The 115343-nt window shown below is 37.1% G+C and carries 115 protein-coding genes, 1 tRNA gene and 1 other annotated feature (1 of these 117 only partly in view); of the genes, 96 read left to right on the top strand and 20 right to left on the bottom strand.

Going from position 1 to position 115343, the window contains the following annotated elements:
* Positions 1-87, bottom strand: partial view of an ATP-dependent Clp endopeptidase proteolytic subunit ClpP gene (gene clpP, locus FD46_RS08730; RefSeq protein ID WP_057896764.1) — the 5' portion only. 507 nt of this gene lie to the left of the window's left edge; 87 of the gene's 594 nt are visible here — the first part of the coding sequence; its start codon is at positions 85-87; the stop codon falls past the left edge of the window.
* Between the two features lie 449 nt (positions 88-536).
* Here clpP and FD46_RS08725 point away from each other — a divergent pair, with 449 nt between their 5' ends.
* Positions 537-845 carry a hypothetical protein gene (locus FD46_RS08725; protein ID WP_157047106.1) on the top strand — a complete coding sequence of 103 codons (309 nt, stop codon included), beginning with the start codon at positions 537-539 and terminating at the stop codon, positions 843-845.
* A 799-nt stretch (positions 846-1644) separates the two neighbouring features.
* Here the strand turns inward: FD46_RS08725 and FD46_RS08720 are convergent.
* Positions 1645-1716: transfer RNA gene (locus FD46_RS08720), tRNA-Arg, on the bottom strand.
* 64 nt (positions 1717-1780) lie between these two features.
* Here FD46_RS08720 and rpoN point away from each other — a divergent pair.
* The 9 genes from rpoN (at position 1781) to smpB (ending at position 12394) form a co-directional block, all read left to right on the top strand.
* Complete coding sequence (gene rpoN / locus FD46_RS08715) at positions 1781-3103, top strand: RNA polymerase factor sigma-54 (RefSeq protein WP_083479407.1); 1323 nt, start codon at positions 1781-1783, stop codon at positions 3101-3103.
* Positions 3104-3416: 313 nt separating this feature from the next.
* Entirely contained in the window at positions 3417-4445 is a 1029-nt protein-coding gene (locus FD46_RS08710) for a sugar-binding transcriptional regulator (RefSeq protein ID WP_057896879.1), read from the top strand.
* A 58-nt stretch (positions 4446-4503) separates the two neighbouring features.
* Entirely contained in the window at positions 4504-5517 is a 1014-nt protein-coding gene (gene gap / locus FD46_RS08705; RefSeq protein WP_057896762.1) for a type I glyceraldehyde-3-phosphate dehydrogenase, read from the top strand.
* Positions 5518-5620: 103 nt separating this feature from the next.
* Positions 5621-6811, top strand: coding sequence for a phosphoglycerate kinase (locus tag FD46_RS08700; RefSeq protein WP_057896761.1), 1191 nt, complete (start codon positions 5621-5623; stop codon positions 6809-6811).
* 46 nt (positions 6812-6857) lie between these two features.
* Complete coding sequence (tpiA, locus tag FD46_RS08695) at positions 6858-7613, top strand: triose-phosphate isomerase (protein WP_057896760.1); 756 nt, start codon at positions 6858-6860, stop codon at positions 7611-7613.
* Between the two features lie 99 nt (positions 7614-7712).
* Complete coding sequence (eno, locus tag FD46_RS08690; RefSeq protein ID WP_057896759.1) at positions 7713-9038, top strand: phosphopyruvate hydratase; 1326 nt, start codon at positions 7713-7715, stop codon at positions 9036-9038.
* A gap of 183 nt (positions 9039-9221) precedes the next feature.
* The gene (gene secG / locus FD46_RS08685) at positions 9222-9458 is read left to right on the top strand and encodes a preprotein translocase subunit SecG (protein WP_057896758.1); all 237 of its coding nucleotides are present in this window, start codon (positions 9222-9224) and stop codon (positions 9456-9458) included.
* Between the two features lie 98 nt (positions 9459-9556).
* Positions 9557-11899, top strand: coding sequence for a ribonuclease R (gene rnr, locus FD46_RS08680; protein WP_057896757.1), 2343 nt, complete (start codon positions 9557-9559; stop codon positions 11897-11899).
* Positions 11900-11923: 24 nt separating this feature from the next.
* On the top strand, positions 11924-12394 hold the full coding sequence (gene smpB, locus FD46_RS08675) for an SsrA-binding protein SmpB (RefSeq protein WP_057896756.1): 471 nt from the start codon (positions 11924-11926) through the stop codon (positions 12392-12394).
* Between the two features lie 184 nt (positions 12395-12578).
* Here the strand turns inward: smpB and FD46_RS08670 are convergent, their stop codons facing one another.
* The 3 genes from FD46_RS08670 to FD46_RS08660 are packed head-to-tail and all read right to left on the bottom strand — an operon-like array spanning position 12579 to position 14577.
* Complete coding sequence (locus tag FD46_RS08670; protein WP_057896755.1) at positions 12579-13142, bottom strand: GNAT family N-acetyltransferase; 564 nt, start codon at positions 13140-13142, stop codon at positions 12579-12581.
* 21 nt (positions 13143-13163) lie between these two features.
* Positions 13164-13679 (bottom strand): LURP-one-related/scramblase family protein, encoded by a 516-nt coding sequence (locus FD46_RS08665; protein ID WP_057896754.1) that lies wholly within the window; start codon positions 13677-13679, stop codon positions 13164-13166.
* A 31-nt stretch (positions 13680-13710) separates the two neighbouring features.
* Positions 13711-14577: a Cof-type HAD-IIB family hydrolase gene (locus FD46_RS08660; protein WP_057896753.1), complete on the bottom strand. Its 867-nt coding sequence runs from the start codon at positions 14575-14577 to the stop codon at positions 13711-13713.
* A gap of 162 nt (positions 14578-14739) precedes the next feature.
* Here FD46_RS08660 and FD46_RS08655 point away from each other — a divergent pair, with 162 nt between their 5' ends.
* The 3 genes from FD46_RS08655 to tsaE are packed head-to-tail and all read left to right on the top strand — an operon-like array spanning position 14740 to position 16921.
* Positions 14740-15435, top strand: a complete 696-nt coding sequence (locus FD46_RS08655; RefSeq protein WP_057896752.1) for a uracil-DNA glycosylase — start codon at positions 14740-14742, stop codon at positions 15433-15435.
* A 20-nt stretch (positions 15436-15455) separates the two neighbouring features.
* Complete coding sequence (pta, locus tag FD46_RS08650) at positions 15456-16436, top strand: phosphate acetyltransferase (protein ID WP_057896751.1); 981 nt, start codon at positions 15456-15458, stop codon at positions 16434-16436.
* A gap of 20 nt (positions 16437-16456) precedes the next feature.
* Positions 16457-16921, top strand: coding sequence for a tRNA (adenosine(37)-N6)-threonylcarbamoyltransferase complex ATPase subunit type 1 TsaE (gene tsaE / locus FD46_RS08645; RefSeq protein ID WP_057896750.1), 465 nt, complete (start codon positions 16457-16459; stop codon positions 16919-16921).
* Between the two features lie 161 nt (positions 16922-17082).
* Here tsaE and FD46_RS08640 read toward each other — a convergent pair whose 3' ends face one another.
* Positions 17083-17646, bottom strand: a complete 564-nt coding sequence (locus tag FD46_RS08640) for a TIGR01440 family protein (protein WP_057896749.1) — start codon at positions 17644-17646, stop codon at positions 17083-17085.
* Between the two features lie 202 nt (positions 17647-17848).
* On the opposite strand from FD46_RS08640, the gene nrdD reads away from it, so the two are divergent.
* Together nrdD and nrdG are read left to right on the top strand one after the other, a co-directional pair.
* Positions 17849-20011, top strand: coding sequence for an anaerobic ribonucleoside-triphosphate reductase (gene nrdD, locus FD46_RS08635; protein WP_420805345.1), 2163 nt, complete (start codon positions 17849-17851; stop codon positions 20009-20011).
* Positions 20004-20588 (top strand): anaerobic ribonucleoside-triphosphate reductase activating protein, encoded by a 585-nt coding sequence (gene nrdG, locus FD46_RS08630; RefSeq protein WP_057896748.1) that lies wholly within the window; start codon positions 20004-20006, stop codon positions 20586-20588. The genes nrdD and nrdG overlap by 8 nt, the downstream gene beginning before the upstream one ends.
* 177 nt (positions 20589-20765) lie before the next feature.
* Here the strand turns inward: nrdG and FD46_RS08625 are convergent, their stop codons facing one another.
* Both FD46_RS08625 and FD46_RS08620 read right to left on the bottom strand, forming a co-directional pair.
* The gene (locus FD46_RS08625; RefSeq protein ID WP_057896747.1) at positions 20766-21323 is read right to left on the bottom strand and encodes a M15 family metallopeptidase; all 558 of its coding nucleotides are present in this window, start codon (positions 21321-21323) and stop codon (positions 20766-20768) included.
* A 50-nt stretch (positions 21324-21373) separates the two neighbouring features.
* Positions 21374-21838 carry a hypothetical protein gene (locus FD46_RS08620; protein ID WP_057896746.1) on the bottom strand — a complete coding sequence of 155 codons (465 nt, stop codon included), beginning with the start codon at positions 21836-21838 and terminating at the stop codon, positions 21374-21376.
* Positions 21839-21931: 93 nt separating this feature from the next.
* Between FD46_RS08620 and FD46_RS08615 the strand changes: the two genes are divergently transcribed.
* The 4 genes from FD46_RS08615 to FD46_RS08600 all read left to right on the top strand — a co-directional run bounded on the left by FD46_RS08615 (position 21932) and on the right by FD46_RS08600 (position 25617).
* Positions 21932-22669, top strand: a complete 738-nt coding sequence (locus FD46_RS08615; RefSeq protein WP_057896745.1) for an MBL fold metallo-hydrolase — start codon at positions 21932-21934, stop codon at positions 22667-22669.
* A 310-nt stretch (positions 22670-22979) separates the two neighbouring features.
* Entirely contained in the window at positions 22980-23378 is a 399-nt protein-coding gene (spxA, locus tag FD46_RS08610) for a transcriptional regulator SpxA (protein WP_057896744.1), read from the top strand.
* Between the two features lie 233 nt (positions 23379-23611).
* The gene (locus tag FD46_RS08605) at positions 23612-24337 is read left to right on the top strand and encodes an adaptor protein MecA (RefSeq protein ID WP_057896743.1); all 726 of its coding nucleotides are present in this window, start codon (positions 23612-23614) and stop codon (positions 24335-24337) included.
* Between the two features lie 266 nt (positions 24338-24603).
* Complete coding sequence (locus FD46_RS08600) at positions 24604-25617, top strand: competence protein CoiA (protein WP_057896742.1); 1014 nt, start codon at positions 24604-24606, stop codon at positions 25615-25617.
* Positions 25618-25948: 331 nt separating this feature from the next.
* Here the strand turns inward: FD46_RS08600 and FD46_RS08595 are convergent, their stop codons facing one another.
* The gene (locus FD46_RS08595; RefSeq protein ID WP_057896741.1) at positions 25949-26581 is read right to left on the bottom strand and encodes a DsbA family protein; all 633 of its coding nucleotides are present in this window, start codon (positions 26579-26581) and stop codon (positions 25949-25951) included.
* A 195-nt stretch (positions 26582-26776) separates the two neighbouring features.
* Here FD46_RS08595 and yjbM point away from each other — a divergent pair, with 195 nt between their 5' ends.
* From yjbM to mgtE, 4 genes are all read left to right on the top strand, one after another.
* Positions 26777-27409, top strand: coding sequence for a GTP diphosphokinase (gene yjbM, locus FD46_RS08590; RefSeq protein ID WP_057896740.1), 633 nt, complete (start codon positions 26777-26779; stop codon positions 27407-27409).
* Positions 27410-27497: 88 nt separating this feature from the next.
* Positions 27498-28304, top strand: a complete 807-nt coding sequence (locus FD46_RS08585; RefSeq protein WP_057896739.1) for an NAD kinase — start codon at positions 27498-27500, stop codon at positions 28302-28304.
* Entirely contained in the window at positions 28294-29220 is a 927-nt protein-coding gene (locus FD46_RS08580) for an RluA family pseudouridine synthase (protein ID WP_057896738.1), read from the top strand. The genes FD46_RS08585 and FD46_RS08580 overlap by 11 nt, the downstream gene beginning before the upstream one ends.
* Positions 29198-30574, top strand: coding sequence for a magnesium transporter (mgtE, locus tag FD46_RS08575; RefSeq protein ID WP_057896737.1), 1377 nt, complete (start codon positions 29198-29200; stop codon positions 30572-30574). Before FD46_RS08580 ends, mgtE begins: the two co-directional genes overlap by 23 nt.
* Before the next feature lie 293 nt (positions 30575-30867).
* Here the strand turns inward: mgtE and FD46_RS08570 are convergent, their stop codons facing one another.
* Positions 30868-31896, bottom strand: coding sequence for a lactonase family protein (locus FD46_RS08570; protein WP_057896736.1), 1029 nt, complete (start codon positions 31894-31896; stop codon positions 30868-30870).
* Positions 31897-32029: 133 nt separating this feature from the next.
* Between FD46_RS08570 and FD46_RS08565 the strand changes: the two genes are divergently transcribed.
* Entirely contained in the window at positions 32030-32386 is a 357-nt protein-coding gene (locus tag FD46_RS08565) for a PTS glucitol/sorbitol transporter subunit IIA (protein WP_057896735.1), read from the top strand.
* 355 nt (positions 32387-32741) lie between these two features.
* Here FD46_RS08565 and FD46_RS08560 read toward each other — a convergent pair whose 3' ends face one another.
* Positions 32742-33719, bottom strand: coding sequence for a GMP reductase (locus FD46_RS08560; RefSeq protein WP_057896734.1), 978 nt, complete (start codon positions 33717-33719; stop codon positions 32742-32744).
* A 206-nt stretch (positions 33720-33925) separates the two neighbouring features.
* Between FD46_RS08560 and FD46_RS08555 the strand changes: the two genes are divergently transcribed.
* The 18 genes from FD46_RS08555 (at position 33926) to FD46_RS08470 (ending at position 55572) form a co-directional block, all read left to right on the top strand.
* Positions 33926-34426: a YbaK/EbsC family protein gene (locus tag FD46_RS08555; protein WP_057896733.1), complete on the top strand. Its 501-nt coding sequence runs from the start codon at positions 33926-33928 to the stop codon at positions 34424-34426.
* 16 nt (positions 34427-34442) lie between these two features.
* Positions 34443-35303 carry a methyltransferase domain-containing protein gene (locus tag FD46_RS08550; RefSeq protein WP_057896732.1) on the top strand — a complete coding sequence of 287 codons (861 nt, stop codon included), beginning with the start codon at positions 34443-34445 and terminating at the stop codon, positions 35301-35303.
* Positions 35304-35511: 208 nt separating this feature from the next.
* The gene (locus FD46_RS08545; protein WP_057896731.1) at positions 35512-36024 is read left to right on the top strand and encodes a tRNA (cytidine(34)-2'-O)-methyltransferase; all 513 of its coding nucleotides are present in this window, start codon (positions 35512-35514) and stop codon (positions 36022-36024) included.
* An 89-nt stretch (positions 36025-36113) separates the two neighbouring features.
* Positions 36114-38429 (top strand): DNA translocase FtsK, encoded by a 2316-nt coding sequence (locus FD46_RS08540; protein ID WP_057896730.1) that lies wholly within the window; start codon positions 36114-36116, stop codon positions 38427-38429.
* Positions 38430-38809: 380 nt separating this feature from the next.
* A complete protein-coding gene (gene yfmF, locus FD46_RS08535) occupies positions 38810-40063 on the top strand; it encodes an EF-P 5-aminopentanol modification-associated protein YfmF (RefSeq protein WP_057896729.1) in 1254 nt (417 codons plus the stop codon).
* Between the two features lie 6 nt (positions 40064-40069).
* On the top strand, positions 40070-41371 hold the full coding sequence (gene yfmH, locus FD46_RS08530; RefSeq protein ID WP_057896728.1) for an EF-P 5-aminopentanol modification-associated protein YfmH: 1302 nt from the start codon (positions 40070-40072) through the stop codon (positions 41369-41371).
* On the top strand, positions 41372-42097 hold the full coding sequence (gene ymfI, locus FD46_RS08525; RefSeq protein WP_057896727.1) for an elongation factor P 5-aminopentanone reductase: 726 nt from the start codon (positions 41372-41374) through the stop codon (positions 42095-42097).
* A 95-nt stretch (positions 42098-42192) separates the two neighbouring features.
* On the top strand, positions 42193-43098 hold the full coding sequence (locus FD46_RS08520) for a helix-turn-helix domain-containing protein (protein ID WP_057896726.1): 906 nt from the start codon (positions 42193-42195) through the stop codon (positions 43096-43098).
* Positions 43099-43129: 31 nt separating this feature from the next.
* Positions 43130-43717, top strand: coding sequence for a CDP-diacylglycerol--glycerol-3-phosphate 3-phosphatidyltransferase (pgsA, locus tag FD46_RS08515; protein WP_057896725.1), 588 nt, complete (start codon positions 43130-43132; stop codon positions 43715-43717).
* A gap of 207 nt (positions 43718-43924) precedes the next feature.
* Entirely contained in the window at positions 43925-45169 is a 1245-nt protein-coding gene (locus tag FD46_RS08510) for a competence/damage-inducible protein A (RefSeq protein WP_057896724.1), read from the top strand.
* A gap of 105 nt (positions 45170-45274) precedes the next feature.
* Positions 45275-46336: a recombinase RecA gene (gene recA, locus FD46_RS08505; protein ID WP_057896723.1), complete on the top strand. Its 1062-nt coding sequence runs from the start codon at positions 45275-45277 to the stop codon at positions 46334-46336.
* A gap of 596 nt (positions 46337-46932) precedes the next feature.
* A complete protein-coding gene (locus tag FD46_RS08500) occupies positions 46933-47652 on the top strand; it encodes a Crp/Fnr family transcriptional regulator (protein ID WP_057896722.1) in 720 nt (239 codons plus the stop codon).
* Positions 47653-47737: 85 nt separating this feature from the next.
* Positions 47738-48208 (top strand): arginine repressor, encoded by a 471-nt coding sequence (argR, locus tag FD46_RS08495; protein ID WP_057896721.1) that lies wholly within the window; start codon positions 47738-47740, stop codon positions 48206-48208.
* 99 nt (positions 48209-48307) lie between these two features.
* Positions 48308-50425, top strand: coding sequence for a PBP1A family penicillin-binding protein (locus FD46_RS08490; RefSeq protein WP_057896720.1), 2118 nt, complete (start codon positions 48308-48310; stop codon positions 50423-50425).
* A gap of 68 nt (positions 50426-50493) precedes the next feature.
* A complete protein-coding gene (locus FD46_RS08485; protein WP_057896719.1) occupies positions 50494-50838 on the top strand; it encodes a YlbF family regulator in 345 nt (114 codons plus the stop codon).
* 112 nt (positions 50839-50950) lie between these two features.
* On the top strand, positions 50951-52168 hold the full coding sequence (locus FD46_RS08480; RefSeq protein WP_057896718.1) for a metallophosphoesterase family protein: 1218 nt from the start codon (positions 50951-50953) through the stop codon (positions 52166-52168).
* Positions 52149-54578, top strand: a complete 2430-nt coding sequence (locus FD46_RS08475) for an ATP-binding protein (protein ID WP_057896717.1) — start codon at positions 52149-52151, stop codon at positions 54576-54578. Before FD46_RS08480 ends, FD46_RS08475 begins: the two co-directional genes overlap by 20 nt.
* A gap of 19 nt (positions 54579-54597) precedes the next feature.
* On the top strand, positions 54598-55572 hold the full coding sequence (locus FD46_RS08470; RefSeq protein ID WP_083479405.1) for a 3'-5' exoribonuclease YhaM family protein: 975 nt from the start codon (positions 54598-54600) through the stop codon (positions 55570-55572).
* Positions 55573-55852: 280 nt separating this feature from the next.
* Here FD46_RS08470 and FD46_RS08465 read toward each other — a convergent pair whose 3' ends face one another.
* The 3 genes from FD46_RS08465 to FD46_RS08455 all read right to left on the bottom strand — a co-directional run bounded on the left by FD46_RS08465 (position 55853) and on the right by FD46_RS08455 (position 57631).
* The gene (locus FD46_RS08465; protein ID WP_057896716.1) at positions 55853-56734 is read right to left on the bottom strand and encodes a peptidylprolyl isomerase PrsA; all 882 of its coding nucleotides are present in this window, start codon (positions 56732-56734) and stop codon (positions 55853-55855) included.
* 162 nt (positions 56735-56896) lie between these two features.
* Positions 56897-57199 (bottom strand): hypothetical protein, encoded by a 303-nt coding sequence (locus FD46_RS08460; RefSeq protein ID WP_057896715.1) that lies wholly within the window; start codon positions 57197-57199, stop codon positions 56897-56899.
* Between the two features lie 3 nt (positions 57200-57202).
* Positions 57203-57631: an HIT family protein gene (locus FD46_RS08455; RefSeq protein ID WP_057896714.1), complete on the bottom strand. Its 429-nt coding sequence runs from the start codon at positions 57629-57631 to the stop codon at positions 57203-57205.
* Between the two features lie 134 nt (positions 57632-57765).
* Here FD46_RS08455 and FD46_RS08450 point away from each other — a divergent pair, with 134 nt between their 5' ends.
* The 4 genes from FD46_RS08450 to trmB all read left to right on the top strand — a co-directional run bounded on the left by FD46_RS08450 (position 57766) and on the right by trmB (position 61426).
* Positions 57766-58506 carry an ABC transporter ATP-binding protein gene (locus tag FD46_RS08450; RefSeq protein ID WP_057896713.1) on the top strand — a complete coding sequence of 247 codons (741 nt, stop codon included), beginning with the start codon at positions 57766-57768 and terminating at the stop codon, positions 58504-58506.
* A complete protein-coding gene (locus FD46_RS08445; protein WP_057896712.1) occupies positions 58499-59707 on the top strand; it encodes an ABC transporter permease in 1209 nt (402 codons plus the stop codon). Before FD46_RS08450 ends, FD46_RS08445 begins: the two co-directional genes overlap by 8 nt.
* A gap of 64 nt (positions 59708-59771) precedes the next feature.
* Positions 59772-60551 carry a phosphotransferase family protein gene (locus tag FD46_RS08440; RefSeq protein ID WP_057896711.1) on the top strand — a complete coding sequence of 260 codons (780 nt, stop codon included), beginning with the start codon at positions 59772-59774 and terminating at the stop codon, positions 60549-60551.
* Positions 60552-60766: 215 nt separating this feature from the next.
* On the top strand, positions 60767-61426 hold the full coding sequence (gene trmB / locus FD46_RS08435; RefSeq protein ID WP_057896710.1) for a tRNA (guanosine(46)-N7)-methyltransferase TrmB: 660 nt from the start codon (positions 60767-60769) through the stop codon (positions 61424-61426).
* Between the two features lie 30 nt (positions 61427-61456).
* Here the strand turns inward: trmB and FD46_RS08430 are convergent, their stop codons facing one another.
* Positions 61457-61789 (bottom strand): hypothetical protein, encoded by a 333-nt coding sequence (locus FD46_RS08430; RefSeq protein WP_057896709.1) that lies wholly within the window; start codon positions 61787-61789, stop codon positions 61457-61459.
* A 146-nt stretch (positions 61790-61935) separates the two neighbouring features.
* On the opposite strand from FD46_RS08430, the gene FD46_RS08425 reads away from it, so the two are divergent.
* The 28 genes from FD46_RS08425 to FD46_RS08290 all read left to right on the top strand — a co-directional run bounded on the left by FD46_RS08425 (position 61936) and on the right by FD46_RS08290 (position 86833).
* Positions 61936-62256: a thioredoxin family protein gene (locus tag FD46_RS08425; protein ID WP_057896708.1), complete on the top strand. Its 321-nt coding sequence runs from the start codon at positions 61936-61938 to the stop codon at positions 62254-62256.
* A 37-nt stretch (positions 62257-62293) separates the two neighbouring features.
* Positions 62294-62911: a YtpR family tRNA-binding protein gene (gene ytpR, locus FD46_RS08420; RefSeq protein WP_057896707.1), complete on the top strand. Its 618-nt coding sequence runs from the start codon at positions 62294-62296 to the stop codon at positions 62909-62911.
* Positions 62912-63225: 314 nt separating this feature from the next.
* Positions 63226-65457: a DNA translocase FtsK gene (locus tag FD46_RS08415; RefSeq protein ID WP_057896706.1), complete on the top strand. Its 2232-nt coding sequence runs from the start codon at positions 63226-63228 to the stop codon at positions 65455-65457.
* 86 nt (positions 65458-65543) lie between these two features.
* Positions 65544-66875 (top strand): UDP-N-acetylmuramate--L-alanine ligase, encoded by a 1332-nt coding sequence (murC, locus tag FD46_RS08410; protein ID WP_057896705.1) that lies wholly within the window; start codon positions 65544-65546, stop codon positions 66873-66875.
* Positions 66876-67225: 350 nt separating this feature from the next.
* Positions 67226-67705: a MaoC/PaaZ C-terminal domain-containing protein gene (locus tag FD46_RS08405; protein ID WP_057896704.1), complete on the top strand. Its 480-nt coding sequence runs from the start codon at positions 67226-67228 to the stop codon at positions 67703-67705.
* Positions 67705-68406, top strand: coding sequence for a Bax inhibitor-1/YccA family protein (locus tag FD46_RS08400; RefSeq protein WP_057896703.1), 702 nt, complete (start codon positions 67705-67707; stop codon positions 68404-68406). Before FD46_RS08405 ends, FD46_RS08400 begins: the two co-directional genes overlap by 1 nt.
* Before the next feature lie 150 nt (positions 68407-68556).
* Complete coding sequence (gene polA, locus FD46_RS08395; protein ID WP_057896702.1) at positions 68557-71223, top strand: DNA polymerase I; 2667 nt, start codon at positions 68557-68559, stop codon at positions 71221-71223.
* A 41-nt stretch (positions 71224-71264) separates the two neighbouring features.
* A complete protein-coding gene (gene mutM, locus FD46_RS08390; protein ID WP_057896701.1) occupies positions 71265-72092 on the top strand; it encodes a DNA-formamidopyrimidine glycosylase in 828 nt (275 codons plus the stop codon).
* Positions 72093-72701: a dephospho-CoA kinase gene (coaE, locus tag FD46_RS08385; RefSeq protein WP_057896700.1), complete on the top strand. Its 609-nt coding sequence runs from the start codon at positions 72093-72095 to the stop codon at positions 72699-72701.
* Positions 72702-72723: 22 nt separating this feature from the next.
* Positions 72724-73212: a transcriptional regulator NrdR gene (gene nrdR / locus FD46_RS08380; protein WP_057896699.1), complete on the top strand. Its 489-nt coding sequence runs from the start codon at positions 72724-72726 to the stop codon at positions 73210-73212.
* A gap of 20 nt (positions 73213-73232) precedes the next feature.
* A complete protein-coding gene (locus FD46_RS08375; protein ID WP_157047111.1) occupies positions 73233-74597 on the top strand; it encodes a DnaD domain protein in 1365 nt (454 codons plus the stop codon).
* 40 nt (positions 74598-74637) lie between these two features.
* The gene (gene dnaI / locus FD46_RS08370) at positions 74638-75561 is read left to right on the top strand and encodes a primosomal protein DnaI (protein ID WP_057896697.1); all 924 of its coding nucleotides are present in this window, start codon (positions 74638-74640) and stop codon (positions 75559-75561) included.
* Between the two features lie 304 nt (positions 75562-75865).
* Positions 75866-77815, top strand: coding sequence for a threonine--tRNA ligase (thrS, locus tag FD46_RS08365; protein WP_057896696.1), 1950 nt, complete (start codon positions 75866-75868; stop codon positions 77813-77815).
* Between the two features lie 49 nt (positions 77816-77864).
* Positions 77865-77995, top strand: a sequence feature (ribosomal protein L20 leader region).
* Positions 77996-78038: 43 nt separating this feature from the next.
* On the top strand, positions 78039-78536 hold the full coding sequence (gene infC, locus FD46_RS08360) for a translation initiation factor IF-3 (RefSeq protein WP_057896695.1): 498 nt from the start codon (positions 78039-78041) through the stop codon (positions 78534-78536).
* Positions 78537-78568: 32 nt separating this feature from the next.
* On the top strand, positions 78569-78769 hold the full coding sequence (gene rpmI / locus FD46_RS08355) for a 50S ribosomal protein L35 (protein ID WP_057896694.1): 201 nt from the start codon (positions 78569-78571) through the stop codon (positions 78767-78769).
* Positions 78770-78876: 107 nt separating this feature from the next.
* Complete coding sequence (gene rplT / locus FD46_RS08350) at positions 78877-79236, top strand: 50S ribosomal protein L20 (RefSeq protein WP_057896693.1); 360 nt, start codon at positions 78877-78879, stop codon at positions 79234-79236.
* A gap of 149 nt (positions 79237-79385) precedes the next feature.
* Positions 79386-79916, top strand: coding sequence for a YqeG family HAD IIIA-type phosphatase (locus FD46_RS08345; protein WP_057896692.1), 531 nt, complete (start codon positions 79386-79388; stop codon positions 79914-79916).
* The gene (yqeH, locus tag FD46_RS08340; protein WP_057896691.1) at positions 79909-81027 is read left to right on the top strand and encodes a ribosome biogenesis GTPase YqeH; all 1119 of its coding nucleotides are present in this window, start codon (positions 79909-79911) and stop codon (positions 81025-81027) included. Before FD46_RS08345 ends, yqeH begins: the two co-directional genes overlap by 8 nt.
* A gap of 9 nt (positions 81028-81036) precedes the next feature.
* Positions 81037-81360, top strand: a complete 324-nt coding sequence (gene yhbY / locus FD46_RS08335) for a ribosome assembly RNA-binding protein YhbY (RefSeq protein WP_057896690.1) — start codon at positions 81037-81039, stop codon at positions 81358-81360.
* A 44-nt stretch (positions 81361-81404) separates the two neighbouring features.
* A complete protein-coding gene (locus tag FD46_RS08330) occupies positions 81405-82001 on the top strand; it encodes a nicotinate-nucleotide adenylyltransferase (protein WP_057896876.1) in 597 nt (198 codons plus the stop codon).
* Positions 81994-82590, top strand: a complete 597-nt coding sequence (gene yqeK, locus FD46_RS08325) for a bis(5'-nucleosyl)-tetraphosphatase (symmetrical) YqeK (protein ID WP_057896689.1) — start codon at positions 81994-81996, stop codon at positions 82588-82590. The genes FD46_RS08330 and yqeK overlap by 8 nt, the downstream gene beginning before the upstream one ends.
* 13 nt (positions 82591-82603) lie before the next feature.
* Positions 82604-82960, top strand: coding sequence for a ribosome silencing factor (rsfS, locus tag FD46_RS08320; RefSeq protein ID WP_057896688.1), 357 nt, complete (start codon positions 82604-82606; stop codon positions 82958-82960).
* 14 nt (positions 82961-82974) lie between these two features.
* Entirely contained in the window at positions 82975-83712 is a 738-nt protein-coding gene (locus tag FD46_RS08315) for a class I SAM-dependent DNA methyltransferase (RefSeq protein WP_057896687.1), read from the top strand.
* A gap of 11 nt (positions 83713-83723) precedes the next feature.
* Positions 83724-84899, top strand: coding sequence for a nucleotidyltransferase (locus FD46_RS08310; protein ID WP_057896686.1), 1176 nt, complete (start codon positions 83724-83726; stop codon positions 84897-84899).
* Between the two features lie 55 nt (positions 84900-84954).
* The gene (locus tag FD46_RS08305; protein WP_057896685.1) at positions 84955-85497 is read left to right on the top strand and encodes a YceD family protein; all 543 of its coding nucleotides are present in this window, start codon (positions 84955-84957) and stop codon (positions 85495-85497) included.
* An 87-nt stretch (positions 85498-85584) separates the two neighbouring features.
* Positions 85585-85764 carry a 50S ribosomal protein L32 gene (gene rpmF / locus FD46_RS08300; protein ID WP_056959905.1) on the top strand — a complete coding sequence of 60 codons (180 nt, stop codon included), beginning with the start codon at positions 85585-85587 and terminating at the stop codon, positions 85762-85764.
* Positions 85765-85927: 163 nt separating this feature from the next.
* Positions 85928-86515 (top strand): ribosome biogenesis GTP-binding protein YihA/YsxC, encoded by a 588-nt coding sequence (gene yihA / locus FD46_RS08295; protein WP_057896684.1) that lies wholly within the window; start codon positions 85928-85930, stop codon positions 86513-86515.
* 18 nt (positions 86516-86533) lie between these two features.
* Entirely contained in the window at positions 86534-86833 is a 300-nt protein-coding gene (locus FD46_RS08290; RefSeq protein ID WP_057896683.1) for a nucleoside triphosphate pyrophosphohydrolase family protein, read from the top strand.
* A 67-nt stretch (positions 86834-86900) separates the two neighbouring features.
* Here the strand turns inward: FD46_RS08290 and FD46_RS10685 are convergent, their stop codons facing one another.
* Positions 86901-87035 (bottom strand): SPJ_0845 family protein, encoded by a 135-nt coding sequence (locus tag FD46_RS10685; RefSeq protein WP_268872849.1) that lies wholly within the window; start codon positions 87033-87035, stop codon positions 86901-86903.
* A gap of 214 nt (positions 87036-87249) precedes the next feature.
* Between FD46_RS10685 and FD46_RS08285 the strand changes: the two genes are divergently transcribed.
* From FD46_RS08285 to uvrC, 3 genes are all read left to right on the top strand, one after another.
* Positions 87250-88710: an ABC transporter substrate-binding protein/permease gene (locus FD46_RS08285; RefSeq protein ID WP_157047104.1), complete on the top strand. Its 1461-nt coding sequence runs from the start codon at positions 87250-87252 to the stop codon at positions 88708-88710.
* Positions 88703-89440, top strand: a complete 738-nt coding sequence (locus FD46_RS08280) for an amino acid ABC transporter ATP-binding protein (RefSeq protein WP_057896681.1) — start codon at positions 88703-88705, stop codon at positions 89438-89440. Before FD46_RS08285 ends, FD46_RS08280 begins: the two co-directional genes overlap by 8 nt.
* A 304-nt stretch (positions 89441-89744) precedes the next feature.
* Positions 89745-91514, top strand: coding sequence for an excinuclease ABC subunit UvrC (gene uvrC, locus FD46_RS08275; RefSeq protein ID WP_057896680.1), 1770 nt, complete (start codon positions 89745-89747; stop codon positions 91512-91514).
* Positions 91515-91526: 12 nt separating this feature from the next.
* Here uvrC and FD46_RS08270 read toward each other — a convergent pair whose 3' ends face one another.
* Positions 91527-92438, bottom strand: coding sequence for a cation diffusion facilitator family transporter (locus FD46_RS08270; RefSeq protein ID WP_057896679.1), 912 nt, complete (start codon positions 92436-92438; stop codon positions 91527-91529).
* Positions 92439-92764: 326 nt separating this feature from the next.
* Between FD46_RS08270 and obgE the strand changes: the two genes are divergently transcribed.
* Complete coding sequence (gene obgE / locus FD46_RS08265; RefSeq protein WP_057896875.1) at positions 92765-94018, top strand: GTPase ObgE; 1254 nt, start codon at positions 92765-92767, stop codon at positions 94016-94018.
* Between the two features lie 32 nt (positions 94019-94050).
* Positions 94051-95961 (top strand): acyltransferase family protein, encoded by a 1911-nt coding sequence (locus FD46_RS08260; RefSeq protein WP_057896678.1) that lies wholly within the window; start codon positions 94051-94053, stop codon positions 95959-95961.
* Between the two features lie 53 nt (positions 95962-96014).
* Here the strand turns inward: FD46_RS08260 and FD46_RS08255 are convergent, their stop codons facing one another.
* Complete coding sequence (locus FD46_RS08255) at positions 96015-96359, bottom strand: hypothetical protein (protein ID WP_057896677.1); 345 nt, start codon at positions 96357-96359, stop codon at positions 96015-96017.
* Between the two features lie 168 nt (positions 96360-96527).
* Between FD46_RS08255 and rnz the strand changes: the two genes are divergently transcribed.
* From rnz to FD46_RS08225, 6 genes are all read left to right on the top strand, one after another.
* A complete protein-coding gene (gene rnz, locus FD46_RS08250; protein WP_057896676.1) occupies positions 96528-97481 on the top strand; it encodes a ribonuclease Z in 954 nt (317 codons plus the stop codon).
* The gene (locus tag FD46_RS08245) at positions 97478-98287 is read left to right on the top strand and encodes an SDR family NAD(P)-dependent oxidoreductase (RefSeq protein ID WP_057896675.1); all 810 of its coding nucleotides are present in this window, start codon (positions 97478-97480) and stop codon (positions 98285-98287) included. The genes rnz and FD46_RS08245 overlap by 4 nt, the downstream gene beginning before the upstream one ends.
* 14 nt (positions 98288-98301) lie before the next feature.
* Positions 98302-98664 carry a LapA family protein gene (locus FD46_RS08240; protein ID WP_057896674.1) on the top strand — a complete coding sequence of 121 codons (363 nt, stop codon included), beginning with the start codon at positions 98302-98304 and terminating at the stop codon, positions 98662-98664.
* 7 nt (positions 98665-98671) lie between these two features.
* The gene (gene recJ, locus FD46_RS08235; protein WP_235805606.1) at positions 98672-100996 is read left to right on the top strand and encodes a single-stranded-DNA-specific exonuclease RecJ; all 2325 of its coding nucleotides are present in this window, start codon (positions 98672-98674) and stop codon (positions 100994-100996) included.
* A gap of 21 nt (positions 100997-101017) precedes the next feature.
* Positions 101018-101536 (top strand): adenine phosphoribosyltransferase, encoded by a 519-nt coding sequence (locus FD46_RS08230; RefSeq protein WP_057896672.1) that lies wholly within the window; start codon positions 101018-101020, stop codon positions 101534-101536.
* Positions 101537-101750: 214 nt separating this feature from the next.
* A complete protein-coding gene (locus FD46_RS08225) occupies positions 101751-102416 on the top strand; it encodes a potassium channel family protein (protein WP_057896671.1) in 666 nt (221 codons plus the stop codon).
* Between the two features lie 9 nt (positions 102417-102425).
* On the opposite strand, the gene FD46_RS08220 is transcribed toward FD46_RS08225, so the two are convergent.
* A complete protein-coding gene (locus FD46_RS08220) occupies positions 102426-105059 on the bottom strand; it encodes a YfhO family protein (protein WP_057896670.1) in 2634 nt (877 codons plus the stop codon).
* 219 nt (positions 105060-105278) lie between these two features.
* Between FD46_RS08220 and FD46_RS08215 the strand changes: the two genes are divergently transcribed.
* From FD46_RS08215 to FD46_RS08190, 7 genes are all read left to right on the top strand, one after another.
* Positions 105279-107339, top strand: a complete 2061-nt coding sequence (locus tag FD46_RS08215; RefSeq protein WP_057896669.1) for a peptidoglycan D,D-transpeptidase FtsI family protein — start codon at positions 105279-105281, stop codon at positions 107337-107339.
* Between the two features lie 134 nt (positions 107340-107473).
* Entirely contained in the window at positions 107474-107623 is a 150-nt protein-coding gene (rpmG, locus tag FD46_RS10260) for a 50S ribosomal protein L33 (protein ID WP_083479402.1), read from the top strand.
* A 179-nt stretch (positions 107624-107802) separates the two neighbouring features.
* Positions 107803-108354: a 5-formyltetrahydrofolate cyclo-ligase gene (locus FD46_RS08210; protein ID WP_057896668.1), complete on the top strand. Its 552-nt coding sequence runs from the start codon at positions 107803-107805 to the stop codon at positions 108352-108354.
* Between the two features lie 14 nt (positions 108355-108368).
* On the top strand, positions 108369-109025 hold the full coding sequence (locus tag FD46_RS08205; protein ID WP_057896667.1) for a rhomboid family intramembrane serine protease: 657 nt from the start codon (positions 108369-108371) through the stop codon (positions 109023-109025).
* Between the two features lie 48 nt (positions 109026-109073).
* On the top strand, positions 109074-109292 hold the full coding sequence (locus tag FD46_RS08200) for a YqgQ family protein (protein ID WP_057896666.1): 219 nt from the start codon (positions 109074-109076) through the stop codon (positions 109290-109292).
* 13 nt (positions 109293-109305) lie between these two features.
* A complete protein-coding gene (locus FD46_RS08195) occupies positions 109306-110265 on the top strand; it encodes an ROK family glucokinase (protein ID WP_057896665.1) in 960 nt (319 codons plus the stop codon).
* Positions 110266-110288: 23 nt separating this feature from the next.
* Positions 110289-110699: a rhodanese-like domain-containing protein gene (locus tag FD46_RS08190; RefSeq protein WP_057896664.1), complete on the top strand. Its 411-nt coding sequence runs from the start codon at positions 110289-110291 to the stop codon at positions 110697-110699.
* Positions 110700-110770: 71 nt separating this feature from the next.
* On the opposite strand, the gene FD46_RS10255 is transcribed toward FD46_RS08190, so the two are convergent.
* A complete protein-coding gene (locus FD46_RS10255; protein ID WP_083479401.1) occupies positions 110771-110947 on the bottom strand; it encodes a DUF3042 family protein in 177 nt (58 codons plus the stop codon).
* 128 nt (positions 110948-111075) lie between these two features.
* On the opposite strand from FD46_RS10255, the gene miaA reads away from it, so the two are divergent.
* From miaA to glnA, 4 genes are all read left to right on the top strand, one after another.
* Positions 111076-112008 carry a tRNA (adenosine(37)-N6)-dimethylallyltransferase MiaA gene (gene miaA, locus FD46_RS08185; protein ID WP_057896663.1) on the top strand — a complete coding sequence of 311 codons (933 nt, stop codon included), beginning with the start codon at positions 111076-111078 and terminating at the stop codon, positions 112006-112008.
* 6 nt (positions 112009-112014) lie between these two features.
* Positions 112015-113292, top strand: a complete 1278-nt coding sequence (locus tag FD46_RS08180; protein WP_057896662.1) for a methionine gamma-lyase family protein — start codon at positions 112015-112017, stop codon at positions 113290-113292.
* A gap of 75 nt (positions 113293-113367) precedes the next feature.
* On the top strand, positions 113368-113757 hold the full coding sequence (locus FD46_RS08175; RefSeq protein ID WP_057896661.1) for a MerR family transcriptional regulator: 390 nt from the start codon (positions 113368-113370) through the stop codon (positions 113755-113757).
* A gap of 22 nt (positions 113758-113779) precedes the next feature.
* Entirely contained in the window at positions 113780-115123 is a 1344-nt protein-coding gene (gene glnA, locus FD46_RS08170; RefSeq protein WP_057896660.1) for a type I glutamate--ammonia ligase, read from the top strand.
* Positions 115124-115343: the final 220 nt, after the last annotated feature.

The raw sequence follows: 115343 nt of genomic DNA, 5'->3' as shown, positions 1-115343 counted from the left end.
AATCCGGTCTTTCAAAAGTCGAGAATAGATATCATAAGCACGCTCTCCGCGAGATGATTGTTCAATTACTGTAGGGACTAGATTCATGAACTGAAACCTCCTTGAATTAATTAAATGACGTTATTAGTTTAGCACCCTAACGTCTGTATTGCTAGTTTAATCCCTTGGTCAAAAAAGGTCAAACAAAAAGTATGCTACGAATAGTTTAAAACAGCTGCTTGAATTAAGAAGGTAAAGCAGCTAGCTATGTTAGGCAAAGCCAAAAAACTATTAATTGGGTTTAAAAAATGTTATAATAAAATCACATTGAGCATTATTTAATTTACAAATCAGTATTAAGTTTATTGACCTTTCATATAAAGGGGCACAGTTTTGGAGCTGTAACAACCCTGTAGAGGTAGGGGCAGAGTTTTGAAAGTTAGAATTTAACTTTGGTTTTTGTAATAAAATTTAGCGGAAGTTTAATGTAATTAGCTTAATTAGAGGGCGTCGTACTAATGTATGGCGCCTTTGTCCATCATAAGGAAGTGAAAATATTGGCAAAAGTTTTAGAGAATTTAAAATTGATTATTGGGAATGAAACAGAATTTTGTGTATATATTGGAACTACGAATGAAGATTCTGAAGAGGAATCGGCTGAGACTAAATACAAAGGAAACGGTCATCTTGTGATAGTTAGTGATAATAATCCAGAAATAAGCACAATTGAGCATTCAGATGGAACAACATTCAATATCAGACCTGATATGACTATTTCAAGAATCTCTGTAAAAGATTCTTATCGAATGGACAATGTAAAATATGATGATATAAAACAAGATATTGTAAAGGAAAATGCTCTTTAAATTTGACTATTCAAAAAAATAAACCAACCGTGTATAGTTGGTTTATTTTTTGTTAAGGAATATTCCCAAACTTTGGGACACACGCAAACTTTCTAACATTTTAAAAATAGTTTTTTAAAATTATGCGAATCCTTATATTGGGTGTCTTAAAAGGATACGTTATAAAGCATTTAAATAAGGGGTATCTTTAAAATTGGAGTACCGATATAAATGATAGAGCTTGATAAAATTTACAAACATTCGGTTGCAAACCTAGTTTTATAAATTACAAATATCCTTCTGGTTTACCTAGCACAATTTTGATGAAGGCGTTCTTGTTGACTATACAATTACTGTGTTTATTTGGTTCAATAGAATATTTTTACATTTTAGTAATGCTAATTGTAAAAAACTATTGCTTATTTGAGCAGCAGCTAGCTTTAATTAAAAAAAAATAGATAAATTTGAGATCGTCAATAATGAGCAGGTTGCTTTGGGCGGCCTATTTTTTTATGTTTGAATGATACAGCAATTTGGGTTTATCATGGTTTTGAATTATGACCAATAATATAGACAGCCATAGTTGGCATATTTTTTGCTAGATGTTAAAATTAAGATGTAGTTATGAAATTGCTTACAAGAAGCAATAAAAAAGAATATTAATTACTCAGTGTTCTAAGTATGCTGTGTGATGAACAATAAATGATTATTTCATAATTTACATTAATTAAAAAAGGATAGTGGTTAATGTTATTTAAAAGTTTAAAAAGCTTTTATTATCAAGCTAAAGCCTTCATTGCTACTCGTTTCATACTAAAAATGCGCCACGTGGGAGTCGAACCCACATTACAAGAACCGGAATCTTGCGTGCGATCCATTACACTAGCGGCGCAATACTCTTTATATTTTAACGGAATTATTCTAATTATACAAGTTAAAAAAGCAGGTGAACCAAATTGGCGTTTGAACAAGGCTTTGGACAAGAGCAAAAGCAGGTACAAAAATTAGCAATGACGCAACAGATGCAACAATCTTTGCAGGTCCTGCGTTACGGTATTGAAGATCTTCATAATTTTTTATCTCAAAAGCAGCTTGATAATCCTTTTATTATTATCAAAGGTAGCCTAAATTATGGAGAGAAATCTACAATTGCTGATTTCCATGCAGAAGAGACTACCTTGAAATCTCCCCAGCATAAACAGCAATCACTTTTTGATTACTTGTTATCACAGGTGCATTTGACAATGAGAAAAACTGTATTGCGGGGTTGGGTTGTTTTTTTGATAGACCATCTTGACACTAATGGCTATTTATCTATTGATTTGGACGAAATTATTTCACAAACGAAAGTTGATAAAACTACTTTGGCAGACGCTTTAACCTTGCTGCAGCAGTTAGACCCACCCGGCGTTGGTGCTCGTAATCTGCAGGAATGTTTGTTACTTCAAATTGAAAATGATGATGCAGCTCTCCCAGAGGCTAGAGAGATTATTATGAAGGCTTTTAAGAAATTTGCAAACCACAAATGGAATGAAATTACCCGGGAATTCAATATTAAATTATCAAAAATTCAAGAAGTGGCGGACTATGTTAAAACACTATCACCAGCGCCAGGAGGAGCATTTGGAAGTGATGATATCGGATACGTTTATCCAGATCTTATAATAAAAAGAGCAGAAGCAACTGGAAAGCTTGAGTTAGCTGTTACAAAGAAGTCTTATCCCGTGGTTCTTTTCAATAAAAAATATTATGCACAGTTAGAAAAAATGCCTGATAAGGATTTGAAAAAATTTTTACAGCTTAAAAGAAATGAATACCTTGAAATGGTAAACGACCTCGAACAAAGGGGCAAAACTATTGAACGAGTCGGGCAAGTTATTTTGGAACATCAGCAAGATTTTTTTACAGGGAAGAATCACTCTTTAAAGCCTCTGCTGTTTCGGGATGTTGCACACCGGCTTCAGTTGCATGAGTCTACTATCAGCAGAGCTGTTAATGGGAAATATCTGAAATGTGATTTGGGAATTTTTGAACTTCGCTACTTTTTTAAGAAACCGGTGACGGCAAGTAATGAAAAAGATGACTTGTCGGCTGATGCTATTCAATCACAGATCAAGGCATTTATAGATGCAGAGGAAAAAAGTTCGCCGCTTTCTGACAGTAAGATTACCGTTTTGCTTCATGCTAACGGCGTTAACATTTCACGTAGAACAGTTGCAAAATATCGAGAGCAGCTCTTACTACCATCTTCAACAAAAAGAAAACGATATTTAAATTAATAGTATTTTTTAGAGTAACAGAGTTAAAAAGCTTAAAGTTCGCTCTTAATTAGAATTCCTTGAACTTTTATTTTTATTGTTCGGAATTTCGTGCTAAAACGTTTTGATTTTTTATGTTATAGGCCTTTAACATTAATCTTATGCTTGAAGCCCGCGACTTGCACAAATACAAATTTATTGCTATAATTCTAAGCGTGGTAAGGGTATGAGAACAGTTGAGAATACATTGTTGTTGTGCTTTGTTTTTTTGGGTTTGCTGGGTCGCTATACGACACGGCTGGACGCTAATTGACCCGCTAGGAAGGAAAATATGATGCACCAGGAATTTGAATGGATAGAAGAGATTGCTCCGGATATGGTTGAAATAGTAGCCCAACGGTATACAATCTTGCGTTATATTTTTTGGACTGGTCCTGTAGGAAGACGGACTTTGTCACAAGAACTTGGATTTACGGAACGTTTTTTAAGAACTGAAACCGATTTTTTGAAGCGCCAAGGATTACTTGCTACTACACGTTCGGGTATGATCATCACTATAAAAGGGCGAGAGGTTATTCAGGGATTACGTGGAATAATGGACCAATTGGCAGGAATACGGCAGTTGGAAAAGAAACTTGCTTCTTTTTTAGGAATTGATCGTTGCTTTATCGTAGCGGGTGATTCTGATGAACAAAAGAAGGTTATTGGTTCTATGGGTAAACTGGTCGATGAGTCTCTGGAGGCTTTACTCCCTGAAGGAAGAAACGTTATCGCAGTGATGGGTGGAACAACAATGGCAACGGTTGCTGATTGTTTAACACCGCATCTTGCTGAAAAACGTGAGTTGCTTTTTGTGCCTGCTCGTGGTGGCCTAGGTGAGTCTCCGCAAATTCAGGCAAATAACGTCAGTGCAAAGATGGCTCTGAGAACTGGCGGAAAGCATCGTGCATTATATGTTCCTGAGCAGTTGAGCGAGGAAGCGTATGAGCCTTTACTGAAAGAACCTTCTATTCAAAAAGTGATTAGTCTTATTCGTAATAGCGACGCTGTGATTCACAGTGTAGGCGATGCGCTTGAGATGGCTGAGCGGAGAGGAATGTCTGCTCAGGTAATTGCAATGTTACGCAGAACTCATGCTGTTGGAGAAGCTTTTGGCTATTTCTTTGATGAAGAAGGTAAAATAGTGTATAAGATCCCGCGTATTGGACTTCAACTAGAGGATCTCACTAAAATGGAATGTGTGATCGCAGTTGCTGGTGGCTTTTCAAAGTCTAAAGCAATTGCAGCATATATGAAACATGCTCCACGTCAAACCTGTTTGGTAACTGATGCTGGAGCAGCAAATTCGATTTTAAAAAAGTAGTGTTTAAATACACACTTTTTAAAATAAATTTTTATTTCCTAAAGGAGGAAATTTTAGTATGACTACTAAAGTAGGTATTAATGGTTTTGGCCGTATTGGCCGTTTAGCATTCCGTCGTATTGCTGAAACTTCAGAAGGTTTGGAAGTTGTTGCTATCAACGATTTGACTTCTCCAGCTATGCTGGCACATCTTTTGAAATACGATACAGCTCATGGGCGCTTCGATGCTGAAATCTCTGCTACAGACAATGCACTTGTTGTTAACGGCAAAGAAATTCCTGTATACGCTGAAGCAGATGCACGTAACATTCCTTGGGTTAAGAACGATGGTGTTGAATTAGTTCTTGAATCAACTGGTTTTTATACTTCAGAAGAAAAAGCTTCAGCACATATCGATGCTGGTGCTAAGAAGGTTCTTATCTCTGCACCTGCTGGTGCCCTTAAGACAATCGTTTACGGTGTTAACGATAATGAAATTACTGCTGACGACAAGATTGTTTCTGCTGCTTCATGTACAACAAACTGCTTGGCTCCTTTAGCAAAGGCTGTAAATGATGCATTCGGTATCAAAGCTGGTACAATGACAACAATCCATGCTTATACAGCTACACAGAAATTACAAGATGGCCCAGATCGTAAGGGTAACGTTCGTAATGCACGTGCTGCTGCAGAAAATACAATTCCTCATTCAACAGGTGCTGCTAAAGCAATCGGTTTGGTTGTTCCTGAATTGAAGGGCAAATTGGATGGACATGCACAACGTGTTCCAGTTATTACAGGTTCATTGACAGAATTAGTAACAACTCTTAACAAAGAAGTTACTGCTGATGAAGTTAACGAAGCTGTTAAGAAAGTTACAGAAGGTAACGCATCATTCGGTTACAACAATGATGGCATCGTTTCTTCAGACGTTATCGGAACAACATTTGGTTCAGTATTTGACCCTACACAAACACAAGTTGTTGGTAAGGGCGAAGGACAAGTTATTAAAACTGTTGCTTGGTATGATAACGAATCTGGTTTTACAGCACAAATGATCCGTACACTGGAAAAATTTGCTAGCTTACTTTAAGATTTAGCTGACGCTAAGTTGATAAGCAATTGTAAGTCATCGAGGCGGGGGGAGGCAATACTCTCTTCGCCTTTTATTTTTAAAAAATGGAGGTTTACCATCAATGGCTAAATTAACTGTTTCAGATTTAGATGTAAAAGGTAAGAAAGTTCTAATTCGTGTAGACTTTAATGTTCCTATTAAAAACGGTGTGATCGGAAATGATAACCGAATTGTCGCAGCACTTCCAACAATCAAGTACGTGACTGAAAATGGTGGCAAGGCAATTTTATTCTCTCATCTTGGTCGTGTAAAAAAAGAAGAGGACAAGAAGGAACTTTCTTTGCGTCCAGTTGCTGAACGTCTGGCTGATTTAATTAAGAAGCCGGTTACTTTTGTACCTGCTACGCATGGTCCACAATTGGAAGAAGCAATCGATAAATTGAGTGATGGTGATATTCTTCTTGTTGAAAACACTCGTTTTGAAGATCTTGATGGTAAAAAAGAATCAGGGAATGATCCTGAGTTAGGCAAGTACTGGGCATCCTTAGGCGACGTTTTTGTTAACGATGCCTTTGGAACAGCACATCGTTCACATGCTTCGAATGTTGGTATTGCAAGTAACATTGACCAAGCTGCTGCAGGCTTCTTGCTTGAAAAAGAAATCAAGTTTTTGGGTAATGCTGTTGATAATCCGGTACACCCATTTGTCGCAATTCTTGGCGGTGCAAAGGTTTCCGACAAGATTGGAGTGATTGACCACCTTCTTGGCAAAGCTGATAAAATTATTATCGGTGGTGGGATGACCTACACTTTCTATGCTGCAAAGGGAATTGGAATTGGTAATTCTTTAGTTGAAAAAGATAAGGTTGAACTTGCTAAAGAAATTATTGAAAAGGCAGGAGATAAGCTGGTCTTGCCTGTGGATTCAGTAGTAGCGGAAAAATTTGCTAACGATGTTCCTAACAAGGTAGTTGAAAATGATATTCCTGATGGTTACATGGCTCTCGATATTGGGCCTAAATCAGTTGCGTTATTTGAAGATGTTTTAAAAGATGCTAAGACCGTTGTTTGGAACGGACCAATGGGTGTCTTTGAAATGAGCAACTATGCTAAGGGAACCCTCGAAGTAGGCAAGTTCCTTGGTACTTTAAAAGATGCAACAACAATTGTAGGTGGTGGAGATTCCACTGCTGCTGTACAGCAATTGGGTGTGGCTGATCAGTTAACTCATATTTCAACTGGTGGTGGAGCTTCTCTTGAATATCTTGAAGGTAAAACCCTTCCTGGAATTGCTGCCGTTTCTGAAAAATAATTACTGTCTCTAATTAAAATAGTTTACCATTGAGAGGATGATATTAGTGCGTACTCCAATTATTGCAGGTAACTGGAAAATGAACATGAATCCAGAACAGACTGCTGAATTTGTTAAAGCTGTTAAAAATGATCTTCCTGAAACAACAGAGGTTGAATCTGTAATTGCTGCTCCCGCAGTTGATCTTCCAGCATTATTAGAAAATGCAAAAGGGTCAAATCTTAAAGTTGCTGCTGAAAATTGCTACTTTGAAGATGATGGTGCATTTACAGGTGAAACTTCACCTAAAGTCCTTAAGGAAATGGGTGTTGACTATGTTGTGATCGGACATTCCGAGCGCAGAGGATATTTCCATGAAACAGATGAAGATATCAACAAAAAAGCACATGCTATCTTTAAAAACGGGCTTTTGCCAATTATTTGCTGTGGTGAATCACTTGAAACACGTGAAGCTAACAAGGCAAAAGATTGGGTTGAAGGACAGGTTACTGCAGCTCTTAAGGGGTTAACAGGTGAACAGGTTTCAAGTCTTGTAATTGCTTATGAACCAATCTGGGCAATTGGAACTGGTAAGACTGCTTCTGCGGATCAAGCTGAAGACATTTGCGCTGTTGTACGTAAAACTGTCGCAAAGCTTTATGACGAAACTGTAGCTGACAAAGTTCGTATCCAGTACGGTGGTTCTGTTAAACCTGCAAATGTTAAAGAGTTAATGGCCAAGAAAAATATCGACGGTGGTTTGGTTGGTGGAGCTTCATTAGTTCCAGAATCATATCTGCAATTGGTCAACTTCAACAAATAAAAATTTGTTGAAGTGAGAATTGAAAATTATCGGTAAAACCTCTAAAATAAGTTTGAGGTCAAACTCAAGTCAATCTAAAAACTCAAAGGAGAGTAAATTATGTCTAGTATTACAGAGATCTATGCACGTGAAGTCTTAGATTCACGTGGTAACCCAACAGTTGAAGCCGAAGTTTACACAGAAGCTGGTGCTTTTGGCCGTGGAATTGTTCCTTCAGGTGCATCTACTGGTGAACATGAAGCTGTTGAATTACGTGACGGTGACAAATCACGTTACATGGGCAAGGGTGTTACAAAGGCCGTTGCTAATGTTAACGATGTAATTGCAAAAGAAATCGTCGGCTATGAAGTAACAGATCAAGTTGCTATTGATAAGGCTATGATTGCTTTAGACGGTACACCGAATAAAGGTAAACTTGGTGCAAATGCTATCTTAGCAGTTTCAATTGCTGCTGCTCGTGCTGCTGCTGACGAATTACAAGTTCCTTTGTACAACTATTTGGGCGGTTTTAATGCACATGTTCTTCCAACACCTATGATGAATGTCATTAATGGTGGTGCACATTCAGATAACAAGGTTGACTTCCAAGAGTTTATGATCATGCCTGTTGGTGCAACTTCTGTTAAAGAAGCTATCCGTATGGGTTCAGAAACATTCCATAACTTGAAAAAACTTTTGGGTGATGCCGGCAAGGTAACTTCTGTTGGTGATGAAGGCGGATTTGCTCCTGATTTTGCAAATAACGAAGAACCATTACAATTTTTGATTGAAGCAATCGAAGCTGCTGGCTACAAACCAGGTAAAGAAGTTGCAATTGCAATCGATGTTGCTTCTTCAGAACTTTGGGATAACGAAACTGGCAAGTACAAATTACGTTGGTCAACAGGTGAAGAATTCACAACAGAAGAATTCATTGACTATCTTGAAGGGTTAACTGTTAAGTACCCGATTATTTCAATCGAAGATCCTATCGATGAAAACAACTGGGATGACTGGAAAGTTATTACAGATAAGCTTGGCAAGAAAGTTCAATTAGTCGGTGATGACTTCTTTGTTACAAATACTCAATACCTGAAAAAGGGTATTAAGATGGGTGCTGCTAACTCAATCCTTATCAAAGTTAACCAAATTGGTACTTTGACAGAGACTGTTGAAGCAATCGAAATGGCTAAGGAAGCTGGTTACACAGCTATCGTTTCTCATCGCTCAGGCGAAACTGAAGATACAACAATTGCTGATTTGGTTGTTGCTACAAATGCTGGGCAAATCAAGACTGGTTCAATGAGTCGTACTGATCGTATTGCTAAGTATAATCAATTGATGAGAATTGAAGACCAATTGGGCAAATCTGTTGCTCAATACAAGGGTATTCAGTCATTCTATAACTTGAGTGAACAAGCTCGCGAAGAAATTGAAAATAAGTAATTCATAAAAGCTTAAATAAATACTCAAATGTATTGGAAACAGAGAATCAATTTTTGATTCTCTGTTTTTTTATAACTATTTTTTATTTTGTGTTATTATAATATTTTATAGAACTGGAAATAGAATTTCATTTATGCTACATTATAATAGATGTAAATTGTCTGAGGACGAGGAGGTAGGAGTTTGTATAATTTACTTTTGACAGTTCTGATGATCGTCTCTGTTTTGATTATCATTGCAGTGATGATGCAACCGGCGAAAAATGATAACGCATCAACTGCGCTGTCTGGCGGAGCAGCTGACCTATTTAACAAGCAGAAACCGCGCGGTTTTGAAGCTTTCATGCAAAAAGTTACAGCTGTGTTAGGGGTTATTTTCTTTGTACTTTCATTGGCCTTGGTGTATCTTTCATCGCATTGATTTAAAAGTAATTGCCTCCTGTTTTAACTCAGGGGGTTTTGCTTTAAAAAAGCTAAACACCAAGCTGTTGTTAGGAAACCAATCGAATGAGGAATTAAATGGAAAATAATAAAATTAAAGAAGAATTATTAAAAATATTAAAAGAAACACCTGACCGTGACTTTTCAGTCCGCGAGTTAGCAGAAATTTTGAGAATGAGAAGTGCAGTTCAGTTTAAGTCGATTGTACAAGCCTTGGCACAACTTGAACAGCAAAAAGTGATTACTTTGAATCAAAATGGAGCTTTTACAATTGCTAAGGATGATTCTTTGCCTAAGTTTGAAGGCCAGTTTCACGCTAATGAACGCGGTTATGGTTTTGTAACTGTTGATGCTGATTCATCGGATTTTTTTATTAACCCTACGCAGACTATGTCTGCATTAAATGGTGACGAAGTTGAAGTTGCGATGTTGCATTCAGCGGATGAAAGACTAGGAAGAGGCCCAGAAGGTAAAATTACTAAGATTTTGGAACATGCGCTTACTCAGGTTGTTGGCGAATTTCAAAGTGATCCGCAGGAAGGTTATCCAGAAGGCGTTATTGGGACTGTAGTCATTAAGGACCGTAAGTTGTCTCACTATACTTTTTTAGTAGAGGATAAGGGCCTGAACCCCGTACCTGGGGAAGTAATTCTAGCAGACATCACCGCTTATCCAAATCCGCATCTTCCTGGAATCTTAAAGGGCGTTGCCAAAAAGGTAATTGGGAATGTAAATGATCCTGGAGTTGATATTTTGCAGATTGTGTACCAGCATAATATTCCAACTTCATTTCCAAATGATGTAATGGAAGAGGCTGAAAATGTTTCTGACCATGTTACTGCGGCTGAAAAAGAGGGCAGGAAAGATTTAACTGACCAACAATTAGTCACAATTGACAGTATTGAATCTAAGGATCTTGATGATGCTGTAAATGCTTGGAAACTTGATAATGGAAATTATCATCTTGGAGTCCATATTGCTGACGTTTCACACTATGTGACTCCAGGAACAGCTTTGGATCGCGAAGCATATGAACGGGGGACATCTGTTTATCTGACTGATCGTGTGATACCTATGCTTCCGCATAAATTGTCTAATGGAATTTGCTCATTAAATCCAAAAGTTGAACGTTTGGCAATGAGCTGTGAAATGGAAATTGATTCTGAAGGAAACGTTGTGAACCATCGCATTTTTCCAAGTGTGATCAAGTCGACTGAAAGAATGACTTATGTTGCTGTTAACAAGATTTTAGAATCCCATGATGAAAAGACTATAAAGAGATATCAGAATTTGGTCCCGATGTTTGAGACAATGGGTGAATTGCATAAGATTTTGCTAAAAATGCGTAAGCGCAGAGGCGCAATTGAATTTGAAGATACTGAAGCAAAAATAATTGTTGATGAAAAAGGACACCCGACAGACATTCAGCTTCGGGAACGTGGAACTGGTGAAAGGCTAATTGAATCTTTCATGCTAGCAGCAAATGAAACTATAGCTGCCCACTTTAATCATGCCAAAGTTCCTTTTATCTATAGAATTCATGAAACTCCCAAGGCGGAAAAAATTTTGAATTTTTTTGAAGCACTTTCGAGCCTAGGAATTCAAGTTACCGGCAGTAGTCATGATGTTAAACCTAAAATGCTTCAGAACATTTTGAAAAAAGTTGCTGGTAAGCCTGAAGAAGCTATGGTTTCAACAATGTTGCTGCGGTCTATGCAACAGGCTAAGTACGCGGATCAACCATTAGGGCATTTTGGATTAGGTGCTGAAGACTATACTCATTTTACTTCTCCTATTAGACGCTATCCGGATTTATTGGTGCATAGATTAATACGTTTCTATGAAAAAAATGGAATTAACGAAAAGACAAAAGAAAAATTTAAAGATGAAATTCCTGAAATTGCTTTGCATAGTTCACAGATGGAAAGACGAGCGATTGATGCAGAACGTGACACAGATGCGATGAAAAAAGCAGAGTATATGGCTGATCATATTGGAGAAGAATTCGATGCTGTTGTAAGTTCGGTAACTAAATTTGGAATGTTCGTAGCACTTCCTAATACGGTGGAGGGCTTGATTCATATTAGCGAAATGAAAGATGACTACTATGAATATCTTGAAAAACAGATGGCACTGGTCGGTAAACGTACTAAGAGAACCTATCGCATTGGGCAACCTATTAGGATAAAGGTTATCAATGTCGATGTTGCTCAAAAAGAAATTAATTTTACGTTGCTGCATCCGGAAAATACACCTAAGACTGATTTACTTGCAAAGAGCGGTTTTAAATCGCATGGTCGTGGAAATGACAGACAAAAGAATGGCCGCCATTTTGACAGTAAAAAGAAAGATTCTTCTTATAAGAAAAATCAAAATAGAGGTTATCGTCCTTTTAAAGAAAAATTCAAAAACCATCGGTAATCCTTGAATAGGAGGTGGTTAAAGATGGCAAAGGGAAAAAAGCAGCATGATCAGCCGCTTGCCCAAAATAAAAAGGCAAGGCATGATTACGCGATCATTACAACTTTTGAAGCTGGAGTTGTCTTAACAGGAACTGAGATTAAATCAATCAGGGCACGTAGAATTAACTTAAAAGATGGTTTTGCACAAGTTAGAAACGGAGAAGTCTGGTTAATGAATGTTCATATTTCTCCTTATGACCAAGGGAACCAATTCAACCACGATCCTTTACGAAAGCGTAAGTTATTATTGCATAAAAAGGAAATTTTGCAATTAACAAAACAAGTTAGTGATAAAGGAATTACTTTGGTCCCTTTAAAAGTATATTTAAAGAATGGATTTGCAAAGATATTATTAGGGGTTGGAAAGGGGAAACGTGCTTACGATAAACGTGAATCTATTAAGCGCAAGGATCAAGAACGACAGATCCAACGAACACTTAAAAATTTTAGTTAGTAAAAGTAGCTTTTTACGAAAGCGTAAGTTCTTTTTTCATAATCTTTAAAAAGCAGCGGCAAAAAACCGGCTGTTTTTTTGTACTCTCAAAAGTTTTAAGATAACAGTTTTATAGTTAAGTACTAAAAAAGAGCTCCAAGAGCCCTTTTTATAAAATAGATATTTGGCATTTTTAATGAAAAGATTAAATCAGCTTTTGCAAGTGATTGTATTTATGCTGACTAAGAGTTGTCATTCCCACTTTTTTAAAGCCTAATTGTCGGTATAATTTTTCAGCCGCTGGATTTTCCCAATCGACATTCAAACCAATACAAGATTTGTTATTACTTTTGGCAATCTTAGGAAGAGCATTTAACAACTGTGTTCCAATTCCCTTTCTTTGAAAAGAAGGGTTAACAGCAATTGAATCGAGGTACCATTCTCCTTTAAAGCATTCGTCATCTTCAAAGAGTTGTGTTTCTGGGGAGAAACCAACTTTTGGAAAAAATTTAACGAGTTCTTGATTAATCTTTTTTTCATGTTCGTTTGGATAACCGAATGCAAAACCAGCGATTTTTCCTTTAACTTCTGCAACAATTGTTTTTGCAAAGTCGGTTCTACATACGGAAGAAGCAAATGCATATTTTAGAGCAAGGTCTAGTTTAGTGCGCGAAAGTGTTTTTAAAGCCGGTAATTCCATTTCCTCTAAAATAATATTGAATAATGGGACTATTTCAGCTGCATCTTCTTTCGTTGCTTGTCTGATCACGAGAGATGTTCCTTTCTTGGCTTAATCAAATTTTGTTCGTGGTACAAAGAAAGAGAATTTTTTTTTCTTAGAAGAATGAGCAAAATAATCCAGAATAGCGACAATACAGATACACAATGCTTCATCTTCTTTGTTTTTAACGGTAAGTTCCAAGTAATTGCCCGCAGGAAGTGCAACTTCTTTTAGAGACATAATACGTTTTTTCCCACTATATACAGTATAGCGAGAAGTAGAAAGATTTCCCACAACGACCCAATTTAATCCCTTAATAAGTAAAATGTCTTTTTTTCCAAGGTGGTAGCGGCGCAAAGAACCAACATGAATATTTTGTGAAAAAAGCTCAAAAGAAGGGAAAATACCTAAACCGCGTTGTTTAATTTCTGCAAGCAATTTTCCAGAGATTGCATACACAGACAATGAATCTTGATGCCGTCCCCACTTTCCTACAATTAAATAAACATTTTGCTGCAGCTCATTGGTAATCTTAGTTGCTCCCTGTGTGCCAAGTCGATATTTATGTGCATATAATTTACGCAAGCCACCACCTCCTCCTTTTTATAAAACTTAATTATTCCTCTTTTAAAACCTCATCTATGGCATGACCAACACCGTTTTCTGTATTGGAACTTGTTAAACGTTTGGCTACTTGTTTAACTTCCGTAATCGCATTTCCCATGGCGTAACTAACACCAGCAATTCTTAACATAGAAAGATCATTATTATTATCACCGATTGCCATGACGTTATCTAAAGGAACATTTAAGTTATCTGCGTAGGCCTGTAATGCTGCGCCTTTTTGTGCGTTAACATGATTGATTTCAATATTAGAACTTGAAGAAGAAGTAACGATAATAGACTTGAATTGTTCCAATTCTTTTCTAATAGGGTCTAATACTTTGTGACCTTCATTACTGAAGGTCACGATTTTGAAAATACTTGTATGCTTGTCTTCAACTAATTCGTTATAATCCTCAATATAGTTGATGTTCATTAATTCAAGTCGAGCAGACGCCATTATTACTGCTAGTTTATAAGGAGTATCAGGGCTGACCCGAGTTAAAAGTTCAGCGAAGTTTTCAATTCGTTTAGCTTTGTTATCAGAATAAATTCCCTTTGAAGCTACGATTTCAAAATACAACTTCTGTTTTTTAAGAAAATGAATTATCTTACTCGTAAGCTGATCATGCAAGGGGGCAGATGTTATCAGTTTTCCAGCTTCATCAAAAACCTGAGCGCCATTTAGAGTGATCATCGGACAATTGAAACCTGCTTCTTTTACCAATGGTTTGACCTCGGTATACCCGCGTCCGGTCGAAACGACAAACTTGATACCAGCTGCTTGGGCTTTTTTAATAGCGGAAGCATTTTCTTTGGAAATAACCATGTGATCGTTAAGTAGTGTTCCATCCATATCTGATGCGATAATTTGTATCATGATGTTGGGCTCCTTCATTTTTACTTAGATTTACTTCCATCTTACCATGAAAAAAAATATTTTTTTAGTGGTAGCGTTTTGTTTATAAAATTGAAAGGAAATTGTGTTAAAAATCCGAAAAAAAGATACGAGTTATGGTAGAATACAGTCGAGGTGTCGTAAATGAAAACGCTTATTCATAATGACTGGCAAAATGTTTTAGGACCAGAATTTGAAAAAGAATATTATAAAAAATTGCATTCGTTTCTTAAAAGAGAATATGCAACAACGAAAGTTTATCCAGATATGTATCACATTTTTCAAGCATTTGAATGGACCCCTTTTTCGGAAGTCAAGGTCTGTATCTTAGGGCAAGATCCGTACCATGGGCCTCACCAAGCTCATGGATGTAGCTTTTCTGTTTTGCCAGGGGTCAAATTGCCGCCATCATTAGTTAATATTTACAAGGAATTGCAGACTGATTTAGGGATAAAGCCAGTAACGCATGGTTATTTGGAAAAGTGGGCAAAACAGGGAGTATTGTTGCTTAACACGGTTTTAACTGTCAGAAACGGACAAGCTTTTTCACATCGTGGGAAGGGATGGGAGCAGCTTACAGATAAAGCAATTCAGAGTCTTTCTGAGAGGCCTCGTCCAGTCGTCTTTATATTGTGGGGGCGTTCTGCGCGCGAAAAAGTGAAAATGATTGATACTAAAAGAAATATTATTTTAAGCTCTGCCCACCCGAGCCCTTTATCTGCCAATCGTGGTTTTTTCGGTTCGCGTCCATTTTCAAAAGCTAACGCTGCTCTTGAAGCAATGGGTGAGACCCCAATTGACTGGCAGTTGCCTGAACATGTTGCTGATAAAAATACTTAAGGATAATGGAGGCTGCAAAAATGGATTTATTTGAAAACTTGATAACTAAGGTCAAAGGAACAGGAAAGAAAATTGTTTTTCCAGAAGGAAATGATGAACGAGTTGTAAAAGCAGCGCTTCGTCTTGCAAAAGACGGTTTAATCAAACCGTTGGTGCTTGGTAAAGATGCCGAAATAAAAAAAATCGCAGATATTAAAGGGGAGTTTCCAGCTAATTTTGAAGTAATTGATCCGCAAAATTTTGCGCCTGCCGAATTCGATAAGTTAGTTCAGTTGTTTGTTGAACGTCGTAAAGGCAAGAATACTGAGGAACAAGCACGTCAAATGTTGAAAGATGTCAACTATTTTGGAACAATGCTGGTTTATGCAGGGCTTGCAGACGGTTTGGTTTCTGGCGCAGTTCATCCCACGGGAGATACGGTTAGACCGGCTCTCCAAATTATAAAAACACGGCCGGGCGTTTCAAGAACAAGCGGTGCTTTTATTATGGTTAAAGAAGATGAACGTTATCTTTTTGCTGATTGTGCAATTAATATTGATCCGAGTGCAAGCGAACTAGCTGAAATCGCTGTGGAAAGTGCAAAAACTGCTCGTATTTTCGATATTGATCCTAAGATTGCTCTGCTTAGTTTTTCAACTAAAGGTTCAGCAAGAGCAGAAGTAGTTTCTAAAGTTGCAGATGCAGCCAAAATAGCAAAAAAAATCGCACCAAAAGAAAAAATTGATGGCGAGTTGCAGTTCGATGCTGCATTTGTTCCTACTGTTGCACAGAAAAAAGCTCCAGATTCAAAAGTTGCTGGACAAGCAAATGTCTTTATTTTTCCAGAGTTGCAATCAGGGAACATTGGTTATAAAATTGCTCAGCGTTTTGGCGGCTTCGAAGCGATCGGACCCATTTTGCAGGGCCTGAACAAACCCATTTCTGATCTTTCACGTGGAGCTAGCGAAGCAGATGTCTATAAAGTTGCTATAATTACAGCGTTGCAAGCAGCTGTCAAGTAGAAAATTGAAAGGGTGACTTTGTGGAATTTACGGTTAATGATCCAGCTGAAACTGAAAAGATAGCTAGACTTTTTGCACAATGTGTGTCACCAGGAGACGTTATCCTTTTAAAGGGTGATCTTGGAGCGGGAAAAACAACTTTTACCAAAGGACTTGCGACCGGGTTAGGTATCCATGCAAATGTTAAGAGCCCGACTTTTAATTTGATAAAAGAATATCATCAAGGAAGAATGCCTCTTTATCACATGGATGTTTATCGTCTTGAAGGCGTTGGTGGCGCTGAACTTGGTTTGGAAGAATATTTTAATGGTAATGGAGTCAGTGTGGTAGAATGGCCTCAGTTTGTGGAAGAGGATCTCCCTGACGAGGTAATGACGATACTTATTAAGAAAGTTCCAGATAATGATAGACAGCGTGTGCTTGAGTTTACAGAAAACAGTGCACACTTTCAAAGGGAACTTAAACAACTGGTGAAGCTAATTTAAGAAAATATTTGAAAAGATAATGATAACTGTTGTTTTATGATGTCTATAAAAATAACTGAGAGGCTCAAAAACAGTTTTGAGCCTCTCAGTTATTTTTTAAACTCCTTTTTAACTATTATGTTAGATATTTATAGCTTGTTATTAGAAAATTATACTAAATTTTATTTTGGATCTATCCATTCGTATTTTGCACGTTGACCGCCGATTAACTTTGGTCTGCTTTTGAGATAGGTAGTATGTGCTGCGCCAATTTCTGTGATACTAGTTCTGACAGGAATTTGTACAAATTTAACATGCATTCCAATAGAGGTATCTCCAACATCCATCCCTGCTTGTGCAACAATATGTTCAACTTCAACAGGTTCTTGGAAGCATTCAAAGGCTGCAACTTGACTAGCACCGCCAGCATGCAGTGAAGGAAAGACGGTAACTATTTCAAAGCCCAATTTTTTAGCAACTTCTTTTTCAACTACCAAAGCGCGATTTAAATGTTCACATCCCTGGACTGCTAAATTAATTTTTAACGGTTTCAATTTTTTAAGGATTGTTCGAACTACAACTCGGCCAATGTCAAGATTAGAGTTTTTACCGATTTTATCACCCTGAATTTCACTTGTGCTGCATCCCAAAACGAAAAGATCTCCTTCGTTTAACCCTGCAACTGCGAGCAGTTCATCTAAAGCAGTTTGAATTTTCTTTGTGATCACATCTAAGTCTGTTGCCATTTTGTTTTCTCCTTTTTTAAAAAACTTATTAAATGTATTATAACGCTACGCGGAAATTGCGCAATTAAGCTATTTATTTAATTTTAAATAAGAAGGTTTTACACAACATATTGTGTTTTTTTTATACAGATATACTATCTGTTGTATTTAAACGCATTTAAGCATACAATATATATAATTAATGACGAATAGGGGACAGCCAATGGCAATGACACAGATAATGAACGAAAAAAAATTAAAGACTCCGGCTGTTTTTATCAAACGAGGCGGCAATAAGGTTACCTTTAGACTTTATAAACTACAGCTTATTTTGAAAAAAATGGCGCTAGGGAAAAAAGCAAACAAAATTACTGAAACTATTATTAAAATGTTGCAGGAAAAAGATACAGTTAATGCCCAAGACGTTCATCGTGCGGTTATCGTTACTTTGAATCAGTTCGGTTGTAATAAAGAAGCAATCAAGTATTTGCAAATTTATAAGGAAAATGAAAAAAAATGGGAAAAAGACACAGATCCTGAAGAAAGGCTAAACAGGCTTCAGACTAAAGATCCTAGCTTAGTACATGAAAATGCAAATAAAGACAGCAACGTTTTTAATACCCAACGTGATTTGACTGCTGGGGCTGTTGGGAAAACTCTTGGACTAAGAATGATGCCTGAATATATTGCCAAAGCGCATTTACGCGGGGATATTCATTACCATGATCTTGATTATACTCCTTGGAGTCCAATGACGAATTGCTGTTTGATTGATTTTAAAGAAATGCTGACTAACGGTTTTAAAATAGGAAATGCTGAGGTTGAAAGTCCGCATTCTATTCAAACTGCGACTGCACAGATGGCACAGATCATTGCTAACGTTGCTTCTAGCCAATATGGCGGTTGTTCTGCTGACCGTGTTGATGAGCTGTTGGCTCCTTTTGCACTGCGTAATTACCATAAGCACATGGCAGCATCGGCCGAATACATTCCAGATGAAAAAAAACGTGCGGAATTCTCAAAAAAAAGAACCAAAAAAGATATTTATGATGCAATGCAAGGCTTAGAATATGAAATCAACACGCTTTTTTCATCTCAAGGGCAAACTCCGTTTACAACATTAGGATTTGGTTTGGGAACTTCTTGGATCGAGCGTGAAATTCAAAAAGCAATTCTTAGGGTTAGAATTGCAGGCTTAGGTGCAGAAAAAAGAACTGCAATTTTTCCTAAATTGGTCTTTACCTTAAAAAAGGACTTAAATTTAAAATTTGGTGACCCAAACTATGATATTAAGGAATTAGCAGTTGAATGTGCAACTAAGCGAATGTATCCGGATGTTTTAATGTACGATAAAATCAAAAAAATTACCGGTAGTTTTAAAGTACCAATGGGTTGTCGCAGCTTTTTACAAGGTTGGAAAGATAAAAATGGTAATGAAGTTAACTCGGGACGTATGAATTTAGGAGTCGTTACAGTTAATTTACCGCGAATTGCACTGGAGTCTGGGAAAGATAAACAACTCTTTTGGGAAATCTTTGAAGAAAAAATGGATCTTTGTAAAAAGGCGCTTGTTTTCAAGGTGGAACGAGTTAAACAGGCTACACCAGAAAATGCGCCAATTCTTTACCGTTATGGTGCCTTTGGAAAAAGGCTTAAGCCAGGTGACAGTGTCGATGAATTGTTCAGGCATAGAAGAGCCACAGTTTCCCTAGGATACATTGGTCTTTATGAAGTTGGAACAGTTTTTTATGGACCTGAATGGGAGGCCAGTGAAGAGGCTCATGATTTTACACTGGAAATTGTTAAAAGAATGAAAGAAAAATGTGTTGAATGGTCGGATGATTATGATTATCATTTCAGTTTATATTCAACTCCGAGTGAATCTTTAACTGATCGTTTTTGTGTATTAGATACTGCTCGTTTTGGAAATATCAAAGATATTACAGCAAAAGATTACTATACTAATAGTTTTCACTATGATGTGCGGAAGCATCCTTCTCCTTTTGAAAAGCTGAATTTTGAAAAAGATTATCCTAAATATGCTTCTGGCGGTTTTATCCATTATTGTGAATATCCTAATTTAAAACAGAATCCCAAGGCGCTTGAAACAGTGTGGGATTGGGCATATGACAAGGTGGGGTATCTAGGTACCAACACACCAATAGACCATTGTTTTAAATGCGGTTTTGAAGGAGAATTTAAAGCGACGGCCCGTGGTTTTGAGTGCCCTACTTGTGGTAATCATGACCCTAAAACTTGTGATTGTGTAAAGAGAACCTGTGGTTATTTAGGAAATCCGCTGCAGCGTCCAATGGTTCATGGAAGACATGTAGAAATTGCTTCACGCAGGAAAAACCTATTTAACGGGGCGAATAAAAATGAATGATAAAACAATTCGTAAACCACGTAATCCTAAGCCTAAAGAATGGTTAGCAAGAGATTTGAGTCAGCAGTATATTGCTGATTACAAGCCTTTTAACTTTGTAGACGGAGAAGGAGTTCGCTGCAGCTTGTATGTGAGCGGCTGTAAATTTGCCTGTCCAGGATGTTATAATAAAGTTGCACAAAATTTTCACTATGGAACACCTTATACTCAAGAACTTGAGGATTTGATTATTGAAGATTTGGGAGCTGATTATTGTCAAGGACTGACCCTTCTAGGAGGAGAGCCGTTTTTAAACACACAAGTATGTATACGAATAGTCAAACGGTTGCGTCAAGAATACGGACATACGAGGGATGTCTGGTCATGGACAGGATATCGCTGGGATGAATTGTTAGCTGATTCTAAGGATAAACTTGAACTGTTATCTTTGATTGACATTTTAGTTGATGGTCGCTTTGAATTGCCAAAGAAGGATTTGACACTGCAATTTCGAGGCAGTTCAAATCAGAGGATAATAGACGTACAAGAATCTTTAACAGCTAAAAGGGTAGTTTTATGGGACAAATTAATAAGATAAAAAGAACGTAGTAAGTGCATTAGAAATTGAAATTTTTTTGATGTATAAAGAACTACTTTAAAGAGGGCAGAAACGTTAAGGTTAATAATACGATTCAAAAAAGCCGAGTCAAAATACATATTTGACTTGGCTTTTTTGCAGATTAAGTAATTTTTTTAACATGAAGTGTCTTAGAAATCAATTGTAGTCATTGGGATCAACAATAAGCGGCGGGTACTCATCCATCTGCGAGTCACGAAAATCCCACCATTCAGATTTATAGCCATTGAAGCCCGTACTGGTCATAGCCGAGTTTAAGATCTGATAATATTTTTCTTGCTGTGGTGTTCTTTTGAACTTTCTAAAAGCACGTTCAGAAAAATCATCGAAATTGCTTTGCATTTGGAGCTCTTTTCCCTTAGCATCAGTTAAAGTTAGGTCAAAGGTGACTCCCTTTTGGTGACTGAAATTCGGATCGGGAAAAGCAACGAAAGTAGGATCAGGATAAACTTCAAAGAGCTTCTTTTGTGCGCTTACGGGACGGTAAGCATCCCATACCTTTAGTCTAAATCCTTGTTCCGTTACTAGTCTATTGGCACACGCTAATTTTTGGGCCGTCCCTGTACGTGCGACAGCAGTTTTGAAGTCATAAATAACTTGATGAGTGAAATTATCTTTGGTTGCATATTTAAGTTCGACAATAATACTCGAATCAATTTTTTGAATATTGCTGAAACCAAGTTTAGAAGTCTGCATTTCGCAAATTGTCCTTTCTAATATTTGAAGATAAGCTGATCAGAATTAAATTAGTTGCTAGCATCCGTAAATACTCGTTTATATGAAGCATTGAAGGTACCGTTTGAGTCACTTAAGAAGGGATGATTTTTAACCCATGACAGGTAGTTAGCGTCGTTTTTCCAAGTCGTGATGATTAAAAAATTGAAATCATGTTTCAGTGATTGGCAAAGGACATATTGTGAGCTCTGTGCAGGTGTTAATATGGAAGGACTCAGCCATTTCTTCTGTTCTTGTTCATCCAGCATAAAGTAATTAAAGTAGTATTTTGCAGCGGGCTGAATAGAGAATTTTCCTTTAAGAATTTTAAAGCCTACACCTGATTCAAAAACAGTTTCTTGATTGGAAATATCAATTAAAGCGTGTTTTTGATTATTTTCGAATGAAGTTAATTTAAGAAATCTACGCTTTGAGTAATTGTCTTGAACAGTTTTTAAAACACTATCTGAGCCAAAAGTTATATATATATAATCCAAAATAAGCTCCTTTCTATGATCTGCTATTTGCCTATGTCTATGTTATAATCGATATAATTTGAAGTAAATGGATTCGTGAAAGGGGTTTAATATATGAAAATAACAGTTTTAGGAATGTATGGAGGTTACCCCTATGCTGGTAAGGGTACAAGCAGCTATCTGCTTCAAGGAAACAATTTTAACTTGCTCTTAGATTGCGGGAGCGGAGCGCTTTTGAGTCTTGAGCAACATCTTGACCCTCTTAAATTGAATGCGGTTTTATTATCCCATTATCACTATGATCATATCGCTGATGTTGGTGTTTTACAATATTATTGGCAGCTTAATAATAAAAGTGGAAACTTGCTCCCAATTTATGGACATAAAGAAGATGAACAGCATTTTAATGAACTTTCTTGGCCACAGGCAACTGAAGGCCATGCATACGATCCTCAAAAGTTATTGGAAGTTGGACCATATAGGATTTCATTTTTGCGGACTAAACACCCAGTTGCTGCTTTTGCGATGCGAATTACTGAAATTGCTACAAATAAAGTGTTTGTATTTACTGCTGATACAGCTTATTTTGAGAAACTTGCAGAATTTGCGCAAGGAGCTGATCTGTTGTTGACTGATACAAATTTTAGTGCTGAAAAAAAAGGTACTAAGTGGCACATGACTTCAAGAGAATCAGGTATATTAGCGAAGCAGGCAGGTACCAAAAGATTGGTTATTTCCCATCTGCCGCAAAACGTAGAGTTTTCAAAACTGCAAAAGGAGACAGCTGCTGCTGCAGGAAACAAGGTAACAGTAGAGGTAGCAGATGTTGGCAAAAAATTTGAGGTTGATTAAATAACAGGTAGTTTTAAGGAAATCTAAGTTAAAATTAACTTTTTTTAATGAAACGCTTTAATAACTACTTAACTATCAGAACCATAAATAAAATGTAATGCATCCAAAGAACAGTATTATAGCTTTTAAGGGCGATACCAATTTAAATCAAGGTTTTACTTACGCTTACAATACTTTTGCAAATTAATTTTGTCTAATTAATTTGTTTTTTTTTAAAATAAAGGTATTAATTTTTTGATACAAGCGTTATAATAAGTCTGTGGACGATATTAATTACAATTTGCTTTCAGTGTAAAGGAGCGGATAAGTTATGGTTACTTTATATACATCACCAAGTTGCACTTCTTGTCGTAAAGCACGTGCGTGGTTGAGAAAACATGATATTTCTTTTAAAGAGCGTAATATTTTTTCTGAACCGTTGAGTATTAACGAAATTAAGCAAATTTTGCAGATGACCGAGGACGGTACAGAAGAAATTATCTCAAAACGTTCTAAGGCGTACCAAAAGCTGAATATAGACTTAGATGAATTACCACTTAAGCAGCTTTTTGATTTGATTCAAAAAAATCCAGGACTTTTGAGAAGACCGATTATTCTTGATGAAAAGAGACTTCAAGTTGGATATAATGAAGATGAAATTCGACGTTTCTTACCACGAGAGGTTCGCGCACTTGAATTACAACGTGCACAAGAGTTAGCTGGTTTTTAGTTGAAACATAGATAGTGATTTTTGATTATTTAAGGAGGTTATAGCAATTCAACGAGTTGCTATAACCTCTTTTATTATTTTTTAATGACGAAATAAGTAGTGTTGGTTAATGTTAGGCTTAGAAGTGTTTTTATTCCTTATACAATAGTTTTTTTTGAGATAAAGTGCTTTACAATTTCTTTTTTTTAGTTATCATTAAGCGAGAGGGTATATCGGAAAGGTGGGTGACCATGATGGAGATGGAAAAAATCAATGACAATACTATTAGAGTATTGCTTGAGACTGACGACTTGACCGAACGTGGAATTACTGTCCTCGACTTATTGGGAAATCATAAAGAAATTGAAAACTTCTTTTATAGCATTTTGGAAGAAGTTGATGTTGATCATGAATTTCGCGAAAATGATGCGGTAACTTTCCAGTTATTGCCTAATAGGAACGGCTTGGAGCTTTTTATAAGTAAGGTAAATCCAAAAGATTCTGGTAAGAAGCAAACGAAGGAAAATAATGGTAACACCCCCAATGACTTAGATTTTTCACTTCTTGGAGCTGATGAAGATGTTTCAGAATATATTAAGCATGAACTGACAACAACTCCCAACAAGCAAAAGGGAACAGTTGCAGATGATGGTGATGGGGTTTCAGGTTATTTGAGTGATAAAAATACCGAGAAAAAGCATTATGTAGTGGAGTTTACTGATTTTGAAGACTTTGTGCAGGTTTCAAAAGTATTACGCTGTGAGAACGTTGCTTCAAGTTTATACTTTTTTAAGGATAAGTATTATTTGGATTTGGTTTTCTTTGTTGAACAAATAAGTGACAGTCAGATAAAAGATGTTTTGTCCCTTGTTGTTGAGTATGGAAAAAGGGTTAACTTATCGGTTGATGTTCTTCAAGAAAGAGCTAAGATAATATTTAAGACTTCGGCTTTTGAACTAGCTCGTTACTATTTTAAATAATGAATTTTACTAAAAGATGGGTCAAAACATAAGTTTTGGCTCTTTTTTGTGCTATTTTGACCTGTTTGCAATTAAACGATAGTTAAACATTACGCATAACTATAATACAAATTATTTGAATAGACTGGTTGGGTTCCTTCTATTGGTTATAATTTGATATTAATGTACAAAGTTTTTAAATCTTTGCATTTTATAATTAAATGTTAAAAATTAAGATTTTCGCTGAAAGACTGAATTTGCGTATTTAACAGTATGGAGGTGAAAAGATGTTACTGGCTCTCAGTGCTGATGGCAAGCTAGTAAATGCAGTTTTAGCACAGGAAAATGAATATTATCGTTGTCCAGCCTGTCATACTGAATTGATTTTAAAACGAGGTAATGTTAAAGTTGCTCATTTTGCGCATAAAAGTAAACTTTGTAGTTTTTTTACGGAAGGAGAGACAGTTGAGCATTTAAATGGGAAAATACAATTAACTCGGATTTTTGAAAGAGAAAGTGCGCTAGTTAATCTCGAATGTTATTTGGATGCTATTAAACAAAGACCGGATTTGCTTGTCCAAAAAAAAATAGAACTAGCAGTGGAATTTCAATGCGCACCTTTATCTGTAAAAAAAATGGTACAGCGCTCAAAAGGTTACGCACAAAAAAATATACGCTTTATTTGGATTCTAGGAGAACGGCATAGACTGAAGAAAAGAATGACACAACAAATTGCTCAATTTATAAAGTGGCTTCCAAATATTGGCTTTTATTTAATTTATTATTCTGTAAAGTTAAGGCGCCTTGAATTATTTTACCAAATCCAACAAGCTGATTATTTACAGCCGTTTTACCTTTGTTATGCAACGAAGAGTTTTAGTGACTTGCTCAGTTTTATGAAGAGGCCTTATAAAATAATGTATAGGAACTTAAATGCAAAACAAAGAAGTATCCAAATTATAAAATTTCAACAAGAATGTTATTATGGTAGTGGGAAAATCAGAGAGTTGCAGGCAGACTGGTATTCTCAAGGGGTATTCTTTCAACAACTGGAGTTCTTTTTTATTCAAAAAAAGTATGGGCCTCCCATTTATTCTACAAAGCAAATGTATTGGAAAAGCAGATATTTACTGCATCGCTACTCTGAAAAGAAAGATATACAATTACAGCAAATTGGTCTGTCAATACAAAATGAAAATTTATTTTTAATGCCCTTTGTTAATTTGTCTCCTTTTTTGAAGGAACAACTTGTTGATTTTAATTCTCATTTATATGAAAATAAGTGGTTTTTTAAAAAATAATTTTAAGTTTAAATTGGTTCAAGTCATTTAAAAATAATTTTAAAGTTTTTTGAGGGAAAAATTACCCATAAGTAAAAGCTATTTTTAAGACCAGAACGATTCTGATTTCAGCATATGTCATGTTTATAACGCGCAATCAATGTAGAGTAGCACTTGTGTGCATATAATCAGAGTTAGGTAAAGAATTCTGGAATGAATTTTTGTTATATATAAATTTAGCATGCAAAAAAATTATTGCTAAGTATCGTAATAAATAAAAAAGGCCTGATCCGGAGTGCTCTTTGCGATGCACTTTTGGACTAGGCCTAATTTTGCTTATATTAAATGAGAATCAAAGAATGTGAATTGAAGGATGTTCTTTGTATTTTGATTCACCCTTTTTGGTTGAAATCAACTGAGTATTAAACTTACCAGTGCATAAGTCTTTGAGTAAATCATATGAAGCACAATCAGTAAATGAAACACCAAAATCGAACTTGTCTAAGTCATAAAGAACTGCAGTTGGATGTGACTGTATTTTCATTTCGGCAGCCATTTGCTGATCACGTTTGAAAGATTCCACTGTAAATTTTGACACACGGTCTTTTTGGAACATCTCAAGGTCGAGATTACTTTTCTTTGCAACTTCTAAAATAATTTCATCGCAATAATCTTCCCCGTACTCAATAATATGTTTTTGAACATTGAGAAGATAATTTCTGCCTCTACGGCTTCCTTGGAAAAGGGCTGCTTTGTAATCTAGAGCTGCTTGGTAAACGATATTAAAAATTTTATTTCTGATCTTAAGATCATTTAATGGGAGATGACGGGCATTCATAATTGCAGTTACCGTATTAAGATTCAAGAAGGGAACAAAACGAAACCGCACTTCATTGTCAAGCGGGTCAACAAGTCTTAAGATGTTTTTTTCTGACTGGTAACACTGACTTCCAACTGGATTAATAAATAAATAGATTTCAAGCACAACGATTTCCTCCGCACGACTTTTTTACACGACTGTGTTTGCTAAAGTACTAACTTTACTTTAACAAATTTTTTTTTTTTTTCAATGATTGTGCCCAAGTTTTCTGCAAAGAAATGGAAAAGAAGTTTGGTATTCTTTTAAGCGCTTATGTTAAACTTGCTTAGGATATCACTAATTACGTTAGAGGGAATAAACGTGGATAAAAAATGGTCAAACTTTTTACTGCCTTATGAACAAGCTGTGTCAGAACTGACAACAAAATTTTTGTCATTAAAAAAACAATATGCAGCAGCGAGAAAACATGTGCCAATTGAACTTGTAGTCGGCAGAGTAAAGCCCGTTGGTAGCATTTTAGAGAAAATGGAACGCAGACAGATTGATTCAGCAACACTTGAAAACAGCATGGAAGATATTGCAGGAATTAGAATTATGTGCCAGTTTGTGGATGATATCTATCAGTTAGTAAAATTAATTCGTAAAAGGCGTGATTTAAATGTCGTAGAAGAACGTGACTATATCGCAAATAAGAAGGTCAGCGGCTATCGTTCATATCATATAGTGGTTAAGTACCCTGTAGAGATGATCGAAGGAAGAAAGGTTATTCTTGCTGAGATCCAGATTAGGACTTTAGCAATGAATTTTTGGGCTACTATAGAGCATTCTTTAAACTACAAGTATAGAGGCAATTTTCCACAGGAACTGAATCAACGACTGCAAAGAGCCGCAGAAGCTGCTTTTCAACTGGATCAAGAGATGTCTGCAATTCGCAGTGAGATTAAAGAAGCACAGGAAGTTTTTTCTTACCACAGATATAATGAAGAAAAATGAAAATAATGCGTAAACTGTTTTATTTTACTAAAAATAAGTGTAATAATAATGATATAACTAGTATGGATGCGAATAAAAGAGGTAAAATATGAAAATTGCGATTTTTGCAAATGACGAACGATTATCAAGAAGTGTTAGTCAAAAGCTGCGGCAAAAGTTCGAGGACACACATTTTATTTTTGATGAAAAAAGCCCGGATATCGTTGTTACTGTGGGCGGAGATGGAACTTTGCTTTCTGCTTTTCACAAATACAGTGCGTTGCTAGATTCAGTCCGTTTTGTCGGTGTTCATACGGGCCATCTTGGTTTTTATACAGATTGGCGCGATGATGAAATTGATGATCTTGTGATCAGTTTGCAATCTGATAATGGTCAGTCGATCAGTTATCCTCTTTTGGATGTTCGAGTAACGTACGCAGATAAAGCGAAACCAGAAAATTTTTTAGCACTGAATGAAGCAACATTAAAAAGAGGAAGTGCCACAATGGTGGCCGATGTGTACATTGGTGGAGAGCGGTTTGAAAGATTTCGCGGTGATGGTCTTTGCGTGTCTACACCATCTGGTTCAACTGCATATAATAAGTCTTTGGGTGGTGCGGTTATTCATCCTAATTTGAAAGTTTTGCAGATTGCTGAAATCAGTTCGATCAATAATCGTGTTTTCCGTACGCTTAGTTCACCTATGATTATTGCTCCTAATGACTGGATAACACTGATTCCTGCACGTGAAAGCGACTACTTGCTGACTATTGATCAGAACAGTTTTCATAGTAAACAAGTTTCTCAGCTTAGATTTAAAATTTCTAAGAAAAGTATTCATTTTGCTAAATATCGTCATATGCAGTTTTGGCAACGAGTTCAGGATGCTTTTATCGGTTCAGATTATGCAAATTAATTGGGTTTATGATGGCAAAGCACCTATTAAGGTGAAGACATTTCTTAAGAAAAGGGGAGTTTCACGACGTTTGCTGTCTCATGTCCGCTCTTGCGGAGGAAATATTTTACTTAATGGGCTGCCCGGTCGAAAAGTTGATAAGATGAATACTGCTGATAGTCTTACGTTGTTGTTACCTGTTGAAAAAAGCAAATGGGATCTTACACCTTCTTACGTGCCGCTAGATATTCTATATGAAGATCGTGACTTTTTGATTATCAATAAACCGGCAGGAGTGGCATCTATTCCGTCTTTTTTATATCCTGACGATTCCTTGATTAACCGAGTTTGGGGCTACTACCTCTTACGGGGCTATCATGGTATTATTCCTCATATTGCTACGCGTCTTGACCGGGATACTTCAGGAGTTGTTCTAATTGGTAAACATCGTTATGCACACTCGCTGCTTGACGAGCAGCTAAAAAAACATCAAATTAAGAAAATTTATCTGGCTCTTTTGTCAGGAATAATTAAAGCCGACCACTTTACTCTTGAGCTGCCACTTGGACGGGATCCTAAGTCTTTTATTAAGCGCCAAGTTATTTTAACAGGTAAGAGAGCAAGTACGGAAATGTGGAAAATGGCAGAATTTAACGATGCTACTTTGTGTAAAGTTAGCCTTCATACAGGAAAGACACATCAAATCAGGGTACACAGTGCCTATATCGGACACCCGCTGGTCGGAGATACTTTGTATGGTGGTAGAATTGAAATGCCTCTGCAAAGACAGGCGTTGCACTGCCAAAAAGTTACTTTTTTTCATCCATTTAAGAAAAAAATGATTGAAATTACTTGTGGTTTACCTGAAGACCTGGAAAGTTACTTTAAAAGAAAAAAACAGCGAGGTGGATCACGTGGGCGAGAACAAGCAAAATGATTTACTGAATCAAGAGAAAATCATTAGCCTTTTGGAACAGCAGCAAGCAACCAAATTTAGAAATGTCTTTTTGGTTTTGCATGTTTATGAACAAGCACAGATCTTCATTGAATTAACAAAAAAGCAGCGTGCACGTGTATACCGTTACTTGACTCCTGAAGAATTAGGTGCAACTTTTAATGCAATTGAAGAAGAACCAGAAAGGGTAATTAGTTACTTTGATGAAATGACACCAAACTATGCTGCCGCAGTTATTACTCAAATGTATACTGATAATGCAGTTGATATTCTTGCATTTGCAGAGAAAAAAAATTTAGCAAACTACTTACGCTTAATGCCTCGGGAAAAATCTGATGAAATTAAAGAGATGCTTCATTACGAGGATAAAACAGCTGGTTCAATTATGGCAACGGAGCTTGTCAAAATAGTTGGTAATCAAACTGCCCGTTCAGGTCTGCATGTGTTGAAAAAAGAGGCTAAAGAAGCAGAAACAATCTATTACGCATATGTAATTGATGATGATGAAAAGCTGATTGGAGTTGTTACATTAAGACAGTTATTGATTAGTGATGATGATGCTTTAATCAGAGATATCATGAACGACCAGGTAAAGTCTGTGAAAGTTGACGAAGACCAAGAGGATGTTGCAAAAACTATCAGAGACTACAATTTTTTGGCTATTCCGGTCACAGACTACGATAATAAGCTAATTGGAATTATAACAGTTGATGATATTATTGATGTTATTGATGAAGAATCTGCAGAAGATTATTCAGGACTTGCCGGTGTTGATATTGAAGATAGCCCGGATGATCCGTTCAAAGCAGCAAAAAAAAGGCTTCCTTGGCTTGTTACACTTCTTTTTTTAGGAATGTCGACAGCAACACTAATTTCTCATTATGAGCAGTTGGTAAGTGAAGCAAGTATTCTGGCTGTTTTTATTTCTTCTATTACAGGGACGGCTGGGAATGCCGGAACACAAAGTTTGGCAGTTGCTGTTCGCAAGCTTGCTTATAAGGATGACGATACCAAGACTATAATGCGCACTATTTTTACAGAAGCTATAACTGGACTAGTGATCGGGTTGGTGACTGGGTTAACCATATTTGTAATTGTCGGTTTATGGAAAAACAACTTTATTTTGGGACTAGTGATCGGCTTGGCAATGATGTGCGCAATTATTGTGGCTAATTTGGCTGGCAGCCTTATTCCGATAGTAATGGATAAGTTGGGATTTGATCCTGCTGTGGCTTCAGGTCCTTTTATTTCTACATTAAGTGATTTGACTTCAGTATTGATCTATTTTAATATTGCAGGCCTATTTCTTTCGTTTATTACAGGTACAGGAAATTAAAAAAAGGAGAGTGCGCCAATAGTCATCAGGCTTTGAACATTAATTGCGAATTACGAACATAGTCTGAATTTGATTATGAGCAATTCATGTTTAAGTGGAAAAGCTGACTATTGAAACACGCTAATATGGAAAATGCAAGAGAATGCAAAAAAGGCTGAGCCAAAACATAAGTTTTTGACGCAGCCTTTTTAACCTATAATGTGCGAATTAGGGTGTTTCAATATCTGAATTAGCTATAGAAAAAAATGTTTGCAATCATTGTTGACTTGGATACAAACTTACAAGCAATTTGTTTAAAATTTTGAAAAAGAAACACAAACACCTTCTGGGACTGGAATATCTTTTTGTTTGCAAATAAGCTGGCCGGTTTTTAGCGAACGTTCGAAAAGAGTAGCATTATTTGTTTTTTGATTTACGACAACCAAAAAGTGGTCTGTGGGATCTAACGCAAAGTCGCGTGGAAATTCTCCTTGGACAGGTGTGAATCCAATTTGTTTCAAAGTGCCATCAGGTGCAATGGAGAAGATTGCGATTGAATTATGACCACGATTAGAGACGTAAAGGAAGTTTCCATCTTTTGAAATTCTGACAGCAGCTGCGCCATTTTGTCCTTGCCACTGCGATGGTAAAGTTGAAAGAGTGGACTTGTGTCTCAAACAACCGCTTTTTTTATCATATTCTAAAACAGAGACTTGATTACTTAATTCCCCTACTAAAAAGGCAAACTTTTGATTCGGGTGGAAAACAATGTGGCGCGGTGCAAAACCCGGTTCAGTTTTATACGTAGAAGCAAGTTTTAATTTAGTGTCGGTAAAATCATAAAGGTAAACGCAATCGCTGCCCAGATCACAAACTATAAGTCTTCTATCAGGTGTTAGATCAGCATAATGAATGCGTGCTTGATCTTGTTCTTTACGCGGTCCATGTCCAGTATATTTAATTTCTTTAAGCTGAACTAATTTTCCATCAAGTGTTTTAAAAATATTTAAAGTACCCTTGTGAAAGTTCGCTGTGTAAACCATTTTTCTTTCATGGTCCCATCCAACATAGCAAGGAGGTGCTCCAGTTGTAAGTACTTCGGAAACAAACTGTGGGCTAGCATTATTGCTTCCAAAAGAAAAACCAGCGACTCCGCCTTTTTTTCCCTTTTTTGAAACTGTATATAGGTTGCCAGTTGAAGTTGTTTGCAGATATGTGGGGTTTTCGATCTGAATGAACGCGCTCGGTAAACTTAAATGCGCTTTTTGTGTATCTAGTTCAGAACGATAGATACCAACTGAGCTTTTTTTAGTATATGTGCCGAAGAAAAGGGTTTGTTTCAAAGAATTCAACCTCCCGTCAGTATTATAATTAAAGTATAGCATAGTTAATAAATTGAATAGCAGTTTTGGTAAGAAACTCAATGTTTATGTTACAATGTAACTGTTCAAACATTGAATAAAAGGAGTCGAGAGTATGCTAAAAGCAAAAGTTGTTGAAATCGGACCGGAAGCAGTTTCAGAAAATGATAACCTGTTGATTTTATTTGATGAAACAGCTTCAACTCAATTAAGACGCGTATCCGTTGTTCAACGCTTTACTGAGCCCCAAAATAATGGGTATCAGTTTCAAGCAAAACATCAACTGAGTATAGATGATCAGGTTTATGAGATCACACATGTAGGTCAGCTAGTGCAAAGTAATATGGAAATGATTGGGCACGCAACTCTTTTTTTTGAGGAAGTGCCGGAAAAAACACAGCATAACGGGATATACCTTAAACCCTACAAAATGCCGAAAATTCACGTTGGCAGTGTAATCAAATATTTATAATACTTGAAGAGTTTTGATCTTTAGCAGTTTATTTAGACATTATAAAGTTTTAATTTAAATTTCTTTTTTGGAACAAAAAGAGAGTATACCAATAGTCGTTAGGCTTTGAGCATTAACTGCGAATTACAAGCATAGTCTGAATTTGACTTTGAGTAATTCGTGGCTAAGCGGAAGAGGCTGACTATTGAAGCATGTTAATACGTATATTGTAGATTAAAACAGAGGAGCTTGATCAAAATACAACTTTTGATCAAGTTCCTCTGTTTCAATCTTTACACATTACGCAACGCGCATCAGCTTTTTAGTCAATTACCTTCATATATGACTATGGCTTTTAAACTGTTATTACTACAACTTATATATTATCACCGTTAAAAATTGAATTTTTAACTATTACATAATCAACTTTACGAAGTGCTGCAAGTTCGCGGCCACCAGCATAAGAAATAGATGATTGCAGATCTTCGTGCATCTCGCGTAAAGTTCCAGCAATACTGCCACGATAAGGTATTAGTAATTTTTTACCTTCTACATTTTTATACTGGCCCTTTTGGTATTGAGAAGCTGAACCAAAGTAGGTTTTATACTTTTTGCCGTCTTCTATAATTACTTCACCAGGGCTTTCTTCGTGACCAGCAAATAATGAACCGATCATACACATTGAAGCTCCGAAGCGAACTGATTTTGCTATATCACCATTATGACGAATACCGCCGTCTGCAATGATTGGTTTGCTTGCTGCTTTGGCACACAATCGAACAGCAGCTAATTGCCATCCTCCGGTTCCAAAACCTGTTTTAAGTTTGGTAATGCAAGCTTTTCCAGGACCGATCCCAACTTTTGTAGCATCAGCGCCAGCATTTTCGAGTTCTCTTACGCCTTCAGGTGTTCCGACATTTCCAGCAATAACAAATGCTCCAGGTAATTTTTTCTTAATATACTTGATCATTTCAATTACAGTATCAGCATGTCCATGAGCAATATCAATTGTAATATATTCGGGAACGGACTGCTGTTTTGCTAAATCATCAATCAGCTCATATTCTTTTTTCTTTACGCCAACTGAAATTGAAGCAAACAAATTTTTTTTATGCATTCTTTTTACAAAGGGTAATCTTTCTTCTTCATTAAAGCGATGCATAATGTAAAAGTATCCATTTTGTGCAAGCCAGATCGCGAGCGGTTCGTCAATAATTGTTTGCATATTAGCGGGAACTACTGGGATCTTAAATGTCATAGGTCCGAATTTAACGGTAGTATCAACTTCAGAGCGGCTTTTAATGATACATTTATTCGGTACAAGCTGGATATCTTCGTAGTCAAATACAGGCATTTCTAGAACCTCACATTCTTAATTAGCAATATAATTCGTTGATAGTGTCTATTAACTCACAAACACTGTTAAATTTACAACAAATTTTGATTATAGTCAAATGAATTATGGAATTAAAACTATAACATTCGCATTTTGCTTAATATGACGTTATTTAACATTCGCGTTATAATAAACTAAGAAAGCAAGTATGTAAGGAGCTTTTTATGGCGAAAAAGAAAAAAATAAAAAAAACAAATGATGAACGTATTTTAGACCAGCACAATATTCAATATGATGAGACCTTTTTCGATTGGATAGGAAAGGGACAACAGGCACTTTTAGAAGCACAGGCTGCTGGAATAGATTCAAAGAGCATTCTTAAAACGATTGTTTTGCGTACTAGTAAAAAAGAGAAAGATCATTTGGTTGTCTGCCTGCCTCTAGAGTATGAGCTTGATCTTAAATTGATTGCACACGAATTAAACGAAAAACAGGTCCACCTTGCAGACAATAAAACGCTGATCAAAATAACTGGATATGTACATGGAGCCAATACTCCTATTGGTATTAGTGTGCGAAAGGGGTTTCCAATATACTTTGACGAACGGATTAAAAATTTTGAAGAAATTTCTGTTTCTGCTGGACAAGTTGGCCGTTCAGTCAGAGTAAATCAAAAAGAATTAGTGAAACTTGTTAAGGGAAGATACTTAAAGGTGCAGGAATGATTAAAGTGAATTTAAAATGAAAAAAATAGAGCAAGGAATGGCATTTGTTGCAAAAAAGCTAGCGCTTTTTTCCTGTCCTGTTTGTCATAGTGCTTTTGTTGGGGTCAACGAAGGAAGCGCATCTTGTAAAAAAGGTCATAGTTTTGATTTTTCACGGAAAGGGACTCTTTATTTGCTGACACATGGCTTAACGAGTGACTACGATGATGATCAAATGTGGGCTTCAAGGCGGATATTGCAGCAGGCTGGGCTTTTTAAACCAATTACTGATGAAATTAACAGTGAGCTTTCTTCATACAAGATGTTGAACATTTTGGATGTTGGTTGCGGTGAAGGTTCAACCATTCAATCTTTGGAACAACAGCGTAAAAATAAAGATGATTCCTTGATTGGTTTTGATATTTCTAAAAGGGCGATTAACCTTGCAACTCAGCTTGAAACGAATGCTTTCTTTTGTGTTGCGGATCTTGCAAGACTGCCCTTTTCTGATAATTGTTTCGACGTTTTACTGGATATGTTTTCTCCTTCTTCTTATGAAGAGTTCAAGAGAGTTTTAAAGAAGGGAGGAAAGTTGTTTAAAGTAGTCCCTAATGAAGGATATCTTAATGAGTTGAGACACTTACTTTATGTAAAGGACGATCCACGGCACAATTACAGTAATAAGAATGTAGTAGCACTTTTTGAAAAGAACTTTCCTAAAATGATAGTTAAAAGATTGAAATATACTCTTCCTTTAAATGCTGATCTTTTCAATAACTTAATATATATGACTCCTTTACATTGGGGAGCGACTCAAGAAAAAATTGCTGAGAGCTTGAAAAGAGGATTGGATAACGTGACTGTGGATGTTTCACTTTTAATTGCAGAAAGAGAATGAAAATTAGTTTTTTTATGAAAAAAAGCTTGAAAAGCAAACTATGTGATGTTAATATATTCTTAAGAAATCGGTTGTTGATGATTAACGGAACTGTCGTTATTCATTACATGATTGTACTTCACTAACGTAGCTGTTCGCCGTGCCCACACCGAATGGCTGCGCTTTTTTTGTGTTTTGATAATGACCGGCTAAATAGAGGAGAGTAAAAGTGACTAATCATATTGTACTTTTTGAACCATTAATGCCAGCTAATACTGGTAATATTGCACGGACTTGTGCAGGGACCAATACTCACCTGCATTTAATTGAACCGCTCGGTTTTTCAACTGATGACAAGCATTTAAAAAGGGCCGGGTTGGATTATTGGGATAAGGTTGAAATAACCTATCACAAAAACCTTCCCGAATTTATGTCATCTTTAAAAGAAAACGATGAGCTTTTTCTTATTTCAAAATTTGCAAGGTGTTCATATGCTGAAGCAAGTTATGTAGATTCAAAAAAAGATTATTATTTTATATTTGGTAAAGAAACTACAGGATTACCTGAACCATACATGCGTGCAAACGAAGAAAAATGTCTGAGAATACCGCAAAATGATGATAACATAAGGGCTTTGAATCTTTCTAATTCGGCTGCAATTGTAATTTATGAGGTTTTGAGACAACAAGGATTTCCGCAGCTTGAAACAACACATCTTTATGAAAACGACAAACTGAAATAAGGCGGCTCAAAAATTCATTACGCTAATTTTTGCAGATCCTTATGGTACAATTATATTGAGTTAACGAAGAGAAGAAAGGGGAAAGCCGCGTGGCACAACGCAAAAGAAAAAGACGCAGCAGTAAGAGGAAAGAACAGTTCGGTTCCAAGAGACTTGCGGGCGGATTCATTGTCTTCTGTGCACTTTTAGGACTGTTTAAATTAGGTTACTTGGGAATACTGTGTCTAAACCTTTTCCGTGTAATTATGGGCGACGCCGCTGCAATAGGCCTAGTTTTTCTTGGCCTCGAAGGAGTTTTCTTATTAGTTACAGGTAAAGAACGTTATTTTAAGAGAAATGTTATTTTAGGCTCAGGCGGAATAGTATTAGGAATACTGCTTTTTCTGCATGCTTTTTACTTTAACAAACTCGATTTGCATTCTGATTTCATTGGTATTACGTGGCAATATTTACGCAGTGATCTGGTTACTGGAGGAATTGGAGGCAGTGTCGGCGGCGGATTAATTGGTGCTTGTCTGTATTCCTTATCGTATTTTTTATTTTCTCAAATAGGTACCTACATTGTTGCTGGTTTCGGAATTGTTTTCAGTTTGTGTGTCCTTCTAGGGGTATCATTTGAAAGACTTTTAAAATATTGCGGTGATGCTTTATCTAAATGCTTGCTCTTGTCTAAAAGTTTAGGAACTTTTTTGGGTAAGGTTTTTAAAATGTGGTTGGCACAAACTAAGATTAAATTGCAAAAAATGCACAAGAATAAAGAAACTGTTGGAAATAAAACAGAGCAAAAAAAGCAGCATCAAGAAACTGTCCCGTTTGAAGAAGAAACCAAGGAAGATGAAAATAAAGATATCGAAAGCGAACCTGTTAGTACGAACAGTTGGAATACTACGGCTGCTCCTGCAGAAAAGCCGCTTTCTTCCTCAAATAGTCAACAAGACGAACAAGGAGTTTTTGAAGCCAATAGTAAAATCAATGATCACTATCAACTACCACCTTCTGATTTATTACATAATGTTGAACCAGAAGACCAAAGTGAAGATTATAAAAGTATTGAACATAACACCAAGGTTTTGAAACAAACTTTCCAAAGCTTTGGAGTAGACGTTGAAATTAAACATGCAATCTTAGGCCCCGCGGTTACAAAATATGAACTTCATCCTGCAATTGGAGTTAAGGTTAGTAAAATTGTGAATCTTTCAGATGATCTTGCACTAGCCTTAGCAGCAAAGGATATTCGAATTGAAGCTCCAATTCCAGGAAAATCTTTAATTGGGATTGAAGTACCAAACCAAAAAGTATCAACGGTTTCTTTCCGCAGTATTATCGAAGAGCAAAGAAAACAGCCGCGAAAACCTTTAGAGGTTCCTTTGGGAAGAGACATAGCCGGGAAGCTAGTTACTGCTGATCTAGGCAAGATGCCTCACTTATTGATAGCCGGTTCAACTGGAAGCGGGAAATCCGTGGCAATCAATGGAATTATTACCAGTTTATTAATGAATTGTCCTCCCCACCTTGTGAAGCTAATGCTGGTAGACCCTAAGAAAGTAGAGCTGGGTGTTTATAATGGGATTCCGCATTTGCTGACACCTGTAGTTACTAATCCTAAAAAGGCCTCCAAGGCTTTGCATAAACTGGTTTCTGAAATGGAAAGACGCTATGAGCTTTTTGCAAATACTGGTCAACGAAACGTTGCTGGTTATAATGAAATGATCGAGCGCCAAAATCAGGAAATGAAAACTGCTGAACCTCTACTACCATATATTGTCATTATAGTTGATGAGTTATCTGACTTGATGATGGTGGCATCAAATGAAGTTGAAGATGCCATAATCCGTTTGGCACAAATGGCTCGAGCTGCTGGAATTCATATGATTCTTGCAACCCAACGGCCATCTGTAGATGTTATTACTGGTCTTATAAAGGCGAATGTTCCCTCGCGTATGGCTTTTGCTGTCTCAAGCGGGACTGATTCAAGAACGATCCTTGATACTAATGGAGCTGAAAAGCTTCTGGGCCGGGGAGATATGCTTTTCTTGCCAATGGGGATGAATAAACCGATTCGTGTACAAGGAGCATTTGTTTCTGATGGGGATGTTGCTAAAATAGTTTCATTTGTGAAAGAGCAGCAACCTGCTGAATATGATGAATCCCTGGTAGTATCTGATGAAGAAACTGAGCGGGAAAACACAGATGATTCTGAAGATGAACTTTTTGCTGATGCAGTTAAACTGATAGGTAAAGAACAAAGCTGCAGCATTTCAATGTTGCAACGGCGTTTTCGCATTGGTTATAATCGTGCTGCAAGACTGGTTGATGAACTCGAGGCTAAGGGAATGGTAGGTCCTTCGGAAGGAAGCAAGCCAAGAAAAGTTTATTTATCAAACAGTGAAGGCGAAGATAACTAAACTTTTTTATAGCAGTCTCGAAAGCTGCTTATATGATCTAAAAAGAAGGTTGGAAAAACTTGATTTTTGACTAAAGAGCACACATAAAAAATAAATAATTTATTTACTAGCAGTGCTGAGTCGATACTTTACTGACAAGGTGTTGCTTATTTTTTAGAATTTCTGTTTTTGACTAGATTAAACATTAAAAAGCTAGTTGCCATAACTTTAAGAAAATGCTTTTTAATGGTTAGTTTGTTTTAAAGCCCAGAAAATGGGATCAAGAACGTAAAAAAAATAAGCTTTTTTAGTTTGAAAAAATTAGAAAATAAAAGGTGCTAATTGTTTTTTAAATTTTTTTCGATTATTATGAAGTGTGTGCTTTTTTGAGGAGGAGTTATATGCGCGTTGTATTAAAAGAAGGAGTTTCCCTTATGGTCATTCCGACTAAACAGTTCAAAACGAATAGAATAGCAATTAATTTGATTGCTCCCTTAACAGCATCAAATTTAACTAAAAGACTGTTGTTAGCAACTCTTTTGGAAACATGTTGCAAAAAATTTTCCAGTCAAAAAGCAATTTCTGATGAATTGGCTAGGATGTACGGTGCAAGTTTTGAAATTTCAAGTGCGCGCAAGGGAAACTCACATGTCTTAAGTATTGTTTTTGACTGCGTAAACGAAAAGTTTCTTAAAAGTAAAGAGGATTTATTAGAACAGGGTTTTTCTTTTTTGATGGAGATCTTGTTCAAACCGCTTGCTGATGGCAGTACATTTACTTTTGATGAAGAGTTTGCAAGGCAAAAGAGAAATTTAACTGCTTATTTTGAGTCAATTAAAGATAACAAACAGTTATATGCTGTTCTTTCTTTGCAAAACCTTTTTTTTAACGAAGAAAAACAATCATTGCCGTCATTTGGAAACTGCAAAGAACTTGAACAGATAACTTTACAAGATTTGTATCAGTATTACCTTGAATGTTTAAGTAAAGACAAGGTTGAAATTATTATTTCAGGGGATTTATCTATAACTAAAGGTGAGACTTTGGCAAAAAAATTATCGTTTGCTCCAAGAAAACTTGCTGAAACAAGTCCGTTTTATTACCAGCAAAGTTATCCGCTTAGAAGAAGAGAAGAAAGACAGCCTGTGGCACAAGGAAAGCTTAATCTTGGTTTTTCACTTCCTGTATATCGGACTGATCCGCTGTATTATGCTGTTCTTGTTTTTGATGGGCTTTTTGGCGGGCTGCCGCTATCAAAGCTTTTTATGAATGTCCGTGAAAAGTCACATTTGGCATACTATGCGAGCAGTTCCTATGATAGTTTCAGGGGAATGATGATGGTAAAAACTGGTTTGGATTCTGAAAATAAAGAACTAGCTTTCAAAATAATTATGCAACAACTTGAAGAAATAAAAAATGGGAAAATTACAACTATCGAAATAGATGACACTAAAAAAGCGTTAATAAATGAATACTTAAGTGGATTAGACAGCCAAGCAAGTGTTGTTCGCAGAGCTTTTACAAACACCTTGGCTGGCGAAAATGTCACAGCTTCGGTTTGGATAAAAAAAATTCAGGCAGTTACGTTAACCGAGATTCAGTCAGTTGCAAAACAGACCACTCTGCAGGCTATATATTTTTTAAGAAAGGAGTAGCGTATTATGAAAAAGATAGATTATCCTTTTTTTAATGAAAGCTTGTTTCAGACAGATTTAGAGAATGGTCTTAAGGTGAATCTTCTTCCTAAAAGAGGTTTTCATAAAACATATGGAATTCTTTCAGTGGACTTTGGTTCAAATGATACTTCTTTTATTCCAAAAAATAAAAAGGATTTTAAGGTATTTCCTGCTGGAAGTGCGCATTTTTTGGAGCATAAACTTTTTGAAAAAGAAGATTATGATGCTTTTGATCTTTTTAGTCACTTTGGCGCAGATTTGAACGCCTTTACTTCGTATACTAAAACAAGTTTTCTTTTTTCAACAACTGCTAATGTGAAAGACAATTTAAATACTCTTTTAGACTTTGTTCAAAGGCCGTATTTTTCTGAAAGATCAGTTGAAAAAGAGAAGCAGATTATTGCTCAAGAAATAAAGATGTATGATGATGATGTTGATTGGCAGTTGTATTCTGGAATTGTTAGAAACCTATATCCGCATCTCCCACTTAGTTATGATATTGCAGGTTCGGTTGCTTCTGTGAACAAAATTACTGTGGCAGATCTTTATGAAAATTATGGAACCTTCTATCAGCCTTCTAATATGAACCTGTTTGTAGCCGGGGCTATTGATGCAGCGGAAACCCTTGATTGGATTAAAGAAAATCAAGATAGAAAGTACTTTGAACCAGCTTTTGTGGTTCAGCGGGCCAACTTAAAAGATCTCTCAGCAAAGGAAAAAGTTATCAGCTACCGGCAAAATTATTTTGTAACAAGCCGTCCCAAAGTAGCACTTGGAATGAGAGGACTTGATCCTTTACCGAAGGGAAGAGCTGGCTTAAAATATGAACTTGCTCTCCAACTGTTTTTTTATCTTCTTTTGGGAGAATCTTCGAGTGACTATCAGCAACTGTATAATACAGGAATTATTGATGATAGTTTTGATTACGGTATTGAGGTGGAACGCGGTTTTCATTTTGCTTCTTTCAGCGGCGACACAGATAAACCGCAGGAATTTAAAGAAAAAATTGCTGGCTTGATAATGTCGGCTGTAACTAAGATTGCTGGAAGAGAGAATGAATTTAGACTAGCAAAAAGGGAATTTATAGGCAGACAATTTCGTGCAATGAATACGCTTGAATTAATAGCTGACCAATACGAAGGAAAGTTGTTTGATAATGCGACTTTATTTGATAAGGCGGGTTTAATGCAACAGTTAAACTTTGAAGATGTTTTAGATGCTGGTCGACATTTTGTTTCAGAAGAGGGCTTCAGTGTATATGAGCTTTTTCCAAAGGAGGAGGTTTAGTTGAAGTGGGCTTTAGTAATAGGGGCTTCAGGCGACATCGGATCAGATGTCGTTCAAGATTTAGCACAGCGGGGATGGTCTTTGTATTTACATTATAATAAAAACAGCAAAAGAATTGCAGATTTAATTGCTCAGCTTAGACAACGTTATTCTTCGCAGGACTTTTTGGGAATTCAAGCTGACCTTTTAAAAGAAAATAGCGCAGAAAAAGTTAAAGAACAGCTTTTTTGCTTAGATGCGCTTATCTTCGCTGAAGGAACTACGAGCTATGGGCTCTTTCGAGAAATGCCCTCAGCACAGTTGCACGAAATGCTGCAGATGCAGATAGTTACGCCGTTTCGATTAATTCAGCTTTTAGAAGATAAACTGGCTCAAAACCACTTTGGAAGAATTATTTTTATCGGATCAGTTTATGGAGGAGCAGGTAGTGCAATGGAAGTTGGGTATAGCACTGTCAAGGGGGCTCTTACTGCTTTTGCAGCTGCTTATAGCAAAGAAGTGGCTTCCTTGGGTGTAACAGTTAATGTAATTGCTCCAGGTGCTGTAGCAACTCAAATGAATAAACTTTTTACTGTTGAAGAAAAAAATGAGATAGATGATAAGATTCCGCTTGGCAGATTTGCAAGCACCTCAGAGATCAGTTATTGGGTTTGTGCAATGTTGAAGGAAAGGGCTTCTTATATGACAGGCCAGACAATTTACGTAACTGGCGGATGGCTGAAATAAGCTTTTCTTAATTAATTATTTTAACCAGCTATGATATACTGAATACGAACTTTATGTTGAAACTAAGTTACTTATAAATATTGGAGAGTTTTAAAATGAGCGAGATCGGAAAAACTTTAAAAGCGGCAAGAATTGAGAAGGGCTACACGCTTGATGATTTGCAACAGATTACTAAAATTCAGAAGCGTTATTTAATTGCGATTGAAGATGAACATTTTGGTGCTTTGCCAGGTGAATTTTACGTCAAGGCTTTTATCAAACAATATGCTGAAACAGTTGGGCTTGATCCTGAGCAATTTCTAAGTACCCTTGGGCAGGGGGAAAAAGAAAAAAAAGAAGTAAACGAAAAAACTGCTGTTGTTAATAAGAGATCACGGACAGAGTCGACTCGGGAAAGTATGGAAAAAACCAATACATTTAATCGGTTTTTGAATTATTTGCCATCGATTATTATTATTGCGGTTGTAGTAGTGATTTTAGGTTCAATTTATTTTGTATCTTGGAGTAATCATCGTAAGACTGCCCAGACGCAACAAATTGAAAAAAGTAGTGCAAAAGTAGCAGTTTCTTCGCAAAAAACTTCTTCAAAAAAAGAATCAGCTAAGAGTAATTCTGAGTCAAAAAGTAAGACTGACAGTTCAGCCAAGAAGTCTTCTACTAAGAAAAAAAAGAAATCTGTAAAGATACAGCTTGCATCAAACTCGGGTTCAAGTTTTACTTATAACTTGACTGGCGCGGATAAAATAAAAACAGTGGTTCTGAATATTTCAGGTTCAAGTGCATGGAGTGCCGTGTCAGTTGACGGTTCACAGCAATGGCAGGGCACGTTGAGTGATGGTCAGCAGCATGAGGTTTCTTTACCCGATACAGCCACATCTGTTACTATTAACTTGGGAAATTCAAATGCAACAAGTTTGAAAATAAACGGAAAAACATTTAATTTTAAAAAAGACAATGATTCTTTAACGGTCAGAACGTTAACTATAAATGCTAAACAATAATAAAATTACCAACGGAGAGGATAAAATAATAATGAATTTACCAAACAAACTAACAGTTATCCGTATTTTTATGATACCTCTTTTTGTACTGGTACTTTGTTTACCGCTTTCTTGGGGAAGTTTAAGTGTCGGTGGAACTTTGATCCCAGTGGTGCAGTTAATAGGGGCACTAATTTTTGCCGTTGCTTCTCTAACGGATTTTGCAGATGGACAGATTGCTCGTAAGCAGCATTTGGTAACCAATTTTGGAAAATTTGCGGATCCGTTGGCAGATAAAATGTTGGTCATGACCGCTTTTATAATTTTGGTTTCTTTGGAAAAAGTGCCTTCTTGGGTAGCAGCGATCATTGTATGTCGTGAATTAGCAGTTACTGGTCTGCGCCTAATTGTCGTTGAAAACGACGGTGAAGTGATTGCTGCGGCGATGCCTGGAAAGATTAAAACGATGACGCAAATGTTTTCCATTATCTTTTTACTTTTGAATAATATTTTTTTTGCTATTATTGGGATTCCTATAGGAGAAATATTATTGTATATCTGTTTGTTCTTTACAGTTTATTCTGGAGCTGAATACTTTATTAACAGTCGTAGTATTTTTACAGACTCCTTTGATAAATAATCCGAGGTATATCTAGACTGGGTCCAAAACATTTGTTTTGTCCCAGTTTTTTAGTTCTTTAAGTTAACGTACTTATGATTCTGCCAAAAAGGAATATTGGTTCTAAAACTTAAATTTGTGATGTACTTACTAATTTTTATAAATCCGATAACTTTTAGAATTTTTTAAGAGATAATGCGTAATGTTATAGCAGGAGGCAGTAGAGAAATGAAGGCAGAAATAATTGCAGTTGGTACTGAGTTATTATTAGGTCAAATAGTTAATACTAACGGACCTTTTGTTGCTAAGGGGCTAGCTGATTTGGGAATAGATGTTTATTTTGAGGAGACTGTAGGCGATAATGATGAACGCTTGCGCCAAACAGTTGAATTTGCAGCAGCACGCAGTGATCTTATTATCTTGATTGGAGGACTCGGCCCAACAAAAGATGATTTAACAAAACAAACGGTGGCACAGTACTTAAAAAAGCCGCTTGTAGAAGATGCAGCTGCCATGAGTAAGATTAGGCGCTATTATCGTGAAACCAAGAAACAGATGACTGAAAATAATCGCTTGCAGGCTTTATATATAAAAGATTCATTACCTTTGAAAAATACTACAGGTTTTGCTGTGGGAAATTTTTACCAGAATCCGCAAGGAGCTGACTTTTTGTTGCTTCCAGGACCGCCAAGTGAACTCAAACCAATGTTTGAACACGTGGCAGAACCTCTACTCAGCAAAACGTACTTTAAAGATCATCATTTGTTTTCACGTGTTCTTCGTTTTTTTGGAATTGGCGAATCTCTTTTGGTCACCAAAATCGCTGATTTAATTGACAATCAAACAAACCCTACAATTGCACCATATGCAAAGACAAGTGAGGTTACTTTGCGTCTGACTGCTAGCAGTCAAAATGCTGCAGAAGCTGAGAAGTTACTCGATGGAATGGAAACCATAATTCGCAAACGGGCAGGAAAATATCTATATGGCTATGGAGACGATAATAGTTTAGTGAATGTAGTAGTCAAATTGCTGGAAAAAAAGAATTTGAATTTAGCTGCTGCAGAAAGTCTGACAGCTGGGGCATTTCAGGCTGTGCTTGCAGAGGTTCCCGGAGTCTCGAATGTTTTTTCAGGAGGCGTTGTCACATACTCTAATGAGGCAAAAGAACTACTTTTAGATATTCCAAATAGGGTTCTTGAAGAAAAGGGAGCTGTTAGTGGTGAAACCGCTAAATTAATGGCAACATCAATCCGCAACAAACTTAAAACGGACATCGGGATTGCATTTACCGGCGTAGCGGGACCTGGAGAACTTGAAGGTAATCCTGTTGGAACAGTCTGGATTGGAATAGCTTATAAGGATCAGCCTGTTGAGGCCAGAGTCTTTCATTTTTCAAATGCACGTCCATTTATTAGAGAAAGATCGGTTCTGACCGGTCTGGATTGGCTCAGATGCAAGTTAACAAAATAATGCGAACTTTTGTTCGATTTTTCTTGCAATTTAAATTTCATAACTGTATCATTAATTGGTAAACAGATTGGTTTAAGCTGTACGAATTTGTTAGGAGGAAACAATTTGGCCGATGAACGACAAGCAGCATTAGACGCTGCGTTAAAAAAAATTGAAAAAAATTTTGGTAAAGGATCAATTATGCGTATGGGCGAAAAAGCTGATACACAAATTTCGACTATCTCCAGCGGATCGCTTGCTCTGGACGAAGCACTTGGAGTGGGAGGGTATCCGCGAGGAAGAATTGTGGAAGTCTATGGTCCTGAAAGTTCTGGTAAAACAACTGTTGCTTTGCACGCAGTTGCAGAAATACAGCATAACGGCGGAGTTGCCGCATATATTGACGCTGAAAATGCACTCGATCCTGCTTATGCGACTAATCTTGGCGTAAACATTGATGATTTGCTTCTTTCACAACCTGATACAGGTGAACAAGGTTTGGAGATTGCTGATGCACTTGTTTCTTCTGGAGCGATTGATATTGTTGTTGTGGACTCTGTAGCTGCTTTGGTGCCAAGAGCCGAAATAGAAGGTGAAATGGGCGATGCTCATGTTGGCTTGCAGGCACGTTTGATGTCACAGGCTCTAAGAAAGCTCTCAGGTACTATCAATAAAACTAAGACAATTGCTATTTTCATTAATCAAATCCGTGAAAAAGTGGGCGTCATGTTTGGAAATCCGGAAACTACTCCGGGAGGTAGAGCTCTTAAATTTTATGCAACTGTTCGTTTAGAGGTTCGCAGGGCTGAACAGATTAAAGACGGTGCTAATATTATTGGAAATCGTGTTCGTATCAAAGTTGTTAAGAACAAGGTTGCACCCCCGTTTAAGCGGGCCGAAGTTGATATCATGTATGGTGAAGGAATTTCGAAAACAGGTGAGTTAGTTGATATGGCTGTTGAAAAGGACATCGTGAAGAAAAGTGGTTCGTGGTATTCTTATGGAGAAGACAGAATTGGACAAGGTCGAGAAAATGCTAAACAGTATTTGAGCGACCATCCTGAAACTATGCAGGAAATTACGCATAAAGTACGCAAAGCCTATGGAATAGCAGATCCTGATGAAAATGAAGGAACGGATCCTACTTCTCTTCCACTTAATGGAGAAAAAGAGACTAAGAGTAAATAAAAAATTTATGTATTGGAAGCTAGGAAGAAGTTTTGTTAAAAAGTTTGTAAGAGCAATGAAGAGAGGGACTGGGTCAAAACTTATGTTTTGACTCAGCTTTTTTGTATTCTCCTGCAGTTTCCATGTTAATGTGTTTCAATAGTCATTTTTTCGTTTAAACACGAATTACTAATAGTTAAATTTAAAATAGGTTCGTAATTACCAGTTAATGCTCAAAACCTAACGACTACTGAAACACTCCTTTTTCACTGTGTACATTTAGCTAATCTGTTAGGAAAGCATTTTGGTTAGGCTGATGAGAGTAAATATTTGCATTGGGTTAACTGTAGGATTTCTAGTTATGTATTATTTTTGTAAATTTATGTTTTTACTTTAAAAAATATCTCTATAATAAAAGATAACATGTTAAAATAAAGTTGCTTTAGCAGACCTTAAGAACATTTTGGGGAAGCTGCAATTTTTGCTGTTTTAAAAAATTTATAACTTTAGTTCAAAGTAAGGCTAAGGCAGACTGCAATGTGTATTATCATGGCGGTGATTTGTTCTTAAACAATGGAAAGAGGATGGATTGACTATATAATTAGGGGGAATAAATTTTGGAAAATTTAGGAAAAGCTTTTAGTAAAAACGAGATAAAGTATGAATTAAGTAACTTGAATTTTTTTTCGTTATTAAGTGATAAACAACGTGAAAAGTTTTCGAGTTGCGTCAAATTTAAGAAATTAAATAAGGGAGAAAAGTTACAACGGCTGGGTGAGGAATATGGAGGGCAAACTCACCTACTAACTTCCGGGGTGGTAAGCGTACATAAATATAGTTCAAATGGAGAAAGTATGTCTTCTTTATCTCTTGGAGTAAACGACTTTTGTTCATTCGAGTATGTAATCGGTGAAGGTATCAGTGAATATGATATCACTGCTTTAACTCCAGTTAGTATGACGTATGTTCCTGTAAATTTTTTTAATAGCTTGGTTAAAAATAATACAGTAATATTAGAGTTTATAGTGGCAGGTACACGAATGGTATTAAAAGATATGTTTGATCATCGGTCTATTTTAGCACTTTCTCGACCACGGGAACGTGTTATTACTTCACTGTTATATAACAATAAAAAATTTGGAGTGAAAAGAAAGGATGGCAGCAGTGTACTGCCTAAGTGGTTGACCCAAACAAAATTAGCTATGATGTCTGGGACGACCAGAGAAACAGTTGGGATAACTTTTAAATTTCTTCAAACAAAAGGCCTCATTGTTGTAAATGGACGGAACTTAATAATACGGAATTCTTTTGATGAAAAATATGAGGCATTTATGTGAAGCTGACTCATTACTTTGATTCAAGCATAGGATATAATATAGAATATGACTTGAACAATTAACATGAAATAGTGAGGAGATCACAATGAAAAAAGAACTACGACAAGCAAAAATAGCACAGTTAATAACACAAGAAGAAATTGGAACACAAGAAGAACTTATGAATGTTTTAAAAGAAAACGGAATTACGGCAACTCAAGCCACTATCTCACGAGATATACGGGAAATGAGAATAGCGAAGGAGCAAGGAGAAAATGGTAAGATCCGCTATGCTATTTTTAAAGAAAGTTCAGCTTCTGAAAAGGAAAAGTTGCAAAGCAGTATCTCTGAAACCGTACTTAATGTAGTCAGAGTTCAATTCATCAATGTGATAAAAACGCTGCCTCATAATGCCAACGTGTTATCGGCCGTCTTTGATGGCCTTGCATTGGAAGAAGTTGTGGGCACGATAGCCGGATACGATACTCTCTTGGTTATAAGTAAATCGGAAGAGGACGCACAGGAGATCAACCGTCTTATTGCCAAATATGAGCAAAAAGATAACCTTGGTAAGTAAATTCCTTAATTAAGTTTAATAATTCGAATACTACTGGGGTTCTAAAAAAATCTTATGGTAGAATTAATGTAATATTTAATAAGATTGGAAAAATAAAGTATGAAGGTTAAATCTTTTTTTTCACGTATATTTGAAAGCTGCAGGTATTCTTTAAAAAAATTAAAAATATGGTTCAAACAAAAGTGGCTACGTTTTCAACTGTGGCGTTGGCTCACCATTATTTTTTTAAGCTTTTTTCTTGTGATAAGTATTTACCTTGTTTTTGTCGCAAAGACTGCTAAAGTGGGTAATTTAAAATCGGAACTAGAACGTTCTACTGAGATCTATGATGGTAAGAACCAAAAGGCGGGCTACCTTTACTCTCAGAAGGGTTCTTGGAAACCACTTGATCAGATTTCTCCTAATATGGTAAATGCAGTTCTTTCAACGGAAGATCGTAATTTTTATCATGAGTATGGTTTTTCTTTCAAGGGAATTGCGCGTGCAGGTGTCTTATACTTAAAAAATAAAATTTTAAGGCGAGATTATATAAGCGGCGGTGGAAGTACTTTAACGCAGCAACTTGTTAAAAATGCTTTTTTATCCCAAGAACAGACATTCTCACGAAAAGCTAAAGAAATTTTTATTTCTATGCAGGTCGAGAATGAATATTCCAAAAAAGAAATTATTACAATGTATTTGAACAATGCATATTTTGGAAATGGGGTTTGGGGAGTTGAAGATGCCTCCGAAAAATATTTTGGAGTTCACGCAAGCCAATTGACAGTCCCTCAAGCAGCTACATTGGCGGGGATGTTGACAAATCCAAGCGGTTTTAATCCTTTGGACCATCCGGATAAGTCCAAAGCTAGAAGAAATGTTGTTTTAAGTTTAATGTCAATTAATAAAAAGATAACTGAGGCTCAGAAAAAACAGTACCAGATAGTTCCAATGGTTACGAACGATCGTTTTCAATACAATTCTGGGTATCGATACCCTTATTACTTTGATGCGGTAATTAATGAAGCAATTAATAAATATGGTTTAAGCGAATCAGATGTAATGAATCGCGGTTATAAGATTTATACCGGACTGAACCAAACTTATCAACAAAAAATGCAGGACAGCTTTTCTGCAACAGAACTTTTTCCGTATGATGCTGCTGATGGTACAAAATCTCAAGGAGCGTCCATTGCAATTTCGCCAAGTACAGGGAATGTTCTGGCACTTGTAGGTGGAAGGGAAGAAACGCATGTTTTTCGTGGGTATAACAGGGCTACACAACTCATTCGTTCTCCTGGTTCCACTATTAAGCCGATTGCTGTTTATGCACCTGCCTTAGAAGCAGGTTACCATTATGATTCGATTTTAAAGGACGAACTTAAGGCATATGGAACCAATAAATATTTACCTCATAATTGGAATGATGTTTATGCAGGCAATATTATGATGTATAAGGCATTGGCCGAAAGCAAAAACGCTGCAACTGTATGGTTATTAAATAAAATTGGACTAAACGCGGGCTATAATATGGTTAAAAAATTCAATTTAAATATTTCAGATGATGATCGTAATCTCAGCTTGGCATTAGGCGGATTATCTAAGGGGGAGTCACCCGCAAAAATGGCAGGTGCATATACGGCCTTTGCGAATAATGGTAAGATGACTTCACCTCATCTTATTAGAAAAATAGTAGACGCCTCTGGTAAAGTGATAGTCGATAATACGAACCCATCCAGCAAGAGAGTAATCAGCGAAAAAAATGCCCGCGAGATGACTAGTATGATGCTTGATGTTTATAATTCAGGAACTGGGGCAACCGCAAAGCCTGCTGGCTACCAAATAGCTGGCAAAACTGGAAGTACACAAAGTTCCGATGGCCAAACTACTAGTGATAAGGATCATTGGTATATTGGCTACACTCCAGACATAGTAGTTGCTACTTGGGTTGGTTTTGATAACACAAAATATTCCTTAGAAAATGAGGGGACCCGTGGCGGATCGGCGCTCTTTAAAAGTGAAATGGAAGATATTCTGCCCAATACAGCACAGACAGCTTTTAAAGTAAAAAGTGCTTCTTCACGTGTAGCCGCTTCTGAAAAGAGTAGTTCTAGTATATGGAATGGTTTGAAAAATGCAGGCGACAGTGCTTCAAAGTCCGCATCAGATTTAAGAAAAAAAGCTGCAGATTTATTTAACTCCGGTAAGAAAAAAGTGGAACAGTGGTTTGGAAATTAAAAATTAAAATTTAGCAAGCCAAGTTAATGTTACAATTAAAATACGTGCTAGATGAGGAGGATTTAAAAATGACTAATATCTATGCTTCCGCACATGAAGTTGAAAAAGCAGTCCGCAGGAGTGAAGAATTTTCAGCTTTAAAGAACGCTTATGAGGCTCTTAAACTTGATAAAGAAGCTTTTACACAGTTTAAAGAACTTCAAAAAAACCAAATTGAATTAAGAAAAAAACAATTCACTGGTGATATTGATGGTAAAGATCTAGTTGAATTTCAGGAAGAAGTAAAGAAAGCAGCACGGTTTCCTTCACTCATGAAGCTTGAAAGCAAAGAAAAGGCACTTGCTGAAATAGTAGATGAATTGAACGGCATTATGTTTAAACCAATCCATGAGCTTTATCAAGATAAAGGTTAAAAACTAGTTACTGTGAAAATGGATGTAAAGAAAGCACGGATTATTGTGGTTTAAAAATAATTCGTGCTTTCTTTATCTAGGTTGTGAGGCTTTTTAAAAGGAGATTTAATACATGAAATTTATCCATACTGCCGACTTGCATTTGGGTAGCCCCTTTGAGGGATTGTCTGCAATTCCAGAAAGTTATTTAGAACGGCTTCATCGTGGTACAAATGCTGCTTTTTTATTTTTGGTCAAAGTTGCTTTACATGAAAAAGTTGATTTCATTTTAATTGCTGGAGATTTTTTTGATAATCATCGGCCAAGCGTTGCACTTCAAGTTATGGTTTATGAGCAGTTTGAAAAATTGCAAAGGGCAGGTATCAGTGTCTATCTTTGTCTAGGAAATCATGATTATTTAGATTTAGACAAAGCCAGTGTTTTTTTCCCAGAAAATGTTTATCTTTTTCCTAATTATCCTACTACAAAAAGTTTCTTAATAAAGGGTGAAGAGATTGCGATAACTTCATTTAGTTATGCCCAACGATGGAGCAAAGATATTATCCAAAAATTTCCGAAAAAAAGCACTGCAAAATGGCATTTGGGAATGCTTCATGGCGCACTTCGAGAAACAGATCTAGGGAGCCATTACGCTCCATTTTCTAAAGAACAATTATTTGAAAAAAAGTATGATTATTGGGCTTTGGGCCATATTCATAAGCGTACTGAGCTTTCATTGGCACCGCCAATTATTTATCCGGGAAGCATTCAAGGAAAGAATCGTAAGGAAACGGGGCCAAAAGGCTTTTATATTGTGGAAGAACAGGGTGGAAAGTTGATACCTCATTTTCATGAATTAAAGACGGTTATCTGGCAAACATTAGATTTTGTTATTGAAAAAAACAGCAATCGAGCAGCCTTTGAAAAAAAAATATTTGAAGAGCTGACGAGGCTGGCTGCAGATAACAGTGAAGCTGAATTGATACTGGTAACATTAAGGATTTCATTTAGCAACCAGGATACTGTTAAACTTAAAAAAATGGTTACAAGCGGATTTTTAATACGCAGGCTTCGTAATTTACTGCACCAAGTTTCTAATTTATATGTTGAAAAAGTCGTGGTTACTTTGACTGCTGCTCCAGCAGTTTCTTTAATTGATGCAGGTGTACTTGAAAAGGCAAAGGATGCTGTTTTTCAGAAATTGAGCCTGGCTGAAACCGCAGATAAATTATTGGACTATCCTTTTATAGAAAAACATCTCTTTCAAGATGGTGTAAAAAAGGAAATAGAAACAGCTGCAATGCTTAATTTAATCGAGGAAGCTGACGATCATGAAAATATTACAGGCTGAAATTTATGGTTTTGGAAAATTTACGGATGCAAAATTCAAATTTAACAATGGCTTGCAATTCATTACTGGAGTAAATGAAGCTGGTAAAACTACGTTAAAGGCATTTATTGTGGCCATTTTATTTGGCTTTGCCGATGGCAGACAACGTTTTAAAAGGTATCAGCCAAAAGAAGGAGCCAGATATGGCGGTCGGTTATTGGTAGAACAAGATGGCGGCCTTTATATTCTAGAACGTTTAGAAGGTGACAAGGGCGGTTATCTAACGATTACAGATTCAAGCAGCGGGCAAAAGATGCCGGCTGGATTATTGAGCAATTGGCTAAACGCAATGACTAGCAGTCTTTTTGAAACAGTTTATGCAGTCGATCAGTCTAATCTTGAAAAAATTCGTAGCTTGGCGCCAGAAGAATTAGAAAAAAATTTTTTGACTATTGCTGCAAGCGGCAGCCAGCAAATTATTGAACTACAAAATAAGCTGCAAAAAAAAGCTGAAGCGATATATAAACCTAATGGTCGTATTCCGCAATTGAATAAGCTCTTACAAAACTATCAAAAAAAAGAAAAAGAGCTTCAAGATATGAGTAGCAATTCACATCTTTTTGTTGAATGGGAAAAGCTCATTAAACAAGAAACCTGGCAAAGAAGTGAACTTGGCAAACAAGTACAAGTTTGTGAAAGTGAGCTTTTAAAATTACAGCAATTGCAAAACTTATGGACTACTTTCAGTGAATTTGAAACTTTAAACAGTGTTAGTGTTAAAGAAGTACTAACTACACCAATTGAACCGGAACGTTACGCTTATTTGCAAGAAGAACATCTTAAAGTAGCAGCGAAGAAAAGTGCTCTGCAAAATCTCAGTGAAAAAATTAGTAAAACTACTAAAGAAACTGATAAAGTTGTTAATTTTGCGGAGCTACAGCTTTATGATGAGTTTCAAGAACAGTTTGCCAATCTTTTTAAACAACTTAATAACTATTTGGATGAAATATACCTTGCTTTAGCGTTGCGTAAAAAAAATGCAGAAGGAAAGAATGAACAGGATATAAATAGCCGCATAACTCAATTAAATGGAAGCAAAACGAGAAGCAAGCCGCATTCAAGAGAAAAAGTGGCGCAAAAATTCGAAGATAAAAGGAAAATGTTGGCCGTTTGGGGTTTATTAGTCGGAATCTGTTTAATAATAGTTTTGTTCGCACCGCAAAATCTTCTTAAGTTTCCAGCGTTTGGCGGTGTATTATTTGCTGGATACAATGTTTGGCGAACTTTTACTGGAGTCAAGGATCTGCGACAGGAGAAGGAAGAACTGTCTAAAGAAGAAACTTCATCAAAGTCCTTTAATATAGGGAAGGAACTTGAACACACAAATACAGTGAAGCTGCGATTGAATCAGCTGCTCGTGGAACTTTCTTTTTTCAAAAAAAGTGCTGCTTTTTGCAGAGAGAGGTTGGACTTGCCACCAGATTTACTCGATAGTTTGGAGAAACTTCTCCAGTTTAAAACGAAGATTACTGATAGTTTACGTGAGCGCAATAATCGTAACCGGTTGCTTGACTACTATCAAGAAGAAAAGAAAAAATTAGAAGAAGAAATTACAGTTGTATATACTGAATTGACTGCATATTTCAAACATTTTGGAGTTTCTTCTTTTTCACAGTTGCGCGAAAGATACATGAGACAACAGCAAAATACAGAGCAAAGAACTAAGCTAAAAAGTTTACAGACACAAATATCACCTGTATTGATGCATGAGTTGCGTAAATATAAAAGTAGAGGTGAAATCACACGAAAACTCCAAGAAAAAGAAGTTGAAATACAGCAAAAAAAAGCTGTAATTGCAACTTTAACGGAAAAGATAACGGAAAAGTCGGTTCGATTAGAGCAATTCGGGGAATCTTCTGCAGTATTGGAGTTAGAGCAGGAATTAGCTAATCAGCAAGCATTAATAATTGAAGAAACCGACAAGTGGCTTGCTTTAAAAACCGCTGACAGTTGTTTGGAAAAGGTACTGGAATTAATGTCGCAAAGTACGCTTCCACGTGTTTTAAAATTAGCACAGCAGTATTTTAGTTGTTTAACACATAGGCGGTATAAAAAAATTTTAGTTGAAGGCAATCGCTTGCACCTTTTGGACGACAAAAAAATTATATACGATGTAAGGGAGTTATCAAGAGCTACAGCAGAGCAGCTTTATCTATCCCTGCGCCTTGCATTCATTGTACTTACGAGCCGTACTATTAAGTTACCAATTTTGATTGATGATGGTTTTGTTAATTTTGATAAATTGCGCAAGAAAGAAATGATTACATTACTGCAAAAGATTAGTAAAGAAACACAAATTATTTGTTTTTCAGTCGATATTTCTTTTTTGTGTGATAAGGTAGATAAAGAAAGTATTTTAAGGATTAACTGAACTAAAGGGAGGATTCAAAGTGAGTCATAAAAAGATTTACGAATATGCAGTTGATGAGAACATGGAGTTGTTTGCATTGATCAAAGCTGCAGATATAAGGATTGCTAAAAACGGCAATCGTTTTATCGCGTTTACTTTTTCAGATAACTCCGGTGAAATCAGCGCAAAGTTTTGGGATGCCTCTGATGCAGATACTACTGCATATAAACCCGGAAAGATTGTTTTGCTTAAGGGTAAAAGAGAGGTATATCAGGGCAATCCGCAAATCAAAATCTATCATATGCGGCTTGCTAAGGATACTGAGCCAAGCGATGTTTCCTTGTTTATTCAAAAAGCACCGGTTTCTAAAAGCGATATGGAAGAAGAGTTTAATCAAGCAATTTTTGAGATTACTAACCCTAGCTGGAATAGAATAGTACGTTATCTGCTAAAGAAACATAAGGAGGCGTTTTTAAATTATCCGGCAGCTAAAAAAAATCATCACGCGTTTACGGGTGGATTAGCATTTCACACTCTTTCTATGCTGAGACTTGCTCATTCTATTGCAAAGGAATATCCGCAGATTAATGCTGCTTTATTGTATGCAGGGGTGATTCTGCACGATTTAGGAAAGACTATCGAGCTTTCTGGGCCGATAGCAACCCAGTACACCCTTGCGGGTAATTTGGTAGGACATATTGTTTTGATTGATGAAGAAGTTGTTAAAGCTGCAGGTCAATTAAAACTTGATTTAAATAGTGAAGACATGCTTTTACTTCGGCATGTACTATTAGCGCATCATGGCTTGTTAGAGTATGGTTCTCCAGTAAGACCTCATCTACTTGAAGCTGAGGTGCTACACCAAATTGATCAGCTTGATGCATCTATTCAAATGCTGAAGGGCACTCTAAGCCATACTAAACCAGGTACCTTTTCTGAAAGAATTTTTGGAATGGATGGACGTAATTTTTATAAGCCACTTGAAGCCGAGGAGAATTCAGAGGAGACTGAATAAGTTATTAAATATATTTGTTTGCTTACGATTAATAATGTGACTGGCTAAGGGGGCTGAATCAAAATATGATTTTTGATCAGTTCCTTTGTACTACCTTGTAATATTGGTATTAACTTTCAGTAGACATCTCTTTTTGACTACTCATGAAGTGTAACTGATTAAACTATGCTCGTAATTTGCAGGTAGTATTTAAGGGTTCTCGGCTTTTTCTACATTTAGACTTTAGGGTACAAAAAAAGAGCAGTTTTACTGCTCTTTTTTTGTACCCTAATCAAAGTTATTAGTTAGAACTGGAACTTGAAGAAAGATAACTTGATAATACGTCCTTCAAATCACTATCTTTGATGCTGACATTTCCCTTTTTAAGTACCTTTGAGATTACAGCCTGCAATGCAGATGAGTCGTTATTCATCTTATCATCAATAATCTGATTCTTAAGTTCGTTTTTATGTTCATTCATAGTACCCTTTGCCGGTTTCTTCAATACTTTAATAACATGATAGCCATAACTTGTTTTAACTGGTGTAGTAGTATATTCACCTTGTTTTAAAGCAAAGGCAGCCTTCTTAAAGGTAGAATCTAAAGAAGTATCGGTGTTATCAAAAGCTGAAAGTTTACCGCCATTATTTTTAGTAGCAGTATCAGTTGAATACTTTTTAGCAAGGCTACTGAAACTTTCACCCTTTTGCAGTCTTTTAATAATATCTTTTGCAGTATTTTCTTTAGCAACTAAGATATGAGCAACCGTTGTTTTAGGTTCGTATGACTTCCATTGCTTTTTCAGTTGACTTTCAGAAATTTTAGTGTTGTCTTTAACAGCTTCGCGAAGAAGAAGAGTTGAACGAATCTGCTTTTTAAAGCTCGATTTTGTCATTGAGTTTTGTGAAAGAATTGAAGCAAAAGATGAACCATATTGCTTTGCATAAGTTTTATACTGTGCGTTAACTTTCTTATCAGAAACTTTATTACCATATTGCTTTTCAAGTACTTTTTCAAGAATCATCTGCTGTAAAATCTGTTTGCCAGATGAAGTCTTTTTCATACTATCATAGTAATCACTTTCAGTTACTTTACCCCCAGATGTAGTAGCCACGGTTTTTGAACAAGCGGCTAAACCAACTGTGAGTAAAAGTGCTGTAAATGCAAGTAGCCATTTTTTCATTATAAAAAACACATCCATTCATTATTTTTGATTGCAAAGGCTCATACAAATCAACGTTAATAACTATAACACAAACAAAGTACAAGATTTGCCTAAAAAGTAAAGTTTACAAAAATTTCACTTTTAGTACTTCTTTTCTTCGTAATGTTTAGTTGTACTAAACTAATTTTCAAATTTGCGTGTCTTAGCAGTCAAGTTGTCAAGATGCGGTTGAATTAAAAATTTGAATTCTTCCAGTTTGGTCTGCATCTCAGTTGCTGTTTTTTCTATGAAAGGTGCCTGGTTCTGGAGTTTACCGATATTTTTTATAACCTCTTGGTAAGAATTTTTGACATTTTTAAGAGATTTTATAATTTCCTGCTCTTTTTTTTGACTTGATTTTTTTCCCCGCATCACGTAAAGATAGGCAAGTGTACATGAACCCCCAACTAATACCAATGAGATTACTGCAGTTTTTGAACTCATTTTTTATTCCTCCATACTGTTCTTTATGCGTGTCGCAATTTCTTGCAGATCGTCTGGGGTATAATTTGCTGAATTATCTTTAAAAATCATTTTGAAGTCATCATTTGTGGTGTAGCGCGGAACAATATGGATATGGGAATGGAAGACTGATTGGTAGGCGATTGCCCCGTTATTGTTGACAATGTTCATTCCCTTGATCGCTGGGTCGCTTTTTTTTATTGCACGTGCAATTTTAGGAATACGAGAAAAAACAGCTGCTGCAAATTGTGCATCGTATTCAAAAATGTCGGCGACATGTTTTTTAGGCACGACAAGAGTATGTCCAGGAGTTCCTTGTGAGATATCTAGGAATGCCTTGACCTCATTATCTTCATAGACTGTTGTACTTGGCAGCTCACCATTAATTATTTTACAAAAAATACAATCACTCATAATACGACCTTCTTCCTGAACTATTTAACTTAAAGTATACACTATTCCCGCTTTGACGGTATAGCTTTAAAATGAAGCCTTAAGTGGAACCTATGTTATAATTCTTATAATTTGATTGAAAGGAACATAATAAAATGACGTTGAAAATTAATAAATTAACTGGCGGATATTCCCGAATTCCAGTGCTTAAAGATGTTTCCTTTAAAGTAGAAAGAGGCCAACTTGTTGGCTTAATCGGACTTAATGGTGCTGGAAAGTCTACTACAATAAATCATGTAATAGGGCTATTAGTTCCTCAGAAGGGTAAGATTACAATTAATGGAATTACATTACAGGATGATCCGCAAAGTTACAAAAGCAAGATTGCTTATATTCCTGAAATGCCTGTTTTATATCAAGAACTAACTCTTAAAGAGCATCTTGATTTAACGATTATGGCCTATGGGCTTGACTATTCCCAAGCATGGCAAAGAGCCCAAAATTTGTTAAAAACCTTTCGGCTAGATAACAAACTTAATTGGTTTCCAGCGAAGTTTTCTAAAGGAATGAGACAAAAAGTTATGATCGTTTGTGCGTTTATTACTGAAGCTGATTTATATGTAGTTGATGAGCCTTTCTTGGGGCTAGATCCTTTGGCTACAAAAGATCTTCTGGATCTAATTGCGGCAGAAAAAAAACGAGGAGCTGCGATTTTAATGTCAACTCATGTTTTAGCGACTGCACAAGAATATTGCGATTATTTTGTTCTTTTACACCAAGGGAAAGTGCGTGCACAAGGAGATCTTGAGCATTTGCGTAATCTTTATGGCGATTTTGATGCTTCCTTGACTGACCTTTATCTTGGAATGACTCAGGATGTGAATGAAGATGATTAAGATATGGGAGATGAGACTTAAAAGATATCAAAAAATGCTTTTACATTACTCTAAATTTGTTTTAAATGATCATTTTGTAATTGCATTGCTTTTCTTCGTCGGCGGGGCAGGTTTGACCTATTCAAATTTTTTACGAACATTGCCCCATACATTATTATGGTGGGAAAAACCGCTTGTATTAGTCATTTTAATGTTATTTTTGCAGGCTGGCTCGTTAACTTCGCTGCTGCAGGAACCTGATACGGTCTTTTTACTGCCGCAGGAGTATAACCTGCCCACATATCTGAAAAAAGGAGCAACACATTCAATTATTATTGCAGAATTTTTGCAGGTTTTTTTATTGCTTTTGCTTTTTCCGCTTTTGTTGCGTGGATTACATTGGGATAGACTCGAAGTGACAGCTTTAGTCATCATGCAGCTTTTTTTGAAATATTCTAATGTGGATCTTGAAGTTGCGGCTGCTTATTATCCTAAATTCGATAGTTGGCTTTTTAAAATATGGTATTGCGTTGGAGGACCTGTTTTAGCAATCTTTCTTGCACTTTATGCAAATGTATATTTTGGGTTAGGAGCAGCAGTATTTTTCTTGATTATTCAAATAGTTTCAGAGCGAAGAAGTGTTCGCTATGTGTTTCGTTGGAATAAAATGATTCAGCGAGAAAAAAATAGAATGATGCGCTGGTACCGTTTTATAAATTTGTTTACTGACGTTCCTCAAGTAAGCGGCAAAGTACGAAGATTGAAATATTTTGACAAGTTTTTGCCACAGCCTAAGCAAGGAAACACCTTTTATTTTCTCTATTGGCGGACTTTTTTGAGAAAAAGTGATTTCAGCAGTCTCTATTTAAGATTAACTTTTCTAGGAACGTTTATATTATTGTTCATTCCAAATTACTGGCTGAGTTTTACCTGTCTTCTGCTTTTCCAGTACCTGATTGGTTTTCAAATGATTCCGCTTTACTTTGCTTTTGAAGGTAATGTTTTTATGTATCTTTACCCAATTGAGGAAGCGGAACGATTATTTGCCTTTCGAAAAATATTGCGTAAATTACTTTTTTTGAATTGTGTTATTTTTAATTTGTGCGCGGTTTATGCTACGGAAAATGGTTGGGGTAATTTGCTTTTGCTGGCGTTTTCTATCTTAGAAGTGTTTGTATTTACTGGAAATTATTTAACCAAGCGGCTCAGAGAAAATACTTGACACTTAATTACCGACTCTGTATTCTGGATGGAGAATAGGTTTCGTAAAGAGGAGGTTGGCCAATATGGATTTAAGATTAGATAATGGTTGGCTGATCCGGCCGATTGGTGGCAACACCGGAACCGCATACATGGGGGTCAAAGAACAAAAAAAACTCTTTATCAAGCGTAATACTTCGCCTTTTTTAGCTGCTTTATCCTTAGAAGAGATTACTCCGCGACTAGTGTGGGCTAAACATATTTCCACGGGAGATACACTAACAGCGCAGGAATGGTTAAACGGCAGAAGCTTAACCAAAGAAGAAATGAAACAAACACGTGTGGCAAAACTACTCGCTCGTGTTCATCATTCTACGGTTCTGAGTAAGATGTTGCAGCAAGTAGGGGGAAGGTACATTTTTCCTGCTGAGTTAATAGAAAGTTATTTTCGTGAACTCAGTATTGAACTGGGGCAGCATCCGTTACTTGATAAAGTAGCTGGTAATTTACGGGCTCATCAGCCTAAGTTTGATTATCATGAATGCGAAGTGTGCCATGGTGACTTGAATCATAAAAATTGGTTGCTGTCTGATTCAAATCGACTTTATTTAGTTGATTGGGAATCTGCAGCTTTATCGGATTCAGCATTGGATTTAAGTATGTTAATGTGTCAATATGTCCCACGTAATGAATGGCAAGAGTGGTTAGCTGAAAAGTATGGAGCTCAGATAACGGTTGATTTTCAACGAAAGATTGATTGGTATTGCAAGGTTAATTTACTATTAGCTATCAAGGATAAGCATCAGCGTGGTCATTTCTTTGAGATGAACCAAGACATATTACAATTAGCTGAAATGATGAAATGAAGAGTAGGGTTAAAAATGCTATTATAAGGTTAGTGCTATTAAAAGAGATTTTATTTTTCAATTATAGATTATTAAAAAAGACTGTTTGCATCTAAAATTAGTAAAGGGCGGATGATTTGATTAAAATCACCCGTCTTTCATTCTGTCGAAAGGGCAGTTGAAGCTTATCGGATATTAATTTTAATATACATTTATACATTATTTTGGAGGAAAATATGCGTTTACGAAAAAAGCCATGGGCCGAGCCTTTGATCAAAGCCAGTTCTGAATTTATTGTCACTAAACCTGAAGAGTACCAATCAAAATGGCAAACTCGGTTTTCAAAAAAAGCTCCAATATATATCGAGATTGGAATGGGAAAAGGACGATTTATCATAGAAATGGCACAAAAACATCCTGAAAAAAACTTTGTTGGAATAGAGTTACAGACTACAATTACAGCTATTGCATTAAAAAAGCAGTTGGGACTCAGGCTTCCAAATTTGCAGCTGATCCGCGCAAACGGCAGCGGTTTAAACGAATACTTTGCACCCGCTGAAGTTTCTGGAATTTACCTGAACTTTTCTGATCCGTGGCCTAAAAAAAGACAGCGAAAAAGACGTTTAACATATCGTTCATTTTTAAAGCAATATAAAGAAGTTATGAAGCCAGAAGGAATAATTGAATTTAAAACAGATAACCGTGGGCTTTTTGAATACTCATTGGTAAGTATGAATAATTTCGGAATGTTTTTTAAAGAGGTATATCTAGATCTGCATGAGAGTCTTGAATTAGGTAAAGAAAATGTAATGACTGAGTATGAAGAAAAGTTCAGTAAAAAAGGACAGCCTATCTATAAAATAGAAGCTGGTTTTACTCCCAGGTCCATTAAGTGATAAACTGCCTTTAATTGGTCTTGGCACTTTTCAATATTCTATACGCTGCAGATTTAAAATACTGCCTGTTTTTATATCTGCACTGAATTCATAACACACAATTTGATGGTCTTCTAAACGTGACAGCCCACCTTGATAAACTTTGGTTTTGAGTGCGAATCTCTGAAAAGGCTTTGGCTTAGCAGATATCCATGAGTCTTGAATCGGGGTCTCATTTTGGAATGAACGTTTAACGTTCATCAATATCTCCCTAGGCGAAAGCGGTTCTCTTCTTTGGACTGCAGTACCTGCTTTAAGGCCGCCAATAAAACCTGTTAGAATTCCTAAAAATAATGGTAAAAGTTTATTTAGTGGAATTGACATTGGCACCAGCTCCCATCTTTAACTGTATTTTACTCATAAGTATAACACCAAGAATGTTGCTTGAACATGTCGAATGCTTTTAGAGCAGAGTACAGCTTGTTTTGTCTTTAAATGTTTTATAATAATTTTAGGAGATGTCAATAATTATGGAGATTTTAAAAAAAACTAATTTTAAAGGACTAGTTCAAAAGCTGCAAGAAGGTTCTTATGTTTTATTTTTTACTGCCGATTGGTGTCCGGATTGCCGCTTTATTAAACCTGCAATGCCGGAAATTGAGGCTGAATATGCTAATTATAAATTTATCCAAGTTGATCGAGATGAAAATATTGCACTTTGTCAGGAAATGATGATTCTCGGAATTCCAAGCTTTGTGGTTTATAAAGACGGCGAAGAACTTGCTCGTTTTGTAAATAAAGACCGTAAAACAAAAAAGCAAGTCGAAGATTTTTTGAATAGTGTAGATTAAATTCAAATACTAAGTATATTTAACGAAGGGGATTTTGATGTTGATTACCTGTTATAATCCCGCTCAATTAGGGGACGTACTAATTATATTATTGCGGCAAGATGTATCTGAGCAAGAAGTAAAGCGTAGTGGAGATATTGTCGAAATCAGTAGCAAAGAAAACGGCAGCGTTCTTGGCTTTAACATTTTTAATGTTTCTAAATATCTTGGAGATATTAAGGATCAAGGACAAATCTTCTTGAATACAGCCAAGCTTGCAAGCCTACAGAAACAGCTCAAGCTTGCGGGTTTTACTGAGCGGCTAAAGCTTGAAAAAGATTCGAAATTTGTAGTGGGTTATGTTGAAGAACTTAAAGATCATCCAGACTCAGACCATTTGCATATTACTAAAACAAGAGTTGCATCTGATACAACCCTTCAGATCGTTTGCGGGGCACCAAATATCGAAAAGGGCCAACTTGTAGTAGTCGCAAAAGTAGGAGCAATGATGCCGAATGGAGCGGTTATCTGGCCTGGAAAATTACGCGGGGTTGAAAGCGATGGAATGATTTGTTCTGCCCGCGAATTAAACTTACCGAAGGCTCCGCAAAAAAGAGGAATTATGATCTTGCCACCTGAAAAGTATCACATCGGGATGTCTTTTGAATTCAATTGATTCCTGCTGGTAGAGGTTTTTATGATAGAATAAGACTGCGTCAAAGCTTATGTTTTGCTGCAGTTTTTTTAGTTGAATATTTGCAATGATGTTGTACTTTATATTTTGCTTTTTAATTTTATCAACTATGCTGCAGTTGAACGTTTAAAGCCTTTAAAAACCAAGTAACAGTAATTTTGAGATTAATTTATTTCAAAAAATTTTTGTTTAAGCGTGAATTATTAATAACCAAATGGAAAGAAGTAATTTTCGCTAAGGCTTCACTTTTTGTTCTACCCAAAATTTATAATTTTTAGTGTTAGGATGAGTTAATTATGCAACATTATGACGGGCCAGCATTTTATCGTAAGATTCAGAAACAAACAAATAGAAAACAAGCACAGAAAAAAAATTTTTTTAACCGAACTAAAGAGGTCTACGCCGATAATAAGACTTCACAGCCGCTAATGAATGAAATTGACCGAAAAACAAGGGCTTCGGTGTTTAAGCCAACGTATGTTCCGCCTTCAGCTATTCATAAAGAAAGTTTTTCAAAAAGAATTTTGCGGTATCACAGAATACTTCAAGAGTTGTCAAAAAAACCTGAAAGTTTTTTTCTATTGTCAATGATGAATAGCAATAACGCTCAAAAAGAACTAATCTTGATGGATAATGGATCAGATGATCAAGGAGAGTCAAAGCGCTCAATTTTAGCATTGGCTAAGTCGGATTCTGAAATTTCTGATGATTTGGAGCAGGTACAAACTTCTGAAACTAAGGTTCGTTCACGAACCGATTTTAGTTCAGTAAACAAAAGTTTATCAAAAAGCAGTAATAAGGCTGCAGCTTCCATACCGGTACTGCATCAAGCTCCGGATGTAAAGCTTGACTCGTTCCCAACTAAACAAAATGAAAAGCGTAACAAAGTGTCAGAACTGCAAAAAAAGTTTCATATGCAGGAGCTGACTTTTAAGAGACAAGACGAGATAGTGGCTAATCAGGCTGAAAAGCATTCTTCAGGCCAAAAAACAGCTGTTGAACTTCGGCCAAGCAGTTTAAGTGAACCGCTGGTTTCAAATTTAAATCATGGATTAAGTAAAAAAACAGACAAAAAACAACTGCTAAATGCTGACAACTTGCTTAGACAGCAGACGAGTTACCGCTTTCCGGCTTCTTCTTTGCTTCCACGGGCAGTTATGGTTAGTGATCCATCGATGAATGAGTGGGTGCGCTCACAAAGAGATACTTTGAATGATTCGTTGCGCTCTTTTAAAGTTAATGCACAGGTTAATAGATGGACGATTGGGCCAGCTGTTACACAGTTTGAAGTTACATTAGGAAGAGGTGTCAAGGTTAGCAAGATTACTAATCTTGCTGATGACTTAAAGTTGGCGCTAGCGGCACGGGATATCCGCATTGAAGCTCCGATCCCAGGAAAAAGTAGCGTAGGAATAGAAGTTCCTAACTTCCGTTCACGTCCTGTAATGCTTTCTGAAGTTTTGGAATCTGACAATTTTAAAGAAAGTAGTTCTCCTTTGACAGTAGCTTTAGGTGTTGATTTATTTGGACGTGCCCAGGTCACTGATTTAAGAAAAATGCCTCATGGATTAATTGCTGGTGCAACTGGTTCTGGCAAATCTGTTTTTATAAATAGTTTGCTACTTTCTTTGCTTTATAAAGCGACACCTGCACAGGTTAAACTTCTGTTGATTGATCCTAAAGCGGTTGAAATGGCTCCTTACCATGATATTCCTCATCTGCTTGCACCTGTTATCTCAGATCCTCAAGCTGCATCAGCAGCCCTGAAGTGGGTAGTTCAAGAAATGGAAGAGCGCTATCAAAGGCTGGCTGCGGCAGGAGCCAGAAATATTGAAAGCTATAATAAAAAAGCTGACGATAGAAGAGATTACGGTTTGAAGATGCCTTACATTGTGATCGTTATCGACGAACTTGCAGACTTGATGATGATTGCATCTTCTGAAGTACAAGACTGTATTGCTCGTATTACACAAAAAGCACGTGCAGCGGGTATTCATTTACTGATTGCCACTCAAAGGCCTAGTGTGGATGTGATTACCGGTACAATTAAAAATAATATTCCTACACGAATTGCATTTATGGTCTCTAGTCAGGTAGATTCAAGGACGATTATTGATACTGCGGGAGCAGAAAGGCTGCTTGGGCGCGGAGATATGCTTTATTTGGGTAACGGTGCCAGTCAACCTTTACGTCTTCAGGGTACATTTGTTCAAGATGAGGTTGACAAAATTACAGAGTTCGTCCGTAGTCAAGGAAAACCACATTATGCATTTGACCCTGCCGGGCTGAAGAAAATGACGCAAGAAGCTCAAAATGAAGATCCGATATTTCCAAGGGTACTGGACTATATCGTAAATGAAAAGAATATTTCTACGTCTAAGCTGCAACGTGTATTTTCTGTTGGATACAATAGAGCAGCGAACCTGATCGATGAGTTAGAGCAAAAGCAATTTGTTTCACCGGCACATGGTTCAAAACCCCGGGCAGTTTTTTTAACTCAAAAAGAGTTAAGCAAATTAAGAGAATAATCACAGGGATAAAACTTAAAACATAGTGAATTAATTTTGTGGTAAACTTAGCGGTGATTGTAAAGTAGAAAAGAGAGGACTTTAGTATGGACACAGAAACTACTTATTTTTTTGTTGGAATCAAGGGCACGGGTATGAGCTCCTTGGCCCTTCTTTTGCATGACAAGGGGCTGAAAGTAACGGGCTCTGATATTGAAAAGTACACTTTTACTCAACGAGGACTAGAACTAGCAGGAATAAAAATTTTACCATTCAACGAAGAAAACATTAAAAAGGGACTTACAATTATAAAGGGCAATGCTTTTGGGGATGATCATCCTGAAATCAAACGTGCTCATGAACTAGGGTTGGAAGTCATTACATATCCTGATTTTCTTGAAAAGATCGTTGAAAATACCACCAGTATCGGAATTGCCGGAGCTCATGGAAAAACCAGTACAACAGGCTTGCTGGCCCATGTTTTGGGTGGTGTAGCTCCAACCAGTTATCTGGTCGGTGATGGTTCCGGTAAGGGAGTTCCGAATGCACGCTTTTTTGTTTTTGAAGCTGATGAATATCGACGCCACTTTGTTGCTTATTATCCTGATTATGTGATTATGACTAACATAGACTTTGATCATCCTGATTATTTTACTGGTATTGAAGATGTTTTTGATGCTTTTGAAACACTTGCAAGCCAAACAAAAAAGGGTATTTTTGCTTGGGGAGAGGATAAAAATCTTCGCAATTTAAAAGCAAATGTTCCAGTTCATTATTATGGTACACGCGAAAATGATGACTTCAGAGCTGTTAATATAAAGCGTACAACGAAGGGCTCATCATTTGATGTTTATTTACATGATGAATTTTTGGGCAACTATAAAATTCCGCTGTTTGGTGAGCATAATGTTTTGAACAGTTTGGCTGTAATTGCAGTTTCTTATTTTGAAAAGGTTGATCAACAGGAAATCAAAAATGAACTATTAACTTTTAAAGGTGTTAAGAGACGCTTTACGGAAAAATTTGTGGCAGACATGACCATCATTGATGATTATGCGCATCATCCTTCAGAAATTAAGGCAACGATTGATGCTGCTCGTCAGAAGTATCCAAATAAAAATATTATCGCTGTTTTTCAGCCGCATACTTTCAGTCGCACGATTGCATTAATGGATGATTTTGCTGCCAGCCTTAATCTTGCTGATAAAGTTTTTTTGACTGACATTTTCAGCTCAATAAGAGAACACGGCGGTAATGTTTCCAGCAGTGACCTAGGAGATAAGATTACAAAAGGCGGCGAAATTCTTAAGGTAGATAATATGTCGGCTCTACTTGATTACCATAATGCTGTTGTTGTTTTCATGGGGGCAGGAGATATCCAGAAGTACGAATATGCATATGAAAAACTTCTGAGTAGTTTAAGCCCTAAAAATAATTGATAATTAGATAACACTTTGAAACCTTAAAGAAGGTGTGCCAGTGGTCGCTGAGTTTGAGCATTGACTGTGAATTACGAACATAGTCTGAATTTGATTGTGAGTAAGCAGGTAAGTAAAAATCTGGCTATTGTTACACGTTAATTCGCATTACAGGTAGGGGGCTGGGTCAAGATATAATTTTGATTCAGTCCCTTTATTATTTAATTAAATAAGCTTTGAGCCTCTTAAGCATAAATAATACGAAATTTTATTGGAAAATAAGATATGCTGTTTGCAAATAACATAAAGATTGTAGACAAAATAAGAATATGCTAAAATACCTGTAAGACTATATGGAGGTGTCGATATATATGTCAGAAGATACTCATAGGCAAGGCAAAACGATAGATGAGTTATTTGAAGGAGATTCGCTGACTGTAAATGAAAGCATATCTGAACGAGATGTTATGCTGTACTTAGGAACGACGAATGATAATAATCCCTTGTATACTCAAGATGAATACGCCAAGAAGATGGAGTACAAAGGTGCTGTTGTTCCACAAGTACTCTTAATGGGAATTATTACCAGTTCAGTTTCAAAATTACTGCCTGGTCCTGGCAGCCTAGTGGTAAATTCATCAGTTAATTTTGTTTTACCAGTGTATCATAATGAAGATGTTACGTTTAACTTTGAAATTATCAAAGTTGATACTATGAAAGAAGTCGTAACTCTTTCTATAACAGGTAATAAAGAAAACGACCATCGTGTTTTAGATGCGGTTCTTATGGTGAAACCACCTAAAAAATTTTCTGCAGTTGATGGTTTAAATAAATTAGAGGTGAATATTTAATGAATAATGAACGCAGAGTTATTAATCAAGAACGTACTGGATTAAATGGATTTTTGGCAAAGATGTATGGTTTCATGGCAGGCGCAGTTGGCATTTCAGCTGTTGTAGCATATTTAATTAATAATGTTTATTACGAAGAAACAATGTCATATATGGCGCAACACAGATTTATGTTTTTCTTACTGATCGGTGTGCAGTTTTTGATCGCTCTTTCAATGTCTTTTAGAGCTGATCGCTCTCCTGTAATTACTGGAGCGGGTTTAGTCTTCTTTGCAGTAATTGAGGGACTGTTTTTTGGAATAATCCTCTCTGTTTATGCCGCTTCGGATGTTACTATGGCGTTTGTAGCTGCAGCAGCAGTTTTTCTTTCGATGGCTACAATAGGAACAGTAACTAAGCGTGACCTCTCAAAAATTGGAACACAGGCGCTTGCCGCTTTGATTGGGCTGGTAGTAGTTTCAATTATTAACGTATTCTTGCAAAGTACAATGATCCAATTTGTTTTTTCATTCTTCGGTGTTATTATTTTTACAGCATTGACAGCATGGGATGCCCAGAAATTCAAGCTTATCTATCAGCAAGCAGGTTCACAGGTTTCGCCAACTAACTTAGCTCTAATGGGCGCATTACAACTTTACCTAGACTTTGTTAACTTGTTCATCAGTCTTTTAAACATTTTTACAGGGTTTAATAGTAAATAAAACATTTTTAACATAGTTTTAATTGATCGGTATTCTGTAAAAGGAATACCGTTTTTTTGTTTTTAGTATTATACCGGAGCCCATCCTATCTACAAAGCAAAATGTTTGTTAAAATGAATTAGAAGATACCTAATAAAAGGAGTTCGGAAAATGAATATTAAAAAGAAGCTTTTATTGATCGATGGCAACAGTGTTGCTTTTAGGGCATTCTTTGCATTGCACCAATCATTGGATCGTTTTGTCAGTCATAACGGTCTGCACACGAATGCAATCTATGGCTTTAACACGATGCTGGATAGAATCATAGAAAATACGAACCCAACGCACACATTAGTTGCTTTTGATGCAGCGAAAGAAACTTTTCGAAATGCTAAATATTCAAATTATAAGGGCGGTCGTGCGAAAACGCCATCAGAACTTTCTGAGCAGTTGCCGTATCTTAAGAAACTTCTGGAAGCTTATGGTATCAAGAGCTATGAATTAATTGATTATGAAGCTGACGATATAATCGGAACTCTCGCAAAAAAAGCTGAAAAAGAAGGGTTTGAAGTAACGATTGTCACGGGCGATCGTGATTTGACACAGTTGGCTACTGACAGAACGACTGTATCAGTGACTCAAAAGGGAGTTAGCGAAACGGAAAGCTATACACCTGACCACGTTTTGCAGAAATACGGTATCACACCGGGACAGATTATTGATATGAAAGGCCTTGTGGGCGATTCATCGGATAACTACCCGGGAGTTGCAAAAGTCGGTGAAAAAACTGCACTTAAATTGCTCAAACAATTTGGAACAATTGAGAAATTATATGATAACCTTGATAAATTAAAACCTTCCAAAATGAAAGAACACCTTGAAGAAGATCAAAAAATTGCTTTTTTATGTAAAGACCTAGCGCGTATTCGTAAAGATGCTCCCATAACACTTACACTTAAGGAGCTCGAATGGAAGGGTCGGGATACAGCTAAACTGACCTCCTTTTACGAAGAAGTTGATTTTAAGAGCTTTTTAAAGAAATTAGATAGTAAAACTAAAAAAAAGAAACCGGAAAGTACAAAAATAGATTATACGGTTCTAACTGAAGATAACATTAACGAATTGAGTCTTTCTTTTAAAAACGGAATTTCTTTTTACCTTGAGATGAGTGGAGATAATTATCATTTGGCCCCTCTGGTTGGCTTTGTTATCGCTTATGACGGAAAATATTTTGTTTCCCGAAACTGTGAACTGCTAAAAAGCGAAAAAATCTGCAGTGCATTGGAAGATCCGGCTATACCAATTGATCTTTTTGATGGAAAAAGGACTTTTGTGGGTTTAGCACGTTTGAATGTTAAGTTATCAGACGTTGATTTTGATCTGCTGTTAGTTTCTTATTTGCTTAACGCTAGTGAAAATAGCAATGATTTAGGCAAGTTGGCGCAGTTGCACGATTATACTGATGTGAGTACAGATGAAGAAGTATATGGCAAGGGTGCTAAATATTTGATTCCGGAAGATGACCAAGTTTTTTTCAATCATCTTTGCAGCAAATTACAGGCAATTACTGCTTTAAAATCTCCTTTGTTAAACCAGTTAAAAGAAAATAAACAAGAAGAACTTTATATTAAGATGGAACGTCCACTTTCCTTTGTTTTGGGAAATATGGAGCTTGCTGGAATAAGAGTCGACCAAAATAGACTCGAGCAGATGGGTAGTGAATTTAAAGAAAGAATCGAAGAGGTTAAACTAGAGATCTACAACGAAGCAGGTGAAAAATTTAATTTGAATTCACCTAAGCAGCTTGGTGTAATTCTTTTCGAAAAACTTAAATTGCCAGTAATTAAAAAAACAAAGACAGGTTATTCTACTGCTGTAGGAGTACTGGAACAATTAAGAGGTATGGCTCCAATTGTAGATAACATTCTGAAATATAGGCAAATTGCCAAAATTCAATCAACCTACGTGGAAGGCTTATTAAAGTATGTTTCACCAAAAGACAGCAAAGTGCATACACGTTATACACAAACTTTAACTGCTACGGGCAGACTCTCTTCTGTAGATCCCAATTTGCAAAATATTCCTATCCGGCTTCCCGAAGGCAAAAAAATAAGGCAGGTTTTTGTTCCCCGCAAAGAAAACTGGGAGATTTTTTCTTCCGACTATTCTCAAATTGAGTTGCGTGTTCTTGCACACATCTCACACGATGAAAATATGCAGGCAGCTTTTAAAAGAGGGGCTGATATCCATGCGAACACAGCAATGCAGATTTTTGGGCTTGAGTCTGCAGAACAGGTTACTCCTAATATGCGCAGACAGGCAAAGGCAGTTAACTTTGGAATTGTCTATGGAATTAGCGATTATGGACTTGCACAAAATATCGGTATCTCACGCAAACAGGCCAAGGATTTTATAGATAGATATTTCAAAATTTTCCCAGGTGTTCATCAATACATGAAAAAAATTGTAGAAAAAGCACATAAAACTGGTTATGTAGAAACCTTGTTTAAGCGCAGACGGTATCTTCCCGATATTACAAGCAAAAACTTTAATTTACGTTCTTTCTCGGAAAGAACAGCAATGAATACGCCTATTCAAGGCAGTGCAGCAGATATTATCAAAGTTGCAATGATTAATATGCAAAAGATGCTGAAAAAAGAAAAACTTCAAGCAGTTATGTTGCTGCAGGTTCATGATGAACTGATTTTTGAGGCACCGCAAGAGGAGTTGAAAAAATTGAAAAAGCTTGTACCTAATGTGATGGATGAAGCTGTTTCTCTTGAAGTTCCCTTGAAGGTTGAAAGCTCTTCTGGTAAAACTTGGTACGATACAAAATAAATTTATAGTGAAATAGTAATGGATGGAAGGAAGAAATTAGTATGCCGGAATTACCCGAAGTTGAAACTGTCCGTCGGGGACTTGAAAAATTAGTGTGTGGTGAAAGAATTGAAAATGTCAAGATAATCTATTCCAAGACTATAATCGGCAATCCTGATGAGTTTCAAAAAGAGCTTTGCGGTCATAGATTAGAAAATGTTGGACGGCGTGGAAAATATCTTCTTTTTAATTTTGATAAGGGGCTTTCAATGGTTTCACATCTGCGTATGGAAGGAAAGTATTTTGTTGAAAGCCCTGAGCTGCCTATTGAAAAACATACACACATTGTTTTTCAATTATCGAATGGGCAACAATTACGGTATAACGATGTCCGCAAGTTTGGACGGATGCGTCTGATAAGAACTGATGAGCTTGCGGGTTTGCCGGCTCTTATGAAATTGGGGCCGGAACCCATCGTTGCTTCATTTGATAAAGAAGAGTTTTTTGAAAAGTTAAAGCACAAGAAAAAAATGATTAAGCCAGCATTGCTGGACCAAACTTTAGTTGCTGGTTTAGGTAATATCTATACTGATGAAGTTCTCTGGTATAGTAAAATTAATCCGCAAACACCTGCATCTCATCTTGATAGACAAGAGGTTTCTTTATTGCATGATGAAATCATTAAGGAACTAAAGCGTGCGATAGCTGCTGGAGGAACGACTGTTTTCACTTATACTGATACCTTTGGACATGCTGGATCTTTTCAGTCTCAACTTCACGTATATGGCAAAAAAGGACAACCGTGTGAGCGTTGCGGGACCTTACTTGAGAAAATCGTTGTGGGACAACGCGGTACAACTTTTTGTCCAGCTTGTCAGAAGGTGAGGTAAGTGACATATGTTTTGGGTTTAACAGGTGGGATTGCTTCTGGTAAGACAACTGTTAGCCGTTTTTTGCGTGAAAAGGGCGCCATAATAATAGATGGAGACTTGGTTGCGCGACAGATCGTAGAAAAGGGGACCGGCGGGTTAAAGCAAATTAAAAAAGCTTTTGGGGCTGAAGTTATTGCAAAAGATGGACAGTTGGCACGTAAAAAACTAGGAGAAATCGTTTTTGCAGCCCCCCAAAAACTTGCCAAATTAAATTCAATTACTGCTCCTTTAATCCACAAAAGAATACTTTGTTTAATCAAGTATTATCGAAATAAGCAAGTTAAGCTGTTAGTTTTAGATATACCGCTTTTATTTGAAGGCGGGTATGAAAAATACTGTAACAGTGTAATGACCGTTTATGTAACGAAGACACTTCAAATGAAACGGTTGATGGAACGTGACAAGCTGAGTTCGGAGCAAGCAAAAAAAAGGGTTGCTTCTCAATTGCCCACATTTGAGAGAAACAAACGTTCCCAAATTGTGATTGATAATACTAAAGAAGTTGAAGAAACACTGTCACAAGTGCTAAAATGGCTTATAGTAAATGGGTTTGTAGAAGAAGTATAGAGATTTTAATGAGGTGAAAAATATGAAATGTCCCCGCTGCCATCATAATGGTTCGCGCGTTGTTGATAGCCGGCCTGCAGATGGTGGGCATGTAATCAGACGCCGTCGCGAGTGTGAAGCTTGCGGTTTCCGTTTTACGACTTTTGAAAGAGTAGAAGCAACACCGCTTTTGGTCATTAAGAAAAATGGAACACGTGAAGAATTTAATCGCGAAAAAATTCTTCGCGGAATTATTCGGGCTGCAGAAAAAAGGCCAGTCGGGATGGATGAAATCACACGAATTGTTGATGACGTCGAAAACAAGATTCGCTCATTGGGTGAAAATGAAGTTTCCAGCCAATTAATTGGAGAATATGTCATGGGATTGCTGGCAGATGTTGATGAAATTTCTTACATCCGTTTTGCTAGTGTTTATCGTCAGTTTAAAGATATGAAGGTGTTTTTGAAAGAATTAAAAGAAATGATGGCACGAGATAAAAAGAATAAAAAAGAAAATGAATCCGATGAATAACAAAGGAAGTGTTAAGCTTGATGATTGTTAACAACAGCTTTTCTCCCAAAGATGGATTCATTGTTTTTTCTCATCAAAAATTGCTTGCAAGTGATACTGAGATAACCGTTAAGCTCTATCAACCGCTTATCGGCGCAGTTTCATTTAGTTTATATTCCTTGTTACGAACACTGGTGTCTAAAGATGTTATCCTTTCAAATCGCAGGATGCATGCAACCTTACTTGAATTACTTGACATTGGAACTAACACACTATACGAAGCACGCTGTAAGCTTGAAGCGAGTGGGCTCTTACGCACTTATGAGCAAAAAGATGAACTGGGAAAACTTGCAATTTATGAATTGCAACCGCCGCAGCTACCTGAAAGTTTCTTCAGAGATGATTTATTAAGAACACTTTTATTAGAGACTGTAGGGGAACGACAGTTTCAAGAACTCTATCATTACTTCTTTAATACTGAATTCAAACATCAGCATGCTGTAGAAACTACAAAACATTTTCTAGATGTTTTCAATATTCAACCTCAAACACTTCAGCAAACTGCTGAGGCTTCTAAGAATCTTGCTAAAAATATACAGCTGCCAGCCTTAACGTGGAAAGAGGTCGGGTTGGACCGTAGTTTTATGGTGTCACTGCTTGAACACTCATTTATTGACAGTAAGCAAGTTTTAAACAATGAAAAAAAGTTATTTGCGGCTCATATGGTTTATGGTTTTGACGAATTGATGCTCATCAGCCTTTTGGAACAGTCTGCTGATGTAGGAACTAATAAAGTTGATTTTGAACTTTTTCAAAGACTCGCTCAGCAAAGTAAACGGTCTTTAAAAGGCGATAAGAAGATAAAAAAAGATTTTCAACAAGTGGATGTTGATAAATCAAAGAAAGAACAGTTCCTTAATAAAGAAGATATCAGCCTTTTAAAGGCCTGTAAAGCGTATACGCCTGCAGATTTTTTGCAGGTTTTAAAAGAAGAAAAGGGCAGTTCTGCAACTGCTTCAGAGTTGCATACTTTAGAAACAGCAGCACAAAAAAACACGTTTTATCCTGCAATGATCAATATTTTGATTCATTACATGATGATAGACAGAGAAATGACATTGTTAAATCGTAACTTTTTTGAAGCGGTGATTTCTGATTGGGAGCAAAAGGGAATTACCACACCAGAACAGGCAATGAGTCAAGTTCGCAACTTCAATATGCAGAGAAAACAAAGAAAGGTGTCTGGACCGCAAAATATGAGAAGAAGGCAGCCTAAAATCATTCAAAAAGAAACGCTGCCGGATTGGGCAAAAGATGGAGCTGATTTAACACAGCAATCTAAATTTAGTGATGAAGATCGTCAAAAACTAAAAAAACGGTTAAGTAGGTTCAAGAAAAAAATGTAAGTAATTCAGGCAATTACTGAAAAATGAAGGAGGCGAAAAAATGAAGAATGTAGGGGATGAATTTTCACAACAGCTGAAGAAAAATAATTGGGCAAAGGACTATCAGCAGCTTATTCGGGAAGCTTTTGCTGATCAGGAAGTTAAGCAGTTTCTTAATGAAAATAAAGAACAGTTATCAAAAAGCGAGCTTTTACGCAGCGCAAGCAAAGTTTATGAATTTGTAACTGTTAAGAAGAGATTGGAAAAAGGGGAAGAAGTGCCGGTACCAGGTTATAAACCGAAACTGGTCTTGAATAACCATCTTATTGAAGTGGCATATGTTCCCAGTGAGCAGCTTTTAGCTTCAAAAAAACAACAGGAGATACGTTCACGTGTTCATTCGCTTAATATGCCTAAAGCAATTAAAGCTGCACAGTTATCTGATTATGATCTGAATGGACGCGAAGAAGTTGCAGCTGCAGCAGGCAATTTTATTGAGGAGTATATTACTGATCCTCGAAAGTTTATCCAAGGAATGTATTTGCAGGGAAGTTTTGGTGTTGGGAAAACATTTTTGCTAGGAGCAATTGCAAACGGTTTGGCAGAAGAGGGTTTTCATTCCACGCTTCTTCATTTTCCTTCTTTTGCTGTTGAAATAAAAAATGCAATCAGCGATGGGGGCACACTTACGATGATTGAAAGTGTTAAAAAAGCTCCTGTTTTAATGCTGGATGATTTAGGAGCAGATCAGCTTTCTAGTTGGTTGCGAGATGATGTTTTGGGAGTGATTCTGCAATATCGTATGCAAGAGGAACTGCCTACTTTTTTTAGTTCAAACTTGTCTATGAAAGAACTGCAGGATCAGTATTTGACAATCAACAATAGGGGAGAGGCCGAGCCACTTAAAGCGCGGCGCATCATGGAAAGAATTCGCTTTCTTGCTAAGGAATATACGGTCATTGGCAGAAATCGAAGGTTATCTTGATAGATAAAGTTGGTCTTGAAATCATAAAAAGATAGTGGTTTAATATTAGATGTTAGTTGTGAAAGTTAAAGTGCTTATAATTAAAGGGATGAACAGCATTAACTGAAAGCTGTTCAGTTAATTAAGCTTACCGCTTTTACTTATTTTTCCAATGAAAAGTTGGAACGGGTTGTTTCGTTAACGATGTTATGAGCAAGCTGTTTTAATGCAGCTTTAAAAATTTGGGTGGAACCGCGTTACTGACGCCCCTAATGTGTTGAACAGGCACATTAGGGGTTTTTTATTTTATGAGGAGGTTTTAGAAATGACGGAAAAAGTTAAAATTAAATTTCCAGATGGAGCAATTAAAGAATTCGACAAGGGGACAACGACAGAAGTAATTGCAAAGTCGATTAGTACAAGCTTGGCTAAAAAAGCTGTAGCAGGAAACTTTAACGATAAGCTTATCGGCTTTGATGAGCCGCTTGAAGAAGACGGAAAGCTGGAAATAATTACTAAGGAGACTCCCGAAGGCGTTTCAGTTTTATGGCATACCGCTGCTTTAGTTTTAGGAGCTGCATTAAAGGATCTTTATCCAGAAATAAGCTTTGGACAGGTTCAAGAAACAGAACATGGTTTCTATATTGACACTGATAATGGGAAGAAACAAGTTGCAGAAACTGATTTTGAAAAGCTTTCTCAGAGGATGAAAGCTCTTGTAAAGCAAAACTTGTCTTTAAAGAGAGAAGTTTTAAAACAAGCAGATGCTTTGAAGCTTGTTACAGGCGATCGCTACTTGTCTGAACTCGTTAAAGATGAAACTGTTAATGGTAAAGTACAGGTTTATAGACTAGGTAATTTTACAGCTGTTTCAAATGATGTTTGTCTTCCGCAAATAAGTAACGTTAAAAACTTCCAGCTTCTGTCAGTTGCTGGTGCATACTGGAAAGGCGCTTCAAGTAATCCAATGCTGCAAAGAATTTATGGAACAGCATTTTTCAAGCAGAAGGACTTGGAAGCTGAATTGAAAAGACGTCAAGAAGCTCGGGAACGAGACCATCGTGTAATCGGAAATGAACTTGATCTTTTCTTCGTAGATCCTAAAGTTGGTGCTGGTTTACCATACTGGATGCCTAAAGGAGCAACTATCCGCCGGACAATCGAGCGTTATATTATTGATAAAGAGGTTTCACGCGGCTATAAGCATGTTTACACACCAGTATTGGCCAACTTGGATTTGTATAAACAATCAGGTCACTGGGATCACTACCGTGAAGACATGTTTCCGCCGATGGATATGGGTGATGGAGAGATGCTTGAATTGCGGCCAATGAACTGTCCTTCACATATTCAGATTTATAACCACCATATTCGTTCATACAGAGATCTTCCTTTACGAATTGCAGAACTTGGAATGATGCACCGTTATGAAAAATCTGGGGCTTTAACAGGACTTTCACGTGTGCGCGAAATGACGCTTAATGATGGTCATACTTTTGTAACTCCAGATCAGATTGAAGAAGAATTCAAACAAACACTGCAACTCATGGTTTCTGTCTATGCGGATTTTGATATCAAGGACTACCGTTTCCGCTTGAGCTACCGCGATCCTAAAAATACACATAAATATTTTGCTGATGATGAGATGTGGGAAAAGTCTCAAAAGATGTTGAAAGCAGCAATGGATGATCTAGGACTTGATTACTTTGAAGCTGAAGGGGAAGCTGCTTTTTACGGTCCTAAGCTTGATGTACAAACGAAAACAGCTCTCGGCGGAGAAGAAACACTCTCAACAATTCAGCTCGATTTCTTGTTACCTGAAAAATTTGATCTGCATTATATCGGTGCTGATGGTGAAGAGCACCGTCCTGTTATGATTCATCGTGGAATAGTTTCAACAATGGAGCGTTTCACTGCCTACCTGACAGAAATTTATAAAGGCGCATTTCCAACTTGGCTGGCACCTCAGCAAGTAACTATCATCCCTGTAAAGAATGACTTGCATGAAGAATACTGTGATAGGCTACGTGATCAGTTACTTGCACATCATATCCGGGTAGAAATTGATAACCGTAATGAAAAGATGGGATATAAAGTTCGCCAGGCACAAGTAAATAAGATCCCTTACATCTTAGTTGTTGGGGATAAAGAAGTTTCTGAAAATGCGGTTTCAGTTCGTCGTCATGGGGAAGATAAAACTGTGGAAATTTCCGCTGCTAAGTTTATTCAAGAAATTTTGGCTGACATTGAAAGCTACAGTCGTTCTGACAAGTAAAGAGATTATTTCTTGACTCTTCTAGTAATAATTGCTATACTTTAAAGGTTGAGAAAAGCAGAAGCACCCGCTTCTCGCCTAGTGGACGTTTTAGTTCGCGGGCATTGAATAATTGATTTCAAATTATGAAATAACGGTTTGCGGGTAGTTTTTGTTAACTACCCGCTTTTTCTGTATTTTCTCTTAAATTTAATGGAGGTGAAATACCATAGCAGTTGATAAAATGGTAAACGAAGGCATTCGAGCACGTGAAGTGCGGTTAATTGCCAGTGATGGTTCCCAGCTTGGGGTAAAAACCAAACAAGAAGCACTACGGTTAGCAGAACAGGCTAGTCTTGATCTCGTTTTAGTTGCACCAAAAGCTAAACCACCTGTTGCCAGAGTCATGGATTATGGAAAGTATCGTTTTGAGCTGCAAAAGAAACAGCGTGAAGCAAGAAAGAATCAAAAGATTGTTAATGTTAAGGAAGTACGTTTGAGTCCTACTATTGATGTAAATGATTTCAATACTAAGATGAAAAATGCACGTAAGTTCCTTTCAAAGGGAGATAAGGTCAAAGTTTCCATTCGTTTTAAGGGTCGTGCAATCACGCATAAAGAGATTGGTTACGATGTCTTGAACCGGTTTGCAAAGGCAACAGAAGATGTAGCTTCTGTTGAATCAAGAGCAAAGATGGATGGACGCAGCATGTTTATGATGTTAGCGCCTAAAGCTGAATAAACAGGCTTTTTAACATTAGGAGGAAGAGTATTATGCCAAAACAAAAAACACATCGTGCATCAGTAAAACGTTTTAAGCGAACAGGAAATGGCGGATTGAAGCGTGCTAATGCTTATACAAGCCACCGCTTTCATGGAAAGACGAAAAAACAGCGTCGTCAATTACGTAAGGCATCGATGGTGTCTAGTTCGGATATGAAACGGATCAAGCAAATGTTATCTCAAGTTAAATAATTTTTGTTTGCTTTTCGATTAATTTTGATGAGAGCCTAAAATGAAGGCTTGGTATGCAAGCAAGTGTTATTTTAAAGCGCTTCTTGTAAGATAAGGGAGGAATTTTCATGCCACGTGTTAAGGGTGGAACAGTTACGCGTCAACGTCGTAAGAGAATGATCAAGTTAGCAAAGGGATATCGCGGTTCAAAACATATTCAGTTTAAGGTTGCTAAGCAGCAGGTAATGAAGTCTTACCAATATGCTTTCCGTGATCGTCGTAAGACAAAGACTAATTTCCGCAAATTGTGGATTGCACGTATCAACGCAGCTGCTAGAATAAATGATATCAGCTATAGTAAATTGATGCATGGCTTGAAGCTTGCACAAATTGATGTTAACCGTAAAATGTTGGCTGATTTGGCAATTACTGATAGTACAGCATTTACAGCAATCGTTGAAGAAGCAAAAAAGGCGTTAGCAAAATAGTTGTAGGTTAGAAAAGAGGGTCTAGGGCAAATGTCTTTTTTGTCCTAGGCTTTTTTTGAAGGCTGTTTGCTGGGATAATTTTTGCCATTTTGGGCCCTTTTAGCATATAATTAACGAGTCGATAAGTAATTTGTTAGGAGTTGTCATTAATGTTTACATGTTTCAAACCAACTTGGATGCTCAGTTCGATCTATGAGTTGACTCCTGCTGAAATTAAGCAAAGAGGAATTAAAGTTATCCTGACTGACCTTGATAATACCTTAATTGCTTGGAATAATCCTGAAGGAACTCCTGAATTGAGAAGGTGGCTTGATATTATGCAAGCAGAGTCAATTCCAATAATCGTAGTTTCGAATAACAGCAAAAAAAGAGTGGCTAAGGCAATGGAGCCATTTGGCTTGCCTTATATTTCAAGAGCACTCAAGCCTTTTTCTCGTGGAATTAATAAAGCAAAAAAAAGACTAAAATTAAAAGACAGTGAAATTATTCTTGTTGGCGACCAGCTGGTTACAGACATCGCAGCTGCAAATGCTGCTAATATCAGAAGTGTTTTAGTTAAACCAATTGTTGAAACTGATGCTTGGAATACTAAAATAAATCGTTTCTTTGAAAGAATAATCAAGAAGCATCTTAAAAAAAATAATGAGATAAAAGCATGGGGGCATTCTCTAGATGATTGAAAAATCAGAAAAATTGTACTGCGTTGGTTGCGGTGCACTGCTTCAAAGTAAGGATCAAGGTGCATCGGGGTATGTACCTGCTGCTGCGCTTAAAAAAAGGGATACTAATAAGGAATTATATTGCAGACGTTGTTTTCGCTTGCGTCACTATAATGAGGTTTCAGATGTTGAACTTACGGATGACGACTTTTTACGAGTTTTATCTCAAATTGGAGAAACAGATGCTTTAGTTGTGAATGTAGTTGATGTTTTTGATTTTAATGGTTCAATTATACCTGGGTTGCAACGTTTTGTCGGCAACAATCCGATTCTGATGGTTGGCAATAAGGAAGATCTTCTTCCCAAGTCTTTAAAACGTTCAAAGCTGCGTGATTGGCTTCGCCAGGAGGCAAATAAAATGGGACTGCGGCCAGTGGCAGTTTCCCTAGTAAGTGCAAAGAAAAGCTATGCTCTCGATGATCTGATGCAGACTATTGAAAAATATCGTCACGGTAGAGACGTTTATGTTGTTGGAGTAACGAACGTTGGGAAATCAACTTTGATTAACCAGATTATTAAGCAACAATTGGGAGTTTCTGAGTTAATAACTACTTCGCGTTTTCCAGGAACTACTCTTGACAAGATTGAAATTCCATTAGATGATGATCGATTCATGATAGACACACCTGGAATAATTCATAGTCAGCAAATGGCACATTATCTCAGTGCAGAAGATCTCGCAATTGTTTCACCACAAAAAGAAGTTAAACCCCGAGTATACCAGCTTGATGCTGGACAGACAATTTTCTTGGGAGCTTTAGCCCGTTTTGATTATCTTGCTGGAAAGAAGACTGGAATAGTTGTTTATGCTGATAATAATTTAATGCTTCACAGAACAAAAACAGAAAATGCAGAAGCATTTTATGACAGACACGCAGGGGAATTATTGCAGCCGCCATCTGGAGAGAAAGCGGCAGAACTGCCTTCTTTAGAACGTTTTGAATTCAAAGCCTCTCAAAAAAGTGATCTTGTATTTGCTGGTCTAGGCTGGATTACTGTGCCGGCCGAAGTGGCAGTTGCGGGCTGGGCACCAAAGGGAGTCGGTTTAAGTATTAGGCGTACGATGATATAAGGAGAAAAAATGTTAACAGGAAAACAAAAGAGATATTTAAAAGCACAGGCACATGGTATGCGCCCTATTTTTCAAATTGGCAAAGAGGGATTGACTGGGCAATGGTTTAAGCAGGTCATCAATGCACTTGACAAGCGTGAACTGTTAAAAGTAAATGTTCTTCAGGGTTCTTTGATCAATACGAAGGATGCAGGTACCTATATTGCAAATCATTCGGAAATTACAGTAGTGCAGGTGATTGGTCACGTGTTAGTACTTTATCGCAAATCTGAGCATGTTCAAAATCGCAATTTTTCAGTTGAATTGCAAAAAATTGTACAGATCAAGGAGTGAAAAGGTTGGCTGTAAAAACGCTTATTGAAAAAAGTGTGCAGGACATGCCGCAACTGAGTTCAAGTCGAAAAAAAAAGCGTGTGGGAATTCTAGGAGGAACTTTTAATCCCCCGCACCTTGGGCATTTGATAATTGCTGAGGAAGTTGCCGACCAGCTAGGGTTAGACAAGGTTTTATTTATACCGGATTCAACTCCGCCGCATGTCGACCATAAAGCTGCAGCTTCAGCTGCCAAAAGAAAAGCAATGGTAGAATTAAGCATTGCAGGAAATCCACGTTTTGAACTTAATACTTGTGAACTTGACCGTGGCGGAATTAGTTATACTTACGACACACTCCAAGAGTTGCGGTTGCGTCATCCAGACTGGGAGTATTACTTTATTATAGGCGGAGATATGGTTGCTTATTTACCTAAGTGGCACAAAATTAATGAACTGGTAAAATTAGTCCATCTTGTGGGAGTTGCACGTTCAGGGTATCCAAAAAAAAGTAATTATCCTATTTTATGGGTTGATGTTCCGTTAATTGAGATTAGTTCTACAGATATTCGTTGGCGAATACAGCATGGCTGTTCACTTAAATATCTTGTTTTGGACAGTGTGATTGACTATATTCGAAAAGAGGGCCTTTATCGTGTGTGAAATAGAGTACAAAAAGCATTATTATCCTAAAAGCAGAACGCAACTATTGACAGTTTTGAAAAATAGTCTCAGTCTTAAACGTTACCAGCATCTTTTGGGTGTAGAACAAGCTGCATTACGCTTGGCAAAATTGAATCATGAAGAGTTGGAAAAAGCCAGCGTAGCAGCACTTGTACATGATTACGCCAAAGAAAGAACGACAACGGAGTTTAAAAAAGTTATTTTGGAAAAAGGACTTGAACACGACTTGCTTAATTGGAACAATGTTATTTGGCATGGTGTTGTTGGTGCGCAGATCATTAAAGATGAGCTCAAAATTACAGACGAAGAAATTTTAAATGCTGTTAGAAAACATACTGTGGGAGCTGCAGATATGACTCGGTTAGATAAAATTATTTATGTGGCAGATTTTATTGAAAAAGGCCGAACATTTCCGGATGCTAAGCTTGCAAGAACAGTTGCCTATGCTGACTTAGACAGCGCGGTCTCTTTCGAAACCAAGCATACATTGCAGTACTTGATGTCTGCAAATAAAGTAATCTATCCAGCGGCAATTTTAACATATAATAAATGGGTCGTAGAAAACTAAAAAGGGGAATTAGATGGAAAGCAAAGAAATTTTAAAAGTTGTAGTTGAAGCAGCAGATGCAAAGAAAGCAGAAGAGATTGTGGCTCTCGACGTTCACAAAATCAGTTATTTAGCTGATTACTTTGTTATTATGCAAGCTGATTCAGCACGTCAGGTAAGAGCGATTGCTGATAATATCGAAGAAACAGTTGAAGAAGCAGGAATCAAAATTAAACAAATTGAAGGAAAAAATAGCGGAAATTGGATTTTGCTTGATCTTCATGATGTGGTTGTTCATGTTTTTAAAACAGAAACACGCCAATTTTATAATTTAGAAAAGCTTTGGCTTGAAGCTCCTCTGGTTGATCTTTCCGAGTGGGTTACAGAATAGGAGCAGCTAAAAACATGATCTATTCGAACTTTGCCCAGCTGTACGATGACCTTATGGAGCCAGCAATTTATGAAGAATGGGAGCAATTCATTGCCAGATTAACGGGTAAAAAAGATATGACGATCCTTGACCTGGCATGTGGTACGGGAAGAATGGCGGTAAAGTTAGCACAAGAAGGTTATACTGTGACAGGAGTGGATCTTTCGGATGAGATGCTTGCATTGGCTGATCAAAGAGCCCATTCACAAAAGCTGACCATTCCATTATTGCAGGCAAATATGACAGACTTAAGTGAACTTGCACAATTTGATATGGTCATAAGTTGTTTAGATTCGCTTTGTTATCTTCAAAATCCTCAAGAATTAAAAAGAGTCTTTTTACAAGTTGCTCAGCATCTGCCCGCTGGAGGGCTATTTGTTTTTGATGTGATTTCACCATATCAAACAGATAAGATTTATCCAGGATATACTTACAGCTATACAAATGATGAGCAAGCTTTTACATGGGAAAGTTACTCTGGAGAGCAGAGACATAGTGTAATTCATGACCTTAACTTTTTTGTGGAAGATAAAAAGACTAAGCAGTATGAAAGATTTACTGAAATTCATCACGAACGAACATATGAAGCTGACTATTACCTGAAGTTGCTGCTTGAAAGCGGCTTTTATAAGGCAAAAGTTTTTGGAAATTTTGGACGAGAAGAAATTAAAGAACAAACTACACGGTTTTTTTTCGTATGTCATAAGAAGTAGGGGGACCAATAATGGTTGTTGTAGGAATCATTGCTGAATATAATCCTTTTCACAATGGTCATCTTTACCAGCTTGAAGAGACGCGCAAGCTATTTCCGCGGGCAGTTTTTGTTGTAGTGATGAGTGGTAATTTTCTTGAACGTGGTGAACCGGCATGTGTAGACAAGTGGACTCGTGCAAATGAAGCTTTACACTGCGGAGTTGATCTTGTGGTTGAATTACCCGTTGCCTTTTGTGTTCAACCTGCTGATCGCTTTGCAACAGGAGCCGTTTTGCTGTTGAAGAAACTAGGGGTTCAGAAGCTGATTTTTGGAGCGGAACATGCCTCCTACAACTTTAAAAAGCTGGCACAGCAAGTTTCCGATGTACGGGGAGATTCTGTAAAATACAATGAATCTTTCGCTGCAGCGTATCAAAGGGCAGTGGAAAAGAAAGTTGGTCATGCAATAGACCAACCCAATGACCTTTTAGGTCTTGCTTATGCAAAGGCAAACCTGCAACTGGGTGATTTTCTTGAACTTATTCCTATTCAGCGTAAAGGGGCTTTTCACCATGACCTTTGTTTAGAAAAGGACCATAGTTTAGCCAGTGCTTCTGCAATTAGAGCACGTTTGGCAAAGGGGTCTATTAAGGAAATTGCGGCTTATGTACCGCAAATTACTAGTGTGGATTTTGCAACCAGGAAATTAATAACTTGGGCTGATTTTTGGCCATTATTGCGCTACCGTTTATTGACGGCTCCATATGAAGAGCTTCGGAACTTATATGATGTAACTGAAGGTTTGGAATATCGGATGAAACAGCAGGTACAAAAACTTCCTTTAGAAGCCGATTTTGAAGATTGGCTTGGTGCAGTCAAGTCAAAGAGGTATACCTACACACATCTTTCTCGGCTTGCTGTCATTGTTTTATTACAAGTAACCGAAGAAGAAGTAAAAAGTGTTTCTAAGAATCCGTATCTGCGCTTGCTTGGTTTTACACCGAAAGGGCAAAAATTTCTTCATAAGTTGAAAAAAAGAGCAGATATCCCGCTTATTACAAAAGCTTCTCAGAAACTGAGAAAAAAGTTTCTCAGTGTAGACTATCGTGCTGGATTAGTTTACGAACTTGCTTGTATGAGAGTGCAAGATCACGGTAAAGCACCTTTACGTATTACTGCTCCATCGCTGTCAAGGAAAAAACGTTGACATTGTTTTTTTTGACAGGTATAATCAAGTTTGTTGCATTAGGAGGAGATATTCAATGAAATGGTCTTTGAGTGAACTGCGTAAGGCCGGAACGGAACCGTTCTTAGTTGATGAAACCGTTGATATTTCGGAGTCTATCAAAAAACGTGACAGCAGAATTATCGCGATTTCTCCAGCACATGTTAAAGGCTATCTAGTAGTAGATAGCTCAGGCTTGCGCGGTTTATTTGAAATCAGTGCTACTCTGACATTACCCTCTACAAGATCAATGAAAGCAGTTGAGCTGCCATTGAAGTTTGAAATCAGTGAGTATTATATTGACTCTCGTGAAGATAATTTATCTCAGTTTGCTGCAGATGATGTTGTCATTACTGTTAAAGATGATTTACTTGATTTAGCTCAAGTTGCAGAGGATAATATTTTATTACAAATTCCTATGCGAATATTGACCTCTTCTGAACAAAGGGGAGCAGAGCCTTTGCCTCATGGTGAAAGTTGGAACGTAATCGAAGATGATCAGCACGTAGAGCGTAAAAATTCTTCTCAAATTGATCCGCGTTTGGCTAAGCTGAAAGATTTCTTTAAAAAGGATAACTGAAATCTTATTCGTACGGGTTGCTAAATATGCTAACAACAAGTACAATTTCTTTTGGTGATTAAAATATTTTGAAGGAGGTGTTTGTTGATGGCAGTACCAGCACGCAAAACATCAAAGATGCGTAAGAGATTACGCCGTACACATTACAAACTGCAAGTTCCAGGCATGAGTGCATGTCCTAACTGTGGTGAATTAAGAAGATCTCATCGTGTTTGCTCAAGTTGTGGTTACTACGGTGATAAAGAAGTTGTGAAAATCAAAAAATAATTAGTGCGGATTAAAAGTCGCTGCACTGCTTTTTTTAAACAGCTGATACGAGTGTTCTGACCAGGCGGTTCGGAATACTCTTTTTTTGTAATGTTTTTTATTTAAGTAGTGTGATTAAGTTGAGTATGTTAAAATTTATCGAGATGAGAAAGGAAGTTGCTGAATGGAAGTGCACAACGTCAGTTTAAAAATCAGTGCAGTGAAAAAAGAACAGTATCCAACTGAAGGTTATCCAGAGATCGCATTAGTGGGACGATCAAATGTAGGGAAATCATCTTTAGTCAATACTTTGATTAACCGCAGAAGTTATGCGCGAACTTCAAGTCAACCGGGTAAAACACAGACACTTAATTTTTATGAAGTCGAAAACCAGCTTTATTTTGTGGATGTACCTGGATATGGGTATGCTAGAGTTTCAAAAAAGGAACGGCAGAAGTGGGGGAAGATGATCGAAGAATATCTAACCCAAAGAGAAAAAATTCATGGTGTTGTTGTTTTAATTGACGGCAGGCATACTCCTATGCAGCTTGATCTTCAGATGATTAACTTTCTGCATTATTATGAATTGCCGCTTTTAATTGTTGCTACGAAGGTTGATAAAGTCCCACGCAGCAAATGGAATAAAATTGAAAAAGAGATTAGGCAGAAAATAGAATTTAAAAAACAAGACCATTTGGTGCTTTTTTCTGCTGTTGCTAAAACTGGTGTAAATGAAATTTGGAAATGGATTGAAAAAAGAGCAGATTTTTAATGAAGGAGATATATGAAGATGGAATTTGATGAATATCAAAAGGCGGCAACAAGAACTTTATATGGAAACGAACAAGTACTTACTAATTGTGCTCTTGGGTTGGCTGGAGAAAGTGGCCAACTGATTGATTTAGTAAAGAATTATACTTTTAAAGGGCAAAAACTGAATCGAGAGGAAATGGTTCACGAAATGGGAGATGTTTTATGGTATCTTTCCCAGATTGCTGCATGGGCAGATATTCCTTTTGACCAAGTTGCACAAGATAATATTGAAACACTTAATAAACGGTATCCGCATGGTTTTGCGCAGGATAAATGAAATATTACTATATTGTTGTACAATGGCTTAGTTGAAATAGTAGGTACAAAAAAAGCTCTTAACGAGCTTATTTTTTTTTGTCTTTAGTTTTATCTTCTTCATTATTTTTTGGATGTTTTTCTTCGCGTGGTTTTTTTGGGTCGAGGGCAAAATTCTTAAAAAGTTCATTAAGTTTATTCTGACTGTTTACAGTGAGTCCCATTGATAATCCTCCTATTATAATGCTCTAGTTATACGTTAAATAAAGCATACCAATTTTGAGACTATTTTTCAAATAAAGCGAAATTTATGCATGGAAAGACTGTTAAAATTTGTTTTATGCATAAAAATAATAAATTTACTATTTATATTGCATAATAATTCTTTAAATAGTATGATTTATTAAGTAAGCAAGAGAAAGTCAAGGAGATTATATTATGAAAGTAAAAAGTTTATGGCTATTTTTATGTGTGTTTGTGTTTGCGTTATTTATCCCTTTTCAGCATGTCAATGCTGCAAGTGATGGAAATCTGCAAAAAGTTAAGGACAAAGGAACGCTTGTAGTGGGAACAAGTGCTGATTATCCGCCTTATGAATTTACCGTTAAAGAAGGCGGTGAAACAAAGTACGTAGGGTTGGACATGGATATTGCAAAAAAATTTGCTGCTGATTTAGGTGTTAAACTAGTAATTAAGAACATGAATTTTGATTCTTTGCTGGTAGCCCTTGAAACGCACAAAGTTGATATGGTTATCTCAGGAATGAACCCAACACTTGAAAGACAGGAAAGTGTTGACTTCTCAAAGATCTATTATCGCGGGAAACAGTTTATGCTGATCAATAAAAAAGATACTGCTCGTTTTAAAAGTATTAAAAGTTTTAAGAATCAGACTATTGGTGCACAGACTGGCTCACTGCAATATACTTTGGTTAAGCAGCAGATGAAAAATAATGAAATAAAAGGCCTTGCTAAGTTAAATGACCTTGTAATTGCGTTGCAATCCGGAAAAGTAAACGCGGTAGCAATGGAAGAAGCGACTGCAAAGGCTTTTGCTAAGAATAATACCGGTTTAAAGGTGATTAATCCTCAATTTAAAGTCGATTCGAGCCAAACTGGTTCAGCGATTGCCTTTCCTAAGGGAGATACCAGTATGGTAGCTGCTGCTAATAGTACAATTAACAATATTAAAAAGCAGAATCTAATCAATAAAGAATATATTCCAAATGCTGGTAAATATATGGCTGGAAATACAAATAAGAATTCAATGCTGAATTATTGGACATATTTTGCAAAAGGAATTGAATATACCCTCTTAATAACGGTTGTTTCTGTTTTCTTTGGATTTGTACTTGGAGTTTTCTTTGCATTAATGCGCTTATCGCATAACAAGTTTCTTCATTGGCTGGCCGTTGCGTACATCGAATTTGTGCGTGGGACACCACTCATGGTTCAAGTTATGTTTGTTTATTTTGGAATTGGGACGTTAATCCAGTCTTTACCTGCTCTAATAGCTGGGATCATTGCAGTTTCGTTGAATTCCACAGCATACGTTGCTGAAGTTATCCGTTCGGGAATTGAATCAATTCCGACAGGCCAAACTGAAGCAGCACGCAGCTTAGGTTTGTCGCAGAAGCTGACGTACCGTTATGTAATCATTCCGCAGGCTTTGAAAAATATCTGGCCTGCCTTGGGCAATGAATTTATAACGTTAATTAAAGAAAGTTCAATCGTTTCTATCATCGGGGTAACTGATTTGATCTATCAAATGCAGTTAGTGCAATCTGCAACTTATAAAGGTGTGGTTCCTATCTTTATTGCAATGGTAATCTACTTCATAATGACATTCAGTTTGTCTAAAGTTTTAGGTTACTTTGAAGGGAGAATGAAACATGCTTAATTTAATTGAAGTTCGTAATTTAAAAAAAGCGTTTGGCACAAATATTGTTTTAAAAGATATCAATGAAACAGTTGAAAAGGGACAGGTTATCTGTGTTGTTGGTCCTTCCGGATCCGGCAAGAGTACTTTCTTACGCTGTTTAAATGTGTTAGAAGAACCGACTGAAGGACAGGTTTTGTTCGATGGCAAAGATTTAATACACCTGAATGAAGAAGAATTAAACGGGTTGCGTCAACGAATGGGAATGGTTTTTCAAAGTTTCAACCTTTTTCCTAATATGAGTGTGCTGGATAATGTTAAACTAGCGCCTTTACGTGTTAAGAAAGTGGGAGAAGAGAAAGCAACTGAAGATGCAAAAAAACTTCTTAAACAAGTTGGTCTAGAAGACAAGGCAGAACAGTATCCTGAAAGTCTTTCTGGAGGACAAATGCAGCGTGTAGCAATCGCACGTGCCTTAGCAATGGACCCAGAGGTTATGCTTTTTGATGAGCCCACTTCTGCACTCGATCCGGAAATGGTCGGAGAAGTGCTAAAAGTTATGCGTGATCTTGCTGATTCTGGGATGACTATGGTAGTTGTAACTCATGAAATGGGATTTGCTAAAGAAGTGGCTGATCAGATCTGGTTTATGGACGATGGATATATTCAAGAAAAAGGCAAACCGCAAGATTTTTTTACTGCACCAAAAACTGAAAGAGCACGTGCTTTTCTTTCAAAGATGCTCCAGTAAAAGAAACGTATTTTTGATTGTTGAAGGGCTATTAAACCCCGTCTTAAAATAAGATTGGAATACCTCGCAATTGTTAGCAGCTGAATTTTATTCAGTGCAGGTTAGCAATGCGAGGTGTTTTGTTTTACAAGCATTATTTAGAGATACAAAATGGCAAAACTTATTTTATTACCGGAATATTTTGGTGAAGAGTGATTATTTGGTATTATAATTGATAGATGTTAATTCTATATTGGTGAAGTTATTATGACGTTGCAGTCTATAATAAATTTTTGTTATTAACAGGATGAGGTGAAGTTACTAAATGGCAACGAAGCATATTGAAGATAAGTTGAAACTATTGCCGGGTTTGCCAGGTTGCTACATTATGAAGGATCTTAACAGCAAAATAATTTATGTTGGTAAGGCCAAGAATCTTAAAAATAGGGTACGTTCTTATTTTAAAAGTGCACATATCGGCAAAACTGCTAAACTGGTTTCAGAGATTCGAGACTTTGAAACGATTATTACCTCCACTGATAAGGAAGCTTTTTTACTTGAAATTACACTGATTCAAAGACATGAACCCTACTATAACATTCGTTTAAAAAAGGGAACTGGCTATCCATATATTAAAATTACCAGTGAAAGGGATCCGCAGCTGAAGATTGTCAGTCAGATCAAAAGAGACGGTGGTTCCTATTTTGGGCCTTATCCTAATGTATATGCAGCTGAGGAAACGATCCAGCTTCTTCAAAAAGTCTATCCGCTGCGCCGTTGCAATGGGTATCAAAAAAGACCATGTTTATATTACCATATGGGCCAATGTTTAGGAGCCTGTTTTAAAGATGTTCCTCAGGAAAAATACCAAAAGCAAATAAAAAAAATAAAATCTTTTTTGAACGGCAATGTGGGACGAATCAAAAGAACACTTGAAATAAAGATGGGTGAAGCAGCTGAAAAACTTGAGTTTGAAAGAGCGGCTGAACTAAGAGACCAGATTCACTATGTTGAAGTAACTGTAGAGAGGCAAAAAATTATTTCTAATGATAATACCCCGCGGGATTTATTTAACTTTTATATGGATAAAGGCTGGATCTCTATTCAGATTTTCTTCATTAGGCAAGCGAGGCTGATTAAACGTGAAAAACGATTGTTTCCTTGTATTGATACTCCAGAAGAGGAACTTGAGTCATTTATCTTACAGTTTTACAACCAGAAAAACAGGGTCTTGCCTAAAGAGGTCTTTGTACCGAGTGGAATTGAACGGGGGGTTCTTTCAGAAATTTTAAACAGGTCTGTAAAAACACCACAGCGTGGTGCCAAACGTAACCTGTTGCTACTAGCACGTCAAAATGCAAAACTGATTTTGGATGAAAAATTCCGACTCTTAGAACTTGATGACCGTAAGACCAGCGGGGCAATGGAAGAAATTACAAAGGCTTTGCATTTGCCAGCCGGACACCGGATCGAAGCATTTGACCATTCCCATTTGCAAGGTGCAGATCCGGTGTCAGCAATGGTATGTTTCATTGATGGCCGTCCTGAAAAAGATCAGTATCGTAAATATAAACTCAAAACGGTCAGCCACGCTGATGAAGCTGCAAGTACACGAGAAGTAATCCGACGCAGATACGTCCGTTTATTAAAAGAAAAAGCTCAGCTGCCTGATTTAATTTTGATGGATGGCGGAATTGTTCAAGTAGAGGCTGTAATTGATGTTTTGCAAAATGAATTAAGTCTTGCTATTCCAGTAGCCGGCATGGTTAAAGATGAACATCATAAAACGGCAGCGCTAATGAATTCTAATTTTCAAAAAGTTACTTTGGATCCTAAAAGTGAAGGCTTTTACTTGTTACAGCGTATTCAAGATGAGGTTCACCGTTTTGCAATTACATTTCACCGTAAGTCGCATTCTAGAAATTCACTTTCTTCTCGGTTAGATTTAATTCCAGGGGTTGGTCCGAAATCACGTACGAAGCTTTTACGAAAGTTTGGTTCAATGAAAAAAATCACTGAGGCACCAATTAACGAAATCCAATCTTTAGGGATTTCAAAAAAGGTTGCTCAGATGATTAAATTGAGTTTCAACTAAACACAAATTGTGTTAATGGCTGTTAAGCTCATTCGGCTGTTGGGGTTCATAATCAATATCCCAAGGTTCAACATGGACATCTGTATCAAAAACACCGTATTTGCGCCGCAACAGACTTTCGATTTTTTCAGTAATATGATGGCTTTGACGAACGGTCATTTGAGGATCTACCCAGATAATAATGTCAATAAAAATGTTTGCACCATAGGAGCGTCCTTGAATATTGTGAACGAGTTCCACTCCTGGTATTTTTTGGACCGCTGCAGTGTATTCATCAAGCAGATCATCATCAAAGCCATCTGAAAGTGAAAAAGCACTTGCAGAAAAAATGTTGTATGCAGTTTTTAAAATTAAAAGACCAATAATAAGCGCAGCCAAACCATCGAGCCAAGGCATGCTGAAATTAGCACCAATAATAGCAGCTGTTGTACTGAAACTTGTCCATGCGTCATTTCGGCTGTCTTTGGCAATTGCGGCCAGTGCCTCGGAATGGATTGCCGCAGCACGTTTGGTATTACGCAGGTAGATGATGTACATTACACATCCGCTAAAGAGGCCTACAAAAAGAGCATGGATATCTGGAATAGAACTTTCTTGCAGAAAAAGATCTCGGATGGATGAATAAAGAACGCTTAATCCCACAAGCAGCATGATAAGTGAAGTGAGCAGCGTAGCGATTGTTTCAGCTTTCCAGTGGCCATATTGATGATGTTCATCAGGTGGCCGTCTGGCTAACCGAAGTCCTACCATAATGGCACAAGAAGAAAAAATATCAGTTAAATTGTTTGAACCATCGGCAAGCAAGGTAGCAGAATGGCTGAGCTGGCCTACAACTAGTTTTAAAAGTGTTAAGACGATATACGCAGTAATATTGAGGAGTACGCCTCTTTGCGCAATTTTTAGGTTTTGATATCGCTCTTGCATTTTGAACGCTCCTTGATCAAAAATTGCTGTTAATTTTTTGAATTATCTATAATAGGTAAATTATAAAGGATTTTACTATTAAAGCAAATGAAGGCGTTTTTCAAGGTTTTGACCGGCTGCAAAAAAACTGGTATAGTGAGGTCTGGTAGTTTTCAGGACAGATGAGAGAATTTCATTTTTTCTTTTTTTCTTGGAAGTTAGTTGGTACTCAACCAAATAGTTAGTTATTGGTTATTTTTACATCTGAAGAGGAAGAATGGTGAGAAAAAGTGGCATTTGTTGATCAAGTTAAGATTAATATAAAAGCCGGAAACGGCGGTAATGGGATGGTAGCATTTCGCAGAGAAAAGTATGTTCCTAATGGTGGACCGGCTGGCGGTGATGGTGGAAAGGGCGGCAGTGTGATTTTGAAAGTTGATGAGGGTCTAAGGACTCTGATGGATTTTCGTTATCATCGCCATTTTAAAGCTAAAAATGGCGGCAACGGTATGATTAAAGGAATGTACGGCCGTGGGGCAGAGAATCTGTATGTTTCTGTACCTGAAGGAACAACTGTCTCAGATGAAACGACTGGAGAAGTTTTAGGCGATCTGTTGCATGAAGGTGACGAACTTGTGGTTGCTAAGGGTGGCCGTGGTGGCCGTGGCAATATCCATTTTGCAAGTCCCAAAAATCCAGCTCCCGAAATTGCTGAAAATGGGGAACCGGGTGTTGAAAAAGTTCTAAAACTTGAATTGAAAGTTCTTGCGGATGTTGGCTTAGTTGGTTTCCCTTCGGTAGGCAAGTCTACTTTGCTTGCAGCAGTGACAAGTGCCAAACCCAAAGTTGCTGCGTATCACTTTACAACACTTGTTCCTAACCTTGGAATGGTTCGCTTGGATGATGGACGTGATTTTGTTATGGCTGATCTGCCTGGTTTGATTGAAGGTGCTTCCCAAGGTGTTGGCCTTGGAATTCAATTTTTACGGCACGTTGAAAGAACCCGCGTTCTTTTGCATTTAATAGATATGAGCGGATTTGATGGTCGTGATGCATACGATGATTTTATTAAAATCAACCAAGAGTTGAAGCAATATGACGAATCGTTGTTAGACAGATCTCAAATTGTAGTTGCAAGCAAGATGGATCTTCCTACAGCGGCCGAAAATTTACAGACTTTTAAGAAAAAAATGAAAAAGCAGCAGATATTAACTGTTCAGCCTGAAATTCTTGAGATTTCTTCGGTTACACGACAAGGCTTGCAGGAATTATTAATAAAAACCGTTACTTTGCTGGATAAAACGCCGGTATTTCCAACTCTTGCTCAGAGAGTACAGACAACTGAGGGTAAAATGTATCAGTTTGATGGAGATAAACAATCCGACTTTGAAATTACGCGTGAACCTGATGCAACTTGGGTTCTTAGCGGAGATAAACTTGAAAGGCTCTTTAAAATGACTAATTTTGAGCATGAGGAAAGTATTATGCGCTTTGCTCGTCAATTACGCGGTATGGGAGTAGACGATGCTTTGCGGGCGCGTGGAGCAAAAGCAGGAGATCATGTCAGAATTGGTAAATTTACTTTTGAATTTGTAGATTGACGGGCAATTAACGTTTTTGAGGTTGATATAAAATGGAAGCAAATAGAAAAAAAAGACGTTACATCACTGGGTTCGATGGTATTAGGTCTCTGGCCGTCGTTGCAGTGATCTTGTATCATCTAGTTCCATATGATATTCAAGGGGGTTACCTTGGAGTTCCGATTTTTTTCGTTCTTTCAGGCTACCTGATCACGGATATTTTGAATGCAGAAATCCGCAAATCTGGTAAAGTGAATGTTTGGAACTTTTACAAAAAAAGGATGAAGCGTCTTTATCCAGCGCTTGTGGCGATGGTAATCGGCACAAGTGCGTACATTACTCTTTTTCAGCGTGATATGCTGCAAAACATCAGGCAAACGATTATTGCTAATTTGGTATACGTTTATAACTGGGTGCAGGTCAGACAAGGACAGTCTTATTTTGACCGTTTTGGGCCACAAGCCCCTTTTACTCACTTGTGGTCACTTTCAATTGAAGGCCAGTTTTATTTGTTCTGGCCGTTAATTCTAACGGTATTATGGGTTTTACTGCGTAAAAAGCAGCCGGTGTTTGATGTTATTTTTATAGTTGCTTTTATTTCGGCACTGATGATGGCTTTATTATACCGACAGGGCCAAGATCCTTCACGAATCTATTTTGGGACAGACACCCGAATGTTTGCAATTTTGTTAGGGGCAGCATTATCTATCCTTTGGCCAAGCGGAAGCTTGAAAAGCAATTTAAATAAAAAGGGACGCTGGTTTCTTGACATGATTGGAACTTTGTCCTTGGCGTTAATTATTTTAATGTTTTTCAATATGCCTGGCGAAAGTGAACTGACATATCGCGGCGGGATGTTTTTTTTCACTGTCATTGCTACTCTCTTTGTTGCAACGGTTGCACACCCTGGGGCTGATATGAATAGCGTGATGTCAAATCCGCTATTCACATGGCTGGGTAAGAGGAGTTATGGTATCTACTTGTATCAGTTTCCGGTAATGATTTTTTATGAAGCCAGAGTAACTAACATAGCTGATCATCCTTGGATCCATAGTTTAATTGAAATCACAATTATAATTTTAATCAGTCACATTTCATATGTATATTTAGAATTACCATTGCAACATTTTGATTATAGTCAAACAAAGAGAGTCGTCACCGAATTTCTAAAAAGAAATTCACGGTATGGCTGGCAGCGTTTATGGGTGTTTGCAGGATTAATCTTAGGGGTGCTTGCTTTGGCAGGAGCCGTCACAGAGCCTTCCGCATCAACTAATAAAAATTCACAGCAGCTAAAGCAGGTAATTGAAAAAAATCAGCGGACTGTTGCGCGCGGTAATTCACTTGAACAAAAAAAAGATGTTACTTCAAAAAAAGTTGCAAAATCCGCAGCATCACAAAGTACTTCTAGTTCTCAGGCTCAGAGCTCTTCGTCTGAAAATACGAATGCAAAGCCTTATGATTTGAGCGAAATTCAAAAACAGCAAGCACAAAAGCTTAGCATCACTGCAGTTGGAGATTCGGTAATGGCAGATGGGTCAGCCAAGCTGCAAGAAATTTTCCCACAGATGTATATAGATGCACAAGTTGGACGGCAAGCACGAGATGCAATTGCCGTTTTGCAGAGTCTCGCACAAAAGGGGCGGCTTGCTAATGTTGTTTTGATTAGTTTAGGAACAAATGGGCCATTTTCAGATGATGAACTGAGTCAAATTATGAGTGCTGTGGGGAACAGACAGGTGTTTTGGATCAATACACATGTTCCTACAAGACGTTGGCAAAATCAGGTTAATGATTCTTTGAAGACTGCTGCTACTAAGTATCACAACCTTAAGGTCATTGATTGGTACGGTTATAGTAATAATCATTCAGACTGGTTTTATGAAGATAATGTCCATCCAAATGAATATGGACTTAATTACTACAGTTCTTATATTGCAAAGGAGATTCTTGAGCACTCTTAAGCACATCATTAAGCTTTAAAATCAAGTTGAAAGATCCGGTGTTGTTTTTGAATCTATCCGGGTCTTTTTATTTTCTCGTTATCCTCGTTTTGCGAAAGACCATTGATTATGAGTTGATTGCTAGAAAACTTATAGCCGAAAACTGGGTAGTTAATGTTATTTTGACGTACAAAAACTTTCGTTTTAGGGTTTATTTGAGGCTTATTTTTCAATAATAGGAAAATATTTTCTAGCGTAAGAGTTGTGTCGCTTTTACTTGCAGTTAAAAGTAATAGTGTTTGTCTATTTTCAATTTTAAGAGTGTGAAGAGGAACTACTTCTTGTTGATCTAATTGAAAGAAAAGTTTGAGATTAATATTCAAACCAGCAGTGAGAATTTGCAAGTCAGAGAGATACATAAGTCACCTTCTTTTGGTCTTTATCATTTTATTATAGTGGGTGATATTTTTACAAACAAGGTAGTTTACTTTAAATTAATATAGTGACACCTAGGTTTTTGATGTTAAAATAAAAAAAGGTATGATTAATTTTGAGCTGGCATCCAGTTCAATAGATTGGAAAAGTTTATGGAAATCGAATTTTTAGGAACAGGCGCCGGTTCACCGGCAAAATCACGCAATGTGACAAGTATTGCTTTAAAGCTTTTGGAAGAGATCAATGAGATTTGGCTTTTTGATGTTGGTGAAGGAACGCAGCACCAAATTTTACGAACAACCATCAAACCGCGTAAAATTTCACGAATCTTTATTACACACCTTCATGGAGACCATATTTTTGGGCTTCCTGGTTTTTTAAGCAGTCGTTCTTTTCAAGGAGCAGAGAAACTTGGACAACTGACTATTTATGGACCAAAAGGAATCAAAGACTATGTCCAGACTAGTCTGCGTATTTCACAGTCTAGACTTACGTATAAAATAAACTTTGTTGAAATTACTGAAGAGGGGCTTCTTTTCGAAAACTCGAGGTTCACAGTCTTTGCCTATCGTTTGGATCATCGAATCGAATGTTTCGGTTACCGTATTGTTGAGAAAGATTATCCTGGAGAACTCCAAGTTGAACGACTGCGTGCAGAACATGTCCCTTCCGGCCCAATATACGGGCAACTGAAGGCTGGAGAAACAGTGACATTGACTGATGGTCGTGTTTTAGATGGGAATGACTATCTGGGACAGCCAAAAAGAGGTAGAATAGTAACTGTTCTGGGAGACACACGGCAAACACCGAATATTTTAAAACTAGCACAGAATGCCGCTGTACTTGTACATGAAAGTACTTTTGGTAAAGAGGAAAGCCAAATGGCATTCAGCTATTATCATTCTACAAACGTGCAAGCTGCTAGGGCTGCAGTAAAAGCACATGTAGGGCAATTACTCCTTACACATATTTCTGCACGTTATGTAGGCCCTAAAGCATTAAAGCTTGAAAAGGATGCACAGTATGTTTTTAAAAAGACAATACTGGCTAATGATTTTGATAATTTTTCTATTCCATTTACGCGAAAGCAGGAGGGTGAACAATGAGGGGTTATAAGCAATTGAAAGATTTACGCAACCGAATTGCGATTGTTACGGGAGCTTCCTCAGGTTTAGGAGAACAAGTAGCATATGAGCTTGCACGACAAGGTGCAATCGTTGTGGTTTGTGCTCGCAGATTAAAAAAGCTTGAGCTTATAAGTCAAAAATGTCAATCTCTTTCGGGAAGAATATCACTATCAAAGCAGCTCGATGTTGAAAAGCCAGAACAAATTGAACGATTAGTTGATGAAATTGAAGAAGAACTTGGACCGATTGATATCTTGGTAAACAACGCGGGTTTTGGTTTGATGGAAAATGCACTTTCATTTGAAATGAAAGTCGCAGAAAAAATGTTTCGTGTCAACGTTTTAGGAATGATGTATTTGTCAAAGTATGTTGCTTTAAACATGGCAGAAAGAGAAAGAGGAGCTATTATAAACGTAGGTTCAGCTGCAGGAAAAATTGCAACACCAAAATCTGCTGTCTACTCTGCTACGAAGTTTGCTGTTTTGGGCTATTCAAATGCTTTGCGTCTGGAATTAAAACCCCTTGGAATTTCAGTTTTGACTGTCAATCCTGGGCCTGTTAAAACAGATTTCTTTAAGATTGCCGATAAATCAGGCGATTATTTGAAAAAAGTTGGTTTTTTAGTTCTCGAACCTGCAGCTCTTGCAAAAAAAATAGTGTCTACTTTAGGTACAAGTAGAAGAGAACTCAACCTGCCATATGTTTTTGACGTTGCACATCATCTCTATGAACTCTTTCCACGTATTGGTGATTATTTTGCAGGTGATCTGTTTAATAAAAAATAAGGGGGGAATATTTAATGAAAAACCAGTGGAGAATGATTGCAGCTTTGCTAGTTGCTTTAATAGTTATCGTCTTTGCATTGCTTAATACTCAAAATGTTGAACTGAACTTTATTTTTGGTAAATACAGCATGCCTTTAGTATTAGTTCTTGTTATATCTTTATTAGCTGGTGCTTTAATTGCAGTTTTGCTTTCTACCGTCACGATTATAGGATTGAAAAGACAGCTTAAAGAAAGTGAAATTAAGCGTGAGAGGGCCGAAGAAAGTGCTGTGAAGAAGTATGAGCAAAAGTTGACGGCAACACAAGCAAAGTATCAACGCAAGTTGAATGGGAAAACAGCTGCGACCGTAAGACAAAAAGAAGATTTTCATAAGTAGGAGCTGATTGAACTTGTTTGAGCCGCACTATCTCTGGAAAAAGAACCATACTGAGCATAGTTTAGAAAAAATAAAGCAAATTGAAGAAGAATTTGGGCTGAGCTCTTTTGCAGCTGGACTTTTGCTAGATCGTGGACTAGATTCTTCAGACAAAGTTCAGCAATTTTTAAATCCGTCTTTTGAAAATTTAGTTGATCCATTTCTAATGAATGATATGAAAAAAGCCGTTGAGAGAATCCAAACTGCAATTGTTTCTGGTCAAAAGATCATTGTTTATGGAGATTATGATGCAGATGGTTTGACAAGTACAGCGGTTATGTATGAAGGCCTTTTACAATTAGGAGCTGATGTTGCCTATTATATTCCTGATCGGTTTAAGGATGGATACGGACCGAATAAAGAAGCGTATCAAAAATTAATAGCGGACAAAACAGAATTGATTGTGACTGTTGATAATGGAATTAGCGGCAACGAAGCAATTACATATGCAAAAGAAAATAATGTGGATGTAATCGTGACTGATCACCACGAACTGCCTGAACGATTACCGCCGGCTTTTGCAATTGTTCATCCGCGATATCCCGGTAAAATATATCCGAATCCGCAGCTTGCGGGTGTTGGGGTTGCTTTTAAAGTTGTCTGCGCACTGCTTGAAGAAGTTCCACAGGAACTTTTGGACCTTGTTGCAATTGGTACAGTCGCTGATTTGGTGCCTCTTATCGGAGAAAACCGTACTCTGGTACAACTTGGGCTTCATGAATTAAGACAAACTCAGCGAATCGGATTGCAGGCGTTAGTGCAGGCTGCTAAGATCAATCCAGAAATTATTGACGAAGAAAAAATCGGTTTTGGGATTGCTCCGCGTCTTAACTCATTGGGGCGCCTTGAAAATGCAAATCTTGGGATTGCATTACTGACAACTTTAGATAGCAGTGAAGCCGCTGAAATTGCAGTGCATGTAGAAAAACTAAATCAGCAAAGACAGAAGCTGGTAGAAACAATCACAATAAAAGCTTTAGCAAAATTAAAGAGTCAGTCTGTTCCTCATTTAGTGAATGTTGTTGCAGCGTCTGGTTGGCATGAGGGAGTATTAGGAATCGTTGCTTCACGTTTAGTTGAAAAAACTGGTCGTCCGACGCTTGTACTGACTATTAACTCTGAAAGCGATGTTGCAAAAGGTTCCGGACGTTCTGTTGAAAGTTTTCACCTTTTTAAAGCACTGGATGCTCATCGAAAATTATACAGCAGTTTTGGCGGCCATCATATGGCATGTGGGATTTCGTTGGCTGCGAATCGATTACCGCTATTACAAGAAATACTTGATAAAGAGGCACAGAAACAAAAACTTGATGAGAGGCAAAAGCCGGTATTGCAGATTGCAGCTGAATTGCCTTTGGATGGGATAAACAAAAAACTCATTACAGATTTAAAAAAAATTGCACCATATGGTCCTGAAAATCCAAAACCAATTTTTTCCTTTACAGATTATAAACTTACTGACGTTCGATTTTTAGGACAAAAGAAAAACCATGTCAAACTTACTCTAACCGGTAATAAAGTACAGCTGGATGCCTTGGCGTTTTCAATTGAGGATCATAAAAATGAAATTATCGTAGAAGCTGAAGACATGAAATTCTGTGGTAAGCTTGGGGAAAATACGTGGAAGGGAAGAACTAAACCGCAGATTCTGATCTGCGACATGGGTAATTCACGACCGGATTTTAAGGATCTAAGGACAAATAGATTAAGCCCAGAACTTTTTAAAAAATCCGGGACATATTTCTTTTTTAATCAAAGAATTCAACAAAAGTTAGTTCCTTTCTTACCGCAAAATGCTGAAATGGTTATTGGGCTAAAGAAACTTCCGGCAACACCAAGTTTTGATGAGCTTATCATAGTTGATTGTCCGCCTTCTCTTAAAGACTTGAAAAAATTATTACAGGTTGCCTCTTATAAAAAACTGGTTGCTATTTTTTATCCTTATAAACCAGTTTATGCTTCAGGAATGCCGACTAGAGATGAGCTGGCTAGAGTTTATCGCTTTGCAATTAGCCATCATAACATTGATCTGAAAGGCCAGATGCAGCAAGTTGCGGACTACCTTCAGGTAAAAAAAGAATTATTGATTTTTATGTTGCAAGTGTTTTTTGAGGTTGGATTTGTTAAAATAGAAAATGGATTGATGACAGGCTATCCAGCCCATCAAACGGTTAATCTGAAAGAAACACCCAGTTATCGTTCAAGACAGCAGCTGCTGAAAGCCGAAAAAACCTTATTGATGAGTAAAACCACTGACTTAAAAAAGTGGCTGTTCAAACTCTCAGCAGTCTAATTTAAAGGAGCGTTTTAAAAAATGGCATTAGATTTGACAGAGTATGTAGCAAGCATTCCGGATTATCCTGAGAAGGGAATTATTTTTCGAGATATTTCTCCTTTGATGGCCGATGGAGAAGCCTACAAACAAGCAACAGCACAAATTGTTCAGTTCGCTCACGATAAAGGAGTAGAAATGATCGTTGGACCTGAAGCGCGTGGCTTTATTGTAGGATGTCCGGTTGCTTATGAACTAGGGGTCGGTTTTGCTCCAGCACGTAAAAAAGGTAAACTTCCACGAGAGACAGTTAAAGCAGAGTATAAATTGGAATATGGTACTTCAGCTTTGTACATGCATAAAGATGCTGTAAAACCAGGACAGCGTGTTCTTGTAACTGATGATCTACTTGCAACTGGCGGAACAATTAGTGCAACCATTGACTTAGTGGAGCAGTTAGGTGGAATCGTGGTTGGCTGTGCGTTTATTATCGAACTAAATGCCCTAGAAGGCCGTAAAAAAATTAAGAATTATGATGTTTTAAGTTTAATGAATTATTAAAAAATGTATTTTTTAATAATTAATGTGTTTTAAGATACTTCCCGCTACTCCTTGATAAGAGAAATATGAGCTGGAGCTTTTGAACTAAGAAGGCTGTTGAAATATATTTATTGGGATACTGCAAGGTAAAGTCAAGGGACTGCGTCAAAAATTTACTTTTGACGCAGTCCCTTCAGTAGTATCCTTAAGCTTTTAATTACGAGGAGGCTTAGTAATGGTTAAACAAAATTATGCAATTATTGGCCTAGGCAGGTTTGGTGGCAGTATCTGCCAAACCTTAATAGCAGGAGGAGCTGAAGTACTTGTAATCGATAAAGATGAAGCAAGGGTAAACGACTATAAGAACATTGCAACTCAGGCGATAATTGCCGATGCACAGGATGAAAATACATTAAGATCGCTCGGAATTCGTAATTTCGATCATGTAGTAATTGCAATTGGTGAAGACATCCAAGCAAGTATTCTTGTAACACTTATGGTAAAAGAATTAGGAGTCAAGTACATCACAGCTAAAGCCCAGAATGAATATCATGCACGTGTTTTGACTAAGCTGGGGGCAAACAAGGTTGTACACCCAGAGCGTGACATGGGGATTAGAATCGGCCGCAATCTTTTATCAAAAAATATGCTTGATTACTTAGATTTATCTCCAGAGATTAAAGTGGCGGAGATTAAAATCACACAGAATTTTTTAATTGGCAAATCTTTAATGGAACTTGATTTTCGCAAAAATTTTGCATTGAACGTGATCGCAGTTCGCCGCAATAAGAAAATAGAAATTTCACCAGCTCCCAGTGAGGCATTGAATTTAAATGACAGCCTCCTAGTTGTTGGGTTGAAAAAAGACGTTGAACATTTTAGTCAATTGATGGACCGTTAAAAAATTCTGTTAATACTTTCTTCGTTTCGGAAAAACAGTTAGGATTAAGGTAAAGAGTACAAGTAACGAAATACCAGTTATAAAGATTCCTGTAATTAATAAAGGCGGGAAAAAGGTGAGGCGAATTTTATGCCTACCTTTTATTGCTTTAATAGCCAAAAAGGTGTTTTGAATTTTAAATGTCGAAACATTTTTTCCATCTATTTGAACATGCCAGCCCTTACTGTATGGAATTGTTGTTGCTAAAATTTGTTGGTTATTTTTAGCTTCATAATGTCCTTGCAGATTTCTTTGCGATTTTTGTGAGAGTGTCACTTTCCTTTTTTTTAGTGTCTGTAATTGAGAAAAAATTGCTGCATTGTCAGCTTGATAAAGAACAAAGTTGTTCAGCCACAGGGAAGATTTTTTCAACTTGGCTGTTAAAATTATTTCTTGACCTTTAGCATGATTGGCAAGATCAACGACAACTGTATGTCGAAAAGTGCCATATTGATTTAAGGGCTGGTTATTAAGAAACAACGAAACATTATCATTATCTAAGGAAGGACCAAGTGTTAAATAATAAGAATCGTTTGTAGGCGGTGTAAACTTAAAAATAATCTGCGCGTCCTTAGATAGGTCTTTGCGGCGGAAGATTGTATCTGTCAGTTTAGTTTGCTGTTTGATATTCTGAAATACTACTTCATTAAAATTCTGGGCCTTGAAGTAACTGTAACGTGGACTTCCGACAGCATTATTCAGCCACTGTGTTTGGTATTCCAATGGGTTATCATAAAAGCCGGTAAACTTTTTCAAATTTTTATCAGCAAGGTAAGCATATCCTAGAGCGGCTGAGTTTTGATAGATATGTGTTAAGGGCTGGTTCTTCACTAACCTGTATTCCTGCAGATCAGGTTTTTCTGTCAGTTTTTGTAGAGGTTGTCCATTTTTTAGTTCAGCTGCATCTTTTGGAGCACTGAAGTATTTCATATTAAGCAATGAATCGGAAATCAAGGTGCCGTTTGAATAGGTTACATAGTTATCGCCATCAGGATTTCCTAACATACCATAAAAATCAGGAATACTTTTTTCTAGAGCAGAGCTGAAATATGACCCTGTATTGAGCATATTTGCAATACCATCATTTTTAGTTCTGCTATAGACTTGCCCCGTCCTATACGGAGAACTGTCAGTCTGCTTTAAGTAATTACTATCTTTTGAAAGTGCTTGGGTTGGTTGGGAGTATTCTTTTGCACTTAGATAACTTAGGTTGTTTAATGACAAACAGCTATTCAAAGAAACTTCTCCAACGACGAGGAGTAAGAGCCAATAGAACCTGATACGTGCATATCTGGAGCTGGGATTAATCGCTAAAGTGGCTAAAATTAAAGTTGCAAAAGCAGCAGTGAGAAGCAAGGTTTCGTTTGTAAGAAAACTAAATTTTTTAATATTAAATAAAAGGTAAGCTAAAAATGAAGTGAAAAATGCAAAACAAAACCAGATCTTCCAAGGCTCTAAATGCAGTTGCTCTTTAAGCGAACGGGCGGCAAGCATTAGCATCCAAAAACTGATTACAAAGGAAAAACGATATGGATACCAGACTGGAAACTGAAACCCATGCCAGAAAAGATCAAGCGGTTCGAAACAAAGTGACAAAAACAAGAAGATACTGATAAAAAGAGCAGTAATTCTTTCGCAAAGCTTTATTTGTGAATTTAAAAAGTACGTAATGAAACCGATTAAAGCAAGTGAACCAATGAAAAGATTAGGATAGCCCGATGGCATTTGCTGGAAGTTAAAAGAACCTACAACAAACTTTGAGATCATTTTTAAGGGTGTATATTCAAATCTAAAATGCACGAAGCTTGCAGTATACTGGCCTTTGCCTTCCATCAGTGAAGACAAAGTCGGTAGTAAAATAACAGCTGCAAGGCCAACTGCTAGTAAAGAAGCAAGTACAAAACGTGCTAGAAGGTGAAGACTTTCAACAAAGCCTTCCCAGTTTGCTGCAAGATACCAGAAAAAATAGGCAACTAAGAAGATGCAGACCATATACCCCATATAATAATTATCAATTAACAAAAGAGCAAGCAGCGCGGGATACTTCCAGTTACTATGTTTTTGCAGCAATGCATCCAGTGAGATAATGACAAGAGGCAAAAATATAGCAGCATCAAGCCAAAGTAGATTGAGCTGGTTTGCGATAAACCACCCCATTAATGCATAGGAAGTAGAAAAAAGAAGAGGAGTTACCTTTAATGCTGGATTCTTTTTTAAAAGAAAAAGATAGAAAGAAAGACCGGCAAATCCATATTTTAGAGTAGTAATAAGCATGATTCCGGCAGGTAAAGCAGTTTGTGAAAAGAAAAGCAGTAAAAGGTTAAATGGGCTCATCAAGTAATAGGACCATTCACCAATCATGTTTCCACCGATTTCTTTTGAAAAAGAATAAAAGAAATTACTTGGATCGTGCAGCAAAGTTCTTCTAAAAAATGAGAAAAAATCAATGTATTGCTGGCCAAGATCCACAGTCAGTAAACTGCTTTTTCCGAAAGGATACATTCCGCGCGTAATAAAGTATGTTTGCATGATAATTGCGGGAATAAAAAAACTTAAAATTAAAGGATAGTTTGTTTTCCAAAAAGTTATTGATTTTGTTCTCATTTTGCACCCCTAGAAACATTTTTAAGAAGTTTTACCATTAATTTTATTATACAGACTTGTTTCTATATTTGCACAAGCGCATAATTTTTATTAAAGTTTAACAGGCAGTTTAAGAAACTGGTAGTTTGTATGGTACCATGAGTAATGGTAATGTTACATGGATATCTATTATTAAGGATAACATGATAAAGTTTTTTGATCGATGTGAGGTTAATAATTTTGAAATATTTAAGAAAAAGAAATAATTCCAAAAGAGTAAAGTCGCAAATTCCTTTAAGACTGAATTTTTTGTTTATACTTGTTTTTTTGCTGTTTGCTACATTATTGGGACAACTGGCCTACTTGCAAATTGTGCATGGAACTAAGTTTGAATCCGAAGTAAGCAGTACGGATACGAAAACCGAAACAAAAAATGTACAAAGAGGCATGATCTATGATTCAACTGGTAAAATTTTAGTGGCTAATAACGCTTCACGTGCTATTACATACACTAAGCCTCTTACTGTAACTCCTATGCAAATGTATAAAGTTGCAAATGATCTTGTAAAATATGTTTCGATAGATACTTCTAACATAACTCCTGCTAATAAAGCAGATTATTATTTGGCAACCACGGCCAATTTAGAAAGAGTTCAAAAAAAGATTCCTAATTATGAAAAACTCGGTACAAACGAACTTTATCGTCGCGAGGTTGAGTATGTAAGGCAAAAAGGACTTGCCAAAAGTCTAACTGATAAACAAAAAGAAGCAGCAGTTGTTTACTCGAAAATGAGTGGAGCATATGCTCTTTCCTCGGTTTTTCTTAAGTACGCTGATGTTTCCGATGACGAGATGGCTAAGGTAGGAGAGAACTTATCAACAATGCCTGGGATTAAAATTGGGACCAGTTGGACCCGTAATTATCCTAATGGAGAATCTGTAAAGAGTGTTATTGGGACTGTTACAAGCCGGCATGAAGGTTTGCCTAGTGATCAGATTAATAGTCTGTTGGCAGAGGGCTATTCCCGTGATGACAGCGTCGGTTCAAGCTATATTGAATCTCAGTATGAAAATGTACTTAAGGGAACTAAATCAATTACGACGTTGGAGACTCAAAATAATAAAATCACTCGTGAAGTCAAATCATACGGCGGTAAAAAGGGTGATAATGTTGTTTTAACGATTAATTCTGAATTTCAGAAAAAGGTTCAGGATATCATGAAAAATTCGGTGCAAAGTGTAGCAGGCAGTAATCCATATCTTCCAGGTGCTTATGCAGTTGTGATGAATCCTAATACGGGTGCAATTTACGCTTTGGCTGGAGTTAATCGTGATTTAGAGAGTGGTAAAATTACCGAGAATGCACTTGGAGCAATTAACCAGACCTACGTTATGGGCTCTGTTGTTAAGGGAGCAACAGTCATGGGCGGAATGCTTTCAAACGTAATCTCGCCGGATAACAGTACCTTGACAGATCAGCCCATCTCGTTACAGTCAACTCCTACAAAGTCTTCTTGGTTTAATAAGTCCGGTGGCCAAGATATGCCATTAACTGCTTCGGATGCATTAATGGTTTCTTCCAACTCTTATATGATGCAGTTGGCAATGTTGGAGGGCGGTTTTAAATATCATGAGAATGCGGCTTTAAGTTTGCCGACTTCTATTTTCTCAAAATTGCGTGGATATTTTAATCAATTCGGGCTCGGAGTAAAAACTGGCATTGACATTCCAGGCGAAGCAACTGGTTTTGAAGGTCCTTCGACTCAGTCTAGCATAGGTAAAGCACTTGACCTGTCTTTTGGAAACTATGACTCATATACTACTATTCAGTTGGCACAATATATGTCAACAGTTGCAAACGGCGGCTACCGATTACAGCCGCATATTTTAGAATCGATCAGAGGGACTAATAAAAATGGTGGCTTAGGCGCAACGGAATACGAGTTTTCACCAAATATTTTAAATGTCGTCAGTGCTTCTGATAGTCAGTGGAATGTTATTAAATCTGGTTTTTGGAAAGTTGTTCATGGAACCAGCACATATCGTACAGGCGGAACTCTCGCAAATGTCAAACCGGCAGTTGTAGCAAAAACCGGTACTGCACAAACTTTTCACGGGACAACGGAAACTGAAACCCTTAGTGGAGTTTCTTATGCTCCTGAAAAAAACCCTCAAGTGGTCGTAGCGATTGCTTTTCCAGGAATGGATGGCGGTACAACCAGCCATATTAATAGTGAAGCAATCATTCAGATATATAAGGCGTATTGGAAATATGTTCAGTCTAGTGACGGGCTTCAATAGAAAGCAGTAGTTACTGTCAAGGAGTATCCCTTAACAATTTGTAAAAAACGCTGGCTTCACTGGAAAAAAAATGATATCATAGTAACGTTGAAGATTAAAAATTTTCGAAAACAGCAAAGTTTGGAGGGTTAGGAATGCGTGTAAACATTACATTAGAATGTACAGAATGTCATGAACGGACATATCTATCAAACAAGAATAAGCGTAACAACCCTGATCGCTTAGAGTTGAATAAGTATTGCCCACGTGATAGAAAGGTTACGCTTCATCGCGAAACAAAATAGTACTTGAAAGTATTATTTGAAGAAGGCAAACTGTTTGTTTTAGATATTTGGTATTAATTTTTAAAATGACGGTAGCTTATCATCAATGTACGTACTTACTATATAATATAGGGCTGGGGCAGGTGAATATTTGTCTCAGTCTCTTTTATTATCTAGGATTCTTTACGAAAGGAGATACTGTGCAGCTAAAAAAAGAAACAGTAAGAAAAAAGCAGTTGGAAAAATTAACACAGTCAAAAAGTACATGGAGTAAACAACTTAATGAGCTTTGTTTGTACCAAAAGCTTTTTGCTCTAGCTAGCTGGAAAAATGCAAAAATGGTTGCAGTTACTTTGTCCTCTGGAAGCGAGATTGATACTAAGCCCTTAATCTTACAAGCTTGGTTGCAAAATAAAGACATTTGCATTCCAAGAATATTTCCTCAAAGGCAAATACGTTTTTTTAAATTGGAAAAGCAGAGTAAAATTGAAAAAAGTTCTTTTGGTGTTTTGCAACCTGCTAAGACAGAAAAAGAAGTATCTAAAGAAAAGATTGAATTAGTGATAGTTCCCGGACTTGCGTTTACGCAAAAAGGTGAACGAATTGGTTTTGGTGGGGGCTACTATGATAGATTTTTAGCAAATTATCATGGTGATACGCTTGCTCTTGCTGATCCAGTACGTTTCTTTCCAGCAGCGATTTGGCAGGCAGAAGAAACTGACCAAAACATTCAACAGATTCTGACTATTTAAAAAGGAGACAGACAATGGTTTCGAACCGACGACCAATAGTCACATACGCTTTGCTCAGCTTGAATATTGCGATTTTTTTGTTAATGACGCTCTTGGGTGGCAGTCAAGAGATCTCTCTGTTAATTGCGTTTGGAGCTAAGGTTAACAGTCTTATTTTAGCTGGTCAGTGGTGGCGATTACTAACGCCGATGTTTCTTCACATTGGTTTGGAGCACTTAGTATTGAATATGGTAACACTTTATTTTATCGGTACCCAATTAGAAACAATACTAGGGCATTCAAGGTTTTTACTTATTTATTTCATAAGCGGCTTTATGGGAAACTTGGCTAGCTTTGCATTTAATCCGGAAGCTCTTTCAGCTGGTGCAAGTACTGCGTTATTCGGCTTGTTCGGAGTTTTCTTGATGATGGGAGAATCTTTTGGGGAAAATCCTTATATCCGTATGTTGGCAAAACAATTTTTAATTCTGATTGTCTTGAATGTTATCTTTGGTTTTTACGGTAATGTAGATCTTCCGGGGCACCTTGGTGGCTTGTTCGGCGGTTTTTTAGCCGGTTACTGTACCGGTGTTCCTGCAGTAGGCAAAGTTCCTGTCTTAAAAAGAATTCTCAGTTTTGCAATGCTATTATTTTTATGTGTAATGCTATTGGCAGTGGGTTTTAAAAATTAAGGCTTTCCTACCTAATTACTTTCCTATATAATCAATGGGGGTGTTTTCATGAAAACACTTTATGATGTTCAGCAGTTGCTAAAGAATTTTGGGATTTTTGTGTATGTTGGTAAACGCTTGTGGGATATTGAACTGATGGCACTTGAACTTGACCATTTACACAAGGCAGGTGTCATTACTGACCCTGTATTTATTAAAGCAAAATTAATTTTAACAAGGGAACATAGCTTCGAAGAAAAGCATCAGAATGAAATGACAGGATTTTAGCGGAGGTTTTTTTATGGATAAAAAACTGATCGGGGTTGATCTCGGTGGAACAACAATTAAATTTGCAATTTTAACTGCAGAAGGTGAAATCCAGCAGAAATGGAGCATAGAAACCAATATTTTAGATGAAGGGACCCATATTGTTCCTGACATAATATCTTCTATCAATCATCACCTTAAACTCTATAACATGCAGCCTGAACAGTTTATTGGAATCGGAATGGGTTCCCCAGGCACAGTTGATCTTGAAGCTGGTACGGTAATCGGAGCTTATAATCTTAATTGGAAGACACTTCAGCAGATTAAAAAAGAAATCGAAAAGGGAACTTCAATTCGTTTTGCGATTGATAACGATGCAAACGTTGCAGCTCTAGGAGAACGCTGGAAGGGTGCTGGAGAAAATGACAATGAAGTTGCTTTTATCACACTTGGAACTGGAGTAGGCGGCGGTCTTGTGTCAAACGGTAAACTCTTGCATGGTGTGAAAGCGGCTGGTGAAGTGGGACATATGATTGTTAAGCCTAATGGATACCTTTGTACCTGTGGAAATCATGGATGTCTTGAAACTTATGCTTCTGCTACTGGAATCGTACGGGTGGCTCGTGATTTTGCAGAAGAATTTGCCGGCAGCTCAAAGCTGAAACAAATGCTCGATGATGGTCAAGAAATTACCTCTAAAATTGTTTTTGAACTTGCAAAGAAAAATGATCTTCTTGGTAAAAGAGTGGTAGAACAGGTTTGTTATTACCTTGGGCTTGCATGTGCAAACTTAGGAAATCTGCTGAACCCGTCATATATTGTAATTGGCGGTGGTGTTTCAGCAGCTGGAGAATTTCTTTTAAAAAGGGTTGATAAGTATTTTCGGGAATTCGCATTTCCGGTTGTTGAAAAAACGACAACGCTTAAACTGGCACAACTTGGAAACGAAGCCGGAGTTATAGGTGCAGCTTCGCTTGCATTAACATTTGAATAGTTTACTTGAAAGGAGAAGAGCGAATGTTTTTACAAGCTATCTCAGTCTGGGGAGTTATTGATGTAATTCTGATTGTTGTTTTACTTTATATTTTTGGTAATCAATTATATCTATGGTATCAAGGGCGTAAAGTAGCCCATTTTCTTGAAAATAAAGAGTTTCGTCAAGGAATGCATACTGCACAGATTATTGATTTACGCGATAAAGATAATTTTGATGCAGGTCATATTATGGGGGCACGCAACGTTCCGTTTGCACAATTTAAAATCATGAAAGAATCTATTAGAAAAGATATGCCTGTTTATCTTTATGATCAAGGCAAATCACTGAGCACAAGAATTGCTGTTAAACTTCATAAAGATGGCTATCAGGACCTTTACATTCTTAAGAATGGATTCGATAAATGGGACGGACGGACCAAAAAGAAAAATTAATTTTAGAAAGTTAATCGAAAAAAGAGGCCAACATGAATTTGTCAGAGCCTCTTTTTTGATGTGAATACTGTTTAACCTTGATGAGATGAGTGCATTTTACGTATTGCACGTCGATGATGTTCATCAATCATTGCTTCTTTTTCTTCTATTGGGTCAACTACTGTATGTTTAAACGCATAAAAGCATCCTGCAACAGCACTCAGTGTTGAAACAACACCAAGGATAACCCCTTTACCGAATGGTTTCATTTGAAATAGACCTCCTTATTTTCTTTATAAAACTAATTATGCAGGTTTTGAAGTTAAAATTCCAGTTATAAGTATAAAATAAGATTAAAAACTTGATAAGAGAACTTTGTGATGAGAAAGGAGAAAAGATGACTACTAAAATTGTTCTGATTGTTGGCCCTACAGCTGTCGGTAAAACGGATCTTTCATTAAACTTAGCGTGTAAATTTAATGGCGAAATTATTTCTGGTGATTCTATGCAGGTTTACCATAAGTTAGATATCGGTACGGCTAAGGCAACTTCTAAAGAAAGATCTTTGGTCCCTCATCATTTAATAGATGTCAGAGAGATTGAGCAGCGGTTTTCTGTAGCAGAATTTGTTTTAGAGTGCCGGCACTTGATTAATGAAATTACAGCAAAGGGGTCGTTGCCATTCATTGTCGGCGGAACAGGTTTTTATTTGCAGGCTCTTCTTGATAATTTTCAGCTTGGCAATGATCAGTATGAAGACTCTGAAAGAATCAGGGAAAAGTGGTATCAATTTGCAAAACAAAACGGGAAAAAACAACTTTGGCAGGAATTAAAAAAAGTAGATCCGAATGCAGCTGTAGGTATTCCTCCAAATAATGAAAGGCGGATAATTCGGGCTCTTGAGGTCTTTGAGAAGACTGGAAAACAGTTTTCAAAGCAAAATGACCGGCCGACAAAAGAGTTTTTGCCTTTGGTTATTGGTTTAAACACAAATCGTGAAGTGCTGTACCAAAGAATTGAAAAACGGGTTGATTTGATGCTTTCAAATGGATTATTAGAAGAAGCCCGCTGGTTGTATGATGCCGGAGGAGAAAGCCTGCCGGCAGGCAAGGGGATAGGCTATAAGGAGCTTTTTCCGTATTTTAAAGGAAAGATTCCTCTCGCTCAAGCTGTTGCTAATATTAAAAAAGACTCACGTCACTATGCTAAAAGGCAATTAACGTGGTTTCGCAATAAAATGGATGTAACTTGGTTTGATATCATTTCAGATAAAAATAACGCTGATAAAATAACTGAGGTTGTTAAAAATTGGATAGAAACTAAGGAGTAATTTTTGATGGAACTTTCATGGAAAAAAGGATTACCGACAGATCTGCAAAAAAAAATCAAAGAAAGTGAAAAACAGATTGCACCAAGATTAACGGAGATTGACGAACAAGTAACTTATAATCAAATGCGTGTTTTGGAGTGTTTTAGAACGCACCACGTCGCAGAAGAAGATCTAGCAGGATCAACTGGATATGGTTATGATGATGTTGGACGTGAGAAATTAGATGAAATCTATGCAGATTATTTTCATACTGAAGATGCAATGGTAAGGCCGCAGTTGATTTCAGGGACACATGCAATTGCAACTGCCCTTTTTAGTGTGCTGCGAGCGCAAGATACATTGTTTTATATGACAGGAATGCCGTATGACACTATTCAGCATGTAATTGGAATAGTTGGAAATGAACCGGGTTCTATGCTGGATTATGGAATCAACTTCGATTATGCAAAGCTTCTTCAAAATGGCAAGGTTGATTACAAAAGCATTGCGGCAAAACTAGCAAGTAATACCAACATTAAAGTAGTCGCTATTCAGCGTTCAAGAGGCTATGCTCTTAGAGACAGTTTTACTGTTGCTGAAATCAAGAAGATGATTGCTTTTGTCCGTGAAAGGCTGCCAAAAGTGATTATTTTTATTGACAATTGTTACGGTGAATTTTCGGAAATTCATGAAGCTACTGAATATGGGGCAGATTTAATGGCTGGTTCACTTTATAAGAATGCTGGGGCAGGAATTGTTAAAACAGGGGCATATATTGTGGGGAAAAAAGATTTGATCAAACGAGCAGGTAATCGCTTAAATGTTCCTGGGGCAGGAAAGCATGAAGGCGCAACGATTGGGCATATCCGGGACATGTACCAAGGATTTTTCCTAGCTCCGCACGTTACTGGTGAGGCTATTAAAGGAGCAATCTTTACGAGCGCACTTCTTGAAAAGATCGGCTTAGATGTATCCCCTAGTTGGGATGCTCCTCGTACTGACCTTGTGCAAACTGTTAGTTTCGGCAACCCGAAAGCAATGATCGGTTTTTGTCGGGCAATTCAGCATTACTCACCAGTCAACTCGTATGTTGATCCGGTTCCGAGTGTCATGGAAGGTTACGAGGATAAGGAAATAATGGCTTCTGGCAGTTTTACTGAGGGTTCTACAATTGAGCTATCTTCAGATGGGCCTATGAGACCGCCCTATCGATTGTACATTCAAGGAGGACTGACTTACGCACATGTGAAAGTTGCGATTAGTAAGGCAGTTGCGGAAACTTTTTTCGAAAAGAAAGACATGTAATAAAATATGACATTTCGTGTTGACAATTAAAAACCGCCTTGCTATTATTAGTGCGTGAGTTAGAGGAGGGTTGTTATGAAAGAAAAGGAACTCAGACGTTCTCTTGCTGTTTTGCCGATTGGAACGGTCATGAAGCTGACTAACTTGACAGCTAGACAGATCAGATACTATGAGGAGCAAAAACTGGTAAAGCCGGAACGCAATGAAGGAAATCGTAGAATGTATTCTCTTAACGACATTGATCGTTTATTGGAAATCAGGGATTATCTCGATGAAGGAATTAACATGGCTGGAATTAAGCACATTTACATAGAAAAGGAACGTAAACGTGCTGCAAAAAAAGCTCAATTGGATAAACCGTTGACAGATTCTGACGTGCGTCGAATTTTACGGGATGAATTTATTTCTGTCAGCGGCCTTGGCAAGAAAGAAGAGTTTCCTTTCAAACATAATAAGAACCTCTAAATTTAAAAAAGGAGCGATTTATATGGTAAAGCCTAGCTACACTAAGGATGACATCCGCAAGATATCTAAGGAAGAAAATGTTAAATTTTTGCGTTTAATGTTCACAGATCTGTATGGTGTTATTAAGAACGTTGAAGTTCCAATCAGCCAACTAGACAAATTATTGGACAACAAGTTAATGTTCGATGGTTCTTCGATCGATGGCTTTGTTAGAATCGAAGAGAGTGACATGTGGTTATATCCAGATCTGTCAACATGGATGATCTTCCCTTGGGGAAGCGAACATGGAAAAGTAGCACGAATCATTTGTGAAGTTTATAATGCAGATCGAACTCCCTTTATTGGAGATCCAAGGAATAATCTGATTCGTGTTTTGAAAGAGATGAAAGAGTTAGGCTTTACAGACTTTAATATCGGCCCGGAGCCGGAGTTTTTCTTATTTAAGTTAGATCCTCAAACAGGCAAACCAACAATGAACCTTAATGATAAGGGCAGCTATTTTGATCTTGCACCTGTAGATCTTGGCGAAAATTGCCGCCGTGATATTGTACTTGAATTGGAAAACATGGGCTTTGATGTTGAAGCTTCTCACCATGAGGTCGCTCCTGGACAACATGAAATTGATTTTAAGTATGCTGATGCGCTGCATGCTTGTGATAACATTCAGACATTTAAATTAGTTGTTAAAACAGTAGCACGCAAACATGGGTTACATGCAACTTTTATGCCAAAACCGCTTGATCGTATCAATGGTTCAGGTATGCATATTAATATGTCACTTTTTAATTCAGAAGGCAATGCTTTCTATGATGAAAACGGAGAGATGCAGCTTTCTGAAGAAGCACATTATTTTCTTGGAGGTTTGTTGAAACATGCTCGCGGATTTACAGCTGTTACTAACCCAACAGTCAATTCTTATAAGCGACTTGTGCCGGGTTATGAAGCACCTGTTTATGTAGCATGGTCGGGGCGTAATCGCTCACCATTAGTACGTGTGCCGATTGCACGTGGATTATCAACTCGTCTTGAACTAAGGAGCGTTGATCCGAGTGCAAATCCTTACCTTGCAATTGCCGCTATTTTAGAGGCTGGACTTGATGGACTACGTAATAAGTTGGCTGCGCCTAAACCGATTGACCGTAACATCTATGTGATGGATGATGAAGAACGAAAGGCAAATGGAATTTCGGATTTACCATCAACTTTGCATAATGCGTTGAAGTCTTTGGAAGCTGATGAAGTAATTGCAAAGGCCATGGGGCCACACTTGTATCAAAACTTTATTGAAGGTAAAAAGCTTGAATGGGGTGCTTATCGTCAAGAGGTTTCCCAGTGGGAACGCGATCAGTATTTAGAATTGTATTAAGTCTATTTAAGCTGCTGAAACTAAAAAGGGGCTGGAACAAAGCATTAGTTTTGTTCCGGTATCCCTTTTATTTTTATCTCACAATGCCAATCTGTTCTAGTATATCAGTCATTTCTGACTAACTGATATTTGTTCCTGTATGTTTTCTCTTTCCAAGCAGTAATGTTTGCAGTCCATTATTAAACGCTAAGGAGTTTCTAAGCTTTATTGCAGTTTCATT

Source organism: Liquorilactobacillus oeni DSM 19972, from assembly GCF_001436275.1.
Lineage (GTDB): Bacteria > Bacillota > Bacilli > Lactobacillales > Lactobacillaceae > Liquorilactobacillus > Liquorilactobacillus oeni.
This window is presented reverse-complemented; position numbering and strand designations above follow the sequence as displayed.

Coding starts and splice junctions, on each gene's coding strand:
- FD46_RS10685 (WP_268872849.1), bottom strand. CDS start 87,035: ATGGGACTCACTGTAAACAGTCAGAATAAACTTAATGAACTTTTTAAG.
- FD46_RS08200 (WP_057896666.1), top strand. CDS start 109,074: ATGAAAACACTTTATGATGTTCAGCAGTTGCTAAAGAATTTTGGGATT.
- FD46_RS08195 (WP_057896665.1), top strand. CDS start 109,306: ATGGATAAAAAACTGATCGGGGTTGATCTCGGTGGAACAACAATTAAA.
- FD46_RS08560 (WP_057896734.1), bottom strand. CDS start 33,719: ATGCCTGTATTTGACTACGAAGATATCCAGCTTGTACCGAATAAATGT.
- nrdG (WP_057896748.1), top strand. CDS start 20,004: ATGAATGATAAAACAATTCGTAAACCACGTAATCCTAAGCCTAAAGAA.
- gap (WP_057896762.1), top strand. CDS start 4,504: ATGACTACTAAAGTAGGTATTAATGGTTTTGGCCGTATTGGCCGTTTA.
- infC (WP_057896695.1), top strand. CDS start 78,039: ATGGTAAACGAAGGCATTCGAGCACGTGAAGTGCGGTTAATTGCCAGT.
- FD46_RS08550 (WP_057896732.1), top strand. CDS start 34,443: ATGAAAAAAATAGAGCAAGGAATGGCATTTGTTGCAAAAAAGCTAGCG.
- uvrC (WP_057896680.1), top strand. CDS start 89,745: ATGGCAACGAAGCATATTGAAGATAAGTTGAAACTATTGCCGGGTTTG.
- rsfS (WP_057896688.1), top strand. CDS start 82,604: ATGGAAAGCAAAGAAATTTTAAAAGTTGTAGTTGAAGCAGCAGATGCA.
- FD46_RS10255 (WP_083479401.1), bottom strand. CDS start 110,947: ATGAAACCATTCGGTAAAGGGGTTATCCTTGGTGTTGTTTCAACACTG.
- pta (WP_057896751.1), top strand. CDS start 15,456: ATGGATTTATTTGAAAACTTGATAACTAAGGTCAAAGGAACAGGAAAG.
- yhbY (WP_057896690.1), top strand. CDS start 81,037: ATGTTAACAGGAAAACAAAAGAGATATTTAAAAGCACAGGCACATGGT.
- FD46_RS08255 (WP_057896677.1), bottom strand. CDS start 96,359: ATGTATCTCTCTGACTTGCAAATTCTCACTGCTGGTTTGAATATTAAT.
- FD46_RS08660 (WP_057896753.1), bottom strand. CDS start 14,577: ATGATACAAATTATCGCATCAGATATGGATGGAACACTACTTAACGAT.
- FD46_RS08485 (WP_057896719.1), top strand. CDS start 50,494: ATGACTAATATCTATGCTTCCGCACATGAAGTTGAAAAAGCAGTCCGC.
- obgE (WP_057896875.1), top strand. CDS start 92,765: ATGGTAGCATTTCGCAGAGAAAAGTATGTTCCTAATGGTGGACCGGCT.
- FD46_RS08220 (WP_057896670.1), bottom strand. CDS start 105,059: ATGAGAACAAAATCAATAACTTTTTGGAAAACAAACTATCCTTTAATT.
- FD46_RS08205 (WP_057896667.1), top strand. CDS start 108,369: ATGGTTTCGAACCGACGACCAATAGTCACATACGCTTTGCTCAGCTTG.
- FD46_RS08580 (WP_057896738.1), top strand. CDS start 28,294: ATGCAAATTAATTGGGTTTATGATGGCAAAGCACCTATTAAGGTGAAG.
- FD46_RS08175 (WP_057896661.1), top strand. CDS start 113,368: ATGAAAGAAAAGGAACTCAGACGTTCTCTTGCTGTTTTGCCGATTGGA.
- FD46_RS08285 (WP_157047104.1), top strand. CDS start 87,250: ATGAAAGTAAAAAGTTTATGGCTATTTTTATGTGTGTTTGTGTTTGCG.
- argR (WP_057896721.1), top strand. CDS start 47,738: ATGAAAAAAGAACTACGACAAGCAAAAATAGCACAGTTAATAACACAA.
- ytpR (WP_057896707.1), top strand. CDS start 62,294: ATGTTGATTACCTGTTATAATCCCGCTCAATTAGGGGACGTACTAATT.
- nrdD (WP_420805345.1), top strand. CDS start 17,849: ATGGCAATGACACAGATAATGAACGAAAAAAAATTAAAGACTCCGGCT.
- FD46_RS08280 (WP_057896681.1), top strand. CDS start 88,703: ATGCTTAATTTAATTGAAGTTCGTAATTTAAAAAAAGCGTTTGGCACA.
- nrdR (WP_057896699.1), top strand. CDS start 72,724: ATGAAATGTCCCCGCTGCCATCATAATGGTTCGCGCGTTGTTGATAGC.
- FD46_RS08415 (WP_057896706.1), top strand. CDS start 63,226: ATGCAACATTATGACGGGCCAGCATTTTATCGTAAGATTCAGAAACAA.
- FD46_RS08475 (WP_057896717.1), top strand. CDS start 52,149: ATGAAAATATTACAGGCTGAAATTTATGGTTTTGGAAAATTTACGGAT.
- rnz (WP_057896676.1), top strand. CDS start 96,528: ATGGAAATCGAATTTTTAGGAACAGGCGCCGGTTCACCGGCAAAATCA.
- rplT (WP_057896693.1), top strand. CDS start 78,877: ATGCCACGTGTTAAGGGTGGAACAGTTACGCGTCAACGTCGTAAGAGA.
- FD46_RS08330 (WP_057896876.1), top strand. CDS start 81,405: ATGCCGCAACTGAGTTCAAGTCGAAAAAAAAAGCGTGTGGGAATTCTA.
- smpB (WP_057896756.1), top strand. CDS start 11,924: ATGGCAAAGGGAAAAAAGCAGCATGATCAGCCGCTTGCCCAAAATAAA.
- FD46_RS08245 (WP_057896675.1), top strand. CDS start 97,478: ATGAGGGGTTATAAGCAATTGAAAGATTTACGCAACCGAATTGCGATT.
- FD46_RS08440 (WP_057896711.1), top strand. CDS start 59,772: ATGGATTTAAGATTAGATAATGGTTGGCTGATCCGGCCGATTGGTGGC.
- FD46_RS08600 (WP_057896742.1), top strand. CDS start 24,604: ATGTTACTGGCTCTCAGTGCTGATGGCAAGCTAGTAAATGCAGTTTTA.
- FD46_RS08465 (WP_057896716.1), bottom strand. CDS start 56,734: ATGAAAAAATGGCTACTTGCATTTACAGCACTTTTACTCACAGTTGGT.
- FD46_RS08455 (WP_057896714.1), bottom strand. CDS start 57,631: ATGAGTGATTGTATTTTTTGTAAAATAATTAATGGTGAGCTGCCAAGT.
- FD46_RS08290 (WP_057896683.1), top strand. CDS start 86,534: ATGGAATTTGATGAATATCAAAAGGCGGCAACAAGAACTTTATATGGA.
- mutM (WP_057896701.1), top strand. CDS start 71,265: ATGCCGGAATTACCCGAAGTTGAAACTGTCCGTCGGGGACTTGAAAAA.
- FD46_RS08270 (WP_057896679.1), bottom strand. CDS start 92,438: ATGCAAGAGCGATATCAAAACCTAAAAATTGCGCAAAGAGGCGTACTC.
- FD46_RS08240 (WP_057896674.1), top strand. CDS start 98,302: ATGAAAAACCAGTGGAGAATGATTGCAGCTTTGCTAGTTGCTTTAATA.
- FD46_RS08710 (WP_057896879.1), top strand. CDS start 3,417: ATGCACCAGGAATTTGAATGGATAGAAGAGATTGCTCCGGATATGGTT.
- FD46_RS08405 (WP_057896704.1), top strand. CDS start 67,226: ATGTCAGAAGATACTCATAGGCAAGGCAAAACGATAGATGAGTTATTT.
- FD46_RS08460 (WP_057896715.1), bottom strand. CDS start 57,199: ATGAGTTCAAAAACTGCAGTAATCTCATTGGTATTAGTTGGGGGTTCA.
- FD46_RS08425 (WP_057896708.1), top strand. CDS start 61,936: ATGGAGATTTTAAAAAAAACTAATTTTAAAGGACTAGTTCAAAAGCTG.
- FD46_RS08180 (WP_057896662.1), top strand. CDS start 112,015: ATGGAACTTTCATGGAAAAAAGGATTACCGACAGATCTGCAAAAAAAA.
- FD46_RS08605 (WP_057896743.1), top strand. CDS start 23,612: ATGGAGATGGAAAAAATCAATGACAATACTATTAGAGTATTGCTTGAG.
- FD46_RS08490 (WP_057896720.1), top strand. CDS start 48,308: ATGAAGGTTAAATCTTTTTTTTCACGTATATTTGAAAGCTGCAGGTAT.
- rpmF (WP_056959905.1), top strand. CDS start 85,585: ATGGCAGTACCAGCACGCAAAACATCAAAGATGCGTAAGAGATTACGC.
- yfmH (WP_057896728.1), top strand. CDS start 40,070: ATGAAAAAGATAGATTATCCTTTTTTTAATGAAAGCTTGTTTCAGACA.
- FD46_RS08450 (WP_057896713.1), top strand. CDS start 57,766: ATGACGTTGAAAATTAATAAATTAACTGGCGGATATTCCCGAATTCCA.
- FD46_RS08510 (WP_057896724.1), top strand. CDS start 43,925: ATGAAGGCAGAAATAATTGCAGTTGGTACTGAGTTATTATTAGGTCAA.
- rpmI (WP_057896694.1), top strand. CDS start 78,569: ATGCCAAAACAAAAAACACATCGTGCATCAGTAAAACGTTTTAAGCGA.
- thrS (WP_057896696.1), top strand. CDS start 75,866: ATGACGGAAAAAGTTAAAATTAAATTTCCAGATGGAGCAATTAAAGAA.
- FD46_RS08615 (WP_057896745.1), top strand. CDS start 21,932: ATGAAAATAACAGTTTTAGGAATGTATGGAGGTTACCCCTATGCTGGT.
- FD46_RS08345 (WP_057896692.1), top strand. CDS start 79,386: ATGTTTACATGTTTCAAACCAACTTGGATGCTCAGTTCGATCTATGAG.
- pgsA (WP_057896725.1), top strand. CDS start 43,130: ATGAATTTACCAAACAAACTAACAGTTATCCGTATTTTTATGATACCT.
- FD46_RS08315 (WP_057896687.1), top strand. CDS start 82,975: ATGATCTATTCGAACTTTGCCCAGCTGTACGATGACCTTATGGAGCCA.
- FD46_RS08640 (WP_057896749.1), bottom strand. CDS start 17,646: ATGGCAACAGACTTAGATGTGATCACAAAGAAAATTCAAACTGCTTTA.
- yqeH (WP_057896691.1), top strand. CDS start 79,909: ATGATTGAAAAATCAGAAAAATTGTACTGCGTTGGTTGCGGTGCACTG.
- FD46_RS08400 (WP_057896703.1), top strand. CDS start 67,705: ATGAATAATGAACGCAGAGTTATTAATCAAGAACGTACTGGATTAAAT.
- FD46_RS08230 (WP_057896672.1), top strand. CDS start 101,018: ATGGCATTAGATTTGACAGAGTATGTAGCAAGCATTCCGGATTATCCT.
- yihA (WP_057896684.1), top strand. CDS start 85,928: ATGGAAGTGCACAACGTCAGTTTAAAAATCAGTGCAGTGAAAAAAGAA.
- rnr (WP_057896757.1), top strand. CDS start 9,557: ATGGAAAATAATAAAATTAAAGAAGAATTATTAAAAATATTAAAAGAA.
- FD46_RS08555 (WP_057896733.1), top strand. CDS start 33,926: ATGGCGAAAAAGAAAAAAATAAAAAAAACAAATGATGAACGTATTTTA.
- eno (WP_057896759.1), top strand. CDS start 7,713: ATGTCTAGTATTACAGAGATCTATGCACGTGAAGTCTTAGATTCACGT.
- dnaI (WP_057896697.1), top strand. CDS start 74,638: ATGAAGAATGTAGGGGATGAATTTTCACAACAGCTGAAGAAAAATAAT.
- FD46_RS08520 (WP_057896726.1), top strand. CDS start 42,193: ATGAGCGAGATCGGAAAAACTTTAAAAGCGGCAAGAATTGAGAAGGGC.
- rpmG (WP_083479402.1), top strand. CDS start 107,474: ATGCGTGTAAACATTACATTAGAATGTACAGAATGTCATGAACGGACA.
- FD46_RS08225 (WP_057896671.1), top strand. CDS start 101,751: ATGGTTAAACAAAATTATGCAATTATTGGCCTAGGCAGGTTTGGTGGC.
- FD46_RS08700 (WP_057896761.1), top strand. CDS start 5,621: ATGGCTAAATTAACTGTTTCAGATTTAGATGTAAAAGGTAAGAAAGTT.
- spxA (WP_057896744.1), top strand. CDS start 22,980: ATGGTTACTTTATATACATCACCAAGTTGCACTTCTTGTCGTAAAGCA.
- FD46_RS08655 (WP_057896752.1), top strand. CDS start 14,740: ATGAAAACGCTTATTCATAATGACTGGCAAAATGTTTTAGGACCAGAA.
- FD46_RS08310 (WP_057896686.1), top strand. CDS start 83,724: ATGGTTGTTGTAGGAATCATTGCTGAATATAATCCTTTTCACAATGGT.
- FD46_RS08565 (WP_057896735.1), top strand. CDS start 32,030: ATGCTAAAAGCAAAAGTTGTTGAAATCGGACCGGAAGCAGTTTCAGAA.
- FD46_RS08430 (WP_057896709.1), bottom strand. CDS start 61,789: ATGTCAATTCCACTAAATAAACTTTTACCATTATTTTTAGGAATTCTA.
- glnA (WP_057896660.1), top strand. CDS start 113,780: ATGGTAAAGCCTAGCTACACTAAGGATGACATCCGCAAGATATCTAAG.
- polA (WP_057896702.1), top strand. CDS start 68,557: ATGAATATTAAAAAGAAGCTTTTATTGATCGATGGCAACAGTGTTGCT.
- FD46_RS08625 (WP_057896747.1), bottom strand. CDS start 21,323: ATGCAGACTTCTAAACTTGGTTTCAGCAATATTCAAAAAATTGATTCG.
- FD46_RS08190 (WP_057896664.1), top strand. CDS start 110,289: ATGTTTTTACAAGCTATCTCAGTCTGGGGAGTTATTGATGTAATTCTG.
- FD46_RS08305 (WP_057896685.1), top strand. CDS start 84,955: ATGAAATGGTCTTTGAGTGAACTGCGTAAGGCCGGAACGGAACCGTTC.
- trmB (WP_057896710.1), top strand. CDS start 60,767: ATGCGTTTACGAAAAAAGCCATGGGCCGAGCCTTTGATCAAAGCCAGT.
- yfmF (WP_057896729.1), top strand. CDS start 38,810: ATGCGCGTTGTATTAAAAGAAGGAGTTTCCCTTATGGTCATTCCGACT.
- FD46_RS08260 (WP_057896678.1), top strand. CDS start 94,051: ATGGAAGCAAATAGAAAAAAAAGACGTTACATCACTGGGTTCGATGGT.
- FD46_RS08445 (WP_057896712.1), top strand. CDS start 58,499: ATGATTAAGATATGGGAGATGAGACTTAAAAGATATCAAAAAATGCTT.
- FD46_RS08585 (WP_057896739.1), top strand. CDS start 27,498: ATGAAAATTGCGATTTTTGCAAATGACGAACGATTATCAAGAAGTGTT.
- FD46_RS08375 (WP_157047111.1), top strand. CDS start 73,233: ATGATTGTTAACAACAGCTTTTCTCCCAAAGATGGATTCATTGTTTTT.
- miaA (WP_057896663.1), top strand. CDS start 111,076: ATGACTACTAAAATTGTTCTGATTGTTGGCCCTACAGCTGTCGGTAAA.
- murC (WP_057896705.1), top strand. CDS start 65,544: ATGGACACAGAAACTACTTATTTTTTTGTTGGAATCAAGGGCACGGGT.
- FD46_RS08480 (WP_057896718.1), top strand. CDS start 50,951: ATGAAATTTATCCATACTGCCGACTTGCATTTGGGTAGCCCCTTTGAG.